80 protein-coding genes (1 of these 80 cut by a window edge) are annotated in these 82,145 nt (G+C 68.4%); 54 read left to right on the plus strand and 26 right to left on the minus strand.

Translation table 11 applies throughout. The features are described 5' to 3' along the window. Together MSZK_RS09015 and MSZK_RS09020 are read left to right on the plus strand one after the other, a co-directional pair. Positions 1-665: the 3' portion of a gamma-glutamyl-gamma-aminobutyrate hydrolase family protein gene (locus tag MSZK_RS09015; RefSeq protein ID WP_099247030.1), read on the plus strand. 181 nt of this gene lie to the left of the window's left edge; the window shows 665 of its 846 coding nt (coding positions 182-846); the start codon falls outside the window, past its left edge; its stop codon occupies positions 663-665. 127 nt (positions 666-792) lie between these two features. Next, positions 793-1,293, plus strand: a complete 501-nt coding sequence (locus MSZK_RS09020) for a homocitrate synthase (RefSeq protein ID WP_099247032.1) — start codon at positions 793-795, stop codon at positions 1,291-1,293. Between the two features lie 33 nt (positions 1,294-1,326). Here MSZK_RS09020 and MSZK_RS09025 read toward each other — a convergent pair whose 3' ends face one another. Then, positions 1,327-2,808 (minus strand): cytochrome P450, encoded by a 1,482-nt coding sequence (locus tag MSZK_RS09025; RefSeq protein ID WP_099247034.1) that lies wholly within the window; start codon positions 2,806-2,808, stop codon positions 1,327-1,329. 132 nt (positions 2,809-2,940) lie between these two features. On the opposite strand from MSZK_RS09025, the gene MSZK_RS09030 reads away from it, so the two are divergent. Further along, positions 2,941-3,579, plus strand: coding sequence for a TetR/AcrR family transcriptional regulator (locus tag MSZK_RS09030; RefSeq protein WP_099247187.1), 639 nt, complete (start codon positions 2,941-2,943; stop codon positions 3,577-3,579). Between the two features lie 2 nt (positions 3,580-3,581). Further along, positions 3,582-4,451 carry an SDR family oxidoreductase gene (locus MSZK_RS09035; RefSeq protein WP_099247036.1) on the plus strand — a complete coding sequence of 290 codons (870 nt, stop codon included), beginning with the start codon at positions 3,582-3,584 and terminating at the stop codon, positions 4,449-4,451. Between the two features lie 48 nt (positions 4,452-4,499). Here the strand turns inward: MSZK_RS09035 and MSZK_RS09040 are convergent, their stop codons facing one another. Together MSZK_RS09040 and MSZK_RS09045 are read right to left on the minus strand one after the other, a co-directional pair. After that, on the minus strand, positions 4,500-5,537 hold the full coding sequence (locus MSZK_RS09040; RefSeq protein WP_099247189.1) for a DNA polymerase IV: 1,038 nt from the start codon (positions 5,535-5,537) through the stop codon (positions 4,500-4,502). Beyond that, positions 5,534-6,136 (minus strand): TetR/AcrR family transcriptional regulator, encoded by a 603-nt coding sequence (locus MSZK_RS09045; protein ID WP_099247038.1) that lies wholly within the window; start codon positions 6,134-6,136, stop codon positions 5,534-5,536. The genes MSZK_RS09040 and MSZK_RS09045 overlap by 4 nt, the downstream gene beginning before the upstream one ends. 89 nt (positions 6,137-6,225) lie before the next feature. Here MSZK_RS09045 and MSZK_RS09050 point away from each other — a divergent pair, with 89 nt between their 5' ends. The 4 genes from MSZK_RS09050 to nrdE all read left to right on the plus strand — a co-directional run bounded on the left by MSZK_RS09050 (position 6,226) and on the right by nrdE (position 10,098). Then, the gene (locus tag MSZK_RS09050) at positions 6,226-6,768 is read left to right on the plus strand and encodes an NAD(P)H-dependent oxidoreductase (protein WP_099247040.1); all 543 of its coding nucleotides are present in this window, start codon (positions 6,226-6,228) and stop codon (positions 6,766-6,768) included. Positions 6,769-7,214: 446 nt separating this feature from the next. Continuing rightward, a complete protein-coding gene (locus MSZK_RS09055) occupies positions 7,215-7,454 on the plus strand; it encodes a redoxin NrdH (protein ID WP_099247042.1) in 240 nt (79 codons plus the stop codon). A gap of 26 nt (positions 7,455-7,480) precedes the next feature. Then, the gene (gene nrdI / locus MSZK_RS09060; protein WP_099247044.1) at positions 7,481-7,963 is read left to right on the plus strand and encodes a class Ib ribonucleoside-diphosphate reductase assembly flavoprotein NrdI; all 483 of its coding nucleotides are present in this window, start codon (positions 7,481-7,483) and stop codon (positions 7,961-7,963) included. A 17-nt stretch (positions 7,964-7,980) separates the two neighbouring features. Beyond that, entirely contained in the window at positions 7,981-10,098 is a 2,118-nt protein-coding gene (gene nrdE / locus MSZK_RS09065; protein WP_199203266.1) for a class 1b ribonucleoside-diphosphate reductase subunit alpha, read from the plus strand. Positions 10,099-10,130: 32 nt separating this feature from the next. Here nrdE and MSZK_RS09070 read toward each other — a convergent pair whose 3' ends face one another. Beyond that, positions 10,131-10,589 carry a hypothetical protein gene (locus MSZK_RS09070; RefSeq protein WP_099247048.1) on the minus strand — a complete coding sequence of 153 codons (459 nt, stop codon included), beginning with the start codon at positions 10,587-10,589 and terminating at the stop codon, positions 10,131-10,133. A gap of 91 nt (positions 10,590-10,680) precedes the next feature. After that, positions 10,681-11,061 (minus strand): DUF5997 family protein, encoded by a 381-nt coding sequence (locus MSZK_RS09075; RefSeq protein ID WP_099247050.1) that lies wholly within the window; start codon positions 11,059-11,061, stop codon positions 10,681-10,683. A gap of 25 nt (positions 11,062-11,086) precedes the next feature. On the opposite strand from MSZK_RS09075, the gene MSZK_RS09080 reads away from it, so the two are divergent. The 7 genes from MSZK_RS09080 to MSZK_RS09110 all read left to right on the plus strand — a co-directional run bounded on the left by MSZK_RS09080 (position 11,087) and on the right by MSZK_RS09110 (position 16,373). Further along, the gene (locus tag MSZK_RS09080; protein ID WP_099247052.1) at positions 11,087-11,800 is read left to right on the plus strand and encodes a LysR substrate-binding domain-containing protein; all 714 of its coding nucleotides are present in this window, start codon (positions 11,087-11,089) and stop codon (positions 11,798-11,800) included. 55 nt (positions 11,801-11,855) lie between these two features. Beyond that, positions 11,856-12,743: a phytanoyl-CoA dioxygenase family protein gene (locus MSZK_RS09085; protein ID WP_099247191.1), complete on the plus strand. Its 888-nt coding sequence runs from the start codon at positions 11,856-11,858 to the stop codon at positions 12,741-12,743. A gap of 38 nt (positions 12,744-12,781) precedes the next feature. After that, positions 12,782-13,639, plus strand: coding sequence for a 4,5-DOPA dioxygenase extradiol (gene ygiD / locus MSZK_RS09090; RefSeq protein ID WP_099247193.1), 858 nt, complete (start codon positions 12,782-12,784; stop codon positions 13,637-13,639). Positions 13,640-13,665: 26 nt separating this feature from the next. Continuing rightward, positions 13,666-13,977, plus strand: coding sequence for an NIPSNAP family protein (locus tag MSZK_RS09095; RefSeq protein ID WP_099247054.1), 312 nt, complete (start codon positions 13,666-13,668; stop codon positions 13,975-13,977). A gap of 35 nt (positions 13,978-14,012) precedes the next feature. Beyond that, positions 14,013-14,585 (plus strand): TetR/AcrR family transcriptional regulator, encoded by a 573-nt coding sequence (locus MSZK_RS09100; protein WP_099247056.1) that lies wholly within the window; start codon positions 14,013-14,015, stop codon positions 14,583-14,585. 103 nt (positions 14,586-14,688) lie between these two features. Further along, the gene (locus MSZK_RS09105; protein WP_099247058.1) at positions 14,689-15,480 is read left to right on the plus strand and encodes an SDR family NAD(P)-dependent oxidoreductase; all 792 of its coding nucleotides are present in this window, start codon (positions 14,689-14,691) and stop codon (positions 15,478-15,480) included. A gap of 32 nt (positions 15,481-15,512) precedes the next feature. Beyond that, positions 15,513-16,373: an SDR family NAD(P)-dependent oxidoreductase gene (locus tag MSZK_RS09110; protein ID WP_099247060.1), complete on the plus strand. Its 861-nt coding sequence runs from the start codon at positions 15,513-15,515 to the stop codon at positions 16,371-16,373. On the opposite strand, the gene MSZK_RS09115 is transcribed toward MSZK_RS09110, so the two are convergent. Together MSZK_RS09115 and MSZK_RS09120 are read right to left on the minus strand one after the other, a co-directional pair. Continuing rightward, positions 16,370-16,852 carry a hypothetical protein gene (locus MSZK_RS09115; protein WP_233211191.1) on the minus strand — a complete coding sequence of 161 codons (483 nt, stop codon included), beginning with the start codon at positions 16,850-16,852 and terminating at the stop codon, positions 16,370-16,372. The genes MSZK_RS09110 and MSZK_RS09115 overlap by 4 nt on opposite strands. A 17-nt stretch (positions 16,853-16,869) precedes the next feature. Continuing rightward, complete coding sequence (locus MSZK_RS09120) at positions 16,870-18,048, minus strand: geranylgeranyl reductase family protein (protein WP_099247064.1); 1,179 nt, start codon at positions 18,046-18,048, stop codon at positions 16,870-16,872. Positions 18,049-18,152: 104 nt separating this feature from the next. Here MSZK_RS09120 and MSZK_RS09125 point away from each other — a divergent pair, with 104 nt between their 5' ends. The 4 genes from MSZK_RS09125 (at position 18,153) to MSZK_RS09140 (ending at position 24,853) form a co-directional block, all read left to right on the plus strand. Then, positions 18,153-18,890, plus strand: a complete 738-nt coding sequence (locus tag MSZK_RS09125; protein WP_099247195.1) for a TetR/AcrR family transcriptional regulator — start codon at positions 18,153-18,155, stop codon at positions 18,888-18,890. A gap of 50 nt (positions 18,891-18,940) precedes the next feature. Further along, positions 18,941-20,464 (plus strand): NAD(P)/FAD-dependent oxidoreductase, encoded by a 1,524-nt coding sequence (locus tag MSZK_RS09130; protein WP_099247066.1) that lies wholly within the window; start codon positions 18,941-18,943, stop codon positions 20,462-20,464. A 161-nt stretch (positions 20,465-20,625) separates the two neighbouring features. Then, positions 20,626-21,600, plus strand: a complete 975-nt coding sequence (nrdF, locus tag MSZK_RS09135) for a class 1b ribonucleoside-diphosphate reductase subunit beta (RefSeq protein ID WP_099247068.1) — start codon at positions 20,626-20,628, stop codon at positions 21,598-21,600. A 58-nt stretch (positions 21,601-21,658) separates the two neighbouring features. Further along, entirely contained in the window at positions 21,659-24,853 is a 3,195-nt protein-coding gene (locus MSZK_RS09140) for an adenylate/guanylate cyclase domain-containing protein (RefSeq protein WP_233211192.1), read from the plus strand. A gap of 19 nt (positions 24,854-24,872) precedes the next feature. On the opposite strand, the gene MSZK_RS09145 is transcribed toward MSZK_RS09140, so the two are convergent. The 3 genes from MSZK_RS09145 to MSZK_RS09155 form a co-directional block, all read right to left on the minus strand. Continuing rightward, positions 24,873-26,162, minus strand: coding sequence for a PE-PPE domain-containing protein (locus MSZK_RS09145; protein WP_233211193.1), 1,290 nt, complete (start codon positions 26,160-26,162; stop codon positions 24,873-24,875). Between the two features lie 74 nt (positions 26,163-26,236). Then, the gene (locus MSZK_RS09150; RefSeq protein WP_099247070.1) at positions 26,237-28,867 is read right to left on the minus strand and encodes an FAD/NAD(P)-binding protein; all 2,631 of its coding nucleotides are present in this window, start codon (positions 28,865-28,867) and stop codon (positions 26,237-26,239) included. A 63-nt stretch (positions 28,868-28,930) separates the two neighbouring features. Next, positions 28,931-29,788: an ABC transporter permease gene (locus MSZK_RS09155; protein WP_099247072.1), complete on the minus strand. Its 858-nt coding sequence runs from the start codon at positions 29,786-29,788 to the stop codon at positions 28,931-28,933. Positions 29,789-29,917: 129 nt separating this feature from the next. Here MSZK_RS09155 and MSZK_RS09160 point away from each other — a divergent pair, with 129 nt between their 5' ends. Together MSZK_RS09160 and MSZK_RS09165 are read left to right on the plus strand one after the other, a co-directional pair. After that, the gene (locus MSZK_RS09160) at positions 29,918-30,790 is read left to right on the plus strand and encodes an alpha/beta fold hydrolase (protein WP_099247074.1); all 873 of its coding nucleotides are present in this window, start codon (positions 29,918-29,920) and stop codon (positions 30,788-30,790) included. Positions 30,791-30,864: 74 nt separating this feature from the next. Further along, the gene (locus MSZK_RS09165; protein ID WP_099247076.1) at positions 30,865-31,197 is read left to right on the plus strand and encodes a DUF3349 domain-containing protein; all 333 of its coding nucleotides are present in this window, start codon (positions 30,865-30,867) and stop codon (positions 31,195-31,197) included. On the opposite strand, the gene MSZK_RS09170 is transcribed toward MSZK_RS09165, so the two are convergent. The 3 genes from MSZK_RS09170 to MSZK_RS09180 all read right to left on the minus strand — a co-directional run bounded on the left by MSZK_RS09170 (position 31,198) and on the right by MSZK_RS09180 (position 33,797). Continuing rightward, a complete protein-coding gene (locus MSZK_RS09170) occupies positions 31,198-32,247 on the minus strand; it encodes an NAD(P)-dependent alcohol dehydrogenase (RefSeq protein WP_099247078.1) in 1,050 nt (349 codons plus the stop codon). A 124-nt stretch (positions 32,248-32,371) separates the two neighbouring features. Further along, positions 32,372-32,647 carry a YciI family protein gene (locus tag MSZK_RS09175; RefSeq protein WP_099247080.1) on the minus strand — a complete coding sequence of 92 codons (276 nt, stop codon included), beginning with the start codon at positions 32,645-32,647 and terminating at the stop codon, positions 32,372-32,374. Positions 32,648-32,699: 52 nt separating this feature from the next. Next, positions 32,700-33,797, minus strand: a complete 1,098-nt coding sequence (locus tag MSZK_RS09180; protein WP_233211194.1) for an iron-siderophore ABC transporter substrate-binding protein — start codon at positions 33,795-33,797, stop codon at positions 32,700-32,702. A gap of 163 nt (positions 33,798-33,960) precedes the next feature. Here MSZK_RS09180 and ctaD point away from each other — a divergent pair, with 163 nt between their 5' ends. Further along, entirely contained in the window at positions 33,961-35,706 is a 1,746-nt protein-coding gene (gene ctaD / locus MSZK_RS09185; protein ID WP_199203259.1) for a cytochrome c oxidase subunit I, read from the plus strand. A gap of 30 nt (positions 35,707-35,736) precedes the next feature. Continuing rightward, entirely contained in the window at positions 35,737-36,963 is a 1,227-nt protein-coding gene (serB, locus tag MSZK_RS09190; RefSeq protein ID WP_199203267.1) for a phosphoserine phosphatase SerB, read from the plus strand. Between the two features lie 52 nt (positions 36,964-37,015). On the opposite strand, the gene MSZK_RS09195 is transcribed toward serB, so the two are convergent. Next, on the minus strand, positions 37,016-38,461 hold the full coding sequence (locus tag MSZK_RS09195; protein ID WP_099247086.1) for a PLP-dependent aminotransferase family protein: 1,446 nt from the start codon (positions 38,459-38,461) through the stop codon (positions 37,016-37,018). A gap of 65 nt (positions 38,462-38,526) precedes the next feature. Here MSZK_RS09195 and MSZK_RS32290 point away from each other — a divergent pair, with 65 nt between their 5' ends. From MSZK_RS32290 to MSZK_RS09235, 8 genes are read left to right on the plus strand one after another with little or no spacing between them, the layout of a single operon-like run. Next, positions 38,527-38,694 carry a hypothetical protein gene (locus tag MSZK_RS32290; protein WP_158230563.1) on the plus strand — a complete coding sequence of 56 codons (168 nt, stop codon included), beginning with the start codon at positions 38,527-38,529 and terminating at the stop codon, positions 38,692-38,694. After that, positions 38,691-39,404 carry a YitT family protein gene (locus MSZK_RS09205; RefSeq protein ID WP_099247088.1) on the plus strand — a complete coding sequence of 238 codons (714 nt, stop codon included), beginning with the start codon at positions 38,691-38,693 and terminating at the stop codon, positions 39,402-39,404. Before MSZK_RS32290 ends, MSZK_RS09205 begins: the two co-directional genes overlap by 4 nt. Next, on the plus strand, positions 39,347-40,204 hold the full coding sequence (locus MSZK_RS09210) for an ABC transporter ATP-binding protein (RefSeq protein ID WP_099247090.1): 858 nt from the start codon (positions 39,347-39,349) through the stop codon (positions 40,202-40,204). Before MSZK_RS09205 ends, MSZK_RS09210 begins: the two co-directional genes overlap by 58 nt. Before the next feature lie 13 nt (positions 40,205-40,217). Beyond that, the gene (locus MSZK_RS09215; protein ID WP_199203260.1) at positions 40,218-41,084 is read left to right on the plus strand and encodes an NUDIX domain-containing protein; all 867 of its coding nucleotides are present in this window, start codon (positions 40,218-40,220) and stop codon (positions 41,082-41,084) included. Between the two features lies 1 nt (position 41,085). Then, entirely contained in the window at positions 41,086-41,799 is a 714-nt protein-coding gene (locus MSZK_RS09220) for an enoyl-CoA hydratase (protein ID WP_099247095.1), read from the plus strand. A 9-nt stretch (positions 41,800-41,808) separates the two neighbouring features. Continuing rightward, a complete protein-coding gene (locus tag MSZK_RS09225; protein WP_199203261.1) occupies positions 41,809-42,807 on the plus strand; it encodes a class I SAM-dependent methyltransferase in 999 nt (332 codons plus the stop codon). After that, positions 42,741-43,994, plus strand: a complete 1,254-nt coding sequence (locus MSZK_RS09230) for an SAM-dependent methyltransferase (RefSeq protein WP_099247207.1) — start codon at positions 42,741-42,743, stop codon at positions 43,992-43,994. The genes MSZK_RS09225 and MSZK_RS09230 overlap by 67 nt, the downstream gene beginning before the upstream one ends. Positions 43,995-44,046: 52 nt before the next feature. After that, positions 44,047-44,742 (plus strand): esterase, encoded by a 696-nt coding sequence (locus MSZK_RS09235; RefSeq protein ID WP_099247097.1) that lies wholly within the window; start codon positions 44,047-44,049, stop codon positions 44,740-44,742. Here MSZK_RS09235 and MSZK_RS09240 read toward each other — a convergent pair. Then, positions 44,739-46,037 (minus strand): PQQ-binding-like beta-propeller repeat protein, encoded by a 1,299-nt coding sequence (locus tag MSZK_RS09240; RefSeq protein ID WP_099247099.1) that lies wholly within the window; start codon positions 46,035-46,037, stop codon positions 44,739-44,741. The two genes, MSZK_RS09235 and MSZK_RS09240, sit on opposite strands and share 4 nt — an antisense overlap. 63 nt (positions 46,038-46,100) lie before the next feature. Here MSZK_RS09240 and MSZK_RS09245 point away from each other — a divergent pair, with 63 nt between their 5' ends. Both MSZK_RS09245 and MSZK_RS09250 read left to right on the plus strand, forming a co-directional pair. Beyond that, a complete protein-coding gene (locus MSZK_RS09245) occupies positions 46,101-46,847 on the plus strand; it encodes an acyltransferase (protein ID WP_099247101.1) in 747 nt (248 codons plus the stop codon). 91 nt (positions 46,848-46,938) lie between these two features. After that, positions 46,939-47,421, plus strand: coding sequence for an MPT63 family protein (locus MSZK_RS09250; RefSeq protein WP_199203262.1), 483 nt, complete (start codon positions 46,939-46,941; stop codon positions 47,419-47,421). Between the two features lie 24 nt (positions 47,422-47,445). On the opposite strand, the gene MSZK_RS09255 is transcribed toward MSZK_RS09250, so the two are convergent. Genes MSZK_RS09255 through MSZK_RS09265 form a run of 3 tightly spaced genes read right to left on the minus strand, consistent with a single transcriptional unit; the run spans position 47,446 to position 51,088 of the window. Continuing rightward, positions 47,446-48,681, minus strand: coding sequence for a glycosyltransferase family 4 protein (locus MSZK_RS09255; RefSeq protein ID WP_099247106.1), 1,236 nt, complete (start codon positions 48,679-48,681; stop codon positions 47,446-47,448). Continuing rightward, entirely contained in the window at positions 48,678-50,246 is a 1,569-nt protein-coding gene (locus MSZK_RS09260) for a glycoside hydrolase family 57 protein (protein ID WP_099247109.1), read from the minus strand. The genes MSZK_RS09255 and MSZK_RS09260 overlap by 4 nt, the downstream gene beginning before the upstream one ends. Then, a complete protein-coding gene (locus MSZK_RS09265; protein WP_371411306.1) occupies positions 50,243-51,088 on the minus strand; it encodes a class I SAM-dependent methyltransferase in 846 nt (281 codons plus the stop codon). Before MSZK_RS09265 ends, MSZK_RS09260 begins: the two co-directional genes overlap by 4 nt. Before the next feature lie 134 nt (positions 51,089-51,222). On the opposite strand from MSZK_RS09265, the gene MSZK_RS09270 reads away from it, so the two are divergent. The 6 genes from MSZK_RS09270 to mnmA all read left to right on the plus strand — a co-directional run bounded on the left by MSZK_RS09270 (position 51,223) and on the right by mnmA (position 57,165). Beyond that, entirely contained in the window at positions 51,223-52,017 is a 795-nt protein-coding gene (locus MSZK_RS09270; protein WP_099247113.1) for an electron transfer flavoprotein subunit beta/FixA family protein, read from the plus strand. 46 nt (positions 52,018-52,063) lie between these two features. Continuing rightward, positions 52,064-53,020 carry an electron transfer flavoprotein subunit alpha/FixB family protein gene (locus tag MSZK_RS09275; protein ID WP_099247115.1) on the plus strand — a complete coding sequence of 319 codons (957 nt, stop codon included), beginning with the start codon at positions 52,064-52,066 and terminating at the stop codon, positions 53,018-53,020. 137 nt (positions 53,021-53,157) lie between these two features. Beyond that, the gene (locus MSZK_RS09280) at positions 53,158-53,997 is read left to right on the plus strand and encodes a GNAT family N-acetyltransferase (protein WP_099247117.1); all 840 of its coding nucleotides are present in this window, start codon (positions 53,158-53,160) and stop codon (positions 53,995-53,997) included. After that, complete coding sequence (locus tag MSZK_RS09285; RefSeq protein ID WP_099247119.1) at positions 53,994-54,830, plus strand: 1-acyl-sn-glycerol-3-phosphate acyltransferase; 837 nt, start codon at positions 53,994-53,996, stop codon at positions 54,828-54,830. Before MSZK_RS09280 ends, MSZK_RS09285 begins: the two co-directional genes overlap by 4 nt. A 50-nt stretch (positions 54,831-54,880) precedes the next feature. Next, positions 54,881-56,086: a cysteine desulfurase family protein gene (locus MSZK_RS09290; RefSeq protein WP_099247121.1), complete on the plus strand. Its 1,206-nt coding sequence runs from the start codon at positions 54,881-54,883 to the stop codon at positions 56,084-56,086. Further along, complete coding sequence (gene mnmA, locus MSZK_RS09295) at positions 56,083-57,165, plus strand: tRNA 2-thiouridine(34) synthase MnmA (RefSeq protein ID WP_099247123.1); 1,083 nt, start codon at positions 56,083-56,085, stop codon at positions 57,163-57,165. Before MSZK_RS09290 ends, mnmA begins: the two co-directional genes overlap by 4 nt. On the opposite strand, the gene MSZK_RS09300 is transcribed toward mnmA, so the two are convergent. Continuing rightward, positions 57,143-57,781 carry a sensor domain-containing protein gene (locus MSZK_RS09300; RefSeq protein ID WP_099247210.1) on the minus strand — a complete coding sequence of 213 codons (639 nt, stop codon included), beginning with the start codon at positions 57,779-57,781 and terminating at the stop codon, positions 57,143-57,145. The two genes, mnmA and MSZK_RS09300, sit on opposite strands and share 23 nt — an antisense overlap. A 60-nt stretch (positions 57,782-57,841) precedes the next feature. On the opposite strand from MSZK_RS09300, the gene MSZK_RS09305 reads away from it, so the two are divergent. From MSZK_RS09305 to MSZK_RS09315, 3 genes are all read left to right on the plus strand, one after another. Next, positions 57,842-58,852, plus strand: a complete 1,011-nt coding sequence (locus MSZK_RS09305; protein ID WP_099247125.1) for a methionine synthase — start codon at positions 57,842-57,844, stop codon at positions 58,850-58,852. 2 nt (positions 58,853-58,854) lie between these two features. Beyond that, positions 58,855-60,402, plus strand: a complete 1,548-nt coding sequence (locus MSZK_RS09310; RefSeq protein ID WP_099247127.1) for a hypothetical protein — start codon at positions 58,855-58,857, stop codon at positions 60,400-60,402. A 135-nt stretch (positions 60,403-60,537) separates the two neighbouring features. After that, the gene (locus MSZK_RS09315) at positions 60,538-62,052 is read left to right on the plus strand and encodes an FAD-binding oxidoreductase (RefSeq protein ID WP_099247129.1); all 1,515 of its coding nucleotides are present in this window, start codon (positions 60,538-60,540) and stop codon (positions 62,050-62,052) included. Positions 62,053-62,067: 15 nt separating this feature from the next. Here the strand turns inward: MSZK_RS09315 and MSZK_RS09320 are convergent, their stop codons facing one another. Continuing rightward, entirely contained in the window at positions 62,068-62,463 is a 396-nt protein-coding gene (locus MSZK_RS09320) for an MmcQ/YjbR family DNA-binding protein (protein ID WP_099247131.1), read from the minus strand. A 90-nt stretch (positions 62,464-62,553) separates the two neighbouring features. Here MSZK_RS09320 and ligA point away from each other — a divergent pair, with 90 nt between their 5' ends. Further along, a complete protein-coding gene (gene ligA, locus MSZK_RS09325; RefSeq protein ID WP_099247212.1) occupies positions 62,554-64,626 on the plus strand; it encodes an NAD-dependent DNA ligase LigA in 2,073 nt (690 codons plus the stop codon). Position 64,627: 1 nt separating this feature from the next. Here the strand turns inward: ligA and MSZK_RS09330 are convergent, their stop codons facing one another. Next, positions 64,628-65,287 (minus strand): amino acid-binding protein, encoded by a 660-nt coding sequence (locus MSZK_RS09330; RefSeq protein WP_099247215.1) that lies wholly within the window; start codon positions 65,285-65,287, stop codon positions 64,628-64,630. 151 nt (positions 65,288-65,438) lie between these two features. Here MSZK_RS09330 and gatC point away from each other — a divergent pair, with 151 nt between their 5' ends. From gatC to gatB, 5 genes are all read left to right on the plus strand, one after another. Beyond that, complete coding sequence (gatC, locus tag MSZK_RS09335; RefSeq protein ID WP_099247217.1) at positions 65,439-65,738, plus strand: Asp-tRNA(Asn)/Glu-tRNA(Gln) amidotransferase subunit GatC; 300 nt, start codon at positions 65,439-65,441, stop codon at positions 65,736-65,738. Further along, positions 65,735-67,225, plus strand: coding sequence for an Asp-tRNA(Asn)/Glu-tRNA(Gln) amidotransferase subunit GatA (gene gatA / locus MSZK_RS09340; protein WP_099247133.1), 1,491 nt, complete (start codon positions 65,735-65,737; stop codon positions 67,223-67,225). Before gatC ends, gatA begins: the two co-directional genes overlap by 4 nt. 18 nt (positions 67,226-67,243) lie before the next feature. Next, the gene (locus MSZK_RS09345) at positions 67,244-68,275 is read left to right on the plus strand and encodes an ATP-dependent 6-phosphofructokinase (RefSeq protein ID WP_099247135.1); all 1,032 of its coding nucleotides are present in this window, start codon (positions 67,244-67,246) and stop codon (positions 68,273-68,275) included. Positions 68,276-68,316: 41 nt separating this feature from the next. Further along, positions 68,317-69,522: a diguanylate cyclase gene (locus MSZK_RS09350; RefSeq protein WP_099247137.1), complete on the plus strand. Its 1,206-nt coding sequence runs from the start codon at positions 68,317-68,319 to the stop codon at positions 69,520-69,522. A gap of 64 nt (positions 69,523-69,586) precedes the next feature. Continuing rightward, positions 69,587-71,107 (plus strand): Asp-tRNA(Asn)/Glu-tRNA(Gln) amidotransferase subunit GatB, encoded by a 1,521-nt coding sequence (gatB, locus tag MSZK_RS09355; protein WP_099247139.1) that lies wholly within the window; start codon positions 69,587-69,589, stop codon positions 71,105-71,107. A gap of 6 nt (positions 71,108-71,113) precedes the next feature. Here the strand turns inward: gatB and MSZK_RS09360 are convergent, their stop codons facing one another. From MSZK_RS09360 to rpe, 4 genes are all read right to left on the minus strand, one after another. Beyond that, on the minus strand, positions 71,114-71,896 hold the full coding sequence (locus MSZK_RS09360; RefSeq protein ID WP_099247219.1) for an HAD-IA family hydrolase: 783 nt from the start codon (positions 71,894-71,896) through the stop codon (positions 71,114-71,116). Positions 71,897-71,991: 95 nt separating this feature from the next. Beyond that, positions 71,992-72,936 carry a phosphoribulokinase gene (locus MSZK_RS09365; protein WP_099247221.1) on the minus strand — a complete coding sequence of 315 codons (945 nt, stop codon included), beginning with the start codon at positions 72,934-72,936 and terminating at the stop codon, positions 71,992-71,994. Beyond that, positions 72,929-74,974 (minus strand): transketolase, encoded by a 2,046-nt coding sequence (tkt, locus tag MSZK_RS09370; RefSeq protein ID WP_099247141.1) that lies wholly within the window; start codon positions 74,972-74,974, stop codon positions 72,929-72,931. The genes MSZK_RS09365 and tkt overlap by 8 nt, the downstream gene beginning before the upstream one ends. Further along, a complete protein-coding gene (gene rpe, locus MSZK_RS09375) occupies positions 74,971-75,666 on the minus strand; it encodes a ribulose-phosphate 3-epimerase (protein WP_199203263.1) in 696 nt (231 codons plus the stop codon). The genes tkt and rpe overlap by 4 nt, the downstream gene beginning before the upstream one ends. Positions 75,667-75,792: 126 nt before the next feature. Between rpe and MSZK_RS09380 the strand changes: the two genes are divergently transcribed. Together MSZK_RS09380 and MSZK_RS09385 are read left to right on the plus strand one after the other, a co-directional pair. Beyond that, complete coding sequence (locus tag MSZK_RS09380; RefSeq protein WP_099247143.1) at positions 75,793-76,458, plus strand: response regulator transcription factor; 666 nt, start codon at positions 75,793-75,795, stop codon at positions 76,456-76,458. Then, positions 76,455-77,696, plus strand: a complete 1,242-nt coding sequence (locus MSZK_RS09385; RefSeq protein ID WP_199203264.1) for a GAF domain-containing sensor histidine kinase — start codon at positions 76,455-76,457, stop codon at positions 77,694-77,696. The genes MSZK_RS09380 and MSZK_RS09385 overlap by 4 nt, the downstream gene beginning before the upstream one ends. On the opposite strand, the gene MSZK_RS09390 is transcribed toward MSZK_RS09385, so the two are convergent. Beyond that, entirely contained in the window at positions 77,684-78,685 is a 1,002-nt protein-coding gene (locus MSZK_RS09390) for a class I fructose-bisphosphate aldolase (protein WP_099247145.1), read from the minus strand. The genes MSZK_RS09385 and MSZK_RS09390 overlap by 13 nt on opposite strands. 194 nt (positions 78,686-78,879) lie before the next feature. On the opposite strand from MSZK_RS09390, the gene MSZK_RS09395 reads away from it, so the two are divergent. The 4 genes from MSZK_RS09395 to MSZK_RS32610 form a co-directional block, all read left to right on the plus strand. After that, positions 78,880-80,310, plus strand: a complete 1,431-nt coding sequence (locus tag MSZK_RS09395; RefSeq protein WP_099247147.1) for a form I ribulose bisphosphate carboxylase large subunit — start codon at positions 78,880-78,882, stop codon at positions 80,308-80,310. Between the two features lie 10 nt (positions 80,311-80,320). Next, on the plus strand, positions 80,321-80,746 hold the full coding sequence (locus tag MSZK_RS09400) for a ribulose bisphosphate carboxylase small subunit (RefSeq protein WP_099247227.1): 426 nt from the start codon (positions 80,321-80,323) through the stop codon (positions 80,744-80,746). A 7-nt stretch (positions 80,747-80,753) separates the two neighbouring features. Further along, positions 80,754-81,713 carry a CbbX protein gene (gene cbbX, locus MSZK_RS09405; RefSeq protein ID WP_099247149.1) on the plus strand — a complete coding sequence of 320 codons (960 nt, stop codon included), beginning with the start codon at positions 80,754-80,756 and terminating at the stop codon, positions 81,711-81,713. Next, positions 81,710-82,145, plus strand: a 436-nt coding sequence (locus tag MSZK_RS32610; RefSeq protein WP_233211195.1) for a LysR family transcriptional regulator, incomplete at its 3' end; no start/stop codon positions are given. The genes cbbX and MSZK_RS32610, both read left to right, overlap by 4 nt.

The following is an 82,145-nucleotide window of genomic DNA, read 5'->3' on the forward strand; positions in this document are numbered from 1 at the left end:
TGGTCGCCCTCGGTGCCACCTACGAGCTCTGGGACACCTCGACCGCCCTCGACAACCCTTCCGGGGCAGCCGAATTCGACGGCCTACTCTTGCTGGGCGGCGGTGACGTCGACGGCAGCTGCTACGGCGCCACGGCAGCCAACCCGGCCGCATACGGGGTCGATGTGCGAGCTGACCAAGACGCCTTCGGTGCGATCCACGCCGCCGAGGCTGCGCAGCGGCCGGTCTTCGGTATCTGCCGGGGGTCCCAGCTGCTCAACGTGGCGCGGGGCGGCACCCTGATCCCCGACATCGTCGACTACGCGCTGCACCATGGCGCGCCGGGCGAGCCGGAATTCGTCGACGAGCCGATCGACGTGGTGGCAGGTACGCGGCTGTCGTCGATCCTGCGCGCAGACCGGGTGATCGGCCGCTCGGGGCATCACCAGGCCGTCGACCGGGTCGGTGCGGGCCTGGTGGTGGCCGCGTGTGCCCTGGACGGCATCGTCGAGGCCGTCGAGGACCCGGAGCGCTTCTACCTGGGCGTCCAGTGGCACCCGGAGGACGAAGACGGGCCGGAAGCCGACCGGCTGGCACTGTTCTCGGCGTTCGTCAGTGCCGCCGAAGATGCGCGCCGAGCCGGCTCCGCCGAAACGTGGTTGCACGCGCCGTCCGCCGAGGTCTAGCATCGCGATCGTGCACAGCGCGATTCTCGTAGTAGCTCCCCGCAGCGGGGTCTGATCCAGACCGACCCCCCGCTGTGGGTCGAAAGCTACGACGTCGGTCAGCCTCCGTTCGACGAGAAGACCGATCATGACCCCGCACAGCACCCCCATTTCCGACCTGTCTCCGCGCTTCGGTGCTCCGCTGCCCGTCGGGCTGCGCGAGCACGCCGAAGCGATGCCGTGGAGCACGTTCACCGCCACCTACAGCCCGAGCGGCGGCCCGGTTCGCCTGGGCGCCTGGGAGTCCGATGAGGTGTCCCGGCTCAGCCCGCATCCGCGCCGGTTCCGCGCCACCCTGGCCGTCGGCGACCGGATCGAGACGGCGATCGCGCACGCCGGCGGCCCGGTCGCGGCACTGACCGCGATGCTCTACGAGCGCGGGATCGGCGTGGAGATGACCCGCTTCCACCAACTCGCCTCCGGCGCCCACACCGCGACCTTCGTGCAAGGCAGTGACGGCCGGCGCCGGGAATGGGCGATGGGCTGGTCCGACGACCCCACGCAGTCCGCGCTGCGGGCCGTCATCGCCTGCGCCAACCGCCTGCTCTCGATCGCCCAAACCGACGATTGGGCGGGAAAGGCCGAGTAGATCTCGCCAATTCGTCGATCTCGGCGCGGCAGTTCAGTGCAGCGGACGCAGCACGATCGGCATGCCGTCCATCGGCACCGGCATCCCCGCGTAGTCGTAGCGGGGCAGGTAGCCCGGATGCGGGAGCTCGAGGCGGTACTTGCGCAGCAGCCGGTGCATCACGGTCTTGATCTCCAGCTGGCCGAACACCATGCCGATGCACTTGTGCGCGCCGCCGCCGAACGGGGCGAACGCGTAGCGGTGCCGCTTGTGCTCGTTACGCGGCTCGGCGAAGCGATCCGGGTCGAACTTCTCCGGGTCGGTCCACAGCTCGGGCAGCCGATGGTTCAGGCCCGGCCAGACGTTGACGTTGGTGCCCGCCGGGATGAAGAACCCGAGCAACTCGGTGTCGCGCACCGCCTGCCGCACGTTGAACGGCAGCGGCGTGACCATCCGCAGCGACTCGTTGATCACCAGGTCGAGCGTCTCCAGCTTTTCCAGGGCATCGATGTCGAGCGGCCCGTCGCCGAGCCGGTCGGACTCGTCGCGGCAGCGTTCCTGCCACTCCGGGTTGGCGGCCAGCTGGTTGACCATCGTGGTCAGCGTCGACGTCGAGGTGTCGTGGGCAGCCATCATCAGGAAGATCATGTGGTTGACGATGTCGGCGTCGGTGAAGGTGTTGCCGTCCTCGTCGGCGGTGTGGCACAACACCGTCAGCATGTCGGTGCCCTCGGCGTTGCGGCGTTCCTTGAGCCGCTCTTCGAAGTACTCCTCGAGCACCTTGCGGGCCTGCAGCCCACGCCACCACTTGAACGGCGGAACCGCGGTGCGGATGATCGCCCCGCCCGCGCGGGTGGTCATGGTGAACGCCTGGTTCACCTTGGTCACCAACTCGTGGTCGGAGCCGGGCTCGTGGCCCATGAACACCACCGAGGCGATGTCGAGGGTGAGTTCCTTGACCGCCGGGTGGAACAGGAAGCGCGGATCGTTGACCACCCAGTCGTCGGCGATCACCTGTGAGGCGACCCGGTCGATGTGCTCGACGTAGCCGGACAGCCGGGTGCGGGTGAAGGCCTCCTGCATGATGCGGCGGTGGTACATGTGCTCGTCGAAGTCGAGCATCATCAGGCCGCGGTTGAAGAACGGGCCGATGACGGGGTGCCAGCCCTTCTGTGAGAAGTCCTTGTTCTTGTTGGAGAACACCGCCTGGGTGGCGTCGGGCCCCAGCGCGGTGACCGCGGGCAGGGCCGGGGAGTAGGCGTAGTGGATCGGTCCGTATTTGCGGTAGACCTGCATCAGGTAGTCCGGGCCGCCCCGGAACGTCTCGACCATGTGGCCGAGCAGCGGCAGGCCCGAATCGCCCATCACCGTCTTGAGTCCGCTGCCCGCTGGCGGCTTGGCCAGTTCGAACTGCGGCCAGTCGCGCTCCCGCAGCCGCTTTTCCACCGTGCCCATCCCGGGGATGGTGTTCAGGGTGGGGGTGAACCGGCGCTTGGCCTGGTCCAAGAGGTAGTGCGGGGTACTGATCGTGGCCATCGACGCTCCTCGGCGAAAGGGGGACGGGCATGCGGACTGTTGTGGCCGGGGCCACACGTGACACCATCCTCGCCAAATTTCTTGACGCATGTCAAGTTTCTTTTCGGGCGTGGCGTGGTGCAAGGTAAACGGGTGACCGCGCAGCAGGAACCCGTCGAGGCGCCGCGTCGCCGTGGCGACAAGCAGCGCCACGCCATCGTCGCGGCCGTGCGCGAGTTGCTCGAAGAGAAGCCGTTCGCCGAACTGTCCGTCAGCACGATCAGCGACCGCGCCGGCGTCGCCCGGTCCGGCTTCTACTTCTATTTCGACTCCAAGTACGCGGTACTGGCCCACATCGTCGGTGAAGCCGCTCACGAGTTGGAGGAACTGACCCATTCATTCGCGCCGCGCGGCCCCGAGGAGACGCCGACGGCCTTTGCCGAGCGGATGGTGCGCAGCGCGGCGGTCGTCTACGCCCACAACGACCCGGTGATGTCGGCATGTAACGCCGCGCGCCACACCGACGCCGAGATCCGGGAGATCCTCGACGGGTACAACAATGCGGTGATCGCGCAGATCGTGCCGATAGTGGAGGCCGAGATCGCCAACGGCACCGCCGACCCGATCAGTGATGACATCGGCGGGCTTGTCCGGATCCTCACCGCGACAACCGCGTTGACGCTGTCGGGGGAGTCGGCGTTCATCGGACCCGAACGCGACCTGGACCGGGCGGTGCGGATCCTGGAAAAGTTGTGGCTGCACGCGCTGTGGGGCGGACGGGTCGGCGACTGAGGATGGCTGACGATTTCGCGGGCAAGCGGGTGTTCGTCACCGGCGCCGCCAGCGGCATCGGCCGGGCCACCGCGCTGTTACTCGCCCGCCGCGGCGCCGAACTGTATCTGACCGATATCAACGCCGACGGACTCGCACAGACCGTCGCCGACGTCCGCGCGCTGGGCGCCGACGTCCCCGAGCATCGTGCCCTCGACATCGCCGACTACGACGCGGTGGCCGGGTTCGCCGCCGACATCCACACCCGCCATCCGGCAATGGATGTCGTGATGAACATCGCCGGGATCTCCGCGTGGGGCACTGTCGAGCAACTGACCCACCGGCACTGGCGCTCGATGATCGACGTCAACCTGATGGGGCCGATCCACGTCATCGAGACCTTCCTGCCGCCGATGGTCGCCGCGGGCCGGGGCGGCCAGCTGGTCAACGTCTCCTCGGCCGCGGGTCTGGTCGCGCTGCCGTGGCATGCCGCCTACAGCGCGAGCAAGTATGGGCTGCGCGGACTTTCGGAAGTACTGCGCTTCGACCTGGCTCGCCACGACATCGGAGTGTCGCTGGTGGTGCCAGGCGCGGTGGACACCCCGCTGGTGCAGACGGTGCAGATCGCGGGGGTGGACCGGGACCACCCGAAGGTGCAGCGCTGGGTGCGGCTGTTCAGCGGCCACGCCGTCACGCCGGAGAAGGTCGCCGACAAGATGCTGGCCGGCATCGTCAAGAACCGCTTTCTGATCTACACCTCGCCGGACATCCGTGCGCTGTACGCGGCCAAACGGCTGGCGTGGTGGCCCTACAGCGTGGCGATGACGCGGGTCAACGTGTTCTTCACCCGCGCCCTGCGCCCCCGCAGCGCCACCTTCCGGCCGCCGGCCTAGCGATTTCGGCGCGCTTTCGTTCGCTCAGCGGCGGTTTTCGCGCCGAAATCACAGCAATTCCAGGCGTACCCCGAGCAGTCGCACCGGCCGGTCGAGCTCGAACAGGTCCAGCACCCGCAGCGCCGCGGCGGTGATCGCCTCACCGTCGACGGTCGGCTCGTCGAGCTTGCGGATCTTGGTCCGGGTGTAGAACGTGTTGGTCCGCACCGTAACCGCGACGCGGGTGACGATGCGCGACTGGGCCACCACGTCGGCCAGGGCATGGCGGGCGAGGTCGACCACGGCGGCGTCCATCTCGGCGCGCTCGGTCAGGTCGCGCGGGAACGTGACCACATGGCTGCGGGACCGGGGTATCCACGGTTCGGCGCTGACCGTCGCGTCTCCGCCGCCCTTGGCCAGCAGCAGCAGCCACAGGCCGGTGCGTGGCCCGAAGGCGGCGGTGAGCAGCTCGGCATCGGTGTGGGCCAGTTGCCGTACCGAGGTGATGCCAAGGCTGCCAAGCTTTTTCGCTGTCTTCGGCCCTACCCCCCACAGCGCGTCCACCGGGCGGGCACCCATCACCTCCATCCAGTTCGCGTCGGTCAGGGTGTAGATCCCGTCGGGTTTGCCGAACCCGGTCGCCACCTTGGCGCGCTGCTTGTTGTCGCTGATACCGACCGAGCAGACCAGCCCGGTCTCGGCCGCGATCACCGTCCGGATCCGCTCGGCCAGTTCGACCGGGTCGGCGACCCTGGCCCCGACGTAGGCCTCGTCCCAGCCCCACACCTCGACGGGGTGGCCCAGGTCCCGCAGCAGCCCCATCACCTGCCCGGATGCCTCGTCGTAGGCGGCCGGATCCGACGGCAGGAACGTCGCGTCGGGGCAGCGGCGCGCAGCGCTGCGCAGCGGCATCCCGGCGTGCACTCCGAATTCGCGGGCCTCGTACGACGCGCAGGTCACCACCTTGCGGGGCTCGGTGGGGTCGCCGTTACCCCCGACGATCACCGGCAGGCCGATGAGCTCGGGGTGACGGCGCAGTTCGACGGAGGCCAGGAACTGATCGAGGTCCACGTGCAGGACCCAGGGCACGGCTTGGGGGCTGCTCATCTCCCGCACAGCTTGCGCGCGACGCTGTCCCAGGCGTCGGCCAGCTGATCGATGGTGCGGCCCCGCTCGGTGAGCTGGTGGGTCACGTAGTCGGCATCCACCAGGGCCAGCAGCGCATCGGCTTGTGCATCGAGATCACCTGTGGTGCCGGCAGATTCGAGTAGCACCCGGACGTGGGTGCGCATCACCGCGAACGGGGCGCTGTACCGGGAATCGGGATCGCGGTTGGCATCCAGGAGCAGGTCGCGGTGGGTTTGGACGAAACACAGCCGGGCGCGACCGAATGCCAGCAGTCGCTCCAGCGGCGGCGCGTCGGGGCCCAAGGGTGGCGGCCCGAACAGGAAGGCCTGCTGGATGGCGCGCTCGTCCTCGTCGAGCAGGACCATCATCAGGCCGGCGCGGCTGCCGAAGCGCCGGAACAACGTGCCCTTGCCGACGCCGGCGGCGGCGGCGATGTCGTCCATCGAGACCCCGTCGGCGCCCCGTTCGGCGATCAGGGTGCGCGCGGCGTCGAGCAACAGGAGTCGATTGCGGGCGGCGTCCCCGCGTTCTTGCGGCGCGGAGACCGGCAGCTCATTGGCCGGGCCGATCACGCTCACTCCCACACTTTAGCTCAGCCGGAAATAAACCGGACTGTGGTCCGGTTGAGCCGTGCGAGGATCGTGGACAACGGAAAGGGACTACGAACATGGCGGATACCAAGGTTCTGGCGCTGGTAGGCAGCCTGCGAGCGGCATCGGTCAATCGCCAGCTCGCCGAGTTGGCGGCCGAATCGGCCCCCGAGGGCATCACCGTGACGGTGTATGACGGTCTCGGCGACCTGCCGTTCTACAACGAGGACATCGACACCGACGACGCGCCCGCCGCGGTGGTGGCGTTGCGTGCCGCGGCCGCAGAGGTCGACGCCGCGTTGGTGGTGACACCGGAATACAACGGCAGCATCCCGGGCGTGCTGAAGAACGCCATCGACTGGCTGTCGCGGCCCTACGGCAACGGTGCGCTCAAGGACAAGCCGCTGGCCGTCATCGGCTCGGCCCTGGGCCAGTACGGCGGCGTGTGGGCGCATGACGAGACCCGCAAGTCGTTCGGGATCGCCGGCCCCCGGGTGGTGGAGTCGTTGAAGCTGTCGCTGCCGGCCACGGCCCTGGACGGCAAGCATCCGCGGGAGAACGCCGAGGTGGCTGCCGCGGTCCGCGACGTGGTCGGCAAGCTCGCCGCCGAGGTGGGCTGACCCGGTCGTTCAGTCGCCAAAGCCGCCGGTGGGAGATCGCACCGGCGGCTTTTGCTATCGGCGGGGGATCGTCGGTGCCGCCGGCGCGTCCTGTCGGTGGTCGCTGGTAGATCTAGGCACAGCCGGCGTCGCTCGGCGTGTTGTGAGATGCGACACGCCGTGCGGGTCACCGCCGAGGTGCTTACGACCAGGGAATTTCAGAATTGTTATTCAGAACATGTTGTATCTCTTCTCGCTGTCGGACACTAGGTGTAGTGTTCGTGAGGCCGACAGACCCGAGAGTCACAGGGTCGCCGGAACGCCGGAACCGAAGCTGAGATGTCGGTCCGAGCGGCTCCGCCGACCAGGAATTTCACGGTCCGACAGCTCGCTGGAAGTCATGAGTGCCTGCGCACAGTCAAGCCGTTGAGTCCATCGTCATGTTTCGCTGAGGAGCCATACCGCAGATGACCATCACCGTGTACACCAAGCCCGCCTGCGTGCAGTGCAACATGACCTACAAGGCCCTGGACAAGGAGGGCCTGTCCTACGACGTCGTCGACATCAGCGAGGACGCCGAGGCCCGCGATTACGTGATGGCGATGGGCTACCTGCAGGCGCCGGTCGTCGTCGCCGGTGGCGATCACTGGTCCGGCTTCCGGCCCGACCGGATCAAGGCTCTCTCCACCGCAGCTCTCAGCGCCTAGCGGTCCGGGCGCCACGGAGAGATCTGATGAATCCGGATGGCAGCCCGAGCCTGGCAGGCCCGGAGCGGTTGGTGTACTTCTCCAGCGTCTCGGAGAACACTCACCGCTTCGTCCAGAAGCTGGGCGTGCCCGCCATCCGGATTCCCCTTCATGAGCACATCGAGGTGCACCGGCCGTACGTTCTGCTCCTGCCCACCTATGGCAGGGGCCGCGGCGACAGCCCGCACCTCGAGGCGAAGGGGTATGTGCCCAAGCAGGTCATCAAGTTCTTGAACAATCCGCACAATCGGTCCTTGATCCGCGGCGTGATCGGGGCCGGCAACACACAGTTCGGTGCCGAATACTGCTTCGCGGCCACTCTGGTCGCGCACAAGTGCCGGGTCCCGAACCTGTATCGCTTCGAAATGATGGGAACCGCAGAGGACGTCGAGGCCGTCCGTGCGGAGTTGGCAACATTCTGGGAGGACGAGGACACGTGGCACCTACGGTCACAGCTGCAGAGCCTGTAACGACCTCCGGGCACGCGTTGCCCGGGGAGACGGATTACCACGCGCTCAACGCGATGCTGAATCTGTACGACGCGGACGGCAAGATCCAGTTCGACAAGGACGTCCTGGCCGCGCGCCAGTACTTCCTCGAACACGTCAACCAGAACACCGTGTTCTTCCACAATCAGGACGAGAAGCTCGACTACCTGATCCGCGAGAACTATTACGAGCGTGAGGTTCTCGACCAGTACTCGCGCAACTTCGTCAAGACGCTGCTGGACCGCGCCTACGCCAAGAAGTTCCGCTTCCCGACCTTCCTGGGCGCGTTCAAGTACTACACGTCCTACACGCTGAAGACCTTCGACGGGAAGCGCTACCTGGAGCGGTTCGAGGACCGTGTGGTGATGGTGGCGCTGACGCTGGCCGCCGGTGACACCATCCTGGCCGAGAAGCTGGTCGACGAGATCATCGACGGGCGTTTCCAGCCGGCCACCCCGACGTTCCTGAACTCCGGCAAGGCCCAGCGCGGCGAACCGGTGAGCTGCTTCCTGCTGCGCATCGAGGACAACATGGAGTCGATCGGCCGCTCGATCAACTCCGCACTGCAATTGTCCAAGCGCGGCGGCGGAGTGGCGTTGCTGCTGACCAACATTCGCGAGCACGGCGCCCCGATCAAGAACATCGAGAACCAGAGCTCGGGCGTCATCCCGATCATGAAGCTGCTGGAGGACTCGTTCTCCTACGCCAACCAGCTCGGTGCACGCCAGGGCGCGGGCGCGGTCTACCTGCACGCGCACCATCCCGACATCTACCGCTTCCTGGACACCAAGCGGGAGAACGCCGACGAGAAGATCCGCATCAAGACCCTGTCGCTGGGCGTGGTGATCCCCGACATCACCTTCGAGCTGGCCAAGAAGAACGAGGACATGTACCTGTTCTCGCCGTACGACGTCGAGAAGGTCTACGGGGTGCCGTTCGCCGACATCTCGGTCACCGAGAAGTACCACGAGATGGTCAACGACGGCCGGATCCGCAAGACCAAGATCAAGGCCCGCGAGTTCTTCCAGACGCTGGCCGAGCTGCAGTTCGAGTCGGGCTACCCGTACATCATGTTCGAGGACACGGTGAACCGGGCCAACCCGATCGACGGCAAGATCACCCACTCCAACCTGTGCTCGGAGATCCTGCAGGTGTCGACGCCCTCGCGGTTCAACGAGGACCTGTCGTACTCCCATGTGGGCAAGGACATCTCCTGCAACCTGGGTTCGCTGAACATCGCCAAGGCGATGGACTCGCCGGACTTCGCACAGACCATCGAGGTGGCCATCCGAGGGCTGACCGCGGTCAGCGACCAGACCCACATCTGGTCGGTGCCGTCGATCGAGCAGGGCAACAACGACTCGCACGCCATCGGCCTTGGCCAGATGAACCTGCACGGATACCTTGCCCGCGAACGGATCTTCTACGGATCCGAAGAGGGCATCGACTTCACCAACATGTACTTCTACACGGTGCTCTACCACGCACTGCGGGCGTCGAACAAGATCGCCATCGAGCGTGGTACGACGTTCAAGGGCTTCGAGAAGTCGAAGTACGCCAGCGGTGAGTTCTTCGACAAGTACACCGAGCAGGTGTGGGAGCCGGCAACCGAGCGGGTGCGCGAACTTTTCGCCGAGGCGGGCATTCGCATTCCGACGCAGGAGGATTGGCTGCGGCTCAAGGAGTCGGTGCAGGCCAACGGCATCTACAACCAGAACCTGCAGGCGGTGCCGCCGACCGGGTCGATCTCCTACATCAACCACTCCACCAGCTCGATCCACCCGGTGGCCAGCAAGGTCGAGATCCGTAAGGAAGGCAAGATCGGCCGCGTCTATTACCCGGCGCCTTACATGACGAACGACAACCTGGAGTACTACCAGGACGCGTACGAGATCGGCTACGAGAAGATCATCGACACCTACGCCGCGGCCACTCAGCATGTGGACCAAGGGCTTTCGCTGACGTTGTTCTTCAAGGACACCGCCAACACCCGCGACGTGAACAAGGCGCAGATCTACGCTTGGCGCAAGGGCATCAAGACGCTGTACTACATCCGGCTGCGCCAGATGGCGCTGGAGGGGACTGAGGTGGAGGGCTGCGTCAGCTGCATGCTGTGAGCTGAGCACCGACAGATCGCAGGCCAGGGAGGCTATCCCTGGCTTGCGGTCGTTCCGGGGTAGGCGGCATATCCGAGCGCCACCGCGAGGATGGCGAACTTCACCGACGCCGAGACCTGAGCGATGCGTGCGTTGGCGGCGACGTCCCGGCGGTCGAGCACCCGCAGCAGCGCCACACCCTCGACCGCGTCGGCGGCGACCGCACCTGCGGCAAGGGCCGGTAGCCACCTGGAGTGACCACGGCGTTGACGCCGACGGTCGACAAGTAGCGCCAACCCGATTCCGTAGGTGGTCATGTAGCCGAAATCGAGCCACATCGACCTGCGGGCCGCGCGCATGCCGGCGTCGCCCCACCGCTGCATGATGGCCTCGGCCTCGGCGGCTGAGCCTGCCAGTTCAAACGGGATGATGCCGGGCCCGCCGGTGGCTTGCATCTGACGATCCAGCCGGAGCATCACCGCGGAATAGCCCACATAGCCGGCGGTGGCCACGGCGATCCGGTGTTCGCGAACCCAGCGCGCTACTGCATTGAGACCGTCATGAGAGCGATAACTCGCTGAATTCCTCGCTCTCACGACGGTCTCAACGAGCCTTCTCGGCGCGCGCTGCCTTCAGCCGTCGCTGTTCGGACAGCACGTTCTGGTAGCTCTCGCGCTCGGCGACCAGCCAGTCCGGCTTCTCGGCGAGCAGCGCCTCGATCTGCTCGGTGGTGAGCGCCTCCACCACGCCGCCGCGCGCCAGCCCGGCGATCGAGACACCCAGCTTGGCGGCGACGAGGTTCTTCGGGTGCGGGCCGTTCTTGCGAAGGTCGATGAGCCACTGCGGGGGATCGGCCTGCAGAGCGGCCAACTCGTCGCGGGTGATCGCGTTCTCCTGGAACTCCGCAGGCGTCGCGGGCAGGTACACGTCCAGCTTCTTGGCCGCCGTGGCGGGTTTCATCGACTGCGCGTTGGGCCTGCTCATGCCCGTCAGCCTATAGCCTGAGGCGGTGACCCAGTCCTCGCTCACGCTCGGGTACGTCCCCGGCGCGACACCGGCGAAGTGGGCGCGGATCTGGGCGCAGCGTCACCCCGACGTTCCGCTGACCCTGCGTCCCGTCGCCGCGGCCGGGGCGGCCGCCGAGGTTCGGGACGGGACAGTCGACCTGGCGCTGTTGCGGCTACCGGCCGACACCGACGGCCTGGCCGTCATCCCGCTCTACGACGAGATGACCGTGGCCGTGGTGCCGGCCGACCACCTGCTCACCGCCGCCGATGCGATCACCGCCGCCGACCTGGACGACGAACCGGTCCTGCTGCCCCTCGACGACGTCGTCGGCTGGGCACAGGCTCCCGGCGTCGTCCTCGATCATCGGCCCGAAACCGCTGGGGACGCAATCGAACTCGTCGCCGCCGGAATCGGGGTGCTGGTCGTCCCGCAATCGCTGGCCCGGCTGTATCACCGTAAGGACCTCACGTACCGTCCGATCGCCGACGCCCCGGCCTGCGCGGTGGCGCTTGCATTCCGCGAAGGCGCGCAGTCCGAACTCATCGAGGAGTTCACCGGCATCGTGCGGGGCCGTAAAGCCGGGTCGTCGCGGGGACAGTCCCAGCCCGCACCCAAGCGCACCGCACGCGAGAAGACGCTGGCCAAGCAGGCCGCCCGCGCCGCCGCGGGGAAGGTCGCCCGCACCCCCGGTTCGGCCAAGCGGCGGCGCCCTTAACCACCATGTGACGCCGTTTTACCTGGTCAACACACGTGTCCAGGACACTGAGGTGATGACCGAACTGACGCACGTTCCGGCCACCACCTCCCCGGCCGACCTTGCCGACCACCTTCGCCGCGACGGCTACGTCATCGTCGACAACCTGGTTCCGGACTCGCTGATGGACGCGATCAGCGACGAGCTGGCCCCCTACCTCGACGCGACCCCGATGGGCTACAACGCGATGATCGGCCACAAGACCCGGCGCACCGGCGCGCTCGTCGCCCGCTCGCCGGCCTGTCGCACGCTGATCCAGGATCCGACCATTCTCGGGGTGTGCCAGGACTTCCTCGGCCACGCCAGCGCTTTCCAGCTCATGCTCACCCAGGTCATCTCGATCGAGCCGGGCGAATCGGACCAGGCCCTGCACCGCGACCAGAACGCCTTCGACTTCTATCCGTTTCCCGACGACTACCACGTGCAGTGCAACACGCTGTGGGCGATGACCGACTACACCGCGGAGATGGGTGCCACCCGCGTCGTGCCGGGCAGCCAGGTCGGTGACAAGATACCCACCGACTACGCCGACGAGGAGTGCCTGCAGGCCGAGATGTCGCGAGGTTCGGTGTTGATCTACTCCGGCAAGATCGTGCACAGCGGTGCCGCCAACCGCAGTGACCGCGTCCGGCGCGCCATCAACGTCAACTACTGCGTCGGCTGGGTCCGCCAGGAGGAGAACCAATTTCTTTCGGTGCCACCTGAAGTCGCGCGCACGCTCGACGATGACCTGCTGAAGCTGATCGGCTACCAGGAGGGCGCCTGGGCAATGGGGTACTTCCGTGACTTCGAGGACCCACTGCGGGCCATCCGCGGCGACGCCGTCGGCTACGGTTTCGACGCCGCCAAGCTCAACGGAAACGCGGGTGCGGCGTTCGCCGACCAGCTGACCCATAGCGAGTAACCAGCCGCGCACGGTTAACTTGGTCCATGGCCGCACTCATGCCGGCGGCGTTCATCGGCCACGGCAGCCCGATGAACGCCCTGGAGCTCAACCGCTACACCGCGGCGTGGCGGGCCTTCGGCCAGTCGGTGCGCGCGTCGCACGGCAACCCGCGGGCGATCCTCGTCGTCAGCGCGCACTGGTACATCAACGCCACCGCCGTCACCGCGATGGCCGTCCCGCGCACCATCCACGATTTTTACGGATTCCCCGCCGAACTCTTCGACGTGCAATATCCGGCGCCGGGACTGCCCGAGCTGGCCGACGAGATCGCCGACGTGGTCAAGCCGACCTGGGTGGGTGCCGACATCGACAGCTGGGGCATCGATCACGGAACCTGGTCGGTGCTCGTGCACGCCTTCCCCGACGCGTCGATTCCGGTGGTGCAGTTGGCCGTCAACGCCGACAAGCCGCTGGACTACCACCTGGAGCTGGGTGCCAAGCTCGCGGCGCTGCGCGAACGCGGCGTGCTGATCCTTGGCAGCGGAAACGTCGTCCACAACCTGGCCGGCATGGATCCGGCGTTGGGGGACAGGGCCTTCGACTGGGCCCAGCGCTTCGACGATCACGCCCGGGAGCAACTTCTGAGCGACCCCGGCGACGCCGTCGCGTTGCGCGAGCACGCCGACTACCGGGCCGCCGTGCCCACCCCGGACCACTTCCTGCCGCTGCTGTATCTGGCCGGTCTGGCCGCCGTCGACGGCGGCGGCCTGCAGGTGCTCACCGACGGCTGCGCCTACGGCTCTTTGTCGATGACGTCGTATCTGCTGGGCCTCGAGGTCATGGCCCCGTCGGATGACGACGGTGGCGCCGCCGCACCGGCCCGTGGCGTCCCGGTCGACGAGTCGAACATCTAGTCGATCTACGCCCGTAGACTTAACGGGTGGAGTTGCGAACCTATACGTTGGCGGACGCCGCTGCTCTGGACAGTTATGTCTCGGAGTTTTGGCCTCGTCACATCCGCACTTTGCGCAAGTACGACATCACCGTGCGCGGGGTCTGGACCGATGTGGAGTCGAGTGAGCCCCGAGTCATCGCACTCGTTGACTATTCGGGCGGTGATTCCCGCAGCCTCGCCCAGAACTACCGCAACAGCGACGACTTCGCCGAGGATCATTCGACGTTCGATGTCTCCCTCATTGTCGCGACGCGTACGCAATCGCTTGCACCGATCGCGAGTTCCCCGCTGCAGTAGCGCTGCCAGCTCGGCATCGACGGGAGGAGATTCCCATGGCCACATCCACTCCGCATCCGCGCAACGCCGCGGCGACTCGCGAGGCGATCCTGCAGTCGGCGATTCACAACTTCGCCCGCGCAGGCTATGACGGTGTCGGGGTGCGCCAGATTGCTCACGATGCCGGCGTCACCGCAATGCTGGTGAACAGGTATTTCGGTTCGAAGGAGGGATTGTTCGCTGAGGCAGTCGAAACCGCCTTCGCCGAACCCGTTTTCGTCCCCGAGGGGTCGGATGACCTGGCGGCTGACTTGGTGAAGGCGCTGGTGGTCAAAAGCGGGCCGCGTGCGGACGCGCCGCCACCGTTTTTGATCATGCTGCGGTCCGCATCCAGCCCTGTCGCCGTGACGATTGTGCGAGAGGCCATCAACCGACACGTCGGCGCTCGTCTGGCGCGGCAACTCGATTCGTCTGATCGGGAACTGCGCAGCGAGGTACTGCTTTCGGTGATCAGTGGGGTGCTGATGATGCGTGCAGTGATAGGCACCCGGGCTCTGCGCGGGGCGAAGGCTGCCGACATCGGGGCAGTCCTCGAACCGCTGATTGCCGGGCTCATCGACGCTGGGTAGGCCTAACTCGTCTTTCGTCAGCTATCGGGGCGGGAATCTATTCGCACAAGTCTACGTTCGTATACATCATCGAAGGTATACGGCTGTAGACAAGGAGGCGATTGTGGATCTGGGATTGGCCCACAAGAGGGCGGTGGTCACCGGATCGAGCACAGGACTCGGCCGCGCGATCGCCGAGATGCTGGCCGCGGAGGGAGCCTCGGTGGCGGTGCACGGACGCGACGCCGACCGTACCCACGCGGTAGCTGCCGCCATCCGCGCACAACACGGCGACGCGTTTGCCGTACTCGGTGATCTCGCGACCGACGAGGGAGCCGCCGCGGTCGCGCAATCCGTCGGGGATGTCGACATCCTGGTCAACAACGCCGGTTACTACGACGGGTCGTCGTGGGCGACACTTTCCACCGAGGAGTGGACACGAATCCACCAGACAAACGTCGTCTCGGCCGTGCGGATGATCGGCCACCTGGTCCCCGGAATGCGTCGACGTGGTTGGGGTCGAGTGATCCAGATCGGCGGAGGCCTTGCCGTTCAACCGGTGGCCGAGCAGCCCCACTACAGCGCCACGCTGGCTGCTCGTCACAACCTGACTGTGTCACTCGCGCGGGAGCTGGCCGGTACGGGCGTCACGGCGAACATCGTCGCCCCCGGAGCCGTCCTCACCGACAGCACAAGGGACATGGCATTAGACGCTGCCGCCGCCCACGGCTGGGGGCCGACGTGGGATGACGTCGAAAAGGCCGCGGCGACAACGTGGTTCCCCAACGACATCGGTCGGCTCGGCCGACCCGAGGAGATCGCAGCCGCGGTGTGCTTCCTCTCCAGCGCGCACGCTGACTACATCAGCGGCGCCGATCTACGCGTCGACGGTGGCACGGTCCGCAACGTCACCTGAATACCCAACGATCACAAAGAAAGGTCATCCTCATGTCACATGTCTTCCTCATCTCCGGAGCCTCCCGCGGTCTCGGACGTGCCATCACCGAGGCGGCTCTGGCTGCCGGGCACCGCGTCGTCGCAGGCGTTCGCGCAACCTCGACGCTCGACGATCTCACCGCGCGAGAACCACACCGTTTGGCCGTCGTCGAACTCGACGTCACCAACGATGATCATGTCCGCGCCGCCGCGGACACCGCGATCCGTCGTTGGGGGCGCCTCGACGTTCTGGTCAACAATGCCGGTTACGCCAACATGGCCGCCGCCGAGGATGTCGATTTCGACGACTTTCGCGCCCAGATCGAGACGAACTTTTTCGGTGTCGTCCGGCTCACCCAAGCCGTGCTTCCGGTTATGCGGACACAGCGCGCGGGACACATCGTTCAAATCTCCTCCGTCGGCGGCCGTTTGGCTCGCCCGGGGCTGGCCGCCTATCAATCGGCCAAGTGGGCCGTCACCGGCTACTCCGGAGTCCTCGCACAGGAGGTCGCGCCGCTCGGGATAAAGGTGACCGTCCTGGAGCCGGGGGGAATGCGCACCGATTGGTCAGGCTCGTCGATGCGCATCGCCCCGATCCGTGACGAGTACAAGGAAACCGTAGGTGCCGCCGCCCAACTCAGCCAGTCTGCGCACCTCGGAGCCAGCGATCCGGTGAAGGTGGCCGCGTTGCTGCTCGATATCGTCGACATGGACACCCCGCCGGCTCGATTACTCGTCGGCCCCGACGCCTACCGCTACGCGACTGCAGCCGGCCGAGACCTGCTCGCCGCCGACGAACGGTATGAGGCCCTCAGCAACTCGACAGCAGCAGACGACGCGACTGCCGATCAACTGAATCCGCTTGGGGCCTAGCCGATCAGCTGCGACCAGAACGGGACGGTGGGAGTCGGCACTCGCGACGGGTCGGGATCGAGATAGTCGGAAAGATCAGCGCCACAACAGCTCACGTCGGCCTGGTACACCGACAGCACGGGATGGCCGGAGGTGCCATGCCCGGCGGGCAGGTAGTCATGGGAATGCACGGGCACCAGCTGCGGCACCCTTGCAAGGTGGTAGTTCGCGCTGCGCAGCGCATCCTTCATCCGTGCCGGCCGGACACCCCAATCGCCGAACCAGAAGTCCTGCCACTCGACCGCGAACAGAATGCCCTCGACAGGCAACTGCAACCGCTGCTGCAGGCCTCGGCGCGGTGCCGACCGCCAATCCGGCCAGGTACCCCCAACCGGCAGCGCGTCGGACAGAAACGCCCGATGGTCGTCGGCGAACTCGAAGCCGAATTCGCCTTCGATGCCTGCCAATTCGTCGTCGGTGAGCCCGGGTGTGAGCGTCACGCTGCCGTCGGCGAGCACTAGGTGTGCGAGGGGCTCTGGGCCTTCTTGTACAGCGACTTCAGCAGCACATCGCGGAAGGTGTGGTTGTCGAGCAGCTTCAGGCCGGCCTCGGAAACCTTGGGGTAGCCGGCGAGCTTGTGGAACACCCGCCCGCGCTTGTACTCCCGGCCCCACGCCGCTTCCATGCGCAGCTGGTAGTTGGTGAAGTCGTCGGGGCCACCGTTCTGCAGGGCCGCGATCGCGCACTCGCCGGCGGCCAGCCCTGACTCCAACGCCTTGGAGATGCCCGCGCCCGACGCCGGCTTGCCCGCGCCCAGCGAGTCGCCGGTGAACAGCACGCCGGGACGCCACGGCGGCCAGGCCGTGAAGCCCATGGGCAGCCGCCAAGCACGCACCGTCTTGTTCTTCTTCAGTTCCTCGACCGGCGGCAACTCCCACTCGCGGGGCAGGCTGCGCAGGAAGTCACCGAAGAAATGGGTGGCGTTGATCGACTGCCACTTGCGGTAGCTGTTGACGTAGCCGAGGCCGATGTTGAACCGGCCGCCGCCCATCGGGAAGACCCAGCCGTAGCCCGGCAGCTGATCGCCCTGGAACAGCAGCTTCAGGTAGATCTCGAAGCGGTCGGAGTCGGCCCGGTTGGCGTGCATCTCGGAGCGGATCGCGATCGCCGAATAGCCGTTGTAGTCCGAGTCGATCTTGAGCGCCCGCTTGATCGGGGAGTAGGCGCCGTCGGCGGCGATCACCGCGTCGCCGAGAACTTTTTCACCGCTCTTGAGCACCACGCCGACCACCCGGCCGCGCTCGTCGAGTTCAGGCCCGGCGACTTCGGCGCCCTGACGCACCACCGCGCCCGCCGACTCGGCGTGCTTGAGCAGCATCGCGTCCAGTTCGGTGCGGCTCGCCGTGTGTCCGTGGTCGGGCATGCCGGGCCGCTTCGGGAAGGACAGCTCCCACTCCGAGGGGCTGTACACCGTCACACCGCTGATGCGATGGAAGTGCGACACCTCCTCGGCCAGGCCCATCTTCTGCAGGTAGCTGACCGCACGCGCGGTCAGCCCGTCGCCGCAGGGCTTGTCACGCGGGAAGTCCGCCTTGTCGAGGACCACCACTTTTGCGCCAGTCTGCGCGGCCTGCCAGGCCGCCGCGGATCCCGATGGCCCCCCGCCGGCTACCACCAGGTCGAATCGCTCGGTCACTACGTCTCGTCTCGCTTCGGAAATCGGATGCCACGATGCTATCCGAGAACGGCGTCGCGCTCTGTCTGGCCGATGCCGGGCTGGCTGCGGGTACAGTGCTTGACGTGCGCAGAGTGCCCCGATCGCGATCCGGCGCAGAGCCGGGCAAGGTCGATGCGCGCAGTGAGCGCTGGCGTGAGCACCGCAAGAAGGTGCGCGCCGAGATCGTCGACGCGGCGTTCCGCTCCATCGACAAGCACGGCCCCGACGTCAGCCTGCGGGAGATCGCCGAGGAGGCGGGTACCGCCAAGCCGAAGATCTACCGGCACTTCACCGACAAGTCCGACCTGTTCCAGGCCATCGGCAAGCGGTTGCGCGACATGCTGTGGGCGGCGATCTTCTCCAATATCGACGCCGCCACCGACCCCACCCGCGAGGTCGTGCGCCGGGGGGTGGCCGAGTACGTCAACCTCGTCGAGCAGCACCCCAACGTGCTGCGCTTCATGCTGCAGGGCCGCTTCCCCGAGCAATCGGAATCCACCCAGCGCGCGCTCAACGAGGGGCGCGAGATCACCATGGCGTTCGCCGACACGTTCAACAACGAACTGAGCGGCATGCAGCTCGATCCCGCGGCGCTGCAACTGGCCGCCGCGGCTGCATTCGGCGCGTGCTCGGCGGCGACGGACTGGTGGCTGGGACCCGACCCGGACAGCCCCCGGCGGATGCCGACGGACGAGTTCGTCAATCACCTGACCACGATCATGCTCGGCACGGTCAACGGCACCGCCGACGTCCTGGGCGTCAACCTCGATCCCGACCGGCCGATTCACGACGCGATGCGTCGGCGGGCCGCCGTCAGCTGAACTCACCGGATGGCTTAGCCGATACCGGCGGTATTGGGTATTTTGGTGGCATGAGCGCCGCCGAATCGTCCGCCGAGCCTGTCCACACCCGCGCGCTGGTCATCGGGACCGGTTTCTCCGGGCTGGGCATGGGCATCGAACTGCAGCAACGCGGCGTCGACTTCCTGATCCTGGAGAAGGCCGACGAGGTCGGCGGCACCTGGCGGGACAACAGTTACCCGGGCTGCGCGTGCGACATCCCCGCGCACCTGTATTCGTTCTCCTTCGAACCCAAGGCGGACTGGACCTACATGTGGTCCCTGCAGCCGGAGATCTTCGACTACCTCAAAGGCGTGGCCGACAAGCACGGGCTGCGCCGCTACATCCGCTTCGGCGCCCACGTCGACCGCGCCCACTGGGACGACGCCGAATGCCGCTGGCACGTCTTCACCTCCGACGGGCGGGAATTCGTCGCCCAGTTCCTGATCTCGGGCGCCGGCGCGCTGCACATCCCGTCCATCCCCGACTTCGAGGGCCTGGCCGACTTCGAAGGAGCGGCGTTCCATTCGGCACAGTGGGACCACAGCGTCGATCTCACCGGCAAGAAGGTCGCCGTCATCGGTACCGGCGCCAGTGCGATCCAGCTTGTCCCGGAGATCGTCGACAAGGTCGGCGCACTGCAGCTCTATCAGCGCACGCCGGCGTGGGTGTTGCCGCGATCGAACAACCCGATTCCGCAGTGGATGCGCACTGCGTTCGGCACGGTGCCCGGCACGCGCGCCGCGTTGCGCACCGGCATCTACTGGTTCCAGGAGGCGCTCGGATTCGCGATGACCAAGCGTCCGGAGCTGCTCGTGCTCGGCGAGAAGGCCGGCAAGTGGAACATCCGCCACCAGGTCCGCGATCGGGAGCTGCGCCGGCGGTTGACCCCGAGCTATCAGGTGGGCTGCAAGCGAGTCCTCTTCTCCAACAACTACTTCCGCGCCATCGCCAAGCCGCATTCGGAGTTGGTGACCGATCGGATCGCCCGGATCACCCCGCGCGGGATCGTCACCGCCGACGGCGTCGAGCGCGAGGCGGACGTCATCGTGTTCGCGACGGGCTTCCACGTCACCGACTCCTATACCTATGTCGACATCAAGGGCCCCGGCGGCGAGGACCTGGTGGACCGGTGGAATCGCGAGGGCGTACAGGCGCACCGCGGGATCACCGTTGCCGACATGCCGAACCTGTTCTTCCTGCTGGGGCCGAACACCGGGCTGGGTCACAACTCGGTGGTGTTCATGATCGAGTCGCAGATCCGCTACGTCGGCCAGGCGATCGGAGCCGTGGACAAGGCCGGCGCGCAGGCGCTGGCGCCGACCCGTGCCGCGCAGGACGCGTTCAACACCGAACTGCAGGACGACCTGCAGGGCGCGGTGTGGAGCACCGGCGGCTGCAGCAGCTGGTACCTCGACGAGCACGGCAAGAACCGCACGCTGTGGAGCGGTATGACGTGGCAGTACTGGTTGTCCACCCGCTCGCTGAAACGCTCGGAATATCGCTTCACCGGGGTGGCCGCTGCGCAGCCGGCCGAGCGGGCCGCAGCACGCTGATCGTCCGACACGCCGAGTCGCGTCGCGGCGCGGGCCGGACCTGTGGCTTCGGCACCGGACAAACACAAGTTGTTGTGTTGCGGCGTGTTGTCCGACCCCAGGGGTAGTGTTTGGGGCGTCAGCCGGAAACGGGGCAAACAGCGTGGTGAAGTGGGGTTTCGGTGAGCGATGGAACGAAGCTGATCGACCGGGCGACGGCGATCAACTGGAACCGTGTCATTGACGAGAAGGACGCGGAAGTCTGGGATCGCTTGACCGGTAACTTCTGGCTGCCCGAGAAGGTGCCGCTGTCCAACGACATGCCGTCGTGGAACACGCTGACTGCCGACGAGAAGCAGCTCACCATGCGGGTGTTCACCGGCCTGACGTTGCTGGACACCATCCAGAGCACGGTCGGCTCGGTCAGCATGATCCCGGACGCGCTCACCCCGCATGAAGAAGCGGTGCTGACCAACATCACGTTCATGGAGTCGGTGCACGCCAAGAGCTACAGCTCCATCTTCTCGACGCTGTGCTCGACGACCGAGATCGACGAAGCCTTCCGCTGGTCGGAGGAGAACGTCAATCTGCAGCGCAAGGCGCAGATCATCCTCGACTACTACCGCGGCGACGACCCGCTCAAGCGCAAGATCGCCTCGGTGTTCCTGGAGGCGTTCCTGTTCTACTCCGGCTTCTACCTGCCGATGTACTGGTCGAGCCGGGCCAAGCTGACCAACACCGCCGACCTGATCCGGCTGATCATCCGCGACGAGGCCGTGCACGCCTATTACATCGGCTACAAGTTCCAGAAGGGCTACGCGGCGCAGACCGACGAGCGCAAGCAGGACCTCAAGGACTACGCCTACGAACTGCTGTACGCGTTGTACGAGAACGAGATCGAGTACACCCAGGATCTCTACGATTCGGTCGGACTGACCGAGGACGTCAAGAAGTACCTGCGCTACAACGCCAACAAGGCGCTGATGAACATGGGCTTCGAGGCACTGTTCCCGCGCGACGAGACCGACGTCAATCCGGCGATCCTGTCCGCACTTTCGCCGAACGCCGACGAGAACCACGACTTCTTCTCCGGATCGGGCTCGTCCTACGTGATCGGCAAGGCCGTGGTCACCGAGGACGAGGACTGGAACTTCTAGCGATCTGAGGCTGCAGAATATCGCGGACATCGCCGGGCGGCGATGACACGATGGTGCCGTGGGCGGCTTCGGGGACGGTCGCGATGCGCAGTCGGTGGCTGCGGTGTCGTGTGGATCCTGTGGTGTCCGGCTGCCGCTGAACTCGCGGTTCTGTCACCAGTGCGGCGCGGCTGTGGCCTCGGCCGGCCGGTCGGCCGAGTACAAGCAGGTGACGGTGCTGTTCGCCGATGTGGTGCGGTCGATGCAGATCGCGGCGTCGGTGGACATCGAGCGGTTGCGCGAGATCATGACCGAGCTGGTGGAGCGGTCGGCGTCGGTGGCGCGGCGTTTCGGTGGCACGGTGGAGTACACCGGCGACGGGGTGATGGCGATCTTCGGCGCACCGGTTGCGTTGGAAGACCATGCTTTTCGCGCTTGTCTAGCGGCGCTGGCGATTCAGCAGGAAGCCGCTCGGCTGGCCGGTGAGGTGCGCCAAGCCGACAAGGTGGAGCTGTCGCTGCGGGTGGGGCTGAACTCGGGCCGGGTGATCGCCGGGGATGTCGGGTCGGCGGGATATCGGGCGACCGGTGAAACGGTCGGGCTTGCGCAGCGGATGGAGTCGGTGGCGGCCTCGGGCGGCGTGATGCTGTCCGAGTCGACCGCGGCGCTGGTGGGGGAGCGGGTGACGATGGCCGCACCGGAATGGGTGCGCATCAAAGGCTTCGAGGACCCGGTATGCGCACGGCGGCTGACCGGCATCGGTCCCAGGCGCAGCCGGCTCGGGATCGCCGAGACCACATTGGTCGGGCGACACCACGAGATGAACACCCTCGACACTGCCGTGGCGCGCGCCGTCGATGGCCGTGGTGGGGTGGTCGGCATCGTCGGTGCCCCGGGCGTCGGAAAGAGCCGGGCAGCGCGCGAGGCCGCCGCCCGCGCCGTGGCGCGCGGAGCCGAGGTGTTCTGGGGCTTTTGCGAATCACACGCCCGCGACGTCCCGTTCCACGCCGTGACTCGGCTGTTGCGGGATGTCGCGGGGGTGGCCGACCTCGGCGGCGTCGCCGCGCGCGAGCGATTGCGGACCAGCATGCCCGCTGCCGATCCGCGGGACTTGCTGCTGCTCGATGATCTCCTCGGCATTGCCGACGCGAACGTGCCTCTGCCTCAAATGGATTCGGATACCCGGCGGCGCCGGCTGACCGACCTGGTCAACAGCAGAGCGCTCGCCCGCGACGCGCCTGCGCTGTTCATCATCGAGGATGCCCACTGGATCGATCCGGTCAGCGAGTCCTTGCTGGCCGACTTCCTCGCGGTGATCCCGCGCACCGCGTCGATGGTCCTGATCACCTACCGCCCGGAATACCGTTCCGCGCTGTCCCGGGTACCCGGAAGCCAGACCATAGAGCTTGAGCTGCTGGTGGATTCGGACATCGCCGCACTACTGGCCGAGGTTCTGGGGGCCGATCCGTCCATCGGTGAGCTGGCGTCGATCATCGTCGAGCGGGCCGCGGGCAACCCGTTCTTCGCCGAGGAGATCGTGCGCGAGTTCGTCCAACGCGGTGTGCTGACCGGCGCCCCGGGTGACTATCGATGTGCCGCGGATGTCGCCGAGGTGAGCGTGCCGGTCACGGTGCAGGCGGCCATCGCGGCGCGTATCGACCGGCTCAGCCCGCCCGGCCGGCAGACCCTGAATGCCGCCTCGGTGATCGGTGCGAGGTTCGGGGCCGGCCTGCTGGCGCAGCTCGGCATCGATCCCGTGTACGACGAGCTTCTCGCTGCCGAACTGATCGACCAGGTGCGGGCCAACCCGTACGCCGAGTTCGCCTTTCACCACCCGCTGATCCACGCCGTCGCCTACGACTCCCAACTGAAATCGGATCGCGCGGGGTGGCATCGGCGGCTGGCCGCCACTATGGAACGCTGCGCACCGCAGGGCGACGAGAACGCCGCGCTGATTGCCGAACACCTGGAAGCGGCCGGCGACCTCACCGCGGCGTACAGGTGGCACATGCGCGCCGCAACATGGTCGACCAACCGCGACATCGGCGCGGCCCGCACCAGCTGGCAGCGGGCCCGGCGGATCGCCGACGTGTTGCCTGAGGACGATCCCGAGCAGCTGTCCATGCGTATTGCCCCGCGAACCATGCTGTGCGCGACCGACAGTCAAGCCCGGGAAGCCGCAGAAGGAAAAGCCCGCTTCGCGGAGTTGCAACAGTTGTGCAACGCGGCCGGCGACACCGTCTCGCTGGCGATCGGCATGAGCGCGCTGTCCACTGAGCTGTGCTTTGCGGGGCGGGTCCGTGAGGCCGCCCGGGTATCCACCCAGCAGATGGCGTTACTGGAGTCCATCGCCGACCCGACCCCGGCCATGGGGCTGTCATTGCTGGCGTTCGTCAACTGGCTCAGGGTTGCCGAATTCGGCGAGATCCTGCGCTGGTCGCAGAAGATCGTCGACCTGGCCGGTGGCGACCCCGACAAAGGCGCCGGCTTCGGGGTGGGGTCACCGCTGGCGGGCGCGTTGGCCTGGCGCGGCACCGCGCGGTGGTGGTTGGGCCGCCCCGGATGGCGTGACGATCTCCATACGGCCGTGGCCACGGCTCGCATGAGCACCCCGGATACCCTCGCCGCAGTGATCGCCTGGTCTTACGGCTTCGCGATGCACTACGGGGTGCTGCGCGCCGACGACGCCATCATCGGTGCGAGTGAAGCTGCGCTGCAGACTGCCCAGGAGGCCGGCAACGATCGCGCGCTGGACTTGACCACCTACACGCTGGCCGTGGCTCTGCTGAATCAGGACGATCCGATCGACCGGCGCCGGGGGCTGGACCTGGTGCGGCGGGCTCGCGAGATATGGCTGGCCAAACGGGCACATTTCCTCATCCCGGTCACCGATGTGTGGATCGCTCGGGAAGCGGCCAGCCACGGCGACCCGGACGCCGCACTCCAGGCGGTCCGCCGAGCCGTCGACGAGCTGCGGGAAACCGGAAACCTGTTCTACGGGTTCTGGGGCACCGGCGTCCTGGCGGAGATGCTGCTGCAGCGAGACGGTGCGGGTGATCTGACCGAGGCCGAAGCGGCGGTGGACTGGCTGGGCACGCTGTGCGCCGACACCGGATCGGCGGTGCTTGAGGTGGCCCTGGTGAAGCTGCGTGCACTGCTGGCTCGGCGACGGGGTGACACCATCGGGTATCGCGGCCATCGGGACCGCTACGCCGACTTGGCCGCGAACCTCGGCTTCGAGGAGCACCTGACCTGGGCCGTCGCAATGCCGTGACCGGCTCTGGTGGCCGGTGTCAGCGGTGACGGGCCGACGCACCGCGACCATCGCGATCGCTATCGTGTGATGCCGGTGTCGCTTGGGTTCGCGGGGCAGGACGGCTGGGCCCACTCGCTGCCGTGACCGCTTTGGCGGGCATTGCGCTGCGGGGTTTCGGCCGGGCCACCGCATGCGAAGTGGATTGCGCCCGAAGCGGATTCGCCGATCGTGGTGGTGTGCGCAGCGCGGCCCGGGCGTTGTCCATTCCGGTGTCGATCGCGTCGGCGAGGTCAGCGGCGAACTTCTGCGGGGTGATCGCCGGGATCAGCCGCGCCGGTGTGGTTTCCCAGGGCTTGATGCTGCGGTCGTAGCCCGCTTCGACGATCACCCGGAAGAACGGTTCGACCACGTCGATCATCGCCTCGGGCACACCCAGTGAACGCAACGGGTTGAACAGGGGCAGGTTCTCGGTCGCGAAGAAGTAGTAGCTGGTGTCGCCGTGGGTGCCCTGATAGGCCGACGATGTCGTCGGGTCGGGCGGCAGACTGACATCGAAGAAGTTGGTGTGCAGGTACAAGATGCCCAGCACTGCGTTGGCGGTGGCGACGAGATTGAGCGGATACAGCGGGAAATCGGTGAACCCGTCGTATTGCCGGTTGATCTCGATCGTGGTGAACGGAGTGTCGGTTGCCGCGGCGCCGTTGAACGGAAAATCGAGGATCGGAATGTAGGCGCCGCCGAACCGGGACATCAAGCCGCCATTGGGCAGATTGGGATCACCGCTGAGGACGAACTGGATGTCGGGGGCGATGGTGCCGACTGGATACCGCTCGGCGAGCCGCTTTTTCACCACATTGGCCACACCCGCGCCCTGCGACAGGCCGTAGATCACCAGAGGGTCGGTGCCCCGCGCGGTGATTGCCGCCTCCAGATCGGCGGCTCCGGCCTGCAGGGACTGATTTGCGGTCAGGTCGAACAGTCCCGAGAGCTTCCACACTGACTCGTCCGGCCATGCCGGGCCGCCGAACCCGAACAACCGCGGGTCCCCGAGCGCGAGCCCGATGAGACGCATGATCCCGGTCACCGGCCACATTTGCTGCGGCGTCGTCACCGGGACGTAGGCGATGTCTTCGCCGGGGTGGGTCGGCGCGATGTACTGGTTCTTGACGACGTCGATGAAGGTCGCATCGGGCGTCGGGCAGGTGGTCCCGCATACGATCAGCGCGGTTCGGTCCGGTTCATCGGCGGCCGCCGCGGGGATCACCGTGGTGGCCACCGCCATGACGGCGCTGCCGATCGACAAACTCAGCTGTCGTGCGATGTTCATGGTGCTGCCCCCTGTGTCTGGGGACCATCGTCACCGCCGGCGGCGTGGGCAACGTCAGTAGTGCACTACCGAACTCAGTTCACCGCGCCGCGGGTCACCTGGGGCCCGGGGGACGAGCGGTGCCGCGACAACAGCCGGCCGGCCTGACCGGGCGCACCGAGTTGGAGCATGGCGGCCAACGCGGTTTCCAGGATCACTTCCTGCTGAACTCGGCTGCCGCCGATCGACGGCAGGCCCGGCAGCGATTCGAGCAGATAGTCCAGCGCGGCGCGGGGTTCGCCGTTCACCAGGGCGATGAGGCCCTCGCCGATGAGATGCAAGGTGTTGGCCTGCGCTTCGGTCGCGCCCGGAACACTGACCGCGCGGATCGCCGCCGGATCGTTGGCCGCGGCCAGCAGCAGCAGCGCGTGGAACGCGATGAACGCCGTCTGCGGCCGGTAGGCCAGTGAGCCGGCCTCGGCGAGCACCGGCATCGGGTCGGGTGGGGTGACCCAGTCCGGATGCAGGCGGGCCCGCCACGCCAGCGAACCGGCATCGACCAGAGCGCGCACATCCCGGGAGTGCGGGGGAGCCAGGAACGCCGCGTACCGCCGCGCCGCGGCGGCGGCGTCACCCATCGCCAACTCGTGCAGTGCGGCGTGCCATTGGAAGTGCGGCAGGTAACGCTGTGTGCTGCCGTCGCTCGGGATCCAGTCGGACAACCACTTCAAACCCGCTCCGTGAGCGTCGGTTTCGTAATGCACATGGGAAAGGGCATGCGCCGCATTGCCGTTGCCCGGATCCAATTCCAGCGCGGCGTCGGCCAGATCGGCAGCGTCATACCAGAGGCCCTGTTCGGTGCGGCCGTAGGCGCGCAGGCCCAGATACCACGGCGCTTCGCCGTGCACACCGGTGAACTTTTCGACGTATTGCCAGGCGTCGGGCAGTGCGTCGCCGGCACCGGCGAATGCGATCGAGGGGGCGAGCACCAGCAGCGCGACCGCGTCGTCGGGTGCGCGGTCCAGATGCGCGATGAGGGCTTGCGTGCCCGCCGCATTGCCGTTCTCGCACCAGGTCGCGATGGCCTCGACGTGACTGCGGTCCTCCTCGCTACCGTGGGCCAGCGCGGCGCGCGCTCGCGCGAGATGTCCGCCGACCGCGTCCGGCCCGCCGGCGCGGTCCGGGCGCTCCATCGCGATCATCGCCAGCGCGACATGGGCGCGCGCATGGTTCGGGTCCTCGGCGACGGCAGCGGCGAAGGCGACCGACGCGCCGTCCTGGACGGCGAGCAGCCGTCGCACCCCTTCGGCGTAGGCGGCGTCGGCCCCGGTCGACTGCGTGGCGGCGGGCACCGGCCTGGGCGCCCGCACAGGATGATCACGGGTGTCGTCGGCGACCAACCTCGCGACAGCCGCGGCCTGCGTGCGGATTTCGGGAATGGCCGTGGTCTCCCACTCCTCACCCTGGCGGATCGACCCGAGACACACGATGCCCGCAACTGTGGCGCCGGTGTCGTCGATCAAGCGTCCCTCGCCGTCGAGACGCACCCCGATACCGCACGGATGCGGTGACGCCAGCCCGGCGGCCAACAGGTTGGCCCACAACGGGGAACGCTGCAACGATCGCCGATCCCACGCGGTTCCGGTGGCGACGACCACCGCGTCACCGCGCCGGCGCACCGACTGATCGCTGGTCGTGACGACGAGTTCGACTCCGTCGTCGCGCAGCGTGACGTCGGCGACCTCGCCCGCTTCGACGGTCAGCCGGCCGCTCTCGATCGCCGCGGCGATCGCGTCGGCGACGGTCGGCGGCATGCGGTGGCGCAGGATCTCCCACTGGCGCAGATCCTCACGCAGGAACCGGCGCTGATCCTCCCAGCCCAGCGCGCGCCACAGACGTGCGGTGTGCGGCCGGATCGCATCGATGACCTGCCGCCAGTCCAGGCCGGATTCGCGGGCCTGGGCCAGATCCGCGCCCAGCGCTACGCGCAGCTGCTCGAGAGTGACGTCGGCCCCCAGCGCCTGCAGGTGCGGAATGTCGGCCGGGGTGCCGGTGTAGCGGAACCGGTGCGGCAGAGCGCCGTTGCGCGACAACAGCGTCACGGTGGCACCACGTGCGATCAGATGCAGCGCGACGTCGACACCGGTCAGTCCCGATCCGATCACCAGGACGTTCGCCGGCCGGCGTGCACCCAGCGCGGCCAGCGCGCCCGGTGCCCACGGATCGACCACGACCTTGCCGTCGGTGTCGGCGGCCAGCACCGGCGCGAACGCGCGGTCCAGGGAATCGGGCATGCCGCCATCGGGGCGGCCGGCCGCGAGGATGACGGTATCGGCCCACACCGACCGTCCGTCGTCCAGTTTCACGTGCGTCGGAGTCCCCGGCACCACGCCGACGACTGCGGCCTTCTCGATCCGCACATCGGCAGCAGTCAGCTGTTCGCGCAGATACCGGCCGTACGCGAGCCGGGGTGCGAAACCCTCGAACGTCGGCACGGCCCGCTCGTCGAGCCAACGGGCGAAGTGGTCGGGATCGTCGGGCCACGCCGACATCCGCGCGGCGGGAACGTTCAACAAATGGGTGGGGTCGCTGGTGCCGTAGGCCGCACCCGTACCGGGATTGCCGGAGGCGTCGATCAGCGTGATCTGTGCCTGCGGCGTGACCCGGCGCAGGTGAGCGGCCGCGAGCACACCCGCGGCTCCACCACCGACAATGGCGACTCGCATCACGCAGGGATGGTAGCGCCGGCACGTGGTGCGCCTGCCGGGAAATCCCGATCGCGCCGGGTGTCATCCGGCAAGGTTGAACCGTCCGCCGCTGCCGTAGATCGCCAGCGAGATCAGCAAAGTCACCGACACCACGACCACCAGGGAGGTGCGCACCGCATCGCCGGTCGCGACACCGACACCCGACGGCCCGCCCGATGCGAAGTAGCCGAAGTAGGTGTGGATCAACAGGATTGCCAAGGCCATCAGGATGGCCTGGACGAACGACCAGAGCAGGTCCATCGGGCTCAGAAACGTCGAGAAGTAGTGGTCGTAGAGCCCCGCCGACTGGCCCAGCAGAGCGACCGTGGTGAACCGGCTGGCCAGGAACGACAGGATGACCGCCACGGCGTACAACGGGGCGATCGACATCATCCCGGCGACGATTCTGGTGCTCACCAGAAACGCCATCGGCCGGATCGCCATGGCCTCCAGCGCGTCGATCTCCTGGTTGACCCGCATCGCGCCGAGTTGGGCGGTCACCCCGGCCCCGAAGGTCGCGGCCAGCCCGATACCGGCGACCACGGGTGCCGAGATCCGGACATTGATGAACGCAGCGAGGAACCCGGTGAGCGCTTCGATACCGATGTTGCCCAACGAGCTGTAACCCTGCACCGCCAACGTGCCGCCGGTGGCCACGGTGAGAAACCCGACGACCACCAGAGTGCCCCCGATCATCGCCAAAACCCCTGCGCCCATGCTGATCTCAGCGATCAACCGGACGATCTCACTGCGGTAGTAGCGCACCGCCGTCGGGATGCCTGCGATCGCCTTGGCGTAGAACAACGCCTGATCGCCGATCCGGCCCAGCACATACCACGGCCGTTCCGCCGCGCGGGTCGCCCGCGGAAACAGGGCCCGGTGGGTCACAGAGGTCTCCATCGCACCTCATCAAGGTCCGCGACCGGCCGGGCGCCCTGTAGGGCCGTTCGTCCCGGCTATCAGCGTCTAAGGGCTCATTCGGGTGGGACCGGTGCTTGTGCCGGCGGCCAGATCGCGGATGCTGGGTACGTGAGAACACCCGAACCGTTCACCGCGCTCGGCGTGGACGGGGTGCGCATCGCCGCCGACCGGCTGGGCGATCCGGCCGCCCCATCCGTCGTCTTCCTCCATGGCGGTGGGCAGACCCGGCGCTCGTGGGGGCGGGCCGCCGCCGCGGTGGCCGAACGGGGCTGGCAGGCGATCACCGTCGACCTGCGCGGCCACGGCGAGTCGGACTGGTCGGCCGAAGGCGACTACCGGGTGGTCAGCTTCGCCGGCGACGTCCTGGAACTGCTGCGCCACCTGCCCCCGCGACCGGTACTCGTCGGCGCGTCCCTGGGCGGGTTCACCGCGATGCTGCTCGCCGGCGAGCTGGCACCGGCGGCGTTGCGGGCGCTCGTGCTGGTCGACATCGTGCCCGACATGGATCCGTCCGGGGCGTCGCGCATCCACCGCTTCATGTACGAGCGCATGGAGTCGGGTTTCGCCTCGCTCGACGAGGTCGCCGACATGATCGCGGAGTACAACCCCAATCGGCGCAGGCCCAGCGACCTCGACGGGCTGCGCGCGAACCTGCGCCTGCGCGACGGCCGCTGGTATTGGCACTGGGATCCCAAGTTCATCGACGGCACGGCCGCCAGCCCGCCCATCGAGGTGACCGAAGTGGACCGGATCAACGCCGCGGTCGAGTCGATCCTGGCCGCCGGAGTGCCGATGCTGCTGGTCCGCGGCCAGATGAGCGACCTGGTCACCGCGGAACGGGCCGAGCATTTCCTGGACCGGTTCCCGCAGATCGAGTTCGTCGACGTCGCGGGGGCCGGGCACATGGTCGCCGGTGACCGCAACGACGTCTTCGCGCAGGCCGTGGTGGAGTTCCTGGCCAGGTGCCCGGACGACGGGTGAACGGGGTGTGAACCGGCGGCGAACTGTCCCACCGGTGCTGGCGCGGCCCGCCGCCGCGCACGACACTGTTCAGCGTGACCGGAGCATCGCTTTTCCACAGGGTCCTCGATTGGCTGCGCGGCGGCTATCCGCACGGGGTGCCGGGGCCCGACCGGGTGCCGCTGCTGGCACTGCTGCGCAACACCCCGCTCAGTGAGGACGAGATCAAGGAGATCGTGCGCGAGATCTCGGCGCAGGAGTCGCAGGCACCCGCCGGCCACGAGATCGACCGCGACGAGATCGAGCACTTCATCGCCGACCATATCCACCACGACGCCGGCCCGGAGAACGTCAAGCGGGTGGCGGCGACGCTGGCCGCCGCCGGGTGGCCGCTGGCCGGCGTCGACGAGGACGCGGTCAGCGACTGATCAGCCGCGCAGCGATTCGGTGTTGATCACGAAGCGGTAGCGCACGTCGCTGGCCAGCACCCGTTCGTAGGCCTCGTTGATGTACTCCGGCTCGATGATCTCGATCTCCGGGGCGACGCCGTGCTCGGCGCAGAAGTCCAGCATCTCCTGGGTTTCGGCGATACCGCCGATCATCGAACCGGACAGGCTGCGACGCCCGCCTGCCAGCGGGAACACCGGCACGGCCATCGGCTTCTCGGGGATGCCGAGTTCGACCAGCGTGCCGTCGACGGCCAGCAGGCCCAGGTACTTGCCCATGTCCAGGTTCGCCGACACCGTGTTCAGGATCAGGTCGAACTGGCCGGACAGCGTCTTGAAGGTGGCGGGATCGCTGGTGGCGTAGTAGGCGTCGGCGCCCAGGCGCAGGCCGTCTTCCATCTTCTTCAGCGATTGACTCAGCACGGTCACCTCGGCGCCCATCGCATGGGCGAGCTTGACACCCATGTGGCCGAGGCCGCCCAGGCCGATGACGGCGACCTTCTTGCCGGGGCCCGCGTTCCAGTGCCGAAGCGGTGAATACAGCGTGATGCCCGCGCACAGCAGCGGAGCCGCGGCGTCGAGGCCGACACCCTCGGGGATGCGCAGGACGTAGTTCTCGTCGACCACGATCTCGCCGCTGTAGCCGCCGTAGGTGGGCGCGCCGTCGCGTCCGACGGCGTTGTAGGTACCGACCATCCCGGTGCCGGTGCAGTACTGCTCCAGGCCGGCCTTGCAGTTGTCACACTCGCGGCAGGAATCGACGAAACAGCCGACGCCGACGCGGTCGCCCACCTGGTATTTGGTGACCTCGCTGCCGACCTCGGTGACCACGCCGGCGATCTCGTGGCCGGGTACGACGGGGTAATTCGGCTGTCCCCATTCGGCTTTCACGGTGTGGATGTCGGAGTGGCAGATGCCCGCGAAATGGATGTCGAACCGGACATCGTGCGGGCCCACGTCGCGGCGGGTGATGGTGGTCTTGGCCAGCGGATCCGTGGCGGATGTGGCGGCGTATGCGGAAACTGTGCTCATCGTTGTCCTCGTGTTGGCGTTTCAGGCAGCACTGATCGACTCAGTCGACAAAAGTTAGGTGTCGCGACGCTGCGACCAACAGGAATAACCCGGGGCGGTGGGTGCCTAATCCCGCGTGAGAGATTTATAACCCGGGCGCGCGGATTCCGCCGTTGAAGGACAGCCGCTGATAGCTGACCACCCCGGCCAGCGTGTACGGGTCGCGCCGGGTCATGTCCTCGGCGTCCTCGACGCTGATGTCGGCGGTGATCAGCACCCCACCGGATCCGTCGTCCTGGCGCCCAGCCAGCAGCAGACGCCCGGCGGCGACCTCCTCGTTCAGCCAGGCCAGGTGGGCGGGCCGAGTCTGGTCGACGACGTCGAGTGGCTTCTCGTAGGTGATGGTCAGCACATGGAACACAAGGCGTGACGGTACACGGGCTGTCCGGCACCGGCGGTGCGGCAATCTCGACCTAGTTGATCGGGGCGTTGAGCCAGCGCAGGTCGTCGAGAATGCCGCGGGCGGCCACCAGGCCCTGGCCGGTCTGCCACACCTCGTTGTTGACGACGAAGACCCGGTTGTCGCGGTTGGCCGACAGCTTGCGCCATGGCCCGCTGTCGAGCACGGCCGCGGCGCGATCCTTGGCCGCCGGCGACGCGAACGACAGGTACACGATGTCGCCGTCGGCGGCCGACAGGTCCGGCGACCGGTCCAGGTCGGCGTCGGAGATGCCGATCTCGATGTAGGGCTTGTCGGTGAACCGTTGTGCCGCAGGGCGATCCACGCCGACATCGGCCAGCACCGACGCCGGGAAGTTGGCGGCTCCGTAGACCCGCATCGTGGTGTCGGTGAACTGCACGATCGACGCCTGGAAGTGCGCGGCGTCGTTGGCGATGCCCTTCTGCCGGGCCTGTTCGGTGAAATCAGCCAGCAGAGCGGCGGTGGCCTCACCGCGCCCGGTGGCGGCGCCGATCGTGCGCAGGTTGTCCTGCCATCCAGCGCCGGGGGCGTCGGTGAACACCGTGGGGGCGATGGCCGACAGCGCCGGGTAAGACTGGGGGGTCAGCTCCTGCGAACCGAGGATGAGGTCTGGTTTGGCCGCAGCGATCGCGGCCAGGTCGGGTGCGCTGCGGGTGCCGGCGCCGGGCAGATTGTGGATGACGGTGCCCAGATACGACGGCTGGCCGGTGGAGCCATCGGGCATTGCGGCGGCCACGATCCGGGTCTGCAGCCCCAGCGCGCACAGCGCGTCGAGCTCGTCGCCGGCCAGCACCACGATCCGCTGCGGGTCGGCGACCACCGCGGTCTCCCCGGCGGCGTGCCGGACCGGCGCGGGTGGTGCCGGGTCGAGCCGGGCCGGGTCGGGGGCACACGACTCGTCGGGCCGGCGCTGATTGCCCAGCACGCCGGCGCTGGCGATCTTGGTGGTGCTGGTGACCGGTGTCCGGGTGGCAGCCGGGGCCGGGCTGCTCGATGAACCGGAGCACCCGCTGACAACCGTCATGGCGACCGCCGCGAGCACCGCGCCGGCGGCCATCACGACACCCGCACGCTTACCGCCGATCACCACGACGCCGACGGTAACACCCGACCGTGGCAGTGCCGCTGAGCTGCGGCCGAAGGCGTCGCGGTGCCGAATACGACAGAATGTAGGACCCACACCCCATCGGCGACGACGGGCGGCTAGGATCAACTACACGTTCTCGGGTGTGCTAACTGATTTTGGAGGACTGTTGACTGCCGTTGTGCCTTCACGGGGAGAACTCGAGGCCACTCGGCCCATGCCTGCACGGATGGGCCCGAAGGGCAACCTGATCTACAAGATGATCACGACGACCGATCACAAGCTGATCGGCATCATGTACTGCGTTGCCTGCTTCATCTTCTTCTTCCTCGGCGGATTGATGGCGCTGTTCATCCGCGCCGAGCTGGCCGTGCCCGGCCTGCAGTTCCTGTCCAACGAGCAGTACAACCAGCTGTTCACCATGCACGGCACGGCGATGCTGCTGTTCTACGCGACGCCGATCGTGTTCGGGTTCGCCAACCTGGTGCTGCCGCTGCAGATCGGCGCGCCCGACGTGGCCTTCCCCCGGCTCAACGCGCTCTCGTTCTGGCTGTTCGTGTTCGGTGCGCTGATCGCCCTCGGCGGGTTCATCACCCCCGGTGGTGCGGCCGACTTCGGCTGGACTGCCTACACGCCGCTCTCGGACGCCATGCACAGCCCCGGCGCCGGTGGTGACCTGTGGATCCTGGGCCTGGCCGTCGGTGGTCTGGGCACCATTCTCGGCGCGGTCAACATGATCACCACCGTGGTCTGCATGCGTGCTCCCGGCATGACCATGTTCCGGATGCCGATCTTCACCTGGAACATCTTCGTCACGTCGATCCTGGTGCTGGTGGCCTTCCCGCTGCTGACCGCGGCTCTGTTCGGCCTGGCCGCCGACCGTCACCTCGGGGCGCACATCTACGACCCCGCCAACGGCGGCACCATGCTGTTCCAGCACCTGTTCTGGTTCTTCGGGCACCCTGAGGTCTACATCATCGCGCTGCCGTTCTTCGGCATCGTCTCGGAGATCTTCCCGGTGTTCTCCCGCAAGCCGATCTTCGGCTACACCACCCTGATCTACGCCACGATCAGCATCGCGGCGCTGTCGGTGGCGGTGTGGGCGCACCACATGTACGTCACCGGTGCGGTGCTGCTGCCGTTCTTCAGCTTCATGACGTTCCTGATCGCGGTGCCCACCGGGATCAAGTTCTTCAACTGGATCGGCACGATGTGGAAGGGCCGGCTCACGTTCGAGACGCCGATGCTGTTCTCCATCGGCTTCCTGGTGACCTTCCTGCTCGGTGGCCTGTCGGGCGTGCTGCTGGCCAGCCCGCCGATCGACTTCCACGTCAGCGACAGCTACTTCGTGATCGCGCACTTCCACTACGTGCTGTTCGGCACGATCGTGTTCGCCACCTACGCCGGAATCTACTTCTGGTTCCCGAAGATGACCGGACGCCTGCTCGACGAGCGGCTGGGCAAGTTGCACTTCTGGCTGACGTTCATCGGCTTCCACACCACGTTCCTGGTGCAGCACTGGCTGGGTGACGAGGGCATGCCGCGCCGCTACGCCGACTACCTGCCGTCGGACGGCTTCGAGACCCTGAACATTGTCTCGACCATCGGTGCGTTCATCCTCGGTGTGTCGGTTCTGCCGTTCGTCTGGAACGTCTTCAAGAGCTGGCGTTACGGCGAGGTCGTCACGGTCGACGACCCGTGGGGCTACGGCAACTCGCTGGAGTGGGCGACCTCCTGCCCGCCGCCGCGGCACAACTTCACCGAGCTGCCCCGGATCCGTTCGGAGCGGCCGGCGTTCGAGCTGCACTACCCGCACATGATCGAGCGGATGCGGGCCGAGGCCCACGTCGGGCGCGCGCACGGGCCGGACGACGGCGACGTCACCCGCCTCGACGACGAGCACGTCCGCACCTAGCCCGGGATATACACCCGTCCAGGTATGACCATGTCCAAGGTGTCGGTGCTGATCACCGTCACCGGTGTCGATCAGCCTGGCGTGACGTCGGCACTCTTCGAAGTGCTGGCCCGCCACGAAGTGGACCTGCTCAACGTCGAGCAGGTGGTGATCCGGGGGCGCCTGACGCTCGGGGTGCTGGTTTCCGGCCGCGCCGAGGTGGCCGACGGCATCCGGTTGCGCGACGACGTCACCGATGCGATCCACCGGGTCGGGCTCGACGTCACGATCGAACGCAGTGACGACCTGCCGATCATCCGCGAGCCGTCCACCCACACCATCGTGGTGCTCGGCCGGCCGATCACGGCGGCGGCGTTCGGGGTGGTGGCCCGTGGGGCCGCGGCACTCGGGGTCAACATCGACTTCATCCGCGGGGTTTCGGACTACCCGGTGACCGGCCTGGAGCTGCGGGTGTCGGTGCCCGTCGGCGTCGGTGCCGAACTGCGCACGGTGTTGGCTCGGGTGGCCTCCGAGCAGGGGCTGGACATCGCCGTGGAGAACTACAGTCTGGAGCGCCGGGCCAAGCGGCTGATCGTGTTCGACGTCGACTCGACGCTGATCCAGGGCGAGGTCATCGAGATGCTGGCCGCCCACGCCGGCGCCGGCGAGGCAGTCGCGGCGATCACCGAGGCGGCCATGCGCGGCGAACTGGACTTCGCCGAGTCCCTGCACCGCCGGGTGGCCACCCTGGCCGGCCTGCCCGCCGAGGTGCTCGACGAGGTGGCCGACCAGATCGAGCTCACCCCGGGCGCGCGTACCACGATTCGGACCTTGCGCCGCTTGGGTTTCCACTGCGGTGTGGTGTCCGGCGGATTCCGTCAGGTCATCGACCCGCTGGCGCACGAGCTGATGCTGGACTTCGTCGCGGCCAACGAACTCGAGATCGTCGACGGCAAGCTGACCGGACGGGTGGTCGGCGAGGTGGTCGACCGCGCCGGAAAAGCCAAGGCGCTGCGCGACTTCGCCCGCCAGGCCGGGGTCCCGATGGAGCAGACGGTGGCGGTCGGCGACGGCGCCAACGACATCGACATGCTGGCCGCCGCCGGTCTGGGGGTGGCGTTCAACGCCAAGCCCGCGCTGCGCGAGGTCGCCGACGCGTCGCTGAGCCATCCCTATCTGGACACCGTGCTGTTCATCCTGGGCATCACCCGCGCCGAGATCGAGGCGGCCGACGCCGTGGACGGTACGTTGCGCCGGGTCGAGATCCCGCCAGAGTAAGCGATTTCGGCGCGGAAACCGCCGCTGAGCGAACGTTTGCGCGCCGAAATCGCTAGATCACCACGGCCGTGGTTTCGGGGGTGGCCGATCCGGTGATGCTGCGCCATGCCCGGCCGAGCAGTTCGATGGCCTCGGTCAGCTCGTGCTCGGGCAGCGCGAACGGTATCCGGACGAACCGCTCCAGCGTGCCGTCGACACCGAAGCGTGGGCCCGGGGGCAACTCGACTCCCAGCCGGGAGGCCGACGCGCACATCGCCGAGCTGACCGGGGCGGGCAGTTGCACCCACATCGACATGCCGCCGGTTCCTGGTAGCGGCCGCCACTCGGGGAGATGGTCGGCGATCAGGTCGAGCAGCAGGGCCCGCCTGCCGCGCAGGATCTCTCGTCGTTCGGGCAGGACATCCTCGGCGCGTTCGGTGAGAAGCCATGCGGCAGCCAGCTGTTCGATCATCGAGGTGCCCAGGTCGATCGACGGGCGCAGTGCGCGAATGGTGGCCAGCACGTTCGGTTCGGCCCGGATCCAGCCGATGCGCATACCGCCCCAGAACGACTTCGACATCGACCCGATCGTGATCAGCAGGTCGGTGCGCGAGGTCATCGACGCGGCCACCGGCGGGGGCACCGGCTCGTCGAGCCAGATGTCGGTCATGGTCTCGTCGATCACTGTGCGGGTGCGGGTCTCGGCGATGATGTCGGATAATCGCTTGCGATCCGCCGCCGGCATCGAGAACCCTGTCGGATTGTGATTGTCGGTTACCAAGTAGGCCAGGGTCGGAGCGAGTTGGCGCACGGCGGCGTGTATCGCGTCGAGTTCCCAACCCTCCCTTGTCATTGCGACGGGCACCGGCCGTGCGCCTGCGGTGCCGATCGCGGTGAGCACGCCGTGGTAGGTGGGCTGCTCGACGAGCACCCGATCGCCGGGCTGAACGTAGGTCGCCAGGATCAACGCGATGGCGTGCTGCGCGCCGCTGGTCACCATGATCTGGTCCGCGGTGGTGGAAAGTCCTCGGGCGCAATAGCGTTCGGCGATCGCCGTGCGGAAGGCCAGCAGCCCGCGCATGTCGTGACCGGTCTGCTGCAGATAGGTGGCGGACTGACGGGCGGCTTCGGCGAACGCCTCCTGGACCGCGCTGGCCGGTGCGGCCAGGGCTGCTTCGGCCAGATTGATCCTGGCCGGGGTGTCGCTTCGCGCGGGTTCGGCCGCGTGGGGGAGGGCGACCGTGCTGCGCGCTCCGCGACGGGCGTGCAGGTAGCCGGACTCGCCCAGCTCGGTGTAGGCGGCGGTGACCGTGGTGCGGGACACCCGCAGCGCGTCGGCCAGCGCGCGCTCGCTGGGCAGCCGGGCGCCGACCGGCAACCGGCCGTCGACGATCAGCATCCGCAGCGCGTCGGCCAGCGCCTGGTAGGTGGGGCCACTACGACTGGATGTCCGCCAGTTGCCCAGTTCGCGGGCCAAAAGCTCCGGATCCAGGGCCCGGGCCGTCAATGTCGTCGCCATTTGCAAGCCAGTATGGGCCAACTGGCTATTGATCGGCAAGCCAGTCACTCGGAAGCATGGATGTCATGAGTACTTGGTTCTCTCGAGTGGCCCAGCGGCTGGCGGCCATGCTGGACGCCCATAACGGCCCGTGGAATCCGACGACGACCGGCTGGGACGACGTCGACGCCGACGCCCGCCGGCTGCGCGCCGACCTCGACGCCCTGCGCGTCCGCTTCTCCGACCATCGGTGAGGGCGGCACTGCGCGGCAGCGCACTGCTGACCGGACTGGCCTGTTACGGCTTCTCGATGGCCATGATGGTGCGGGCCGGGCTCGGGCTGGACCCATGGGACGTGTTCCACCAGGGCCTGACCCGGCATACTCCGATGACCATCGGGGTGGCCTCGGCGGTGGTCGGCATCGTCGTGCTGCTGTTGTGGATCCCGCTGCGGAACAAGCCCGGCATCGGCACCATCGCCAACGTCATCGTCATCGCGGTGACCGTCGACGCCGGTCTGGCCGTGCTTTCCGCGCCGGAGTCGATGCCCGCCCGCATCGCGCTGATGCTTGCGGCGGTGGTCCTCAACGCGGTGGCCACGGTGCTGTACGTGGGTGCCGGGCTCGGGCCCGGTCCGCGCGACGGACTGATGACGGGATTGGTTGCCCGCAGCGGCCTTTCGGTGCGTCTGGTGCGTACCACGATCGAGGCCACCGTGCTGGGCGCGGGCTGGCTGCTGGGCGGCAGTGTCGGCGTCGGGACGGTCATCTACGCATTCGGGATCGGGCCGATGGTCCAGCTGGTGTTGCGGCTGACCCCCGGGCCGGTGCTGGCGGTCAGCGGCTGGGCCCACATCGTCGGACACGGCGGAAAACGCGGCGACCCCGCACGTACGAACCGGGCTGAATGCGGCACGATGGTGCAGTGCCCGACGCCGCCGACGAGGTCGACCCCGACCTGCTGATCGACTTCCGGAAAGTCTCGCTGCGCCGCGGGGGACGGGTCCTGGTCGGGCCCATCACCTGGCAGGTCGAACTAGACGAGCGTTGGGTGGTGATCGGACCCAACGGCGCGGGCAAGACCTCGCTGCTGCGCATCGCGGCCGCGATGGAATACCCGTCGTCGGGCACGGCGTACGTGCTCGGTGAGCGGCTGGGCCGGGTGGACATGTCCGAACTGCGGCAGCGGGTCGGGCTCAGCAGCTCCGCGCTGTCCCAGCGAGTGCCCGACGACGAAGTGGTCCGCGACCTCGTCGTCTCGGCCGGCTACGCCGTGCTGGGCCGGTGGCGGGAGGACTACGAGGCGGTCGACTACGCCCAGGCCGTCGACATGCTGGAGAGCGTCGGCGCCGAACACCTCGCCGAGCGGGTCTACGGAACGCTGTCGGAAGGCGAACGCAAACGGGTGCTGATCGCACGCTCGCTGATGACCGACCCCGAACTGCTGCTGCTGGACGAACCCGCGGCCGGGCTCGACCTCGGCGGCCGGGAGGAACTGGTGGCCCGGCTGGCCGATCTGGCCGCCGACCCGGACGCGCCGGCGCTGGTGCTGGTCACCCACCATGTCGAAGAGATCCCGCCCGGCTTCAGCCACTGCCTGATCCTGTCCGAGGGCCAGGTGGTGGCCGCCGGGCTGCTGCATGACACGCTGACAGCGGAAAACCTGTCCACCGCGTTCGGGCAATCGATCGCGCTGGACACCATCGACGGCCGCTACTTCGCCCGGCGGGTGCGCAGTCGCGCGGCCCACAGGAGGCGTTTGTGACCTCGAGTCGACGATGCGGGCCGAGGGACGAGGTCCGGGGAGGAGCGAGCACATGACCGGGGACAAACCCGAACCGCTGCCGGTTCGTCCGGCCGCGACGGTCATGTTGATCCGGGACACACACGAGGTCGGTGTCGAGGTCTTTCTGATGCGCAGGCACCGCGCGATGGAGTTCGCCGGCGGGGTGATGGTGTTTCCCGGCGGCGGGGTCGACGACCGCGACCGCAACTCCGACATCGCCTGGTACGGCCCGGCGCCGCAGTGGTGGGCGGACCGGTTCGGCATCGACGCCGACCTCGCCGAGGCGCTGGTCTGTGCCGCGGCTCGCGAGACGTTCGAGGAATCCGGGGTGTTGTTCGCCGGGCCCGCCGAAGACCCCGACGGCATCGTCGCCGACGCGTCGATCTACCACGGTGCCCGCGCTGCGCTGGTGGACCGCAGCCTGTCGTTCTCGGAGTTCCTGCGCCGCGAGAACCTGGTGCTGCGCGCGGACCTGTTGCGGCCCTGGGCCAACTGGGTCACGCCCGAAGAAGAGCGCACCCGCCGCTACGACACCTACTTCTTCGTCGGTGCGCTGCCGCACGGTCAACGCGCCGACGGCCTCAACACCGAATCGGACCAGGCCGACTGGACCAGTCCGGAGGCCGCGATCGAGGATTTCGCGCAGGGCCGGTCCTTCCTGCTGCCGCCGACGTGGACCCAGCTGGACTCGTTGGCCGGTCGCACTGTCGACGAGGTGTTGACCCTGGAGCGCCAGATCGTGGTTGTGCAGCCCAATCTCGCGGTCCGCGAAGGCAACTGGGAGATCGAGTTCTTCAACAGCGACCGTTACAACGCCGCCCGTAACCGCCGCAGCCCGGCGGGTTACGGCGGTGACTGACATGCGCGAGTTCGTCAGCATCCACGTCGGCGAGCAGCATCCCGGCGTCGGCGTGTTGCTGGTGTCGCGGCCGCCGACCAACGCCCTGACCCGGCAGACCTACCGGGAGCTCATCGACGCCGCCGCCGAGGTGGGACACCGCACCGACGTCGCGACGGTGATCCTGTTCGGCGGGCACGAGATTTTCTCCGCCGGTGACGACGTCCCCGAGTTGCGCACCCTCAACCGCCAGGAAGCGCAGGCCGCCGACGGGCTGCGCCGACAGGCGATCGACGCGGTCGCGGCGATCCCCAAGCCCACCGTCGCCGCCATCACCGGCTACGCCCTGGGCGCCGGGCTGACCCTCGCGCTGGCCGCCGACTGGCGAGTCAGCGGCGACAACGCCAAACTCGGCGCCACCGAGATCCTGGCCGGCCTGGTGCCCGGCGGCGGGGGAGGCCAGCGGCTGGCCCGCGCCATCGGAACCGCCCGCGCGAAGGATCTGGCGTTCAGCGGCCGGTTCGTCGACGCCAAGGAGGCGCTGGCGATCGGGCTCATCGACGAGATGGTGGCACCTGACCACGTCTTCGACGCCGCCGCGGCGTGGGCGGGCCGGTTCGTCGACGCCGCCCCGAGCGCGCTGGCCGGGGCCAAGGCGCTGATCGACGGCCACCTTGACGCCGGTGAGCAGGCGCAACGCTACGGCGAGGTCTTCGCGGCGGGCGATGGCAGTTAGGCTGCCCTGATGGACACCAAGGACTCCGGCGCCCTGTCTGATGTCGCGGGCGACCCCGCTCCGACACCGCACGCGACTGCCGAGCAAGTCGAGGCCGCTCTCAAGGACAGCAAACTCGCCCAGATCCTGTACCACGACTGGGAGGCGGAGAGCTACGACGACAAGTGGTCGATCTCGTACGACAAACGCTGTGTGGACTACGCCCGCAACCTGTTCGACGCGACCGTGCCGCCCGAGGAACTGCGCGAACTGCCCTATGACCGGGCGCTGGAGCTCGGCTGCGGTAGCGGCTTCTTCCTGCTGAACCTGATTCAGGCCGGGGTGGCCCGACGCGGCTCGGTCACCGACCTGTCGCCCGGCATGGTCAAGGTCGCCACCCGCAATGGCCAGAACCTGGGCCTGGACATCGACGGCCGGGTCGCCGACGCCGAGGGCGTGCCCTACGAGGACGACACATTCGACCTCGTCGTCGGTCACGCGGTGCTGCACCACATTCCCGACGTCGAGAAGTCGCTGCGCGAGGTGGTCCGGGTGCTCAAACCGGGCGGCCGGTTCGTGTTCGCCGGCGAGCCCACCAGCGTGGGTAACACCTACGCCCGCTCGCTGTCGACGCTGACCTGGCGGGTCGCCACCAACGCCACCAAGCTTCCCGGCCTGCAGGGGTGGCGCCGGCCGCAGACCGAACTCGACGAGTCGTCGCGCGCGGCTGCGCTGGAGGCGGTCGTCGACTTGCACACCTTCGACCCGGCCGATCTCGAGGCCATGGCCCGCAATGCCGGCGCAGTCGACGTGTCGACCGCGACGACGGAGTTCACCGCCGCGATGCTGGGCTGGCCGCTGCGCACCTTCGAGGCCGCGGTACCCCCCGGCAAGCTGGGCTGGGGCTGGGCGAAGTTCGCGTTCACCAGCTGGATCGGGCTGAGCTGGATCGACGACAACGTCTGGCGCCGGGTGGTGCCCAAGGGCTGGTATTACAACGTCATGATCACCGGGGTCAAACCGTCCTGACCTTCGGGCGCGACGACGTCACCTACCTCACCAGTGCCGAGGGTGCGGCGGCGCTGGCCGAGGTGGCGGCCTATCCGCTGACCGAGGCCAGCCGCTTGGCCGACATCGCCGCGATCCGCGACCGGTTCGCCGACCGCGCGATCGCGCTGATCGAAACCACCTTGCTGCGCCGCAAGGCCGTCACCAAACTCGCCTCGCTGGCCGACGTATCGGGCTGGCTGTTCACCGACGACGCGTTGCAGCAGGCCACCGCGGCGCCGGTGGCCCGGCACCGGGCCGCCCGGCTGGCCGGTGCGGCGGTGCACGACGCGACCTGCTCGATCGGCACCGAGCTGGCCGCGCTGCGCACGACCGCGGCCATGCTCGTCGGCAGCGACCTCGACGAGGTCCGGCTGGCGATGGCTCGCCACAACGTGCCCGATGTGGCGCTGTGCCGCGCCGACGCCCTGCGACCGATCAGCCGCGACACCGTGGTGGTGCTCGACCCGGCCCGCCGGTCGGGCGGGCGGCGCCGGTTCGACCCACGCGACTACCTGCCGCCGCTGGACGCGCTGCTCGACGCCTACCGCGGACGGCCGACCGTCGTGAAATGCGCGCCGGGAATCGATTTCGACGCCCTGCAACAGCTGGGCTTCGACGGTGAGATCGAGGTGACCTCGACCGGCGGATCGGTGCGGGAAGCCTGCCTGTGGTCGGCGGCGCTGGCCGAGCCGGGAGTGCGCCGGCGAGCTTGCGTGCTCGACCGCGACGAGGTGGTCACCGACGCCGAGCCCGACGACTGCGTGGCCGGTCCGGCCGGACGGTGGATCGTGGACCCTGACGGCGCGATCGTGCGCGCCGGACTGGTCCGGCACTACGCGGCCCGGCACGGTCTGTGGCAGCTCGATCCCGCGATCGCCTATCTCACCGGTGATCAGTTGCCCGCCGGCGTCCGGGGCTTCGAGGTGCTCGACGAGCTGCCCTTGCGGGACAAGGTGTTGCGCCGAGCGCTCGCGGAACGGGACTGCGGGCAGCTGGAGATCCTGGTGCGCGGGGTGGACGTCGATCCCGACGCGCTGCGACGGCGGCTGCGGCCCGGTGGGCAGGTGTCGCTGGCGTTGGTGATCACCCGGATCGGCGCGGGCGCGGGTGAACGCACTTCTGTATTCCTGTGCCGACCATCGGCCCCGGGCGACAAGCGCGGGTAGGCTGACGGCGACGGCGCCGGTGCCGTCTTCACAGCGCGAGGACGATCGACGAATGCGCATTCTGCACCTGACCGCACTGCTGGCGGTCGGTGTCGTGCTGGGTGAGTACGGCATCGCGGTCGCAGGCGCGCAGACCGACTGCGCGGCACTGGGCGGAGTCATGGAGCCCGGCAACGTCTGCCACGTACAGAGCTCGGCATCGAACTACACGATGGATTTGCGGTTCCCCACCGACTACGCCGACCAGCAAGCCGTCCTCGACTACCTGGCGCAGAACCGCGACGGATTCACCAACGTTGCGCAGACGCCGGCCTCGCGGAACACGCCCTACGAAATGGACGTCACCACACAGTCATTCACCTCTGGGCCACCTGCCGGAGGCACACAAAGCGTGGTGCTCAAGCTGTTCCAGGACGTCGGCGGTGCACACCCGACGACCTGGTACAAGGCGTTCACCTACGATGTGGCGCACCGCAAACCGGTCACCTTCGACACCCTGTTCGCGCCCGACGCCAACGCTGTCGCCGCGATATTTCCGGTGGTGCAACGCGATCTGGAACGCCAGACCGGACGCAGCGGCGTGATCGCCACGAGCGACGGGCTCGATCCGTCGCACTATCAGGACTTCGCCATCACCGACGACGCGGTGATCTTCTTCTTCAGCCAAGGCGAACTGCTGCCGTCGGACGCCGGCGCGACCTCGGCGTCGGTGCCGCGGGCGGTCCTGCCGCCGTTGCAGCTGACCTAGTCGGGGTCGAAGCCGTAGAGCTGGCCCGCGCTGGTCGCCACCACCACCCGACGATCCGCGCCGACCGAAACCCCCACCGGGAACCCGTCGGCCTGCGGCAGTGGATAGCTGTTGAGTGTGCGGCCGTTCGCGGGATCGAAGACCAACAACGACAGCCCTGACGACGGGTCGGCGACCACGGTGTAGGCGGTCGTGCCCGCCTGACTCGACGAGCTCAGCGGGGTGACATCGTCGCGCCGCCAGGCGATGTCGGCGTGCTGACCGGCGTCCTTGATGGCCACCAGATGGGTGTTCGGTCCGCCCCCGACGACGATCAGGCCGTCGGGCGAGACCGACGGCGGGGTCTGCGGCAGGAAGTCCAGCGGCACAGACCATTTCGCTTTGCCGTCGGAGGTGTTCAATGCCCAGAGTTTCTGGTCGCGTCCGGTCACGTAGACGGTCGTGCCGTCGGCGGAGGCCACCGGTGCGGCCAGCACACCGGCGGCGATCGCGTCGCTGCTCCACTCCCGGGTCAGCAGTGGGGTCTGGCCGGGGTGGTACTGCAGACCCACCATTCTCGACGCGGTGGCGCCCGGTTGCCACAGGCTCACCACGATCGTGCGGGTCGCCGCGGCATACGCAGGCGGGGCCGAGACCGGGCACTGCGGCTGCGCGCGGGCACAGTCGGCCAGGCCACGGGTGGAATCGGTGGGATCGAGGCCCTCGACGAGGTCGAGCGGGGTTCCGGTCACGTCGCCGCGATGGGAGTCGAACACCAGCACCTGCCCGAGGTGGGTCACCACCAACAGCCGGCCGCCGCCGAGAAACCGTGCCGTGGTCGGCATCCCGATGACGTTCTGACGCCAGCGGATCCACTGGGTGGGCGGGTAGGCCTGCATCATGCCGGGCTGGCCGATGTAGAGGTTGTCGAACTGGTCGAACAGCGGGCTGGCGAATCCGCCGCCGAGCACCATCCGGGTACACCAACGCTGGCGGCCGTTGTTGTCGATCTCCCACACCATCAGCGAACAGCCGCCGGCGGTCTGACCGTTGACCGCCAGGTAGCTGCCGTCGCCCAGGGCTGCCCCGGCGCCCAGCTCGCCCTTGACCGACCGGCTCCACCGCAACCGGAGCGCGGAAGCCCCGCCGGTGCTCGTGAAGCTGCTGTTGGCGGCATCGCCGTATTGGGCGGACCAGCTGTGCGCTGCGGTGGACTCGACCCAGGAGTCGGTGTTCCCACAGCCGGCCAGGCCGGTCACAACCAGCGCGGCCGACGCCGACGCCAGCACTCGCCGCGGTACCCGTGTCTTAACCATCCCGCCACCAGACAGTACAGGCGGGGCTTACCCATGCCGTCCCTGGAGCTAGGCTCTCAGCCCATGACGTCGATGTGGGGCTCGCCGGTCCACAAGCGGTGGAGGGGTTCGCGGCTGCGTGACCCGAGACAGGCCAGGTTCCTGACCCGGGAATCGCTGCGCTGGGTCATCAAGAACCGCGCGTACACGCCCTGGTATCTGGTGCGCTACTGGCGGCTGTTGAAGTTCAAGCTGGCCAACCCGCACGTCATCACCCGCGGCATGGTGTTCCTCGGCAAGAACGTCGAAATCCACGCCACCCCGGAGCTGGCGCAACTGGAGATCGGCCGGTGGGTGCACATCGGTGACAAGAACACCATCCGCGCCCACGAGGGCTCGCTGCGATTCGGCGACAAGGTGGTGCTGGGCCGCGACAACGTCATCAACTGCTACCTGGACATCGAGCTGGGCGACTCCGCGCTGATGGCCGACTGGTGCTACGTCTGCGACTTCGACCACAAGATGGACAACATCGAGATGCCGATCAAGGACCAGGGCATCATCAAGAGTCCGGTGCGGATCGGTCCGGACACCTGGATCGCGGCGAAGGTGACCGTGCTGCGGGGCACCACGGTCGGGCGTGGCTGCGTGCTCGGCGCGCACGCCGTCGTCAAGGGCGACATCCCGGACTTCTCGATCGCGGTGGGGTCACCGGCGAAGGTGGTCAAGAATCGCAAACTCGCCTGGGAGACCTCGGCGGCCCAGCGCGCCGAGCTGGCCGCCGCGCTGGCCGACATCGAGCGGAAAAAGGCCTCGCGTCTAGAGGCTTAAGTCATGTTCTAGCGGGGCTTTAGGCACTATTGGCGGCCGATTGTCCGGAGTTATGCAGAGGCATCCATTCACCTCGTCGGGGAGGGTACCTGTGAAGATCTCCACCATCATCAAGGCTGTACTGGCCACCACGGTGAGCATGCTCGTCGTGCTGGCGGCCGCGCCGTTCTCGGCGGCGGCCGACTATCCCATCGTGGGCAGGCTGGGTAGCCCGTTGACGATGACCGACAGCGTCGGCCAGGTCAGTCTGAGCTGGACGGTCGGCGGCCTCAAGCCGTCCACCGACGTGATGCCGGGCTATCAGGTCGCGGGCCAGCTCTGGGAGGCGACCGCCACGGTCAATGCGCTCAGCGGTCCGGTCACGCCGGCCATCTCGCAGTTCAACGCCGTGGCCCCCAATCAGGCGGCCTACCGGGTGCTGTGGATGGTCGCCGCACCCTCGAACATCAGCGGCGCCACCATCCCGCAGGGCGGCACGGCGACCGGCAAGATCCATTTCGACGTCACCGGTCCCGCACCGACCACGGTCACCATGAACAACGGCATGGAGGACCTGCTGATCTGGACGCCCTGACCGGCACCCTCGGGGCCCGTCGAACTAGGAGCGGCCCGGTAGTGCGTGCTCGACGATCGGCCGGCGCGGCAGCGGATCGCGTTCGTGACGCTTGGCGGCCAGATACACGCCGGCGGTCTCGGTGGCCACGGTGTGCCAGTCGAAGTCGGAAGTCAGCCGGGCCCGTGCGGCGTTCGCGCGCTGTTGGGCCGCAACCGGATCGTCGAGGACGCGACGGACGGCGTCGGCGAGTGCGCTGACGTCGCGGGGTGGGAACGACACCCCGGTCTCGCCGTCGATCACGGCCTCCCCGAGGCCGCCGACGTTGGACGTGACCAGTGGTGCGCCCGCCGCGGCCGCCTCGAGCGCGGCGATGCCGAACGGCTCGTAGTGGCTGGGCAGTAGCGCGGCATCGGCGCGATGCAGCAGGCGCAGCAACTGATCGTGGTCTACCCGGCCCGCGAAGCGAACGCATCTGAGTACCTTGTGCTTTCGGGCGACCTCGACGAGCCAGTCCTGTTGGGTGCCGTCGCCGGCGATGGTCAGAGTGGTTCCGGGGTGGGTACGCCGGATACGAGGCAGGGCGGCGATCGCCTCATGCACGCCCTTCTCGTATTCCAGCCGGCCGATGAACAGCAGCTCCGGCGGGCCGGTGTGGGCGCGGCGGGGGGCGAACGGCCAACGGCTGGAATCGATTCCGTTGCGGATCACGACGATCTCGGCGAGGTCGGGGCCGAACAGATCGGAGATCTCGTCGGCCATCGACGCCGAGCAGGCGATCAACGAATCGGACTCTCGGACGAACCACGACTCCACGGCGTGGACCTGGCGGCTGATCGGCCCGGACACCCAACCGGAATGTCTGCCCGCCTCGGTGGCATGCACCGTGGAAACCATGGGCACGTCGAAGAATTCGGCCAAAGCGATGGCGGGGTGGGCCACCAGCCAGTCGTGGGCGTGCACCACGTCGGGCTGCCAGCCCTTGGCCTGCAGCGTCAACCCGGCGCGGGTCATCGCGTGGCCCATCGCCAGCGTCCAGGCCATCAGGTCGCGGCCGAAGTCGAACTCGTGCGGGTCCTGGGCGGCGGCGATCACCCGCACGCCTTCGTGGACCTCGTCGGTGGTCGGGTGGGTGCTGGGGTCGGTGCCCGACGGCCGCCGGGACAGCACCACCACGTCGTGCCCGTCGGCGGCGAGCGCGGTCGCCAGCTGATAGACGTGCCGGCCCAGTCCGCCGATGATCACCGGCGGGTATTCCCACGAGACCATCAGGATCTTCACGGCAGCCTCCTGGCGTCGAGCCCGCCGAACAACCCATCGGCGCGGTTCCAGCCGGCGGCCAGCCGTTCGGCGGCGTCGCGGCGTCCCGATGCCAGTGCGTCGGAGATCTCCCGGGCGGCGTGGGCGTGCAGGTGGGCGCGGTAGCGGGCGTAGTCGGCCGCCGAATCCTTGCTGACCATGAACGGCCAGTCGCTGGACACGGTCAGCAGCGTCTCGCGCAGGATCTGGTCGGCGACGAAATCCCGGCTGGGCGAGCTGCCGTTGTGCGCCAGTGCCTTGTCCACGCACGCCAACGCGGTGTCGACCACCTCGGTGTTGAGCGCGACCAGGTCGGCGACCTGCTCGCCGGACCACACCTGCCAGTCCTTGCCGGATCCCCATGAGCTGGGCGGTAATTCGACCGGGGCGCCGACGAACCCGGCGGCCAGCGCGTCGCTCAGGGTGCCCACCCGCACGCCCGCCTCGGGCAGTGCGCGCAGCAACCGCTCCAGCCAGACCGGCCCCTCGTACCACCAGTGGCCGAACAATTCGGTGTCGAAGGCGGCCACCACGTGGGCCGGACGGCCGATGCGCTCGGTCTCGGACCGTAGCCGGTCGCGCACCAGCGCGACGAAGTCGGCGACGTGGGTGTCGATCGCCGCATCGGCGCGCTGCGGGTCATACGGGGCCTTGGCGTCGGAGTCCACGTTGCGACCGGTGACCCGGGCGGGCTTGAGGCCGGTCAGGTGGTCGTAGGTGTGGAAGTCCCGATAGGCGGCGTGGCCGGGATATCCCGACTTCGGTGACCACACCCGGTAGCTGATCTGAAGGTCGCGGCCGAAGGCCACCACGTCTGTCGACCCGACCGGGCGGCCCAGGGCGGTGTCGCCGTGCAGTGACGGTCCGTCGACCATGAAGTGCCCGACGCCGGCGGCGGCGTAGTCGTCTTCCATCCCGGGGGCGTAGGCGCATTCGGGGGCCCAGATGCCCTTCGGCGTGTGGGCGAAGCGCTGACCGGCGTCGGCCAACCCTTCACGCAGCGCGAACTCGCGCAGCCGGGGATTGAGCAGCGGCTGGAACGGGTGGGCCAGCGGCCCGCCCAACAGTTCCACCGTGCCCGCGTCGATCAGTTCGCGCAGCAGCGGGCTGGCGCCGTGGCGCCACAGCGTGCCGAACTCCTCGAGCGCGCGGCCGGCTTCGTCATACTCGCGAATGCCGAACCGGCGCAATGCTTCCGGGGTGGTCGCCGGGCCGGCGGCGGAGCCGGTGGGGGTGCGCAGGGTGGCGGCTTCCAGTGCCCGCAGCTGCCAGTTGGCCAGCCAGCGGTGCATGCCGTCGAGGCAGTACGGGTCGTCGAGCTGGGCGGTCACCACCGGGGTCATGCCCAGGGTGATCACCCCGCGCCGCCCCTCGGCGGCGAGCGTGCGCAGCACCCGCATCAACGGCAGGTAGGCCGCCGACCACGATTGATAGAGCCATTCCTCGCCGACCGGCCAGCGGCCGTGGTGGGCCAGCCACGGCAGGTGCGTGTGCAGGACCAGGGTGAACTGGCCCGGCACCGGCTCGGCTGGCGACGGTGTCCTCATGGGCGCACCGCGATCGCCACCAGATCCAGGCTGTCGTCGATGTCGCGGGCGGCCGATTCCAGGACGTCGAAGTCGTCGCAGCGCACCGCGGCCACGTCGGCCAGCAGCTCGTCGGACCACGGGGCATCGGCCAGTGCGCGTTCGATCTGAGCCTCGATGATCGAACCGCCGTGGCGTTCGTCCATCGCGGCCAGGCCCGGCCCATGAAAAACCCCGTAGACACCGTCAATCGCGAAACCGCCGTCGGTGAGCAGTTCGGCCAGCTCGCCGGCGTTGAGCTCACGGGTGTGGAACGGGTTGACGGGGGTGTCGAGGCCGGGGGAGAAGGTGATCCGGTTGGGCGTCGACATCAGCAGCAAGCCGCCGGGTCGCAACACGCGCGCGCATTCGGCCACGAATTGTGGTTGATCCCACAAATGCTCGATGACCTGGAAGTTCACCACAACGTCAACCGAAGCGTCGGGCAGCGGTAGGGACGCCAGATTGCCCGCGACCACCTGGACGCGCGGGTAGCGGGTCCGGACGTGGGCCACCGTGGCCGCGTCGTAGTCCACCGCCACCACGCGGCGGGCCACCGAGGCGATCAGGTCGGCCCCGTAGCCCTCGCCGCATCCCGCTTCGAGGACGTCACGACCTGCGCAAAGATCCAGCAGGCGGCGATAGACCACCTCGTGCCGGCGGAACCAGTAGTTCTCTTCCGCCAGCCCGGGGATGGTTCGCTCGCCGGTCAGCGGTAAACCGCTGTCACCTGCGTCAGTCACGGATGCGCTCATTGCAAGGCAGGCTAACCCGAAGTTGGCGGTTCGCGAACTGCTCGGTACCGATGGGCTGCTAGAACACAAACTTCGACCAGCTATGGTGTTCGTGCGAACCACTCTAAGTTACTTATCAGTAACATGATGTGAGTTGCGGAATGACCAAAAGTCTTGCGACCTCTCCTGGCCGCAGGACGCTGCCAGGAGGACGTAGAAGACTCATGACGAACATCGTGGTCCTGATCAAACAGGTCCCAGACACGTGGTCCGAGCGCAAGCTGTCCGACGGTGACTTCACGCTCGATCGCGACGCTGCCGACGCCGTGCTGGACGAGATCAACGAGCGCGCCGTCGAAGAAGCGCTGCTGATCAAGGAGCGCGAAGGCGACGCAGGCGGCACGGTGACCGTGCTGACCGCCGGCCCGGAGCGCGCCACCGAGGCGATCCGCAAGGCGCTGTCCATGGGTGCCGACAAGGCCGTGCACCTGCTCGACGAGGGCCTGCACGGTTCCGACATGGTGCAGACCGGCTGGGCGCTGGCCCGCGCGCTGGGCGCCATCGAAGGCACCGAGCTGGTCATCGCCGGTAACGAGGCCACCGACGGCACCGGCGGTGCGGTCCCGGCGATCATCGCCGAGTACCTCGGCCTGCCCCAGCTGACGCACCTGCGCAAGGTGTCCGTCGAGGGCGGCAAGATCACCGGCGAGCGCGAGACCGACGAGGGCGTGTTCACCGTGGAGGCCACGCTGCCCGCGGTCATCAGCGTCAACGAGAAGATCAACGAGCCGCGCTTCCCGTCCTTCAAGGGCATCATGGCCGCCAAGAAGAAGGAAGTGACCACTCTGACGCTGGCCGAGATCGGCGTCGAGGGCGATGAGGTCGGCCTGGCCAACGCCGGTTCGACGGTGCTGGCGTCTACGCCGAAGCCGCCGAAGACCGCAGGCGAGAAGATCACCGACGAGGGCGAAGGCGGCAAGAAGATCGCCGAGTACCTGGTTGCTCAGAAAATCATCTAGCAGACCTTTCCCGTAGACCCCACAGAACAAGAGGCGAACAACCGCTATGGCTGAAGTACTTGTGCTCGTCGAGCACTCCGAAGGCGCGGTGAAGAAAGTCACCGCCGAGCTCATCACCGCCGCCCGCACCCTGGGCGAGCCCGCCGCCGTCGTGATCGGTGCCCCCGGCACCGCCGCGCCGCTGGTCGACGACCTCAAGGCCGCCGGTGCGGCCAAGATCTACGTCGCTGAGTCGGCCGACGCCGAGGGCTACCTGATCACCCCCTTCGTCGACGTCCTGGCGTCGCTGGTGGAGTCGGCCGCTCCGGCGGCCGTGCTGTTGGCCGCCAACGCCGACGGCAAGGAGATCGCCGGCCGGCTGGCCGCCCGCACGGGTGCCGGCCTGCTGTCCGACGTCGTCGAGGTCAAGGAAGGCGGCAAGGGCGTCCACTCGATCTTCGGTGGCGCGTTCACCGTCGAGGCCCAGGCCAACGGGGACACCCCGGTGATCACCGTGCGCCCCGGCGCCGTCGAGGCCGCCCCGTCCGCCGGTGCCGGCGAGCAGGTCAGCGTCGAGGTGCCCGCGCAGGCCGAGAACGCCACCAAGATCACCTCGCGCCAGCCCGCCGTGGCCGGCGACCGCCCCGAGCTGACCGAGGCCACCGTGGTGGTCTCCGGCGGCCGTGGTGTCGGCAGCGCCGAGAAGTTCTCGGTGGTCGAGGAGCTGGCCGACTCGCTCGGTGGCGCCGTCGGCGCCTCGCGCGCGGCCGTCGACTCCGGCTACTACCCGGGCCAGTTCCAGGTCGGTCAGACCGGCAAGACGGTCTCGCCGCAGCTGTACATCGCGCTGGGCATCTCCGGGGCGATCCAGCACCGCGCCGGCATGCAGACCTCCAAGACGATCATCGCGGTGAACAAGGACGAGGAAGCACCGATCTTCGAGATCGCCGATTACGGCATCGTCGGCGATCTGTTCAACGTCACACCGCAGCTGACCGAGGCGGTCAAGGCCCGCAAGGGTTAACCACACAGCTCCAGGCGACGGCCCCCGCACGTCATTCCGACGTGTCGGGGGCCGTTGCTTTTATTGGTCATCGAGCGTGCACTAACACGTCACGCGGGCGTTGACATCCCGCTGACCGCCTCGGCGACCGTTCAGGTATGAGCACTGCCTCTGTACTCATAGCCAACGACCAGACCGAAACCGCCGCGCTGCGCGGCCCCCGTTACTCGCTGCTGCTGTCCACCGACCCCACCCTGATCGACGCGGCCCAGCGGCTGCGCTATCGGGTGTTCACCACCGAACCCGGATTCGCCCTGCCCGCCGACGGCGACGGCCGTGATGCGGACCGATTCGACGAGTTCTGCGACCATCTGCTGGTACGCGAGGACACCTCCGGCGAGCTCGTCGGGTGCTACCGGATGCTTCCGCCCCCCGGCGCGATCGCCGCAGGCGGTCTCTACACCGCAACAGAATTCGACGTCCGAGCGCTGGACTCGCTGCGCCCGTCGCTGGTGGAGATGGGTCGCGCCGTGGTGCGGGCCGACCACCGCAACGGCGCGGTGGTGTTGCTGATGTGGGCCGGCATCCTGGCCTATCTGGACCGGTGCGGATACGACTACGTCACCGGGTGTGTCTCGGTGCCCACCCATGGCCAGGGCGCGCCGGGCAGCCAGATCCGCGGGGTCCGGGACTTCGTGCTGCGCCGCCACGCCGCCGCGCCCGAGCACACCGTCCACCCGTACCGGCCGGTCGTCCTCGACGGTGTCGGTCTCGACGACATCGCCCCGCCGAGCCGGCCGACCATCCCGCCGCTGATGCGGGGCTACCTGCGCCTGGGCGCACGAGTCTGCGGCGAGCCGGCGCACGATCCCGAGTTCGGCGTCGGTGATTTCCCGGCCCTGCTGGACAAGCGGCAGGCCGACACCCGCTACCTCACCCGGCTGCGGTCGGTCTCGGCGGCGGGCGAGATGGCCGATGAGATGGGACAGCCGGCATGACCGCCGCCGAGCACGCCTGGCTGCCCCGGGCCCTGTGCGACGAGAGCTGTGTGCGCGCCGGGGGTGCCCCGCCGTCGCGCCGGGTGATCGCGGCCGTGCGCGCCGCGGTGCGTATCACCTGTGCGCTGCTGCTGTTGCTCATGGTGCCGGTGCTGGCGGTCCCGCTGCCCGGCCGCGGACGCCTCCAGCGGGGGTACTGCCGGACGTTCCTGCGTTGCCTCGGCGTCCGAATCACCGTGTCGGGCGGCCCGATTCGTAACCTGCGGGGCGTGCTGGTGGTCAGCGGTCACGTTTCCTGGATCGACATCTTCGTCATCGGTTCGGTAATGCCCGGCGCCTTCGTGGCGCGGGCCGACCTGATCGACTGGCCGGCCGTCGGGCTGGCCGCGCGGATCATGAAGGTCATCCCCATCGACCGCGCCAGCCTGCGCCGGCTGCCCCAGGTGGTGGCGCAGGTCGCCGAGCGGCTGCGCAACGGGCAGACCGTCGTGGCGTTCCCCGAGGGCACCACCTGGTGCGGACTGGCCTACGGGCAATTCCGCCCGGCGATGTTCCAGGCTGCCGTCGACACCGGCCGCCCGGTCCAGCCGCTGCGGCTGACCTATCACCATCGCGACGGACGGCCGTCGACGGTGGCGGCGTTCGTCGGCGACGACTCCCTGTGGCAGTCGCTGAGCCGTACGGTGCGCGCACGGCTGACCGTCGTCGACGTCGAGGTCACCTCCCTGGAACTGCCCGGGGCGGACCGTCGTGAACTGGCGGCCCGCTGCGAGGTGGCGGTCCGCGGCCAGATCGCACCGCGCTTCGAGCACAGCCACGCCCTGGCGGGCTGACATTCGCCGTGGCAAGCTGCGGCTGAGCGGGCCGGTATCCTGGACGGGCTATGAGCCCGACCACCGGTCCGGTGTATCTCGACCACGCTGCCACCACCCCGATGCATCCCGCTGCCATCGAGGCGATGACGGCCGCGCTGGCCACCGTCGGTAACGCCTCCTCGCTGCACACCGCGGGCCGCGACGCCCGCCGCCGGATGGAGGAGGCCCGCGAGAGCCTCGCGGCGCGCCTGGGCGCCCGCCCGTCCGAAGTGATCTTCACCGCAGGCGGCACCGAGAGCGACAACCTCGCGGTCAAAGGCATCTACTGGGCCCGTCGCGACGCCGAGCCCGCTCGCCGGCGCATCGTGACCACCGCGGTCGAACATCACGCAGTCCTGGACGCGGTGACCTGGCTGGCCGAGCACGAGGGCGCCGAGGTGACCTTCCTGCCCACCGAGCCGGACGGTTCGGTGACCGCCGCGGCGCTGCGCGAGATCCTGCACGAGCACCCCGACGTGGCCCTGGTCTCGGTGATGTGGGCCAACAACGAAGTCGGCACCATCATGCCGGTCGCGGAGCTGGCCGCCGTGGCCGCAGAGTACGGCGTGCCGATGCACAGCGACGCCGTTCAGGCGGTCGGCCACATCCCGGTCGACTTCACCGCGTCCACCCTGTCGGCCGTGAGCCTGGCGGCGCACAAGTTCGGCGGGCCCACCGGTGTCGGCGCACTGCTGCTGCGCCGGGCCACTGCCTGCGTACCGCTGTTGCACGGGGGCGGGCAGGAGCGCGACGTCCGTTCCGGCACACCGGACGTCGCCGGTGCGGTCGCGATGGCGGCGGCGGCCGACGTGGCAGTCGAATCCCTGGACGCCACCACAGCCCGGCTGCGGGATCTGCGCGAACGACTCATCTCCGGCGTGCTGACCTCCATCGCCGACACCGCCCTCAACGGGGCTCTCGGTGATCGTCGGCTGCCCGGCAACACCCACTTCACCTTTCGCGGCTGTGAGGGTGACTCCCTGCTGATGTTGTTGGACGCCAACGGAATCGAATGCTCGACGGGCTCGGCGTGCACCGCCGGGGTAGCCCAGCCGTCGCATGTCCTGCTGGCCATGGGCGCTGATGCCGACGCGGCACGGGGCTCACTGCGACTGTCGTTGGGGCACACCAGCACTGAGGCCGATGTCGACGCGGCGTTGCGGGTGCTGCCCGCCGCCGTCGAGCGGGCCCGACAGGCCGCGCTGGCCAGTTCCGCTCTGGGAGTGCTGCGATGAGAGTGCTGGCCGCGATGAGCGGTGGTGTCGACTCGTCGGTGGCCGCCGCCCGGATGGTCGATGCCGGCCACGAGGTCGTCGGCGTGCACCTGGCGTTGTCCCGGGACCCCGGCACCCTGCGTACCGGTTCTCGCGGCTGCTGCTCCAAGGAGGACGCCGGCGACGCCCGGCGCGTCGCGGACATCCTCGGAATCCCGTTCTACGTCTGGGATTTCGCCGACAAGTTTGCCGAAGACGTGATCGATGACTTCGTCGCCTCCTACGAGCGCGGCGAGACCCCCAACCCGTGTGTGCGGTGCAACGAGAAGATCAAGTTCTCCGCACTGGCCGCCAAGGCGATCGCGCTGGGCTTCGACGCGGTCGCCACCGGCCACTACGCGCGGCTGTCCGAGGGACGGCTGCGCCGCGCGGTCGACCGGGACAAGGACCAGTCCTACGTGCTCGGGGTGCTGACCGCCCAGCAGCTGCGCCACGCCGCATTCCCGATCGGCGACACTCCCAAGCCGGCGATCCGCGAGGAGGCCGCCCGGCGCGGACTGGCGGTGGCCGACAAGCCCGACAGCCACGACATCTGCTTCATCCCCTCCGGCGATACCCAGGCCTTCCTCGGCGCCCGGATCGGGGTGCGTCGCGGGACGGTCGTCGACGACGCCAGCGGCGCGGTACTAGCCGAACACGACGGGGTGCACGGGTTCACCATCGGCCAGCGCAAGGGTCTGGGCATCGCCGGTCCCGGCCCGGACGGTCTGCCGCGCTACGTCACCGCCATCGACGCCGACTCGCGGACCGTGCGGGTGGGCCGGGTCGCCGATCTCGAGGTGGGTGCGCTGACCGGCGTCCGCCCGGTGTTCACTGCCGGGGTGGCCCCCGAGGGGCCGGTGGAGTGCGAGGTTCAGGTGCGTGCGCACGGCGAGGTGGTGGCCGGTGTCGCCGAACTCATCGGCGACGAGCTCACCGTGGCGCTGCGCACCCCGCTGCGTGGGGTCGCACCCGGGCAGACGCTGGTGCTCTACCGCCCCGACCCAGCCGGCGACGAGGTCATCGCCAGCGCGACCATCAGCCGCCGGGAATCCTGCTGAGGATGTTGGTCATCACGATCTCGGGCACCGACTCGGGATACGTGCAGAACGTCACTTCCACCAACACCGAGCTCTTCACCTGGTAGTCGCGCCCGCACCGGCCGGGGCGCAGGTGCAGCGCATCGCGCTCCGTGGTGACCTCACCGACCAGATAGGCCCCCATCGGACCGGTGGCGCAGCGATTCGCCGTCGTCGACAGCGTGTTGAACGCCTCCCGGGCGGTGCCGTTGTCGCGGTAGGCGGCCGCCCCCTCGGAGATCAGCGCCCGCCGGGCCGGGTGCTGGAAGCTGGTCTTGTGGAAGTCGGCGACCTCGGTGCCGAACGTATCGGTCTCGGCGAACAGGAAACGGCAGTCCCGGGGCACCGATTCCGCGAGCGGGTCGATGTCCACCGGTGACGTGCCGTCCATGCTCGGGATGATCGTCAGATCCTGGCCGCCGCCGGTGATCGCCTGCATCTGGGCCTGGCTCAACAGCACCTGGTCGACGTCGACGACACCCGGCGGCTGGTATGGCGGCTCGCTCAGGGCGCGCAGCGCCGCCCCGTCGACCGACTGGCTGCAACCGCTCAACAGGGCGGCCGCGGCGCACCAGGCCAGCCCCGCGCGCACCGTCATGAGCATCACGTTATGCCCCCGGCTGCGCGGTGTGGCCGGGCTGTCCAATACGGTTGGCCGGTGAGTGTTTTCGCGGCAGCCACCGGCATCGGTTCGTGGCCGGGCTCGGCGCCGCGCGAGGCCGCCGAAATCGTGGTCGGGGAACTGCACCGGCTGCCTCACCTGGTCGAGTTGCCGGCCCGCGGTGTGGGTGCGGACCTGATCGGGCGGGCCGGGGCACTGCTGGTCGACATCGCGATCGACACCGTGCCTCGCGGCTATCGGATCGCCGCCCGGCCGGGCTCGGTCATCCGCCGGGCCAAGAGCCTGCTCGACGAAGACGTCGACGCCATCGAAGAGGCCTGGGAGAAGGCCGGCGGGCCCGGTTCCGGGCGGCCGGTGAAGGTCCAGGCCCCGGGTCCGATCACGCTGGCCGCGCAGCTGGAACTGGGCAATGGTCATCGGGCGCTCACCGACGCCGGGGCGGTGCGCGATATCACGGCCTCACTGGCCGAAGGGGTGGCGCGGCACCGGGCCGAGTTGGCGCGCCGGCTGGCGACGACGGTGGTGGTGCAGTACGACGAACCGGTCCTGGCCGCGGCACTGGCCGGCCGGCTGACCGGGGTGAGCGCGCTGAACCCGGTGCATCCGGTCGACGAGGCGGTCGCGATCGGGTTGCTCGACGAGTGCGTCGCCGGGGCGGGCGCCGAGGTTCTGCTGCACAGTTGCGCGCCAGGACTGCCATGGAATGTACTGCAGCGCAGCGCAATCCATGCTGTCTCGGTGGATGCGAGCACGCTCGCCGATGCCGACTTCGACGGCCTCGGTGAGTTCCTGGACTGCGGCCGCGCCGTGGTGTTCGGTCTGGTGCCCACGAGCGCGCCGGCGGCCCGGCCCTCGGCGGAGGAGGTGGCCGCAGCCGCCGTGGCGATCACCGATCGAATCGGCTTCTCCCGCAGTTCGGTTCGTGACCGGGTCGGGATCAGCCCGGCCTGTGGGCTGGCCGGCGCCACCGCGGCGTGGGCACGGGTCGCGGTCGGGTTGTGCCAGCGGGCCGCCGCTGCGGTCGGCGAGGATCCCGAAGCGATCTGACGATGGCCCTTTCCCAGAAGCTCGCGACGGCATGGTTTCCGCTGCTTCTGGTGGGCACCGGCGTCGGGTATGTGCTGGGCTGCCTCGATGTCGTCAACGTCGAGATCGACGACGTCTTCATCACCTTGCGCTACGGCCGCAATCTGCTCGCAGGCGACGGCGCGGTGTTCAACCCCGGTGAGGCGGTCGAAGGATATTCCAATCCGACCTGGCTCGTGCTGGTCACCGCGGTGGCGGCGGTGACCGGACTGACCGGCCATGTCGCCATGCTCTACCTGGCCAAGGTCATGAGCATGGTGTTCGGCATGGCCACCCTGGTCGTCGTGTACCAGCTGGCGACGGTGCACGGCAACCGGCGTCCGGCGATCGCGCTGTTGCTCGCCGTCATCGCCGTGAGCCCATTTCTGAACGTCTACAACAGTTCCGGCATGGAAACCGCACTGGTGACCTTCCTGCTGACACTGACCGTGCTGCTGTATTCGCGGTGGCGCGGCGATCAGCGCCTGGAGCACGCGATCGGTTTCGCCGTCACGCTCGGCGTGCTGAGCATTTCCCGGCCGGAAGCTGTGATCTACCCGATCGCGATCTATGCCGGCATCATCGTGCTCGGTATGCGCGGCGCCGGCGACCGGCTGCGCTACACCTGCCTGACCGCGGTGATCGTTTCCGCAATCATCGCCGCGTTCATCGCTTTTCGGCTGTTCTACTACGGCGACCTGTTTCCCAACCCGCTCTACGCCAAGAACAACCCGGGCCTGACCACACTGCGGGCCGGTGTCCGGTATGTCGCCTTGTTCGCCGCCATGGCCGTGGCCCCGTACGCACTGCTGGCGCTGGCCAAGCGTGCGCCGCTCCTCGTGCGGGCCCAGCTGCCCATCTACCTGGTCATCGTGGCGCAGGCGGCCTTCGCCACGTACGCCGGCGGCGATTGGATGCCCGCGTTCCGGTTGATGCTGCCCGTGGTGCCGATCCTGCTGTTCGTGGTGATCGATCGGGTCGACGTCGGTGCGATCGCCCACCGTCGGGTGTTCACGACGGTGCTGCTGCTGGTATTCGTCGTGGGCTGTTCGTGGCTGGTGCAGCGCGAGGACATCAAGCGCTACAAACCGTTCGTGTCGGGCTGGCATCTCGACTTCCGGCCGTACAACCGGGATTACGCCGACATCGCCCGGAATCTGGGCCGACTGGCCGCCCCGCAGCAGACCGTTCTGGTCGGTGAGGCGGGTGTGATCCCGTACCTCAACGATCAGCTCAGATTCACCGACCTCTACGGCCTGACCGACACGCACCTGGCCAAAGACGTGCGGGGCCGGCATTTCGCGCGCATCGACAACGACTACTGGCTGTCACGCCACTACGACTACGTGGTGGCGGTTTCGGCACGGGGTAAACACCCGCCCGAGGCCGGCGGGGTGTACGACACCGGATTCGTCGCGATGGACGCGCTGTTGAACGATCCGCGCTTCGCGACCCAGTATGTGCCCGTTTACCACGAAGCGCGGGGGGTCATCTTCGCCCGGGTTGGCGCCGAGGACCGACCGGCCGGCTGACCGTTGCGCCGGCGCGCCCACCGCGCGGGTGTGCGATGCATTCAGCGGCGGCGCCGCGGAATTGACTTCTCTGCAAATTCTGGTTTGTGAGCCGGTCGGGATGCGCACAATGGTGTGGCGTGCGAATCAGTGGTCATGGACGGGGGACATGGCGTGGGTATCAGCCGACGTAGGTTTCTGGCCGCTGCGACCGCAGTGGGTGGTGGGCTGGCGCTGGCCGGTTGCTCGGACTCACGCCCGTCGGCGGTCGAGGATCTCCACCGCCGACTGAAGGGACACGTGCTGGTGCCCGGCGACCCGCGTTTCGCCGCGGAGAACCTGCCCGGAAACGACCGGTTCGAGGGCGTCACGCCGACGGCGATCGCGTTGTGTGCGACACCGGAAGACGTCCAGACGTGCGTGCGGTGGTGCGTCGATGAGGGCGTCCAACCCGTCATGCGGGGCGGGGGACACAACTACATCGGCGCGTCGACGACAAGCGGCCTGCTGATCAAGACGGGCGCGCTAAACCAGGTGTCGCTGGACGCCAAGGCCGGGACAGTGACCCTCGGGGCCGGCGCGCTGAACGCACATCTGCTGTCGGCGCTGCGCGGCGGCGCCCTGATGTTGCCCATCGGCACGTGCCCGTCGGTCGGGGTCGGCGGTCTGGTTCTCGGTGGCGGGATCGGCGACAACAGCCGCTGGGCCGGGATGACCTGCGACCATCTGGAATCGACGCGGGTGGTAGTGGCCAGCGGTGTCAGCGTGCAGGCCAGCCAGACCGACAACGCCGATTTGTTCTGGGCGCTGCGTGGCGCGGCGGGCGGCAACTTCGGGGCGAACACGTCCTTCACGTTTCGGCTGGTGGAGATTCCCAGCCCGACGATCACCGTCTTCAGTGTGCAGTTCAACGGCAAGGACGCGATGGTGTCCGGCTGGTCGGCGTTCGATCGTCTGATGCTGACCGCACCCGATCGGCTGTCCGGCTTTGCCGCTGTCACCAATGTGCGGCCCGCCGGTGCGGACATCACCCCCGCGCAGGGCCGCGCGGCGGTCTTCCCGACGCTGACCATCGAGGGGTGTTATCAGGGCACGCCGGAGGACGCGCGGGACCTGCTTGCCCCGGTCACCGCTCTTGGGCCGGCGGACATGACCGTTGAGGAGATGGATTATTGGGACGCCCAGATCAACTGGCTGGCCGTCGGCGAGATGCCCAAGCACGGCCTCGAAGAATGCTCTCGGTTCACCAACGCGCCGATCCCGGTGGACCGGATGGCCGACCTCGTCGATCGGGTACTGGCCGCTCCTGGGGGGACTGACGACGCCAACGCCGAAGTGCGTCTCATGTGCTGGAGCGGCGGGCAGGTGAATCGCGTGGCGGCGGACGCGATGGCCTACGTACATCGGGCCGACAACCATCTGCTGCGACCGGCCGTGTGGTGGCGCGACCAACCCGCGTCCATGCAGCGGGACCTTCTCGACTGGACGGCCGACACCTTCGACTTCATCAGCGGCTTCACCCAGCAGGGCAGCTTTCAGAATTGGCCCTATTCGGACCAAAAGGATTGGCAGCAAGCCTATTACGGCGCCAACTTGGAACGGCTGCGCCAGGTCAAGCGGAACTACGACCCCACCAATCTGTTTCGCTACGCACAGAGCATCCCGGTGTGATCTGCCGTCGACGGCTCAGCCGTCGAGCAGACGGACCAACCGCGCCGGGGCCTGCAGCCGAAACGACGCGTCGACGAGTTCGGTGACCTCGCCCCAGTCGACGTCGGCGGCGTCGAAGTCCAGACCCAGCCAGCCGAACGGGCCCAGATACGCGGGGAAGAAGAACCGCGGGTCCTGCTCCAGCGCGCGGCGCTCGCTGTCGTCGACCTTGACCAGCAGGGCGTGGTCGTACCGCGTCATCGGACCGCTGGGGTTCTTGCGGCTGCCGCCGTAGACGGCGAACATCTTCGGCGCTGAGAATGTCGGTCGTCCGTGGGAGATCTTCTCGGTGGCCTCGGGAAATGCCAGGGCGATCGCGCGGACCCGGGCCAGGACCGGGTCGGCGTCGTCGAACATCACCGGATGGGGCATGGCTCAACAGTGCCACGGTCCAGAGTCGTCAGCACCCTGGATTAACCTGCAACAGTGGCTCCAGAGACGTCCGATCCCGAGGTTGACCCCATCGATCCGGATGTGCGCCGGCGCTGGCAGACCCTCGCCGACGAGGTGCGCGAACACCAGTTCCGCTACTACATCAAAGACGCGCCGATCGTCTCCGACGCGGACTTCGACAAGCTGTTCAACGAACTGCTCGCGCTGGAGGAGCGCTACCCCGAGCTTCGGGTGGCGGACTCGCCGACCCAGCTGGTCGGCGGTGCGGGTTTCGCGACCGATTTCACCGAGGCCGCCCACCTGGAGCGCATGCTGTCGCTGGAGGACGTGTTCAACACCGAGGAATTGGCGGCCTGGTCCAACCGGGTGGAAACCGAGATCGGCCGCGACCCGCAGTACCTGTGCGAGCTCAAGGTCGACGGGGTGGCGCTGGCGCTGGTGTACCGCAACGGCCGCCTGGATCGGGCGGCCACCCGTGGTGACGGGCGAGTCGGCGAGGACGTCACCAACAACGCGCGCACCATCAACGACATCCCCGAAATCCTCATCGAGTCAACGGAATATCCGATACCCGAGGTTCTCGAGGTGCGCGGTGAGGTGTTCTTCATGGTGGCCGATTTCGAGAACCTCAACGCCAGCCTGGTCGCCGACGGCAAGGATCCGTTCGCCAACCCGCGCAACAGCGCGGCCGGCTCACTTCGGCAGAAGAATCCGGCCGTCACCGCCAAGCGCAAACTGCGGATGATCTGCCACGGGCTGGGCTACACCGAAGGCTTCAGCCCGGCCACGCTGCACGACACCTACTTCGCCTTGAAAGCGTGGGGCCTGCCGGTCTCCGAGCACACCACCCGGGTCGCCGGGCTGGCCGCCGTCGAGGAGCGCATCACCTACTGGGGGGAGCGGCGCCACGAGATCGAGCACGAAATCGACGGCATCGTGGTGAAAGTCGACGACTTCGCCCAGCAGCGCCGCCTCGGTGCCACGTCGCGCACGCCGCGGTGGGCGGTGGCCTACAAATATCCGCCGGAAGAGGCGCAGACCACGCTGCTCGACATCCAGGTCAACGTCGGCCGCACCGGAAGGGTCACCCCGTTCGCGGTCATGACGCCGGTGAAGATCGCCGGATCCACCGTCGCGATGGCCACCTTGCACAACGGCTCGGAGGTCAAGCGCAAGGGTGTGCTGATCGGTGACACGGTGATGATCCGCAAGGCGGGCGACGTCATCCCCGAGGTGCTGGGCCCCGTGGTCGATCTGCGGGACGGCACCGAGCGCGAGTTCGTCATGCCGACCCACTGCCCGGAGTGCGGCACCCCGCTGGCCCCGGCCAAGGAGGGCGACGTCGACATCCGCTGCCCGAACGCCCGGTCCTGCCCGGCTCAGCTGCGCGAGCGGGTCTTTCACCTGGCCGGCCGCGGTGGGCTGGACATCGAGGGCCTGGGCTACGAGGCGGCGACAGCTCTGTTGAACGCCAAGGTGATCGGGGACGAGGGGGATCTGTTCGGTCTCACCAGCGTGGACCTGCTGACCGCCGATTTCTTCACGACCAAGGACGGTGCGCTGTCGGCCAACGGCGCGCGGCTGCTGATCAACCTGCAGCAAGCCAAGGAGCGCCCGCTGTGGCGGGTGCTGGTGGCGCTGTCCATCCGGCACGTGGGGCCGACGGCGGCGCGCGCGCTGGCGGTCGCGTTCGGCAGCCTGGACGCGATCATGGCAGCCACCGAGGAACAGCTGGCCGACGTGGAGGGTGTCGGACCGACCATCGCCGCCGCACTGATCGAGTGGTTCAGCGTCGACTGGCACCGCGCGATCATCGACAAGTGGCGGGCCGCGGGTGTCCGGCTCGAAGACGTCCGCGATACCTCGATAACGCCGACGCTGCAAGGGCTTTCGATCGTGGTCACCGGTTCGCTGCCGGGCTTCTCCCGAGACGAGGCCAAGGAGGCCATCATCAGCCGGGGCGGCAAGGCGGTCGGTTCGGTGTCGAAGAAGACGTCGTTCGTGGTCGCCGGCGACTCGCCCGGGTCGAAGTACGACAAGGCCGTCGAACTTGGCATCCCGATCCTGGACGAGGACGGCTTTCGCACCCTGCTGGCGCAGGGGCCGCCGCCACCGGCCGATGTGGCCGAGCCCGCCGAGTGAGTCAGCGCAGGATGGTCGCCACGATGCCGGCGAGGTAGCCCAGCCGGGCGACTTCCGAGGGCCGGAACAGCGGCCCGCCCGGGCGGCCGAGCATCACCGCGGTGTTCGGGTCGCCGAGCGGCGCCGCGGCCAGCGTGGTGTCCATGTCGCGCCACACCTGCGGTACCCACTCGGCGGTGCCGTCGAGCGCCTCGGCGTGGGCCAGCGGCAGCCAGGGTGCCGCGGTCGCCTGCGTCTCGGGTGCGCCGGGGCTGCCGACGATGCGTTCCAGACCCGCTTCGGAGATGCGGGCCACCGTGCACCAGCCCACCCGCAGGACCCGCGGCGCCTCGTCGGCAAGCACCTGCAGTTTGCCGGCCCGGTCGCCGGCCGCAGCGATGTGGTCGATGAGCTCCAGTTCGCGGTGGGCCTCGAGCAGCCCGGTGTGCGGCCGGATGGTGTCCACCCGCACCCCGTCGAGCCGCTCGGCGGCCGTGATCAGCATGTCGGGCATCGCGCCGGGCGGCAGTTCGACCACCAGGTCGTCGATCGCGTATCCGGACCCTCGCTCGACGACGTCGAGCGAGAGGATGTCGGCGCCGACGGTGCCCAGGGCGACGGCGAGCGAGCCGAGGCTACCGGGCCGGTCGACCAGCTGGACCCGCAGCAGATACGAAGGCACGCGCACACCCTTTCATAGCCACCTGGAGTCAGCATTCCGGCCGGTTCGCCCGCCGGCCGCCCACACTGTGGTCGTTCGGGGTCTACCTCGCGGTTCGTGGGCAACACCTGCCGTCCGGGCCGGCGACCGAAGCCAACTAGGCTTGAGCACCGTGTCCCAAATCTCCCGCGACGAGGTCGCCCGGCTGGCCAAACTGGCCCGGCTGGCGCTGACCGACACCGAACTCGAAAGCTTCGCCGGCCAGCTCGACGCCATCTTGGGCCACGTCAGCCAGATCCAGGCCGTCGACACCAGCGACGTGAAGCCCACCGGCAACCCGTTGAAAGACGTCAACGTCACCCGGCCTGACGTGGTCGAACCGTGTCTGACCCAGCAGGAAGCGCTGGCCGAGGCCCCGGCCGCGGCCGAGGGCCGGTTCGCGGTGCCCCAGATCCTCGGGGAGGCGCAGTGAGCGGCGACGAGTTGATCCGGCTGGACGCCGCGACGCTGGGCGCCAAGATCGCGGCCAAGGAGGTTTCCTCGGTCGAGGTGACGCAGGCCTGCCTGGACCAGATCGCCGCCACCGATGACCGGTACCACGCGTTTTTACACGTCGCGGCCGAGGAGGCGCTGGCCGGCGCGGCGCGCACCGACGCCGCCGTCGCGGCCGGAGAGACGCTGCCGTCGCCGCTGGCGGGCGTCCCATTGGCGCTCAAGGACGTGTTCACCACCACGGACATGCCCACCACGTGCGGATCGAAGATCCTCGAAGGCTGGGTGTCGCCGTACGACGCGACGGTGACGGCCCGGTTGCGGGCCGCCGGCATCCCGATTCTCGGCAAGACCAACATGGACGAGTTCGCGATGGGCAGCTCCACCGAGAACTCCGCGTACGGACCCACCCGCAACCCGTGGGACACCGACCGGGTGCCGGGCGGCTCCGGCGGCGGCAGCGCGGCCGCGCTGGCCGCATTCCAGGCGCCGCTGGCGCTGGGCTCGGACACCGGCGGCTCGATTCGCCAGCCTGCGGCGTTGACCGCCACCGTCGGGGTCAAGCCGACCTACGGCACGGTGTCGCGGTACGGCCTGGTGGCCTGTGCGTCGTCGCTGGACCAGGGCGGCCCGTGCGCCCGGACGGTTCTGGACACGGCGTTGCTGCATGCCGTCATCGCCGGGCACGACCCGCGCGACTCCACCTCGATCGAGGCGCAGATTCCCGATGTGGTGGCCGCGGCCAGGGCCGGCGCCGATGGCGACCTCACCGGGGTGCGCATCGGCGTGGTCAAACAGCTGCGCAGCGGCGCGGGGTATCAGCCCGGGGTGCTGGCGTCGTTCAACGCCGCCGTCGAGCAGCTCGCGGCACTGGGGGCGCAGATCACCGAGGTGGACTGCCCACATCTGGACTATTCGCTGTCCTCCTACTACCTGATCCTGCCCTCGGAGGTGTCCAGCAACCTGGCCCGGTTCGACGCCATGCGGTACGGGCTGCGGGTCGGCGACGACGGCAGCCACAGCGCCGAGGAAGTCATGGCGTTGACCCGGGCCGCCGGTTTCGGCCCGGAAGTCAAGCGCCGCATCATCATTGGCACCTACGCGTTGTCGGCGGGCTATTACGACGCCTACTACAACCAGGCCCAGAAGGTCCGCACGCTGATCGCCGGCGACCTGGACGCCGCCTACGAAAGCGTCGACGTCCTGGTCTCCCCGGCCACCCCGACCACCGCGTTCCGGCTGGGGGAGAAGGTCGACGACCCGCTGGCGATGTACCTCTTCGACCTGTGCACGCTGCCGTTGAACCTGGCCGGGCACTGCGGGATGTCGGTGCCGTCGGGGCTGTCCGCCGACGACAACCTGCCGGTCGGTCTGCAGATCATGGCCCCGGCGCTGGCCGACGACCGGCTGTACCGCGTGGGTGCTGCCTATGAGGCTGCTCGGAGTCCGCTGCCAACCGCGATCTGACGGGGCAGGATAGGACCCATGCGAATCGGAGTGCTCACCGGAGGCGGCGACTGCCCCGGCCTCAACGCCGTGATCCGGGCGGTCGTCCGGACCTGCGATGCCCGCTACGGCTCGTCGGTGGTCGGGTTCCTCGACGGCTGGCGCGGCCTGCTGGAGGACCGCAGGATCCAGCTGCACAACGACGATCGCAACAACCGGCTGTTGGCCAAGGGCGGCACCATGCTGGGCACCGCCCGCACCAACCCCGAGAAGCTGCGCGCCGGGCTCGACGACATCAAGCAGACGCTGGAGGACAACGGGATCGACGTGCTGATCCCGATCGGCGGCGAAGGCACGCTGACCGCGGCGCACTGGCTGTCCGAAGAAGGGGTGCCCGTGGTCGGGGTGCCCAAGACGATCGACAACGACATCGATTGCACCGACGTCACATTCGGTCACGACACCGCGCTGCAGATCGCCACCGAGGCCATCGACCGGCTGCACAGCACCGCCGAATCCCATCAGCGGGTGATGGTGGTCGAGGTGATGGGCCGCCACGCCGGCTGGATCGCGCTGAACGCGGGGCTGTCCTCCGGCGCGCACATGACGCTGATTCCTGAGCAGCCCTTCGACGTCGAAGAGGTCTGCCGGCTGGTCAAGAAGCGCTTCCAGCGCGGCGAGTCGAGCTTCATCATCGTGGTGGCCGAGGGCGCCAAGCCTGCCGAAGGGTCGATGCAGCTGCGCCAGGGCGGCACCGACGAGTTCGGCCACGAACGGTTCACCGGGGTGGCCCAGCAGTTGGCCATCGAGGTGGAGAAGCGGATCAAGAAGGAAGTCCGGGTCACCGTGCTCGGCCACGTGCAGCGCGGCGGCACCCCGACCGCCTACGACCGGGTGCTGGCCACCCGGTTCGGCGTCAACGCCGCCGATGCCGCGCACGCCGGTGAATACGGGATCATGGTCTCCCTGCGCGGACAGGACATCGGCCGGGTGCCACTGGCCGATGCCGTGCGTCAGCTCAAGCTGGTGCCACAGAGCCGCTACGACGACGCGGCCGCCTTCTTCGGCTGATCGCGCCCGACCGCGATCTCGAGGCGGCACTCTGATTGGCGATGCATTCGTTTGCCCTTCCACCGTTCGTCGGAACGCTGACCATCGACCGGGACGCAGTGGTTGTCGCCGTCGATTCCGCGGGCAGGCGGGTGCTCGGCGTCAGTGACCAGGCACCGGTGGCCGGCTCGCCGGTGGAGGCGATCCTGGCGCCGCACCTCGCCGAACTGATCCGCTCCTACCTGGACACCGGCGGACCCCATGGTGCGGTGTTCGACGCCGAATGCCTGCAGGTCGTCGTCCGGGCCGCCGACGACCCGGGCCTCTACACGATCACCGTCGAGAACATCGAGGCCAGGCAGGCGGCGTGGCATCGGCTCCACCTCACCCAGACCACGATCGACCGGATCACCGACATGATCATCTGGCTCGACCGGGACGGCCGCTACGTCTACGTCAACCCGGCCGCGACCGCTCTGCTCGGGTATTCGGCCGAAGAGCTGGCCGGCATGCGCGTGGTCGACATCGACCCGCTGTTCGACGAACAGCGCTGGCGGGAGCACTGGCAGGAGATCGTCGAGCGCAAGTCCTTCACGATCGAGACCGTCAACACCACCAAGGCCGGGGTCGAGTTGCCGATCGAGGTGACGGTCAACTACGTCGAGCACGACGGCGCCCAGTACAACTGCTCGATCGTCCGGGACATCTCCGAACGCAAGCTGGTCGAATCCCGGCTGCTCGAACTCAACGAGAAGATCACCCGCCTGTCGATCACAGACGATCTGACCGGCATCGCCAACCGCCGCCATTTCGATGCCCTCATGGCCGAGCAGATCGAGGCTCACACGGCATCGGGGCAATCGCTGTCGGTGGTCATGCTGGACGTGGATCATTTCAAGGCGTTCAACGACCAGTACGGCCACGCCAGGGGGGACGACTGTCTGCGCAGTGTCGCCGCGGTCGTGCAGCGCATCGTCGCCGAGTCGGGCGGTATCGCCGCACGCTACGGGGGTGAGGAATTCATCTGCCTGCTGCCTGCTGCGGACGAGGCCGCCGCTCACGCGGTGGCGGCGGGCATTGTGGATTCGGTCGCCGCGCTGGCGATCCCGCACCGGACGTCGGGGGTCGCGGACGTCGTCACGGTCAGCATCGGGGTGCTGACGGCGCGGAACCCCTTCGATGCCGGAGACATCTTGGCCACCGTGGACGCGCGGCTCTACCGGGCCAAGCGGGAGGGCCGTAACCGGATGGTGCTGGGCGGCGGGTGAGCGGGTCCGCCGCCTGTCGTGACGCACCAGGATCGGTCGATGGCCAGCCGAATAAGATCGTGGGATGACTACTGCCCCGTCAACCGCGGCCGACCTGCTCGACTACGACGACGTCGTCGCCCGGTTCGACCCGGTGCTCGGCCTCGAGGTGCACGTCGAGCTGTCGACGGCCACCAAGATGTTCTGCCCCTGCTCGACGACCTTCGGCGCGGAGCCCAACACGCAGGTGTGCCCGGTGTGCCTGGGCCTACCGGGCGCCCTTCCGGTGCTCAACGAGGCCGCCGTCGAGTCGGCGATCCGGATCGGTCTCGCGCTGAACTGCGAGATCGCCTCGTGGTGCCGGTTCGCCCGGAAGAACTACTTCTATCCCGACCAGCCGAAGAACTACCAGATCTCCCAGTACGACGAGCCGATCGCGTTCAACGGCTATCTCGACGTCCCGCTGGACGACGGCACCACCTTCCGGATCGAGATCGAGCGCGCGCACATGGAGGAGGACACCGGCAAGCTGACCCACGTGGGCAGCGACACCGGTCGCATCCACGGGGCGACCACCTCGCTGCTGGACGTCAACCGTGCCGGGGTGCCGCTGATCGAGATCGTCACCAAGCCGGTCGAGGGTGCCGGGGATCGCGCCCCGGAGGTGGCCCGCGCCTACGTGACCGCCCTACGGGACCTGTTGCGCGCGTTGGACGTCTCCGATGTGCGGATGGATCAGGGCTCGCTGCGCTGTGACGCCAACGTCTCGCTGCGGCCGATCGGACAAGTGGAGTTCGGTACCCGCACCGAGACCAAGAACGTCAACTCGCTCAAGAGCGTCGAAGTCGCCGTGCGCTACGAAATGCGCCGTCAGGCAGCCATTCTCGTCGACGGTGGCAAGGTTCACCAGGAGACCCGGCACTTCCACGAGGACGGCTACACCTCGCCGGGCCGGGACAAGGAAACCGCCGAGGACTACCGCTACTTCCCCGAGCCGGATCTGGAGCCGGTGGCACCCGGTGCCGAGCTGATCGAGCGCTTGCGTACCACCATCCCCGAGCTTCCGTGGTTGTCGCGCAAGCGGATTCAGGACGAGTGGGGAGTCTCCGACGAGGTCATGCGCGACCTAGTCAACGCCGGGGCCGTCGAGCTGGTGGCTGCCACCGTCGCAGCCGGCGCGCCCAGCGAGCAGGCCCGCGCCTGGTGGGGAAACTTTCTGGTGCAGAAGGCCAACGAGGCAGGTATCGAGCTGTCCGATCTGGCCATCACGCCGGCTCAGGTCGCGACGGTGGTCGCTCTGGTCGACGCGGGCAAGTTGTCGAACAAGTTGGCCCGCCAGGTCATCGAGGGGGTGCTTGCCGGTGAGGGTGAGCCCGAGCAGGTGATGACTGATCGCGGCCTGGCACTGGTCCGTGACGACTCACTGATCCAGACCGCTGTCGACGAGGCGCTCGCGGCCAACCCCGATGTGGCGGAGAAGATCCGCGGCGGCAAGGTGCAGGCGGCCGGTGCGATCGTCGGTGCGGTGATGAAGGCCACCAAGGGTCAGGCGGACGCCGCGCGGGTGCGCGAGTTGGTCATGGCCGCCTGCGGACAGGCCGGCTGACCACTGTCACTGCCGTTGGCCGAGCCACCAACGGCCGTGGAGCCGCTGACAGTGCCGGGCCGACAGCGGCTCGGGCCCGTCGTAGCCCGGCAGCACCGCCGCGGCGCCGGTGAAATCCTGGTGCGCCGTGTAGTCGGTGGTCACGATGACCGTCGCCAGCCCCGCGCCGCTGGCCGCCTTGAGGCCCACTTCGGAGTCTTCGACGGCCATCGCGCTCTGCGGCCGTAGCCCCAACTCGTGCAGGGCCCGCTGGTAGGCCTCGGGGTCCGGCTTGAGCCTGGTGACGTCCTCACCGGTGATCATCACCTCGACCACGCCGTCGCCGATCAACTGCCGGACCAGCGGCTCCACCCAGGACCGCCGCCCGGTGGTGGCGATCGCGATGCGGATGTCGGCGCAGTGTAGGCCCCAGATGAGGTCCAGCAGTCCGGGGCGCGCGTCGATGTCGCCGTTCAGGATCGAGTCGCGGAACAACGCGGTCTTGGTCTCGTGCACCGCGGTGGCCAGCCGGTCGGCGGCCTCGCCGTATCCGCGGGCCAGCAGGTCGGCGGCGATTCGCCGCCGGCCGCCGGTGATCCGCAACAGCCGGCCGTAGCGGTCGGCATCCCAGAACACGTCGAGCCCGTGCTGGGCGAATGCGGCGTTGAAGGCGAGCCGGTGGCCGTCGCGTTCGGTGTCGGCGATGGTGCCGTCGACATCGAAGATGACGGCCTCTAGCGCGGCCACGTCGGCGTAGGCGCCGCGCGCCCGATCCCACCAGAACGATCTGGTGATGGTGTCCGCGTGCATGACCGCCACCCACGCAGTATCACCTGGGCCGATACCCCCGGGCATCCCCCGATCAGGGGATTGGGGTGGCGTAACTTCACCCGTGCCGTCACCCCCTACCGGCCCGCGGTCAGCACGTGGTGCATCAGCACCATCTGCGTGATCGCCAGCGGCGTGCTGCGCTCGTCGGCGCCGATTCGGCCCAGCGTGTCGGGGACCGCCGAACCGTCCTGACCGAGCGCGTGCCACACCATCTTCTCGGCGGTGGCGTTGTCCTCCGGGCCGGCGTACCCGTGTACGTGCACGCTGTCGACCGGACGTCCGTCGCCGTCGCGGGCCAGGCGCATATGGATGGTTCGGGCCATCCCCGGCTGCAGTACCTCGGTCAGGTCGGGTTGCGCGATCGTGGTGCGCAGCAGCAGCGAGACCGACAAGGGCGTGCCCGGGGCGTCGTCGCGGGCCTCGATCGGGGCGAACCGCACGACGATGTCGGCGTGGGACCGCTGCGGTCGGATGAATTGCACGGATTCCGGTTCCCGCTCGACGAGTTCGGCCAGCACCTGCTCCTGCGTGTAGCCGCGGCTGGTGGTGTCACGAGCGACCTTCCAGGCGCGGCGGATGTGTTCGGGCGGGTCGAGGTAGACGGTGACGTCGAAACAGGCCCGAGCCAGTTTGCTGTGCAACGGCAGCAACCCCTCGACCACGATCACCTCGGTCGGCTCGACCAGCTGCGGGCGGATCAGCCGTCCGGTGCTGTGGTCGTAGACGGGTTTGAGGATGGGCTGCCCGGTGGCCAGCAGCTGCAGGTGCTGGGCCAGGATCGGGAGGTAGTGGCAGTCCGGGTGCAGCGCGGTGAACGGTTTGTGCGCGCGTTCGTAGCGGTCGTATCGGTGGTAGTCGTCGGTGGACAAGATCGTGCACCGCGCCGGCCCCAGTGCGTCCACAATGCCCTGGGCCACCGTCGATTTGCCGGCCGCGCTGTCCCCGGCGATGGCCAGCAGCACCGGTCGGCGGCGATCCTCCTGCGAGGCGCGACGAATCCGAATCATCTTGTCAGCCATCGCCATCCGGAGGGTTGTCGAGCGAGTGGTCCAGCACCCGCAGCGCGGCGTCGGCCACCGCCGCCGCGGACAGGCCGAGGTGTTCGGCGACCTGCGCGCCGGGGCCGCTCTCACCGAACCGGTCGATGCCGACCACCGTGTCGCGTGGGCCGGCCAGCGCCCGCCAACCGGTCGGCACGCCGGCTTCGATCCACACCGCCGGAACATCGGGCAATCCGCGGGTGTCGCGGTCGGCCTCGAGCCACTCGCGACACATCACCGAGGTGACCGCTGCGGCCACCCCGCGATGGGCCAGCAGGTCGGCGGCCTGCCGCGCGAGGGCGACTTCGGAACCCGAGGCCGCCAGGACGATGTCGGCCCGCTCGGGGGTGCGGACCGCCCTGGCGCCCCGGGCGCGGGCGTCGTCCAGGCCGGCGCTACCCAGCGCGGGCAGGTCCTGCCGGGACAAGACCAACGCCGTCGGCCCGTCCAGGTTGGCGGCCGCCAGTTCCCAGGCCAGTGCGGTTTCGGCGGCGTCGGCGGGTCGCAGCACCGTCAGCCCGGGGATCAGCCGCAACGACTCGAGCTGTTCGATCGGTTGGTGGGTGGGCCCGTCCTCGCCCACGTGCACGGAGTCGTGGGTGAACAGGTAGATCACCGGTAGCCGCATCAGCGCCGACAGCCGCAGCGCCGGGCGCAGATAGTCGGCGAACACCAAGAACGTGCTGCCGAATGGGCGCAGCCCGCCGTGCAGCGCGATGCCGTTCATCACCGCCGCCATCGCGTGTTCGCGGATGCCGAAGTGGATGGTACGGCCCGCGTAGTCGCCGGGGCCGACATCGCCCCCGGGGATCGCGGTGTTGGTCGATGCCGCGAGGTCGGCGGAGCCGCCGATCAGCCCGGGGTACACCTCGGCGAGAGCGGTCAGCGCCGCACCGGATGCCTTGCGGGTGGCCATCGTCGAGTCCGCGACCTGGCTCTCGAGCTCGGTCAGCACATCCAGTGTGGCTGGCTCCGGCACGCGATCAAGCGGGAAGTGTTGGGCCAGTCCGGGATTGCGCGCGGCCCAGTCGGCGTGGCTGTGCTCCCAGACCGCACGGGCGGCCGCACCCTGTGCTGCGGCCGCCGTCGCGGTGTCCGAAACCGATTCGGGAACATGGAATTCGGCATCCGGCCAGTCCAGGCGCGCTCGCATCGCCGCGAGCGTCTGGGTGCCCAGCGGGCTGCCGTGCGCCTTCGACGTACCTTCCACGCCGGGCGCGCCGTCGCCGATCGTGGTCTTCACCCGGATGAATGTCGGCCGGTCCTCATGGTCCCGGGCGCGGCGCAAGGCGCGGTCCAGGGCGGGCACATCGTTGCCGTCGTCGACGCGCAGCACGTGCCATCCGTAGGCGGCGAAGCGGGCCTCGACGTCGTCGGCGCAGCTGCGGTGAGCAGGGCCGTCGATGGTGATGTCGTTGTCGTCGAATATCACCGCGAGCTTGCCGAGTCCGAGCCGCCCGGCCAGCGACGCCGCCTCATGGCTGATGCCTTCCATCAGACAACCGTCGCCGGCCAGAACCCACACCCGGTGGTCGACGACGGTGTGTTCGCCAGTGTTGCAACGTTGCGCCAGCATCCGTTCGGCCAGCGCCAGACCCACCGCATTGGCCAGGCCCTGCCCGAGCGGCCCGGTGGTGGTCTCGACGCCAGGAGTCTGCCCGTACTCCGGGTGACCCGGGGTCTTCGACCCGAGCTGGCGGAACCGGCGCAGTTCGCTGACCGGCAGGTCGTAACCGAACAGGTGCAGCAGGGCGTAGAGCAGCATCGAGCCGTGGCCGGCCGAGAGCACGAACCGGTCCCGGTCCGGCCAGTGCGGATCGGCGGGATCGTGGCGAAGATGTCGCGACCACAGCGTCCATGCGATACCGGCCGCGCCCAGCGGCAACCCGGGGTGACCGCTGTTGGCGGCCTGCACGCCGTCCGCGGACAGGAACCGAAGTGTGTTGATCGCCAGCACATCCAGCTCGCTGGTGCGGTCTTCGCCTTCGCGGGTCGGGACTGTCGAACTCGTCGTCATCGCAACACCAGCCGTTGTGTTGCGGCGCTGCGCATCTGGTGAGTGCGTTCGCTCATGGTGCCGGGGCCGCTGAACAGCGCCGAGCCGGCACAGAACACGTCGGCACCGGCCGCAGCCGCCGCGCCGATGGTGGTCGGGCCGATTCCGCCGTCGACCTCCAGCTCGATATCCAAACCGCGGCGGTCGATTTCGGCCCGCGCGGCGGCGATCTTGGGTTCCATGTCGGCCAGGTAGCGCTGGCCGCCGAAGCCGGGGTTCACCGTCATCACCAGCAGCAGATCGGTCAGCTCGAGGACGTTGACGACGGCCTCGAGTGGGGTGGCGGGATTGAGCGCCACGCCCGCGAGTGCCCCGAGATCCCTGATGTGGGAGAGGGTTCGATGCAGATGGCGGCAGGCCTCGGCGTGCACGATGACGATCTGGCAGCCCGCGTCGACCCAGCGGTGCAACATCGGATCCGGGTCGTCGACCATGAGGTGGGCTTCGAAACCGATGGGCGTGCGGTCGCGGTTGGCGGCGATCACATCGGGTCCGAAGGTCAGGTTGGGCACGAATGACCCGTCCATCACGTCCCATTGGATGCGGTCGATGCCGGCCTGGCCGATCCGCTCGACATCGTGGCCGAGCTCGGCGAAGTTCGCCGGCAGCACCGAGGCAACCAGCTTCGGCGCGGACATCGTCTTCATGGCCATCAGGACCCACCTCCTCGTTTCTGGCCCGATGCTAGGGCGGTGAGGCGGGGGCTGATGTCCCCCGGAGGGGGGACCGATCGAGTTAAGTTGCCGGGGTTGAAAAGACCGGTGCCTTATCGTGGTGCCATGCCGCCGACGAATGGACCTGTGCGGGTCGTGCTTGTCGACGATCACGAGATGGTGATCGAAGGCCTCAAAGCCATGCTCTCCCCGTTCAAGAACCGGGTGCGGGTGGTGGGCGAGGCGGTCGGCGTCGACAAGGCACTGACGGTGATCGCCGGTCTCAAGCCCGACATCGTGTTGTGCGACGTCCGGATGCAGGGCGCCAGCGGCCTGGATCTGTGCCGCGCGGTCCGGGAGCGCGATCCCGAGCGCAAGGTGATCCTGCTGTCGGTCTACGACGACGAGCAGTACCTGTTCCAGGCGCTGCGGGTGGGTGCATCGGGTTATCTGTTGAAGGGGATCAGCAGCGACGAACTGGTGCGCCAGCTGGAGTTGGTGCACGGCGGTGCGACGGCGATCGACCCCGGGCTGGCCGCCCGCGCGGTGGACACCGCCGCCCGGCTGCAGCGCGACGAGTTCTGGCCCGGCGCCCGCCAGGGCCTGACCCAGCGTGAGAGCGAGATCCTCTCGTTCGTGGTGACCGGGCTGTCCAACCGCGGAATCGCCAGCAAGCTGGTGATCGGCGACGAAACCGTGAAAAGCCATCTGCGGTCGATCTATCGCAAGTTGGGGGTCAGTGACCGCACCAGCGCAGTGGCCACCGCGCTGCGGGAGGGCATCTTCCAGTGACGCCGTCCGGCGGACTGGGCGCCCACGATGTCCACGGCCTGGTCGACGCCGACCGGGAAGTGGCGCTGCTGCTCGACATCATCGCCGCGACCTCCAGCGGCCCTGGCGTCGAGCCGATGGCGGCCGCGGTCGCGCGGATGATCACCGCCGCCACCGCATCCGACGTGTGCTTCGTCCACGTGCTCGACGACACGGATCGGTCGTTGACCCTGGCCGGCGCCACCCCGCCGTTCGACGAGCAGGTCGGGCGTGTCCGCCTGCCACTGGGTTCGGGTGTGTCGGGCTGGGTGGCCAGCCATCGCGAGCCGGTGGTGATCGTCAGCAACAAGGAAGACGACCCACGATACGTGCCGATCGGTTCGCTCCGGGGTTCGGATTTCACGTCGATGGCGTCGGTGCCGATGGAGACCGAACCGGGCGGGCTGGTCGGAGTTCTCAACGTACACAGCATTTCTCGCCGCGATTTCACTCCTCGCGACATTCAGCTGCTGCTGGTCATCGGGCGGCTGATCGCGGGCGCGCTGCACCAGGCGCGGTTACACCGGCAGCTGTCCGCGCGCGAACGAGCCCATGAGAACTTCGCCGAGCAGGTGATCGCCGCCCAGGAGAGCGAGCGGCGCAGGCTGGCCGCCGATATCCACGACGGCATCTCTCAGCGCCTGGTCAGCCTCACGTATCGGCTGGACGCGGCGGCGCGAGCCGTCGACGACTCCGACACCGCCGAGGCGGCCGAGCAGATCGAAAAGGCGCGCGACCTGGCTGATCTGACCCTCGCCGAGGCGCGCTCGGCCATCGGCGGGCTTCGGCCGCCGGTGCTCGACGACCTCGGTCTGGCCGGCGGGCTGGCCAGCCTGGCGTCCTCGATCATGGAGGTCGACCTGGAGCTCGAGCTCGCCGACGAGCGGTTACCCGAGCACATCGAGGTCGCGCTGTACCGCATCGCCCAGGAGAGCCTGCAGAACGTGGTCAAGCATTCCCGGGCGTTGACGGCCGCAGTGTCGTTCACCGTTGCCGGCGGAGCCGCCAGGCTCGAGGTGTCCGACAACGGCATCGGCTTCGACCCGGGCGCCGAACGGGTGCCCGGCACCAACAACGTCGGCGGCTACGGCATGCTGTCGATGGCCGAGCGGGCTGAACTCGTCGGGGGCCGGCTCGCGGTCCGGTCCCGCCCCGGCTCGGGAACCACTGTGACGGTGACGATTCCGCTCGACGTGGCCGAGACGGTTCAGACCGACTGAAGCCGGCCGCGCATCCGGACGGCGGCGGAGTTGGCGGCGACGTGTTCGGACAGTGCCGCCTGACCGTCAGCCACCCGGTCCTCGTCACCGCGCCAGGCGGCCAGCGCCGGCGACACCAGGGCCCGCCCGAACGAGAACGTCAGCGGCCAAGCAGTGTCGTGACGCTGCATGGCGGCCAGGTTGGCGGTAGCCCGCTGCGGGGGTTGTCCGCCGGACAGGAAGGCCACCCCGGCCAGGTCGCCGGGCCAGCTGCGCAGCACCTCTACGGTGGCGGCAGCCACGTCGTCCGGTGCCGCCGGCCCGCCCGGATTCTCTGATCCTTCGGTGACCATGTTCGGCTTGAGCACGATGCCGGCCAGGTCGACGTTGAGCAGCGCCAGATGTTCGCGCACTGCCTGGTGGACGGCGGCGGTGACTTCGGCGCACCGGCCGATGCCGTGCGTTCCGGCCATCAGCACCTCGGGCTCGACGATCGGCACCAGCCCGGCTTCCTGGCAGGCCGCCGCGTAGCGCGCCAGCGCGTTGGCGTTGGCGACGATCGAGCCGCGGCTGGGTGTGGTGTCGGTGATCGTGAACACCGCCCGCCACTTGGCGAACGCGGCACCGAGTTCGGCATAGCCGGCCAGTCGCGAGGCCAGTCCGTCGAGCCCTTCGGTGATCGTCTCCCCGGGCAGTCCCGGGCACGGCTTGGCGCCGGTGTCGACCTTGATACCGGCCAGGATGCCGCGGGCCCGGCAGGCGTCGGCGAACGGTGTGCCGTCGGCGAACGTCTGGCGCAGCGTCTCGTCGCAGAAGATGATGCCGGACACCCCGTCTGCCAAACCCGGCGTGGCCGAGAGCAATTCCCGGTAGTCGCGGCGACTCTGCGCGGTGGGCTCGACGCCGGCATCCGCCAGCCGCGACGACATGGTGGCGACGCTCTCGTCGGCGGCCAGGATGCCCTTGCCGAACGTGGTCATCTGCTTGGCGACCTGTCGGGTCGTGGTCATGGGCTGCTCCTGTCCTGAAAACGTGACGTCGCGTGTCGTCGACGGTGGCCGTCACGGTAGAGACGGCAGGTCCCGGCCTGCCTCACCCAGGCGGTGGACGGTCCGGGGGACCGCCAATAGTGAAGTAAAAGATTCAGAATAAGGGCAGAATTCTCGATAGACAGCTTCATTGTCGGACGGGCAGCATTCGAGACATGACACAGAGATGGAACGCGGGGGTCATCCCCTACGCAGAGATGGGTTACTGGCAGCCGGACTACGTGCCGAAGGATTCCGATGTCCTGTGCGCCTTCCGGATCACTCCCCAGGACGGGGTGCCGCCGGAGGAGGCCGGCGCCGCCGTGGCCGGCGAATCCAGCACCGCCACCTGGACGGTGGTCTGGACCGACCGGCTGACCACCTTCGAGCACTACCAGGCCAAGTGCTACCGGGTCGACGCGGTGCCGGGAACGCCCGGGCAGTGGATCGCCTGGATCGCCTACGACCTGGATCTGTTCGAGGAGGGCTCGATCGCCAACCTCACCAGCTCGATCATCGGCAACGTGTTCGGGTTCAAACCGCTGAAGGCATTGCGGTTGGAGGACATGCGGATCCCGACCCAGTACGTCAAGACGTTCCAGGGACCCGCCCACGGAATCGTCATGGAGCGTGAGCATCTGGGCAAGTTCGGTCGCCCCCTGCTGGGCGCCACCACCAAACCCAAGCTCGGTCTGTCGGCCCGCAACTACGGCCGGGTCGTCTACGAGGCGTTGCGCGGCGGCCTCGACTTCACCAAGGACGACGAGAACATCAACTCCCAGCCGTTCATGCGGTGGCGCGACCGCTTCCTGTACTGCATGGAGGCCGTCAACCGCGCGCAGGCCGCCACCGGCGAAATCAAGGGCCACTACCTCAACATCACCGCCGGAACCATGGAGGAGATGTACCAGCGGGCCGACTTCGCCGCCGAGTTGGGTTCGGCGATCGTGATGATCGACCTGACGATCGGCTACACCGCGATCCAGTCGATGGCCAAGTGGGCTCGCGACAACAGCGTGATCCTGCATCTGCACCGCGCCGGCCACGGCACCTACACCCGGCAGAAGACGCACGGAGTGAGCTTCCGGGTGATCTCGAAATGGATGCGGCTGGCCGGTGTCGACCACATCCATGCCGGCACCGTGGTCGGCAAGCTGGAAGGCGACCCCAACACCACCGCCGGGTTCTACGACACCCTGCGGCGCGACCACATCGACGCCGACCCGGTCAAAGGCCTGTTCTTCGACCAGGATTGGGCCTCGATGCCCGGCGTCATGCCGGTGGCCTCCGGCGGCATCCACGCCGGCCAGATGCACCAGCTGATCCACTACCTCGGCGAGGACGTGGTGTTGCAGTTCGGTGGCGGCACCATCGGGCACCCGATGGGCATCGCTGCGGGCGCCGAGGCGAATCGGGTGGCGCTCGAGGCGATGATCAAGGCGCGCAACGAGGGTCGCGATTACTTCAGGGAGGGCCCGGAGATCCTGAAGAAGGCCGCCGCGCGTAACCGGGCGCTGGATACCGCGCTCGCGACCTGGGGTGACATCACGTTCAACTACGAATCCACCGACACCCCCGACGTCGTCGCCACCCCCACGAGCATCTGAGGAGATGAGCATGCGCATCACGCAGGGAACGTTCTCGTATCTGCCGGACTTCACCGACGACGAGATCACCGCCCAGATCGACTACGCACTGACCAACGGCCGGCCGCTGTCGGTGGAGTTCACCGACGATCCGCACCCGCGCAACGTCTACTGGGAAATGTGGGGGCTGCCGATGTTCGACCTGATGGACGCCGCGGGCGTGCTGATGGAGGTCAACGCCTGCCGGGCCGCCTACCCGAATCACTACATCCGGCTCAACGCCTACGATGCCGGCCTCGGCAGGCAGACCACGGCATTGTCGTTCATCGTCAACCGGCCGCCGGACGAACCGGGCTTCCGGGTGGACCGAGCCGAACGGGCCAACCGCACCATCGGCTACACCACGCACGCCTACGCCACCGACCGCCCGGCCGGCGAACGCTATCCCGGCCAGTGAGGCCACGGTGACCACGGCCGCCAATCCGCGGGTGTCGTTCGGGTTCCGGCCCGGCGACACCGAGCCCGAGGTGCTGTCGGCCGACGCCGTCGTGGATCTCACTGCCGCCCGGCATGATTCGGGCATCGACGATGTTCTTGGCCGGCTCGACACCGAGCTGGTGGGTCTCGAGCCGGTCAAGACGCGGATCGCCGAGATCGCCGCGCTGCTGCTGGTGGACCGGATGCGGGCACGCTTCGGCGTCGAGGCGGTGGCGCCCACCCTGCACATGTGCTTCACCGGAAACCCGGGCACCGGCAAGACCACGGTGGCGTTGCGGATGGCCGAGCTGCTGCACCGGCTCGGCTATCTGCGGCGCGGGCATCTGGTCAGTGTCACCCGCGACGACCTGGTGGGGGAGTACGTCGGGCACACCGCGCCCAAGACCAAAGAGGTCATCAAGCGGGCGATGGGCGGCGTGCTGTTCATCGACGAGGCCTACTACCTGTACAAGGTCGGCAACGAGCGGGATTACGGGTCCGAGGCGATCGAGATCCTGCTGCAGGTGATGGAGAACCATCGTGACGATCTGGTGGTGATCCTGGCCGGGTACGCCGACAAGATGGACCAGTTCTTCTCGGCCAACCCGGGGATGCAGAGCCGGGTGGCTCACCACATCACGTTCCCGGACTACACCGTCGGCGAGCTCGCCCAGATCGCGGCTCTGATGACCGAGTCCATGGGCTATCGGTTCTCCGATGCGGCCGCGTCGGTGTTCGACGACTATCTGCGCCTGCGCGTGGACCAGCCTTGGTTCGCCAACGCCCGCAGCGTGCGCAATGCGCTGGAGCGCGCGCGGCTGCGACACGCGCGACGGCTGTTGGCCGGCCCCGGCCTGGTCGGGCTGGCAGAGTTGTCCACGATCGAACCCGCAGATCTGTTGAGCAGCCGGGTGTTCGGCGACGGCGGAAGTGAGGCGCGGCAATGACGACGAAGGCCAGGCTGCGTGCTCTCGTCGAGCTCGCCGACACCGGATCGGTGCGGGGCGCCGCGGAACGGTTGGTGGTCACCGAGTCGTCGATCTCGTCGGCGGTGCGGGCGTTGTCGGCGGAGATCGGTATCGCCCTGATCGACCGCAACGGCCGGGGAGTCAAGCTGACCGCCGCCGGGCAGCGCTACGTCGAATACGCCCGACGCATCCTCGGCCTGCACGACGAGGCGATCCTGGCCGCGCGCGGCGAAGCCGATCCGGAGAACGGCTCGGTGCGGCTGGCCGCCGTCACCACCGCCGGCGAGCTGCTGATCCCGGCGGCGCTGGCGTCGTTTCGGGCCGAGCACCCGGGGGTCGTGCTGCATCTGGAGGTGGCCTCGCGCAATGCGGTCTGGCCGATGCTGGCCCGCCACGAGGTCGACCTGGTGG

It is taken from the genome of Mycobacterium sp. shizuoka-1 (assembly GCF_002723835.1).
Taxonomy (GTDB): Bacteria; Actinomycetota; Actinomycetes; order Mycobacteriales; family Mycobacteriaceae; genus Mycobacterium.

What these genes read in the sequence shown, in the direction of transcription:
- MSZK_RS09020 (WP_099247032.1), top strand. Translation starts at nt 793, where the DNA reads ATGACCCCGCACAGCACCCCCATTTCCGACCTGTCTCCGCGCTTCGGT.
- MSZK_RS09025 (WP_099247034.1), bottom strand. Translation starts at nt 2,808, where the DNA reads ATGGCCACGATCAGTACCCCGCACTACCTCTTGGACCAGGCCAAGCGC.
- MSZK_RS09035 (WP_099247036.1), top strand. Translation starts at nt 3,582, where the DNA reads ATGGCTGACGATTTCGCGGGCAAGCGGGTGTTCGTCACCGGCGCCGCC.
- MSZK_RS09040 (WP_099247189.1), bottom strand. Translation starts at nt 5,537, where the DNA reads ATGAGCAGCCCCCAAGCCGTGCCCTGGGTCCTGCACGTGGACCTCGAT.
- MSZK_RS09050 (WP_099247040.1), top strand. Translation starts at nt 6,226, where the DNA reads ATGGCGGATACCAAGGTTCTGGCGCTGGTAGGCAGCCTGCGAGCGGCA.
- MSZK_RS09055 (WP_099247042.1), top strand. Translation starts at nt 7,215, where the DNA reads ATGACCATCACCGTGTACACCAAGCCCGCCTGCGTGCAGTGCAACATG.
- nrdI (WP_099247044.1), top strand. Translation starts at nt 7,481, where the DNA reads ATGAATCCGGATGGCAGCCCGAGCCTGGCAGGCCCGGAGCGGTTGGTG.
- MSZK_RS09075 (WP_099247050.1), bottom strand. Translation starts at nt 11,061, where the DNA reads ATGAGCAGGCCCAACGCGCAGTCGATGAAACCCGCCACGGCGGCCAAG.
- MSZK_RS09085 (WP_099247191.1), top strand. Translation starts at nt 11,856, where the DNA reads ATGACCGAACTGACGCACGTTCCGGCCACCACCTCCCCGGCCGACCTT.
- ygiD (WP_099247193.1), top strand. Translation starts at nt 12,782, where the DNA reads ATGCCGGCGGCGTTCATCGGCCACGGCAGCCCGATGAACGCCCTGGAG.
- MSZK_RS09100 (WP_099247056.1), top strand. Translation starts at nt 14,013, where the DNA reads ATGGCCACATCCACTCCGCATCCGCGCAACGCCGCGGCGACTCGCGAG.
- MSZK_RS09110 (WP_099247060.1), top strand. Translation starts at nt 15,513, where the DNA reads ATGTCACATGTCTTCCTCATCTCCGGAGCCTCCCGCGGTCTCGGACGT.
- MSZK_RS09130 (WP_099247066.1), top strand. Translation starts at nt 18,941, where the DNA reads ATGAGCGCCGCCGAATCGTCCGCCGAGCCTGTCCACACCCGCGCGCTG.
- MSZK_RS09145 (WP_233211193.1), bottom strand. Translation starts at nt 26,162, where the DNA reads ATGAACATCGCACGACAGCTGAGTTTGTCGATCGGCAGCGCCGTCATG.
- MSZK_RS09150 (WP_099247070.1), bottom strand. Translation starts at nt 28,867, where the DNA reads ATGCGAGTCGCCATTGTCGGTGGTGGAGCCGCGGGTGTGCTCGCGGCC.
- MSZK_RS09155 (WP_099247072.1), bottom strand. Translation starts at nt 29,788, where the DNA reads ATGGAGACCTCTGTGACCCACCGGGCCCTGTTTCCGCGGGCGACCCGC.
- MSZK_RS09170 (WP_099247078.1), bottom strand. Translation starts at nt 32,247, where the DNA reads ATGAGCACAGTTTCCGCATACGCCGCCACATCCGCCACGGATCCGCTG.
- serB (WP_199203267.1), top strand. Translation starts at nt 35,737, where the DNA reads ATGTCCAAGGTGTCGGTGCTGATCACCGTCACCGGTGTCGATCAGCCT.
- MSZK_RS09195 (WP_099247086.1), bottom strand. Translation starts at nt 38,461, where the DNA reads ATGGCGACGACATTGACGGCCCGGGCCCTGGATCCGGAGCTTTTGGCC.
- MSZK_RS32290 (WP_158230563.1), top strand. Translation starts at nt 38,527, where the DNA reads ATGAGTACTTGGTTCTCTCGAGTGGCCCAGCGGCTGGCGGCCATGCTG.
- MSZK_RS09210 (WP_099247090.1), top strand. Translation starts at nt 39,347, where the DNA reads ATGCGGCACGATGGTGCAGTGCCCGACGCCGCCGACGAGGTCGACCCC.
- MSZK_RS09215 (WP_199203260.1), top strand. Translation starts at nt 40,218, where the DNA reads ATGCGGGCCGAGGGACGAGGTCCGGGGAGGAGCGAGCACATGACCGGG.
- MSZK_RS09220 (WP_099247095.1), top strand. Translation starts at nt 41,086, where the DNA reads ATGCGCGAGTTCGTCAGCATCCACGTCGGCGAGCAGCATCCCGGCGTC.
- MSZK_RS09225 (WP_199203261.1), top strand. Translation starts at nt 41,809, where the DNA reads ATGGACACCAAGGACTCCGGCGCCCTGTCTGATGTCGCGGGCGACCCC.
- MSZK_RS09235 (WP_099247097.1), top strand. Translation starts at nt 44,047, where the DNA reads ATGCGCATTCTGCACCTGACCGCACTGCTGGCGGTCGGTGTCGTGCTG.
- MSZK_RS09240 (WP_099247099.1), bottom strand. Translation starts at nt 46,037, where the DNA reads ATGGTTAAGACACGGGTACCGCGGCGAGTGCTGGCGTCGGCGTCGGCC.
- MSZK_RS09245 (WP_099247101.1), top strand. Translation starts at nt 46,101, where the DNA reads ATGACGTCGATGTGGGGCTCGCCGGTCCACAAGCGGTGGAGGGGTTCG.
- MSZK_RS09260 (WP_099247109.1), bottom strand. Translation starts at nt 50,246, where the DNA reads ATGAGGACACCGTCGCCAGCCGAGCCGGTGCCGGGCCAGTTCACCCTG.
- MSZK_RS09270 (WP_099247113.1), top strand. Translation starts at nt 51,223, where the DNA reads ATGACGAACATCGTGGTCCTGATCAAACAGGTCCCAGACACGTGGTCC.
- MSZK_RS09275 (WP_099247115.1), top strand. Translation starts at nt 52,064, where the DNA reads ATGGCTGAAGTACTTGTGCTCGTCGAGCACTCCGAAGGCGCGGTGAAG.
- MSZK_RS09280 (WP_099247117.1), top strand. Translation starts at nt 53,158, where the DNA reads ATGAGCACTGCCTCTGTACTCATAGCCAACGACCAGACCGAAACCGCC.
- MSZK_RS09285 (WP_099247119.1), top strand. Translation starts at nt 53,994, where the DNA reads ATGACCGCCGCCGAGCACGCCTGGCTGCCCCGGGCCCTGTGCGACGAG.
- MSZK_RS09290 (WP_099247121.1), top strand. Translation starts at nt 54,881, where the DNA reads ATGAGCCCGACCACCGGTCCGGTGTATCTCGACCACGCTGCCACCACC.
- mnmA (WP_099247123.1), top strand. Translation starts at nt 56,083, where the DNA reads ATGAGAGTGCTGGCCGCGATGAGCGGTGGTGTCGACTCGTCGGTGGCC.
- MSZK_RS09300 (WP_099247210.1), bottom strand. Translation starts at nt 57,781, where the DNA reads ATGACGGTGCGCGCGGGGCTGGCCTGGTGCGCCGCGGCCGCCCTGTTG.
- MSZK_RS09310 (WP_099247127.1), top strand. Translation starts at nt 58,855, where the DNA reads ATGGCCCTTTCCCAGAAGCTCGCGACGGCATGGTTTCCGCTGCTTCTG.
- MSZK_RS09315 (WP_099247129.1), top strand. Translation starts at nt 60,538, where the DNA reads ATGGACGGGGGACATGGCGTGGGTATCAGCCGACGTAGGTTTCTGGCC.
- MSZK_RS09320 (WP_099247131.1), bottom strand. Translation starts at nt 62,463, where the DNA reads ATGCCCCATCCGGTGATGTTCGACGACGCCGACCCGGTCCTGGCCCGG.
- MSZK_RS09345 (WP_099247135.1), top strand. Translation starts at nt 67,244, where the DNA reads ATGCGAATCGGAGTGCTCACCGGAGGCGGCGACTGCCCCGGCCTCAAC.
- MSZK_RS09350 (WP_099247137.1), top strand. Translation starts at nt 68,317, where the DNA reads ATGCATTCGTTTGCCCTTCCACCGTTCGTCGGAACGCTGACCATCGAC.
- gatB (WP_099247139.1), top strand. Translation starts at nt 69,587, where the DNA reads ATGACTACTGCCCCGTCAACCGCGGCCGACCTGCTCGACTACGACGAC.
- MSZK_RS09360 (WP_099247219.1), bottom strand. Translation starts at nt 71,896, where the DNA reads ATGCACGCGGACACCATCACCAGATCGTTCTGGTGGGATCGGGCGCGC.
- MSZK_RS09365 (WP_099247221.1), bottom strand. Translation starts at nt 72,936, where the DNA reads ATGGCTGACAAGATGATTCGGATTCGTCGCGCCTCGCAGGAGGATCGC.
- tkt (WP_099247141.1), bottom strand. Translation starts at nt 74,974, where the DNA reads ATGACGACGAGTTCGACAGTCCCGACCCGCGAAGGCGAAGACCGCACC.
- rpe (WP_199203263.1), bottom strand. Translation starts at nt 75,666, where the DNA reads ATGGCCATGAAGACGATGTCCGCGCCGAAGCTGGTTGCCTCGGTGCTG.
- MSZK_RS09380 (WP_099247143.1), top strand. Translation starts at nt 75,793, where the DNA reads ATGCCGCCGACGAATGGACCTGTGCGGGTCGTGCTTGTCGACGATCAC.
- MSZK_RS09390 (WP_099247145.1), bottom strand. Translation starts at nt 78,685, where the DNA reads ATGACCACGACCCGACAGGTCGCCAAGCAGATGACCACGTTCGGCAAG.
- MSZK_RS09395 (WP_099247147.1), top strand. Translation starts at nt 78,880, where the DNA reads ATGACACAGAGATGGAACGCGGGGGTCATCCCCTACGCAGAGATGGGT.
- MSZK_RS09400 (WP_099247227.1), top strand. Translation starts at nt 80,321, where the DNA reads ATGCGCATCACGCAGGGAACGTTCTCGTATCTGCCGGACTTCACCGAC.